At 55.0% G+C, this 115,343-nt stretch carries 93 protein-coding genes (2 of these 93 cut by a window edge); 40 read left to right on the top strand and 53 right to left on the bottom strand.

Annotation, left to right across the window (positions count from 1 at the left end):
* Both ACT3R7_RS02075 and ACT3R7_RS02070 read left to right on the top strand, forming a co-directional pair.
* Nucleotides 1-1,166: the 3' portion of an EAL domain-containing response regulator gene (locus tag ACT3R7_RS02075; RefSeq protein ID WP_193092319.1), read on the top strand. The gene continues 607 nt to the left of window position 1, outside the view; the window shows 1,166 of its 1,773 coding nt (coding positions 608-1,773); its start codon lies beyond the left edge, outside the window; it ends in the stop codon at nt 1,164-1,166.
* On the top strand, nt 1,156-2,019 hold the full coding sequence (locus ACT3R7_RS02070; protein WP_193092318.1) for a MurR/RpiR family transcriptional regulator: 864 nt from the start codon (nt 1,156-1,158) through the stop codon (nt 2,017-2,019). Before ACT3R7_RS02075 ends, ACT3R7_RS02070 begins: the two co-directional genes overlap by 11 nt.
* 3 nt (nt 2,020-2,022) lie before the next feature.
* Here ACT3R7_RS02070 and ACT3R7_RS02065 read toward each other — a convergent pair whose 3' ends face one another.
* Both ACT3R7_RS02065 and ACT3R7_RS02060 read right to left on the bottom strand, forming a co-directional pair.
* Entirely contained in the window at nt 2,023-2,382 is a 360-nt protein-coding gene (locus ACT3R7_RS02065; protein ID WP_192536958.1) for a RidA family protein, read from the bottom strand.
* A 71-nt stretch (nt 2,383-2,453) separates the two neighbouring features.
* A complete protein-coding gene (locus ACT3R7_RS02060) occupies nt 2,454-2,936 on the bottom strand; it encodes an Lrp/AsnC family transcriptional regulator (protein WP_192536957.1) in 483 nt (160 codons plus the stop codon).
* A 247-nt stretch (nt 2,937-3,183) separates the two neighbouring features.
* On the opposite strand from ACT3R7_RS02060, the gene ACT3R7_RS02055 reads away from it, so the two are divergent.
* Entirely contained in the window at nt 3,184-4,878 is a 1,695-nt protein-coding gene (locus ACT3R7_RS02055) for a 2-isopropylmalate synthase (protein WP_193092317.1), read from the top strand.
* A 121-nt stretch (nt 4,879-4,999) separates the two neighbouring features.
* Here ACT3R7_RS02055 and ACT3R7_RS02050 read toward each other — a convergent pair whose 3' ends face one another.
* Complete coding sequence (locus ACT3R7_RS02050; RefSeq protein ID WP_193092316.1) at nt 5,000-5,854, bottom strand: universal stress protein; 855 nt, start codon at nt 5,852-5,854, stop codon at nt 5,000-5,002.
* Nucleotides 5,855-6,106: 252 nt separating this feature from the next.
* Between ACT3R7_RS02050 and crcB the strand changes: the two genes are divergently transcribed.
* The 3 genes from crcB to ACT3R7_RS02035 are packed head-to-tail and all read left to right on the top strand — an operon-like array spanning nt 6,107 to nt 7,894.
* Nucleotides 6,107-6,484, top strand: coding sequence for a fluoride efflux transporter CrcB (gene crcB, locus ACT3R7_RS02045; protein ID WP_192536954.1), 378 nt, complete (start codon nt 6,107-6,109; stop codon nt 6,482-6,484).
* Nucleotides 6,481-6,855 (top strand): fluoride efflux transporter FluC, encoded by a 375-nt coding sequence (locus ACT3R7_RS02040; protein ID WP_192536953.1) that lies wholly within the window; start codon nt 6,481-6,483, stop codon nt 6,853-6,855. Before crcB ends, ACT3R7_RS02040 begins: the two co-directional genes overlap by 4 nt.
* A gap of 52 nt (nt 6,856-6,907) precedes the next feature.
* The gene (locus ACT3R7_RS02035; protein WP_193092315.1) at nt 6,908-7,894 is read left to right on the top strand and encodes an arsenic resistance protein; all 987 of its coding nucleotides are present in this window, start codon (nt 6,908-6,910) and stop codon (nt 7,892-7,894) included.
* Nucleotides 7,895-7,941: 47 nt separating this feature from the next.
* On the opposite strand, the gene ACT3R7_RS02030 is transcribed toward ACT3R7_RS02035, so the two are convergent.
* Both ACT3R7_RS02030 and ACT3R7_RS02025 read right to left on the bottom strand, forming a co-directional pair.
* Nucleotides 7,942-8,799, bottom strand: coding sequence for a universal stress protein (locus ACT3R7_RS02030; RefSeq protein ID WP_192536951.1), 858 nt, complete (start codon nt 8,797-8,799; stop codon nt 7,942-7,944).
* A gap of 19 nt (nt 8,800-8,818) precedes the next feature.
* The gene (locus tag ACT3R7_RS02025; RefSeq protein ID WP_193092314.1) at nt 8,819-10,309 is read right to left on the bottom strand and encodes a SulP family inorganic anion transporter; all 1,491 of its coding nucleotides are present in this window, start codon (nt 10,307-10,309) and stop codon (nt 8,819-8,821) included.
* A gap of 523 nt (nt 10,310-10,832) precedes the next feature.
* Between ACT3R7_RS02025 and ACT3R7_RS02020 the strand changes: the two genes are divergently transcribed.
* Nucleotides 10,833-11,846, top strand: a complete 1,014-nt coding sequence (locus ACT3R7_RS02020; protein WP_193092313.1) for an isocitrate dehydrogenase — start codon at nt 10,833-10,835, stop codon at nt 11,844-11,846.
* A gap of 83 nt (nt 11,847-11,929) precedes the next feature.
* On the opposite strand, the gene ACT3R7_RS02015 is transcribed toward ACT3R7_RS02020, so the two are convergent.
* Nucleotides 11,930-14,056 (bottom strand): heavy metal translocating P-type ATPase, encoded by a 2,127-nt coding sequence (locus ACT3R7_RS02015; RefSeq protein WP_193092312.1) that lies wholly within the window; start codon nt 14,054-14,056, stop codon nt 11,930-11,932.
* Between the two features lie 68 nt (nt 14,057-14,124).
* Here ACT3R7_RS02015 and ACT3R7_RS02010 point away from each other — a divergent pair, with 68 nt between their 5' ends.
* Together ACT3R7_RS02010 and ACT3R7_RS02005 are read left to right on the top strand one after the other, a co-directional pair.
* A complete protein-coding gene (locus ACT3R7_RS02010; protein WP_193092311.1) occupies nt 14,125-14,562 on the top strand; it encodes a MerR family transcriptional regulator in 438 nt (145 codons plus the stop codon).
* 137 nt (nt 14,563-14,699) lie between these two features.
* Nucleotides 14,700-15,974 (top strand): methyl-accepting chemotaxis protein, encoded by a 1,275-nt coding sequence (locus tag ACT3R7_RS02005; protein ID WP_193092310.1) that lies wholly within the window; start codon nt 14,700-14,702, stop codon nt 15,972-15,974.
* A gap of 67 nt (nt 15,975-16,041) precedes the next feature.
* Here the strand turns inward: ACT3R7_RS02005 and ACT3R7_RS02000 are convergent, their stop codons facing one another.
* The gene (locus ACT3R7_RS02000) at nt 16,042-16,692 is read right to left on the bottom strand and encodes a peroxiredoxin (protein ID WP_192536945.1); all 651 of its coding nucleotides are present in this window, start codon (nt 16,690-16,692) and stop codon (nt 16,042-16,044) included.
* Nucleotides 16,693-16,862: 170 nt separating this feature from the next.
* Entirely contained in the window at nt 16,863-17,894 is a 1,032-nt protein-coding gene (locus tag ACT3R7_RS01995) for a CNNM domain-containing protein (RefSeq protein ID WP_193092309.1), read from the bottom strand.
* Between the two features lie 255 nt (nt 17,895-18,149).
* Between ACT3R7_RS01995 and ACT3R7_RS01990 the strand changes: the two genes are divergently transcribed.
* On the top strand, nt 18,150-18,800 hold the full coding sequence (locus ACT3R7_RS01990; protein ID WP_193092308.1) for a DUF1826 domain-containing protein: 651 nt from the start codon (nt 18,150-18,152) through the stop codon (nt 18,798-18,800).
* Between the two features lie 88 nt (nt 18,801-18,888).
* A complete protein-coding gene (locus ACT3R7_RS01985; protein WP_193092307.1) occupies nt 18,889-19,593 on the top strand; it encodes an inorganic diphosphatase in 705 nt (234 codons plus the stop codon).
* A 101-nt stretch (nt 19,594-19,694) separates the two neighbouring features.
* On the opposite strand, the gene ACT3R7_RS01980 is transcribed toward ACT3R7_RS01985, so the two are convergent.
* The 5 genes from ACT3R7_RS01980 to ACT3R7_RS01960 form a co-directional block, all read right to left on the bottom strand.
* Entirely contained in the window at nt 19,695-20,162 is a 468-nt protein-coding gene (locus ACT3R7_RS01980; RefSeq protein ID WP_192536941.1) for an S-ribosylhomocysteine lyase, read from the bottom strand.
* A 48-nt stretch (nt 20,163-20,210) separates the two neighbouring features.
* Nucleotides 20,211-20,558, bottom strand: a complete 348-nt coding sequence (locus tag ACT3R7_RS01975; RefSeq protein ID WP_193092306.1) for a putative quinol monooxygenase — start codon at nt 20,556-20,558, stop codon at nt 20,211-20,213.
* Between the two features lie 60 nt (nt 20,559-20,618).
* Nucleotides 20,619-21,296, bottom strand: coding sequence for a haloacid dehalogenase type II (locus tag ACT3R7_RS01970; RefSeq protein WP_193092305.1), 678 nt, complete (start codon nt 21,294-21,296; stop codon nt 20,619-20,621).
* A gap of 112 nt (nt 21,297-21,408) precedes the next feature.
* Nucleotides 21,409-22,842, bottom strand: coding sequence for an aminotransferase (locus ACT3R7_RS01965; RefSeq protein WP_496198735.1), 1,434 nt, complete (start codon nt 22,840-22,842; stop codon nt 21,409-21,411).
* Nucleotides 22,843-22,929: 87 nt separating this feature from the next.
* Nucleotides 22,930-24,426 (bottom strand): NAD-dependent succinate-semialdehyde dehydrogenase, encoded by a 1,497-nt coding sequence (locus ACT3R7_RS01960; RefSeq protein WP_193092304.1) that lies wholly within the window; start codon nt 24,424-24,426, stop codon nt 22,930-22,932.
* Nucleotides 24,427-24,805: 379 nt separating this feature from the next.
* Between ACT3R7_RS01960 and ACT3R7_RS01955 the strand changes: the two genes are divergently transcribed.
* A complete protein-coding gene (locus ACT3R7_RS01955; protein WP_193092303.1) occupies nt 24,806-26,023 on the top strand; it encodes a GGDEF domain-containing protein in 1,218 nt (405 codons plus the stop codon).
* 84 nt (nt 26,024-26,107) lie between these two features.
* On the opposite strand, the gene ACT3R7_RS01950 is transcribed toward ACT3R7_RS01955, so the two are convergent.
* The 4 genes from ACT3R7_RS01950 to ACT3R7_RS01935 form a co-directional block, all read right to left on the bottom strand.
* Nucleotides 26,108-26,584, bottom strand: a complete 477-nt coding sequence (locus ACT3R7_RS01950; RefSeq protein WP_192536935.1) for an Lrp/AsnC family transcriptional regulator — start codon at nt 26,582-26,584, stop codon at nt 26,108-26,110.
* Between the two features lie 8 nt (nt 26,585-26,592).
* Nucleotides 26,593-27,609 (bottom strand): N(2)-acetyl-L-2,4-diaminobutanoate deacetylase DoeB, encoded by a 1,017-nt coding sequence (gene doeB / locus ACT3R7_RS01945; protein WP_192536934.1) that lies wholly within the window; start codon nt 27,607-27,609, stop codon nt 26,593-26,595.
* Nucleotides 27,610-27,662: 53 nt separating this feature from the next.
* Nucleotides 27,663-28,862 carry an ectoine hydrolase DoeA gene (gene doeA, locus ACT3R7_RS01940; RefSeq protein WP_192536933.1) on the bottom strand — a complete coding sequence of 400 codons (1,200 nt, stop codon included), beginning with the start codon at nt 28,860-28,862 and terminating at the stop codon, nt 27,663-27,665.
* A 165-nt stretch (nt 28,863-29,027) separates the two neighbouring features.
* A complete protein-coding gene (locus ACT3R7_RS01935) occupies nt 29,028-30,038 on the bottom strand; it encodes a DNA topoisomerase IB (RefSeq protein ID WP_192536932.1) in 1,011 nt (336 codons plus the stop codon).
* A 136-nt stretch (nt 30,039-30,174) separates the two neighbouring features.
* Between ACT3R7_RS01935 and ACT3R7_RS01930 the strand changes: the two genes are divergently transcribed.
* The 12 genes from ACT3R7_RS01930 to glgB all read left to right on the top strand — a co-directional run bounded on the left by ACT3R7_RS01930 (nt 30,175) and on the right by glgB (nt 52,833).
* Nucleotides 30,175-31,110: a 2-hydroxyacid dehydrogenase gene (locus tag ACT3R7_RS01930; protein ID WP_192536931.1), complete on the top strand. Its 936-nt coding sequence runs from the start codon at nt 30,175-30,177 to the stop codon at nt 31,108-31,110.
* 312 nt (nt 31,111-31,422) lie between these two features.
* On the top strand, nt 31,423-32,157 hold the full coding sequence (locus ACT3R7_RS01925) for a hypothetical protein (protein ID WP_193092302.1): 735 nt from the start codon (nt 31,423-31,425) through the stop codon (nt 32,155-32,157).
* Nucleotides 32,158-33,090, top strand: coding sequence for a lysine exporter LysO family protein (locus ACT3R7_RS01920; RefSeq protein WP_496198734.1), 933 nt, complete (start codon nt 32,158-32,160; stop codon nt 33,088-33,090).
* 540 nt (nt 33,091-33,630) lie between these two features.
* Nucleotides 33,631-35,322, top strand: coding sequence for a glycogen synthase GlgA (gene glgA, locus ACT3R7_RS01915; protein ID WP_192537758.1), 1,692 nt, complete (start codon nt 33,631-33,633; stop codon nt 35,320-35,322).
* A 15-nt stretch (nt 35,323-35,337) separates the two neighbouring features.
* Nucleotides 35,338-37,182 (top strand): malto-oligosyltrehalose trehalohydrolase, encoded by a 1,845-nt coding sequence (gene treZ, locus ACT3R7_RS01910; RefSeq protein ID WP_192537759.1) that lies wholly within the window; start codon nt 35,338-35,340, stop codon nt 37,180-37,182.
* Nucleotides 37,179-39,320, top strand: a complete 2,142-nt coding sequence (gene malQ, locus ACT3R7_RS01905) for a 4-alpha-glucanotransferase (protein WP_192537760.1) — start codon at nt 37,179-37,181, stop codon at nt 39,318-39,320. Before treZ ends, malQ begins: the two co-directional genes overlap by 4 nt.
* Nucleotides 39,313-42,147, top strand: a complete 2,835-nt coding sequence (gene treY, locus ACT3R7_RS01900; RefSeq protein WP_417420072.1) for a malto-oligosyltrehalose synthase — start codon at nt 39,313-39,315, stop codon at nt 42,145-42,147. Before malQ ends, treY begins: the two co-directional genes overlap by 8 nt.
* A 17-nt stretch (nt 42,148-42,164) precedes the next feature.
* The gene (locus ACT3R7_RS01895) at nt 42,165-42,794 is read left to right on the top strand and encodes a DUF2934 domain-containing protein (protein ID WP_417420074.1); all 630 of its coding nucleotides are present in this window, start codon (nt 42,165-42,167) and stop codon (nt 42,792-42,794) included.
* A 45-nt stretch (nt 42,795-42,839) separates the two neighbouring features.
* The gene (gene glgX / locus ACT3R7_RS01890) at nt 42,840-45,056 is read left to right on the top strand and encodes a glycogen debranching protein GlgX (protein WP_193092232.1); all 2,217 of its coding nucleotides are present in this window, start codon (nt 42,840-42,842) and stop codon (nt 45,054-45,056) included.
* Nucleotides 45,057-45,114: 58 nt separating this feature from the next.
* Nucleotides 45,115-47,151, top strand: a complete 2,037-nt coding sequence (locus ACT3R7_RS01885) for an alpha-1,4-glucan--maltose-1-phosphate maltosyltransferase (RefSeq protein ID WP_193092233.1) — start codon at nt 45,115-45,117, stop codon at nt 47,149-47,151.
* Nucleotides 47,152-47,249: 98 nt separating this feature from the next.
* Nucleotides 47,250-50,603: a maltose alpha-D-glucosyltransferase gene (gene treS / locus ACT3R7_RS01880; protein ID WP_193092234.1), complete on the top strand. Its 3,354-nt coding sequence runs from the start codon at nt 47,250-47,252 to the stop codon at nt 50,601-50,603.
* On the top strand, nt 50,596-52,833 hold the full coding sequence (gene glgB / locus ACT3R7_RS01875) for a 1,4-alpha-glucan branching protein GlgB (protein WP_193092235.1): 2,238 nt from the start codon (nt 50,596-50,598) through the stop codon (nt 52,831-52,833). The genes treS and glgB overlap by 8 nt, the downstream gene beginning before the upstream one ends.
* A gap of 93 nt (nt 52,834-52,926) precedes the next feature.
* On the opposite strand, the gene ACT3R7_RS01870 is transcribed toward glgB, so the two are convergent.
* Complete coding sequence (locus ACT3R7_RS01870; protein WP_192537766.1) at nt 52,927-53,520, bottom strand: GNAT family N-acetyltransferase; 594 nt, start codon at nt 53,518-53,520, stop codon at nt 52,927-52,929.
* Nucleotides 53,521-53,666: 146 nt separating this feature from the next.
* Here ACT3R7_RS01870 and ACT3R7_RS01865 point away from each other — a divergent pair, with 146 nt between their 5' ends.
* A complete protein-coding gene (locus ACT3R7_RS01865; RefSeq protein WP_126951126.1) occupies nt 53,667-54,896 on the top strand; it encodes a nucleoside recognition domain-containing protein in 1,230 nt (409 codons plus the stop codon).
* A 4-nt stretch (nt 54,897-54,900) separates the two neighbouring features.
* On the opposite strand, the gene ACT3R7_RS01860 is transcribed toward ACT3R7_RS01865, so the two are convergent.
* The 4 genes from ACT3R7_RS01860 to ACT3R7_RS01845 form a co-directional block, all read right to left on the bottom strand.
* A complete protein-coding gene (locus ACT3R7_RS01860; RefSeq protein WP_193092236.1) occupies nt 54,901-56,094 on the bottom strand; it encodes a serine hydrolase domain-containing protein in 1,194 nt (397 codons plus the stop codon).
* Between the two features lie 48 nt (nt 56,095-56,142).
* Complete coding sequence (locus ACT3R7_RS01855; protein ID WP_193092237.1) at nt 56,143-58,326, bottom strand: OsmC domain/YcaO domain-containing protein; 2,184 nt, start codon at nt 58,324-58,326, stop codon at nt 56,143-56,145.
* Nucleotides 58,327-58,456: 130 nt separating this feature from the next.
* Nucleotides 58,457-59,341, bottom strand: coding sequence for an alpha/beta fold hydrolase (locus tag ACT3R7_RS01850; protein WP_193092238.1), 885 nt, complete (start codon nt 59,339-59,341; stop codon nt 58,457-58,459).
* A gap of 64 nt (nt 59,342-59,405) precedes the next feature.
* On the bottom strand, nt 59,406-59,999 hold the full coding sequence (locus ACT3R7_RS01845; protein WP_193092239.1) for a TetR/AcrR family transcriptional regulator: 594 nt from the start codon (nt 59,997-59,999) through the stop codon (nt 59,406-59,408).
* Nucleotides 60,000-60,148: 149 nt separating this feature from the next.
* Between ACT3R7_RS01845 and ACT3R7_RS01840 the strand changes: the two genes are divergently transcribed.
* From ACT3R7_RS01840 to ACT3R7_RS01825, 4 genes are read left to right on the top strand one after another with little or no spacing between them, the layout of a single operon-like run.
* Nucleotides 60,149-61,405 (top strand): efflux RND transporter periplasmic adaptor subunit, encoded by a 1,257-nt coding sequence (locus tag ACT3R7_RS01840; protein WP_193092240.1) that lies wholly within the window; start codon nt 60,149-60,151, stop codon nt 61,403-61,405.
* On the top strand, nt 61,405-64,500 hold the full coding sequence (locus ACT3R7_RS01835; RefSeq protein WP_193092241.1) for an efflux RND transporter permease subunit: 3,096 nt from the start codon (nt 61,405-61,407) through the stop codon (nt 64,498-64,500). Before ACT3R7_RS01840 ends, ACT3R7_RS01835 begins: the two co-directional genes overlap by 1 nt.
* Complete coding sequence (locus tag ACT3R7_RS01830) at nt 64,500-65,900, top strand: ATP-binding protein (protein ID WP_193092242.1); 1,401 nt, start codon at nt 64,500-64,502, stop codon at nt 65,898-65,900. The genes ACT3R7_RS01835 and ACT3R7_RS01830 overlap by 1 nt, the downstream gene beginning before the upstream one ends.
* Nucleotides 65,901-65,935: 35 nt before the next feature.
* Complete coding sequence (locus tag ACT3R7_RS01825; RefSeq protein WP_193092243.1) at nt 65,936-66,640, top strand: response regulator; 705 nt, start codon at nt 65,936-65,938, stop codon at nt 66,638-66,640.
* Here ACT3R7_RS01825 and ACT3R7_RS01820 read toward each other — a convergent pair.
* Nucleotides 66,637-67,560: an alpha/beta hydrolase gene (locus ACT3R7_RS01820; RefSeq protein WP_193092244.1), complete on the bottom strand. Its 924-nt coding sequence runs from the start codon at nt 67,558-67,560 to the stop codon at nt 66,637-66,639. The two genes, ACT3R7_RS01825 and ACT3R7_RS01820, sit on opposite strands and share 4 nt — an antisense overlap.
* A gap of 136 nt (nt 67,561-67,696) precedes the next feature.
* On the opposite strand from ACT3R7_RS01820, the gene ACT3R7_RS01815 reads away from it, so the two are divergent.
* Both ACT3R7_RS01815 and dauA read left to right on the top strand, forming a co-directional pair.
* Nucleotides 67,697-68,110, top strand: coding sequence for a hypothetical protein (locus ACT3R7_RS01815; protein WP_192537779.1), 414 nt, complete (start codon nt 67,697-67,699; stop codon nt 68,108-68,110).
* A 153-nt stretch (nt 68,111-68,263) separates the two neighbouring features.
* Nucleotides 68,264-70,021, top strand: coding sequence for a C4-dicarboxylic acid transporter DauA (gene dauA / locus ACT3R7_RS01810; protein ID WP_192537780.1), 1,758 nt, complete (start codon nt 68,264-68,266; stop codon nt 70,019-70,021).
* 64 nt (nt 70,022-70,085) lie between these two features.
* On the opposite strand, the gene exaC is transcribed toward dauA, so the two are convergent.
* The 9 genes from exaC to ACT3R7_RS01765 form a co-directional block, all read right to left on the bottom strand.
* Nucleotides 70,086-71,606 (bottom strand): acetaldehyde dehydrogenase ExaC, encoded by a 1,521-nt coding sequence (gene exaC / locus ACT3R7_RS01805; RefSeq protein ID WP_193092245.1) that lies wholly within the window; start codon nt 71,604-71,606, stop codon nt 70,086-70,088.
* Between the two features lie 252 nt (nt 71,607-71,858).
* Nucleotides 71,859-74,102, bottom strand: coding sequence for an ATP-binding protein (locus ACT3R7_RS01800; RefSeq protein WP_192537782.1), 2,244 nt, complete (start codon nt 74,100-74,102; stop codon nt 71,859-71,861).
* On the bottom strand, nt 74,089-74,604 hold the full coding sequence (locus ACT3R7_RS01795) for a putative pterin-binding protein (RefSeq protein ID WP_192537783.1): 516 nt from the start codon (nt 74,602-74,604) through the stop codon (nt 74,089-74,091). The genes ACT3R7_RS01800 and ACT3R7_RS01795 overlap by 14 nt, the downstream gene beginning before the upstream one ends.
* 257 nt (nt 74,605-74,861) lie before the next feature.
* Nucleotides 74,862-75,290: a universal stress protein gene (locus tag ACT3R7_RS01790; protein WP_496198733.1), complete on the bottom strand. Its 429-nt coding sequence runs from the start codon at nt 75,288-75,290 to the stop codon at nt 74,862-74,864.
* A gap of 11 nt (nt 75,291-75,301) precedes the next feature.
* The gene (locus ACT3R7_RS01785) at nt 75,302-77,902 is read right to left on the bottom strand and encodes a TRAP transporter permease (RefSeq protein WP_192537785.1); all 2,601 of its coding nucleotides are present in this window, start codon (nt 77,900-77,902) and stop codon (nt 75,302-75,304) included.
* A 133-nt stretch (nt 77,903-78,035) separates the two neighbouring features.
* Nucleotides 78,036-79,016: a TAXI family TRAP transporter solute-binding subunit gene (locus ACT3R7_RS01780; protein ID WP_192537786.1), complete on the bottom strand. Its 981-nt coding sequence runs from the start codon at nt 79,014-79,016 to the stop codon at nt 78,036-78,038.
* Nucleotides 79,017-79,354: 338 nt separating this feature from the next.
* A complete protein-coding gene (locus tag ACT3R7_RS01775) occupies nt 79,355-80,659 on the bottom strand; it encodes a TRAP transporter large permease (RefSeq protein WP_192537787.1) in 1,305 nt (434 codons plus the stop codon).
* Entirely contained in the window at nt 80,649-81,128 is a 480-nt protein-coding gene (locus ACT3R7_RS01770; protein WP_193092247.1) for a TRAP transporter small permease, read from the bottom strand. Before ACT3R7_RS01770 ends, ACT3R7_RS01775 begins: the two co-directional genes overlap by 11 nt.
* Before the next feature lie 68 nt (nt 81,129-81,196).
* Entirely contained in the window at nt 81,197-82,207 is a 1,011-nt protein-coding gene (locus ACT3R7_RS01765; protein ID WP_193092248.1) for a DctP family TRAP transporter solute-binding subunit, read from the bottom strand.
* Nucleotides 82,208-82,355: 148 nt separating this feature from the next.
* Between ACT3R7_RS01765 and ACT3R7_RS01760 the strand changes: the two genes are divergently transcribed.
* Nucleotides 82,356-83,216, top strand: coding sequence for a DMT family transporter (locus ACT3R7_RS01760; protein ID WP_192537790.1), 861 nt, complete (start codon nt 82,356-82,358; stop codon nt 83,214-83,216).
* 9 nt (nt 83,217-83,225) lie between these two features.
* Here ACT3R7_RS01760 and ACT3R7_RS01755 read toward each other — a convergent pair whose 3' ends face one another.
* From ACT3R7_RS01755 to ACT3R7_RS01735, 5 genes are all read right to left on the bottom strand, one after another.
* Nucleotides 83,226-83,759 (bottom strand): DUF192 domain-containing protein, encoded by a 534-nt coding sequence (locus ACT3R7_RS01755; RefSeq protein ID WP_193092249.1) that lies wholly within the window; start codon nt 83,757-83,759, stop codon nt 83,226-83,228.
* A gap of 26 nt (nt 83,760-83,785) precedes the next feature.
* Entirely contained in the window at nt 83,786-85,246 is a 1,461-nt protein-coding gene (gene pyk, locus ACT3R7_RS01750) for a pyruvate kinase (RefSeq protein WP_193092250.1), read from the bottom strand.
* An 84-nt stretch (nt 85,247-85,330) separates the two neighbouring features.
* Nucleotides 85,331-85,822: an ureidoglycolate lyase gene (locus tag ACT3R7_RS01745; protein WP_193092251.1), complete on the bottom strand. Its 492-nt coding sequence runs from the start codon at nt 85,820-85,822 to the stop codon at nt 85,331-85,333.
* A 54-nt stretch (nt 85,823-85,876) separates the two neighbouring features.
* Nucleotides 85,877-86,710: a bifunctional allantoicase/(S)-ureidoglycine aminohydrolase gene (locus ACT3R7_RS01740; protein ID WP_192537794.1), complete on the bottom strand. Its 834-nt coding sequence runs from the start codon at nt 86,708-86,710 to the stop codon at nt 85,877-85,879.
* Nucleotides 86,711-87,065: 355 nt separating this feature from the next.
* Nucleotides 87,066-87,926: a MurR/RpiR family transcriptional regulator gene (locus tag ACT3R7_RS01735; RefSeq protein WP_192537795.1), complete on the bottom strand. Its 861-nt coding sequence runs from the start codon at nt 87,924-87,926 to the stop codon at nt 87,066-87,068.
* 110 nt (nt 87,927-88,036) lie between these two features.
* Here ACT3R7_RS01735 and ACT3R7_RS01730 point away from each other — a divergent pair, with 110 nt between their 5' ends.
* Nucleotides 88,037-89,485, top strand: coding sequence for a YfcC family protein (locus tag ACT3R7_RS01730; protein ID WP_226940210.1), 1,449 nt, complete (start codon nt 88,037-88,039; stop codon nt 89,483-89,485).
* Between the two features lie 53 nt (nt 89,486-89,538).
* Here the strand turns inward: ACT3R7_RS01730 and puuE are convergent, their stop codons facing one another.
* Nucleotides 89,539-90,474, bottom strand: coding sequence for an allantoinase PuuE (puuE, locus tag ACT3R7_RS01725; protein ID WP_193092253.1), 936 nt, complete (start codon nt 90,472-90,474; stop codon nt 89,539-89,541).
* Between the two features lie 265 nt (nt 90,475-90,739).
* Between puuE and ACT3R7_RS01720 the strand changes: the two genes are divergently transcribed.
* The 3 genes from ACT3R7_RS01720 (at nt 90,740) to ACT3R7_RS01710 (ending at nt 94,514) form a co-directional block, all read left to right on the top strand.
* The gene (locus ACT3R7_RS01720) at nt 90,740-91,492 is read left to right on the top strand and encodes an aspartate/glutamate racemase family protein (protein WP_192537797.1); all 753 of its coding nucleotides are present in this window, start codon (nt 90,740-90,742) and stop codon (nt 91,490-91,492) included.
* A 108-nt stretch (nt 91,493-91,600) separates the two neighbouring features.
* Nucleotides 91,601-92,971 (top strand): NCS1 family transporter, encoded by a 1,371-nt coding sequence (locus tag ACT3R7_RS01715; protein WP_192537798.1) that lies wholly within the window; start codon nt 91,601-91,603, stop codon nt 92,969-92,971.
* A 64-nt stretch (nt 92,972-93,035) separates the two neighbouring features.
* On the top strand, nt 93,036-94,514 hold the full coding sequence (locus tag ACT3R7_RS01710) for an NCS1 family nucleobase:cation symporter-1 (protein ID WP_193092692.1): 1,479 nt from the start codon (nt 93,036-93,038) through the stop codon (nt 94,512-94,514).
* A 103-nt stretch (nt 94,515-94,617) separates the two neighbouring features.
* On the opposite strand, the gene modF is transcribed toward ACT3R7_RS01710, so the two are convergent.
* The gene (gene modF, locus ACT3R7_RS01705; RefSeq protein ID WP_193092691.1) at nt 94,618-96,105 is read right to left on the bottom strand and encodes a molybdate ABC transporter ATP-binding protein ModF; all 1,488 of its coding nucleotides are present in this window, start codon (nt 96,103-96,105) and stop codon (nt 94,618-94,620) included.
* A gap of 102 nt (nt 96,106-96,207) precedes the next feature.
* On the bottom strand, nt 96,208-97,680 hold the full coding sequence (ilvC, locus tag ACT3R7_RS01700; protein ID WP_193092690.1) for a ketol-acid reductoisomerase: 1,473 nt from the start codon (nt 97,678-97,680) through the stop codon (nt 96,208-96,210).
* A 193-nt stretch (nt 97,681-97,873) separates the two neighbouring features.
* On the opposite strand from ilvC, the gene ilvY reads away from it, so the two are divergent.
* Nucleotides 97,874-98,752 (top strand): HTH-type transcriptional activator IlvY, encoded by an 879-nt coding sequence (gene ilvY / locus ACT3R7_RS01695; RefSeq protein ID WP_193092689.1) that lies wholly within the window; start codon nt 97,874-97,876, stop codon nt 98,750-98,752.
* A 34-nt stretch (nt 98,753-98,786) separates the two neighbouring features.
* On the opposite strand, the gene ACT3R7_RS01690 is transcribed toward ilvY, so the two are convergent.
* Nucleotides 98,787-99,503, bottom strand: a complete 717-nt coding sequence (locus tag ACT3R7_RS01690; protein WP_193092688.1) for a GntR family transcriptional regulator — start codon at nt 99,501-99,503, stop codon at nt 98,787-98,789.
* A 98-nt stretch (nt 99,504-99,601) separates the two neighbouring features.
* Complete coding sequence (uraH, locus tag ACT3R7_RS01685) at nt 99,602-99,955, bottom strand: hydroxyisourate hydrolase (protein WP_192537804.1); 354 nt, start codon at nt 99,953-99,955, stop codon at nt 99,602-99,604.
* Between the two features lie 118 nt (nt 99,956-100,073).
* Between uraH and uraD the strand changes: the two genes are divergently transcribed.
* The gene (gene uraD, locus ACT3R7_RS01680) at nt 100,074-100,613 is read left to right on the top strand and encodes a 2-oxo-4-hydroxy-4-carboxy-5-ureidoimidazoline decarboxylase (RefSeq protein ID WP_193092687.1); all 540 of its coding nucleotides are present in this window, start codon (nt 100,074-100,076) and stop codon (nt 100,611-100,613) included.
* A 90-nt stretch (nt 100,614-100,703) separates the two neighbouring features.
* On the opposite strand, the gene ACT3R7_RS01675 is transcribed toward uraD, so the two are convergent.
* Both ACT3R7_RS01675 and ACT3R7_RS01670 read right to left on the bottom strand, forming a co-directional pair.
* A complete protein-coding gene (locus tag ACT3R7_RS01675) occupies nt 100,704-101,102 on the bottom strand; it encodes a phasin family protein (protein WP_192537806.1) in 399 nt (132 codons plus the stop codon).
* A gap of 197 nt (nt 101,103-101,299) precedes the next feature.
* On the bottom strand, nt 101,300-101,995 hold the full coding sequence (locus tag ACT3R7_RS01670) for a glutathione S-transferase N-terminal domain-containing protein (RefSeq protein ID WP_192537807.1): 696 nt from the start codon (nt 101,993-101,995) through the stop codon (nt 101,300-101,302).
* A 353-nt stretch (nt 101,996-102,348) separates the two neighbouring features.
* Here ACT3R7_RS01670 and ACT3R7_RS01665 point away from each other — a divergent pair, with 353 nt between their 5' ends.
* Nucleotides 102,349-104,040 carry an L-lactate permease gene (locus ACT3R7_RS01665; protein ID WP_192537808.1) on the top strand — a complete coding sequence of 564 codons (1,692 nt, stop codon included), beginning with the start codon at nt 102,349-102,351 and terminating at the stop codon, nt 104,038-104,040.
* Nucleotides 104,041-104,116: 76 nt separating this feature from the next.
* Here the strand turns inward: ACT3R7_RS01665 and ACT3R7_RS01660 are convergent, their stop codons facing one another.
* The 9 genes from ACT3R7_RS01660 to ACT3R7_RS01620 all read right to left on the bottom strand — a co-directional run bounded on the left by ACT3R7_RS01660 (nt 104,117) and on the right by ACT3R7_RS01620 (nt 114,691).
* Nucleotides 104,117-104,641 (bottom strand): gamma carbonic anhydrase family protein, encoded by a 525-nt coding sequence (locus tag ACT3R7_RS01660; RefSeq protein WP_193092686.1) that lies wholly within the window; start codon nt 104,639-104,641, stop codon nt 104,117-104,119.
* A gap of 38 nt (nt 104,642-104,679) precedes the next feature.
* Complete coding sequence (locus ACT3R7_RS01655; RefSeq protein WP_193092685.1) at nt 104,680-107,682, bottom strand: FAD-binding and (Fe-S)-binding domain-containing protein; 3,003 nt, start codon at nt 107,680-107,682, stop codon at nt 104,680-104,682.
* Between the two features lie 16 nt (nt 107,683-107,698).
* A complete protein-coding gene (locus tag ACT3R7_RS01650) occupies nt 107,699-108,916 on the bottom strand; it encodes a pyridoxal-phosphate-dependent aminotransferase family protein (protein WP_193092684.1) in 1,218 nt (405 codons plus the stop codon).
* A gap of 79 nt (nt 108,917-108,995) precedes the next feature.
* The gene (locus tag ACT3R7_RS01645; RefSeq protein ID WP_193092683.1) at nt 108,996-110,183 is read right to left on the bottom strand and encodes a CaiB/BaiF CoA transferase family protein; all 1,188 of its coding nucleotides are present in this window, start codon (nt 110,181-110,183) and stop codon (nt 108,996-108,998) included.
* Nucleotides 110,184-110,202: 19 nt separating this feature from the next.
* Nucleotides 110,203-111,009 (bottom strand): enoyl-CoA hydratase/isomerase family protein, encoded by an 807-nt coding sequence (locus ACT3R7_RS01640; protein ID WP_193092682.1) that lies wholly within the window; start codon nt 111,007-111,009, stop codon nt 110,203-110,205.
* 11 nt (nt 111,010-111,020) lie between these two features.
* Nucleotides 111,021-112,304, bottom strand: a complete 1,284-nt coding sequence (locus ACT3R7_RS01635; RefSeq protein ID WP_417420101.1) for a TRAP transporter large permease — start codon at nt 112,302-112,304, stop codon at nt 111,021-111,023.
* Between the two features lie 9 nt (nt 112,305-112,313).
* Nucleotides 112,314-112,874, bottom strand: a complete 561-nt coding sequence (locus ACT3R7_RS01630) for a TRAP transporter small permease (RefSeq protein ID WP_192537815.1) — start codon at nt 112,872-112,874, stop codon at nt 112,314-112,316.
* A gap of 68 nt (nt 112,875-112,942) precedes the next feature.
* Entirely contained in the window at nt 112,943-113,920 is a 978-nt protein-coding gene (locus tag ACT3R7_RS01625; protein ID WP_417420104.1) for a TRAP transporter substrate-binding protein, read from the bottom strand.
* 303 nt (nt 113,921-114,223) lie between these two features.
* Nucleotides 114,224-114,691: a GlcG/HbpS family heme-binding protein gene (locus tag ACT3R7_RS01620; RefSeq protein ID WP_192539834.1), complete on the bottom strand. Its 468-nt coding sequence runs from the start codon at nt 114,689-114,691 to the stop codon at nt 114,224-114,226.
* Between the two features lie 245 nt (nt 114,692-114,936).
* Here ACT3R7_RS01620 and ACT3R7_RS01615 point away from each other — a divergent pair, with 245 nt between their 5' ends.
* Nucleotides 114,937-115,343 carry the 5' portion of a GntR family transcriptional regulator gene (locus ACT3R7_RS01615; protein WP_193092679.1) on the top strand. It continues 286 nt past the right edge of the window, so the window shows 407 of its 693 coding nt (coding positions 1-407); it begins with the start codon at nt 114,937-114,939; its stop codon lies off the right edge, out of view.

The raw sequence follows: 115,343 nt of genomic DNA, 5'->3' as shown, positions 1-115,343 counted from the left end.
GCATCGCTGATCAGTTGATTGCACATACGAGTCAGCAGCTCTCTGCACATTTGGATAATATTGGTCTGCTGGGCTTGTGGGGCGGAAGCGAACTCCTGGTCATCACCCCGGTCAGCGACCAATATGAGCTTGAACAATTAGCCACGCGGTTGCTCAGCACCTTTGAACAGGATCAGGCGCTGGGTGATTTGCTCTTGCCACTGGATGCGCGCATTGGAATTAGCTGGGCAAGTGGGCGCTTTGAAATCGAACGGCTGGTACATATGGCGGCGCTGGCGCTGCCGCATAGGGGCGGCAACCTGCGCATTCAACGCTATCAGGAAACGTTGGAAGTACAGCAACGCCACCGGCTCAACCTTCAACAAGCCATCCGCGGCGCCCCTCAGCGTGGCGAGATGTCGCTGGCCTTTCAGCCTAAAATCTCTTTGGCGACCCAACAGATTATTGGTGCAGAAGCCTTGCTGCGCTGGCACCACCCTGAACTTGGGCATATTTCGCCTGCAGACTTTATTCCTTTGGCAGAAGCCAGCGGGGATATTCTGGCGATTGGCGAATGGGTGCTCGAAGAAACCATGCAGCAAATAGTAACTTGGCGAAAGCAGGGGCTGCTCAACGATCATTTTCATATCGCGGTCAATGTGGCTGCGCGCCAGTTAACGCGTAAAGACTTCGCCCAAAAACTGCTGGATCGACTGGCAGCGTATGACATTCCTGAACGTTTTCTAGCGCTGGAAGTGACCGAGTCAGGCTTAATGAGCGATATGCAAAATGCCCGCGTGCAGCTGGCTCAGCTCGCCAGAATGAACGTGGCCGTGGCTATTGATGACTTTGGCACTGGCCACTCATCGCTTGCTTATGTAAAAACGCTGCCCTTCTCTACGCTAAAGATCGACCGTGCGTTTGTGATGGATCTTGAAAAAAATGCCGTGGATCGTCAGCTTGCCGTTATGATTACCCAGTTGGCACATGCGGTGGGCTGCGATGTAGTAGCAGAAGGTATTGAGACCGCCTCACAGGCGGCATACCTGCGCTCTATCGGTTGTGAAGCTGCGCAAGGCTTTTATTATGCCCGCCCATTACCTGCCGATGACTTTGTTGCCTGGTGTAATAATTGGGCTCCACAGCCTATGCCACTCACGACACGGAGCTTGTTTAATGGCGCATGATTTGCTTAATCGCTTACGCGAACGCTTAGAAGATTTAAATCGCTCCGAGCGCAAAGTCGCTAATGTGATTTTAGAAGATCCGGCCGCGGCAACCAGCTTAAGCATCGCAAGCCTCGCCCAGGCGGCCAGCGTCAGTGAGCCTACTGTTAATCGGTTTTGCCGCAACTTTGGCGCCAAGGGCTATCCAGATTTTAAAATCAAACTGGCCCAAAGCCTGGCAGGCGGAACCCCGTATGTCACTCGCGCGGTAGAGCCTGGTGATACGGCCGCCCAATACACACACAAAATTTTTGGCGCAACGATTGCCGCACTGGATGAAGCACAGCGTGACATCAATATCTCAGCCGTCGAGCGCATGGTTGATTATCTAACCCAGGCGAAACAGATCCATTTTTTTGGCTTGGGCGCGTCAGGGGCTGTCGCTCAGGATGCCCAGCATAAGTTTTTCCGCTTCAACCTGCCGGTGATGGCGTACGTCGACGTCCTGATGCAGCGCATGGTGGCAGCAGCCTGCCATACCGGTGATGTGGTGGTGATTATCTCCTACACCGGGCGTACCCGTGAGCTGGTCGACATCGCGCGCGTGGCGCGTGAAGCCGGAGCGGTGGTGCTGGGTATTACTGCGCCAGACTCACCGCTGAGTGCAGAGTGCAGCGCCACCCTGGATGTGGCGACACCAGAAGATACCGACCACTATATGCCGATGACCTCCAGGGTAATTCAGCTCACACTGATTGACGCGCTAGCCACCGGGGTCACGCTGCGGCGCGGCGAGGATTTCCTGCCGCACCTTAAGAAAATCAAAGACAGCCTGCGTGATACCCGCTTTCCGCTAGATTCGTCCAGCCAATAATCGTTAGGCCGAAACAGCCGTCGTTACGCTAACTTCTACTTTTAATTCGTCGGCAGGCATCGGAGCACACACGCAGGTACGAGCCGGCGCATAGCCTTCGGGTACCCAGGCGTCCCAAACGTCATTCATGGCGGCGAAATCGCTGCCATCCTTGAGATAAATCGTGGCACTGAGCAGCTCCTCGCGGCTGGAACCAATCTCTTTTAACAGTGCATCGACGCGGGCCAGCATGCTTTGTGTCTGCGCGGTAATATCGCCATTGCGCGCTTCAGGCCCGGCCACCTGGCCACATAAATAGGCAACGCCCTGATGAATAACGGCGCGGCTCATACGGGCTTTGGTATCGTGACGCTTGATAGACATAGAAGACTCCACTGCATATGGGTAAAAAGGCAGTGTAAACGGCTATCTAATCGCTGACCATGCTTTCGTGCTCAGCGTTCGCTGGGCACGGGTCGGTGCTCGAAAACCCGGCGAAGCACAAAGCTTGTATGTGCACCGGTGACCCCTTCAATACGGTTGATCACGTGCAGCAGCAAATGCTGGTAGTCATCCATATCGCGCACCAAAATTTTTAACTGAAAATCGGCAGCCTGCCCGGTAATAATCAAACACTCAATGACGTTGGGAATCTGTCGGATATGGTGTTCAAAGTTCTCAAATCGCTCAGAGGTATGTTGATCCATCGCAATGTGCAGCAGCACCATCAGTTGATAACCCAACTGGCGGGCATCTACCTCGGCGCGATATTGCATAATCAAGCCGTGCTCTTCCAGCGCGCGGACCCGGCGTAAGCAGGGCGACGCCGAAAGGCCAATTCGGTCGGCAAGCTCCTGGTTGCTGATCCGCCCTTCCTGCTGCAGGATAGCCAAAATCTGGCGATCAAAGCGATCCAGCGTCAATGGCGTTATCGACATAATAAGCAGCTCCTGCTAATAAATTTCAATTTATTAAAATATACTGCCAATTAATGCCATTTTTATCTATTTTTAGCAACAACCTAGCGCCACAAACCCGTTACACTATCCACACTGCCAAAAGCAGTTAACAGTTGCGTGCCATACTCTGCATCATGAGTCTGCACCGATGAGCGTGTTTTAATGCACCAAGGCCTACACCACAAGCGGCCAGTTTTCCAAGTCATTAACCCTTAGGAATTTCACCATGTCTGCTTTCGATCATCGTAAATATCGCCCAGCACCGCGCGTTCCTGCGTTTAACCGCCAATGGCCTGACCGAGACCTTGATCGCGCGCCGATCTGGGTAAGTGAAGACCTACGTGACGGTAACCAGGCGCTGCTGGAGCCGATGACCGTTGAGCAGAAAAAACGCTTCTGGCATCAGATCGTCAAGGTGGGCATTAAAGAAGTCATGGTGGGGTTTCCTTCCGCCAGCCAGCCCGATTTTGATTTTGTCCGCTGGCTAATTGAAGAAAACCAGATTCCGGACGATGTCACCATTGCTGTGCTGGTACAGTGCCGCGAGCACCTGATTGAAAAGACCTTTGAATCGTTAGTGGGTGCCAAGCGAGCCATTGTCCACCTGTATAACTCCACCTCAACCATTCAGCGCGAGCGCGTTTTTGAGATGGACCGCGATGGCATTACTGATATTGCCGTTCAGGGTGCTAACTGGGTCAAAACCTACGCCGCCCAATACCCTGACATTGAGTGGCGTTTCGAGTACACCCCAGAAAGTTTCTCCAGCACCGAAATCGATTTCTCACTGGCTATCTGCGAAGCAGTCATGGACGTCTGGCAGCCAACCCCTGAGAACAAATGTATTCTCAACCTGCCGACGACCGTCGAAGTGGCCGGCCCCCATCACCATGCCGACCAGATCGAATACTTCTGCCAGCACATTAGCCGTCGCGACAGCGTGATTATCTCGGTACATACCCATAACGACCGGGGCGGTGCCGTGGCCTCAGCAGAGCTTGCTTTATTGGCAGGGGCCGACCGAGTAGAAGGCACTTTGCTGGGCAACGGCGAGCGTACCGGCAACATGGATATCGTGACGCTGGCCATGAATCTTTATAGCCAGGGCATTGATCCCAAGCTTGATCTTTCCAACCCCGATGAAATCATCCAGGTGGTCAACGAGTGCACCGGGATTGCCATGCATCCACGCCACCCGTGGGTAGGCGAAATGGTGTATACCGCATTCTCGGGCAGCCACCAGGATGCGATTCGCAAATCCTTGAAACACCAGAAGACTGATGAGCCGTGGCAAGTGGCCTATTTGCCGATTGACCCTCACGATATTGGCCGCGATTATCAAGCGGTGATTCGGGTTAACAGCCAATCCGGCAAGGGCGGCATGGCCTTCTTGTTGGAGCGTGACTACGGCATCAACCTGCCACGTTGGATGATGCTGGCACTCGCTCCCTATGTGCAAAAAGAGAGTGAAGATCGCGCCAGCGAGCTTTCAAGCGAGATGGTTCGCCAAGTGATGTGCGACAACTTCACTCAGGACACACCGCTTTCGCTGGCGGATTACCAGCTCTCCAAGGGCCAGCGCGAAGGGCTTGAAGTTACCCTTTGGCAAGGCAGTGAAACGCTGCGTTTAGCGGGTTCAGGTAATGGCGCTATGTCCGCGTTTACCGACGCCTGGCAGAAACATTCCGGTACCAGTATCGGCATTATAGATTACAGCGAACACTCACTAGGCGGCGACAGCGAAGCCAATGCCATTGCCTTTGTGCAGCTCAACATAGACGGCCAGCGGATCTGTGCCTTTGCTGAAGATAGCGATACCGTGAGTGCTTCATTGAAAGCACTGATTTCAGGGATCAATTTAGCGGCGCAAAACGCCGATAAGAGCGCTCAGCAGTCGTCCGAAAGCGCGCTTACGGTCTAATGTTTAAGGCCTAATATTTAAGGTCTATGCAGTTACGCCCTTGGCAAGCCGATGAAAAGCTACATCTGTAGCCGTTTGCCAAGGGTTGTTTTCGCGTATGACAGACGTGCCGGAAGTACCGTTAGCGCAAAATCAGTACCGGCACCTGGGTTTTTCGCAGCATTGTAGTGGTCGTGCTGCCCAGTAATAAACGACGAATGCGCGAGTGTCCATAGGCGCCCATCACCAGCATATCGATCTTATGGTCCTGCTGATAATGGCGCAGCGTTTCTTCTACATCGCCTGCATGTATCGCGCCTTTAACGCTATGCTGCTCATCGCGCAATGCTTTTAATGCCCAGGCCAGCTGTAGACGGTTTTCGGCGGTTTCTGCACCCACCAGCACCACATGGCACTCAAGCCCCTTAAGCAGCGGGCTTTTCGCCACCATCTTAATACTCTTACGTGCCGTCGCACTGCCATCAAAAGCCATCATGACTTTATGAGGCGGGATAAACTCCCTGGGCACCATCAGAATGGGACGCTGCATTTCTCGGACAACGCGTTCAAGGTTGGCGCCTACATGGCCGTTTGCCAGATGGGTTGTTTCCCCACGCTTCCCGAGAACCAGCAAATGTAACGTGTGCTCCTGGTCGGTGAGGGTTTCGATCAGCGTTCCATGACGCTGCACGCTTTCAAACTCTGCAATACCCGCCTTTTCGGCACACGTCGTCGCTGCCTCAAGCAATAAGCGACCCTGTTCGCGAGCAATTTTAGCGCGCTGCTTATCAACGTTAGCTAGCTCTTCCAGTAAATGCTCACGGGTCCCCAAACCCAGATGACCGGTCAGGTCAGGACTCACCGTCTGAGCGTCATGCTCGACCACATGGATAAACGTGAGTGAAGCATCCAGCGCCTTTGCTGCCCATGCGGCATATTGGCAAACACCTTCTGCAAACGGGGAGCGATCAATAGCGGCTAAAACGTAGTCAGACATAAGCGACCTCTTCAAGTGAGTGCAGACACTGCGCTGATGACCTATTCCTCGTTTAGGTGGAGTGATCGACTAGCAAGGGGCGCTAATTTTTATTGGCTCTTACCTGTGTATTAGTTCTTTCTGGGGATTCTGTCTACTCATATCGCCATTAGCGCCTCTTCCTACCTCCATAGAATGGCGTGATACACTTTGGCGCTTTTAGCTTAAAACCCAGCCATTGGGCGCACCCGATGACGTCAGCAGGGGCTTGGCATGATGAGTTTTTTATTAGTGGCGTTAGGCGGCGCGCTTGGCGGCATGGGGCGTTTTGCAATTGCAAACCTGCTCGCCAAAAAGTATGGACAGCAATTCCCCTGGGGTACGCTTTGTGTAAACGCTAGCGGCGCGTTGGCGGCTGGCTGGCTTTTAGGCACACAGGGCTTTCCTGAGCACGCTACTTCATCGCTTTGGCTTATAAGCGTCACCGGGCTACTCGGGGGTTACACCACCGTCTCGTCATTCAGCTTACAAACGCTTGGGCTTTGGCGAAGTGGCCATTCTATAAGGGCTATTACCAATATTATCGCGACGCTGTTGCTTGGCCTTTGTATGGCTTATGTGGGCTGGCTGTTATCCGGGAGCCGCTCATGAAGGCTTGGCAGCATTATTTAGCCGTAGGCATTGGCAGCGGTCTGGGTAGCGCAATGCGCTATGCGGTATCGCTTGGTGCTCAAGCAACGCTGGGCAGCTATTTCCCCTGGGGCACGCTGCTGGCCAACGTGGCAGGCTCGTGGCTGATTGGCTGGTTAGCCGCTGTGGCAACGCTTGCGCCTACCCGTTGGTGGCAGCCTTTTGGCATCGCAGGATTTTGTGGCGGCTTTACGACGTTCTCACTGTTCAGCGTAGAGACACTGCATTTTATTGATATAGGCAAGCCGGGCCTTGCGCTTGTGTATCTAGTGGTTAGCCTACCGCTGTGGCTGGGCGCCGCTGCAGTAGGCGATCGCATGGCGCGCTCATAAAAACCTACACCAGCCACCGTTAACCCTAAGCGGCCAGGAGCACTCCCCCTTAATGCGTGACCAGATGGAAAAACATCAGTCCTGGATATATCTTGGCTTTATTTGTGCGGGCTTAGCGCTAGGCGCCTATGCGCCAGAGCTAACGGCGTCTTTTGACCGTTTATTGTGGCCACTATTAGGCGTACTGCTCTACGTAACGTTTACCCAGATCCCTTTGCTACGCATAGCACAAGGTGCCACCGATACCCGCTTTATGATCGCCCTGCTGGTCGGCAACTTTGTGGCTATTCCGGCATTTTTAGCCATGATGCTGCTGTGGCTCCCGCTTTCCCCCGCCGTGCTGGCCGGTGTGTTACTGGTACTTTTAGTGCCCTGCACCGATTGGTTTATCAGCTTCACCCACTTAGGTAAAGGCGATACTGCGCGAGCCATTGCCGCCACCCCGCTGCTATTGCTGGTGCAGATAATCGCGTTGCCGCTCTACCTGTGGCTGTTCTTAGGCAGCGAGTGGTTTCTGCTTACCTTTTCGACGGCGCTACTGGGCGCTTTTGCAGGCTTTATTTTACTGCCGTTAGCGCTGGCCTGGCTGACCGAGTACGCTGGCGCTCGGCAACCCCGCATTAAGAAGATCACTTACTGTTTGGGCATACTTCCCGTGCCATTGCTTGCGCTGGTGGTCTTTACCATAGCGGCGTCGCAGGTGAATAGCCTAGACGGGCTTTATTATGTGATGGCCCAGGTAGTGCTTATCTTTATAGGTTTTCTGATGTTTGCGGGATGGCTGGGGAAGCTATTGGGCACGCTGTTCAGGCTTCCTGTAGCCAGCGCCAGAACGCTGGCCTTCAGCTTTGGCACGCGCAATTCGTTTGTCATGCTGCCCATTGCCCTGGCCCTGCCGGAAGCCTTGCAGGTCGCCGTGGTGGTGATTGTCTTTCAGTCGCTGGTCGAGCTTTTCGGCATGATCGTTTTCCTGCGCTGGGTGCCCAACCGGCTGCTGCCTGAAGGCCATGGACAAGAAAGCCGCCCCGCCAACCAGTAGCGAGGCGGCCTTGAACCGCACAGGTTTCAAACATCACTGGCTATCGATCAGCGCAGAATCAGCACCGGGATATGGCTACCGCGGAGCATCGCGGTCGTCGTGCTGCCCACCAGCAAATGGCGAATGCGCGAGTGCCCGTAGGCGCCCATCACCAGCAGATCAATGCCGTGCTCCTGCACATAGGCCTGTAATGCCTCGTCTACATCACCTGCACGAATAGCACCTTCTGCCTGGTGGCCCGCTTCGCGAAGATTATCCAGCGCCCAGTCAAGCTGGGAGTGATTTTCTGCCGTTTCGGCACCCACAATCAATACATGGCACTCGCTGCCCGCAAACAGCGGCGAGCGGGCCAGCATTTCTACTCCCTTGCGAGCCGTTTTGCTGCCATCGAAGGCGATCAGCACCTTTTCAGGCCGCTTGAAGGTAGCCGGGACCATGAGAATCGGTCGATGCATTTCACGCACGACGCGCTCAAGATTGGCGCCCAGATGGCCGCTGGCCTGGTGGGCCGTCTCGCCACGTTTACCTACCACCAGTAGCCGTATGTCTTTTTCAAGCGCTACCAAGGTTTCCACCAGCGTCCCATTTAGCTGGCGGGTAGTCGAGTCACTAATGTCTTTCGCTTTCGTCCGCTTCTGAGCGGCTTCCAGCATTAGCTTCCCCTGCTCGCGGTTCACTTTGGCGCGCTGCTCATCAAGCGCTGAAAGCTCCTCCATCAAATGCTCGCGGGCGCCAAAATGTAGATTACCTGAAAGATCCTGTTCACTGGGCGCTGCTGAGTGGTTGTCCAACACATGCACAAAGCACAGGGGTGCATTTAGCGCCAAGCTTGCCCAGGCAGCGTAGTCGCACACACCTTCTGAAAACTCTGAGCCATCAATCGCGGCGATTACTTGCTCACTCATGTTGCTCTCCTTGTGTTAATTAGTGGCCGCCCATGAGTTTTTCAACAGCCTCAGGATTATTGTGCACTGCATAACGATCCACAACCGTGGCACTGGCTTCGCTTAAGCCAACAAGCTCTACCTCGGTGCCTTCGCGGCGGAATTTGATTACCACGCGGTCAAGGGCTTGCACAGCAGTAACATCCCAAAAGTGCGCCTTGGATAGATCGATTATTACTCTCTCAAGGCTCTCTTTAAAATCAAAGGCCGCCATAAAACGCTCGGAGGAGGCAAAAAACACCTGCCCTACCACCTGATATTCACGTCTATTACCTGCCTCTGTCTCAGTTGAGCCGATGTAAAGAATGTTGCCCACTTTATTAGCAAAGAACAGGGCTGCGAGCAGCACACCCACGAATACCCCAATGGCCAGGTTGTGCGTGCCTACCGTGACAGCAACGGTCGCCAGCATGACAATATTGGTGCTTAAAGGGTGCTTTTTGAGATCGCGAATCGACGCCCAGCTAAAGGTACCGATCGACACCATAATCATAACCGCTACCAGCGCCGCCATGGGAATCTGGGATACCCAATCCGCCAGAAACACCACCATCAACAGCAGTACAACGCCCGCAATCAATGTAGAGAGACGCGTACGGCCACCGGATTTTATGTTGATCACCGACTGACCGATCATCGCGCAGCCCGCCATACCACCCATCAGACCGGCGCCAATGTTGGCCATGCCCTGTCCCTTGCATTCGCGATTCTTGTCACTGGGAGTATCGGTCAAATCATCCACAATAGTTGCGGTCATCATGGATTCGAGCAGGCCCACCACACACAGCATTAGCGCATACGGCAGGATAATCATCAGCGTTTCAAGGTTAAGTGGCACACTCGGCCACAGAAATACCGGGAGGGTATCCGGAAGCTCGCCCATATCGCCCACGGTGCGAATATCCATGCCACTCACCATATATACGATGGTCAACACCACAATGCACACCAGCGGCGAAGGCAGCGACTTGCCGATAACGGGCAGGTACGGAAACAGGTAGATAATCCCCAGGCCCGCCGCCGTCATGGCGTAGACGTGCCAGGTAACGTCGGTCAGCTCAGGCAGTTGCGCCATGAAAATCAGAATCGCCAGCGCATTAACAAAGCCTGTCACGACCGAACGCGACACAAAGCGCATTAGCTCGGCGAGCTTTAAATAGCCGGCGATAATCTGGAACACGCCAGTTAACAGTGTGGCGGCCAGCAGGTACTCAAGGCCATGTTCACGTACTAGCGTTACCATCAGTAGTGCCATGGCACCGGTCGCTGCCGAAATCATCCCGGGCCGACCACCGGTAAAGGCGATGATCACCGCGATACAGAACGAGGCATAAAGACCCACCTTCGGGTCAACACCGGCGATAATCGAGAACGCAATGGCCTCGGGGATGAGCGCCAACGCGACTACCAGGCCCGAAAGTGTGTCGCCTTTAATATTGGAAAACCACTCATGCTTGCTGAAAAGTGCCATTCAGGGAGTCCATAGTTACGGATTAAACACGACGTGCCAACACCGCCATGTAGGGCTAGATGTCACGTCATTAGGATCAGATTGTATGAGTCAGGCTATAAAATGAAGACGCCAAGAGCGTCAGTAGCCAAATAACGGCAATAGAATGCCGTAACGCCGTGGAAGCGCTTACGCGCAGTGACGTTGGTAAAGAAGGGAATTACCTAGGGTGGAGTCATCAACCCAGCGGTAAGTAATACAGATGTTGCCAATGAGTGTTTCATTGCGCGTATGCCTTGCCGTGATATTTTACGAAGCTGCCTTGCCATTGCGGGTTAAACGGCAGAGCAGGCGAAGAGTTTACCAGCACGCCATCCTTTCTGCACCCCAGCGCAAGAAACGTTTAATTAAACACTTGAATACCCAGCGCGAGATGACCTGCTGCATAGCCATCGCTTACCATAGGGGTCAAGCGCGTAAAGCGCACGCTATACGCTTGGTCAACGATAGCGGCCAGCGGTCATTGACATCAGAGGAACAACACATGAGCCAAACGATTGCGGTTATTGAAGGCGATGGCATCGGTCCAGAAATTATGGACGCCACCTTAAAGGTATTGAATGCCCTTGAGTGTGGCTTGAACTATGAGTTTGTTGATGCAGGCTTGGTAGCGCTTGAAAAACATGGCACGCTCATTCCTCAAGCATCACTGGATGCCATTGAGAAACACGGCATTGCGCTTAAAGGCCCTCTTACGACCCCCATCGGCAAAGGCTTTTCTTCCATCAATGTTCAGCTTCGCCGCCACTTTGACCTTTACGCTAACGTGCGCCCGGCCATTAGCTTCCCAGGTACTAAATCGCGCTTTGAAGATATCGATATGATTACCGTGCGCGAAAATACCGAAGGCGCTTATCTGTCTGACGGGCAGGAGATGATCGACGACGGCAACACCGGTATTTCCGTTATCAAGGTGACCCGTAAAGGGTCGGAGCGCATTGTACGTTATGCGTTTGAGCTGGCTAAAAACCAGGGGCGTAAAAAGGTCACCGCTGTTCATAAAGCCAATATCATTAAAACCAGTTCAGGCCTGTTTCTTGAAGTGGCGCGCGAAATCGCCAAAGAGTATCCCGAACTCGAGTTTCAGGAAATGATTGTTGATAATGCCTGTATGCAGCTGGTGATGAACCCGCATCAGTTTGATGTCGTGGTCACCACAAACCTGTTTGGCGATATTCTCTCAGACCTTTGTGCTGGGTTAGTGGGTGGTTTGGGCCTGGCTCCTGGAGCGAACATTGGCGAAAAAGCCGCGATTTTTGAAGCGGTGCACGGCTCAGCGCCGGATATTGCGGGTAAAAAGCTTGCCAACCCCTGCGCCCTGCTGCTGGCCGCCGCGCAGATGCTTGACCACCTGGGCATGAATGCTAAAGCGGAGGCAATTCGTCAAGGTATCCGTGAAGTACTTGAGACGCGCCGCGAGATGGTAACCCCCGACATGGGCGGTACAGGCACCACTGACACGTTCGCCCAAGCGTTGGTTGAGTACGTCGAAGCATAGCGTTAGAGAATCCAGGCCCTTCTATACTCAGGGCCTGGAGCAGGTTCCTTGATCAACAAACGCTGGTTTCTCAGTCAGCCATGCTAAAAACGATAACGTAGCAGACGCATGGCATTTAGCGTTACCAAAACCGTTGCCCCTGTATCTGCCATTACGGCCACCCACATACCGGTTACGCCCAGCAACGTAGAGACCAGAAAAACCGCTTTGAAGCCCAACGCCAGCGCTACATTGGTTTTCACGTTAAAAAGCGTTGCCCGGGATAGTTTAATCAACTCCGCGACCCCGCTAACGCGATTTTTCAGCAGGGCCGCATCCGCCGTTTCCAAGGCTATATCGGTCCCATTGCCCATGGCGATGCCTATCTCTGCCGCGGCCAAAGCCGGGGCATCGTTAATCCCATCACCGACCTTACCCACCGGGCCTAATCCTTTTGCTTGCCATTCACGTACCCGCTGCGCCTTATCATCAGGCATCAATTCACCGTACGCTTGAAGCCCCAGCTTTTCTCCAATGGCTTGCGCCGTTTGGTTATTGTCGCCGCTGAGCATAATCACTTCCACACCCAGTTTTTTAAGTGCCTGTATGCCTTCGAGTGCGTCCTCACGCGGCTCATCACGTAAAGCAATTAGCCCGTACAGCACTTGATTTTCAATTAACAGGGCAACGCTTTTCCCCTGCCGCTCAAGCGTCTGGATACGCTCTGCCCATGAATCTAAAGGCAGTCCGATATGCGCCAGATAGCGGGGACTAACGAGCATTACCTCACTGTCGTCTACGTGGCCTATCACCCCGCTCCCAGGCAGCGAGCGCACAGAGACCGCCTCGTTTAACGGGATAATGCCCTGCGCCTGCGCATGATTAGTAATAGCGGTTGCGATGGGATGATTAGCGCCCTGTTCAAGAGTCGCTGCCAGGCGCAGTAATCGGGTTTCAGCACCCGGCGTTGCAACCTCAATATCGGTTACTTGTGGAGCGCCCGCGGTTAATGTGCCCGTTTTATCAAGGGCCACCCGCTTAAGATGGCTTAGCTGTTCCAGCACAGCCCCGCCTTTAATCAGCAACCCATGCCGTGCTGCACTGGAGAGCCCAGCGGCAATAGCTGCAGGCGTTGAGATCACCAGAGCACAAGGGCAGGCAATCAATAACAGCGTGAGCGCTCGATAGGTGGACTCCGACCACGTCATATCAAATGCCAGCGGAAGCACCAACGCAACTAACAACGCGGCCACCACCACAGCAGGCATATATATCTGGGCAAAACGATCAATGAAACGTGCCACTGGTGCTTTACTGGCCTGCGCTTCTTCAACAAGCCTCACTATCCGCGCGAGGGTGTTGTCTTCAGCGCGGCGAGTTACCTCTATCGTTATCAAGGCATCCAGGTTAATCGTACCAGCAAAGACGTCGTCATCGACCAAGCGAGCGCGAGGCACTGATTCTCCAGTGACCGGTGATTCATCAATTGATGATTCGCCTGAAAGGATATAGCCATCGCAAGGTACTCTGTCGCCGGGGCGCACCACAACATGCTGACCCGGCATTAAGGTTGATGCAGCGACTTCACGTGTTACGCCGTCAACTAACAGCCGTGCCGTTGAGGGAGTTAAATTCGTGAGCGCCGAAATACGCCGCCGCGCCTGAGTCGCGGCAACGCCTTCAAGCAGCTCTCCTACCGCGAATAGAAATACCACTACGGCGGCCTCTGCCAAGGCCCCAATAGCAAGCGCCCCCACGGCGGCAATGCTCATCAGCATTTCAATGGTAAACGGATTGCGCATGCGTAAGGCACGCCATGCCGACTGTACGATGGGTATCAGCCCCACCAGCGTTGTCGCCAAAAATGGCCAGTGGCCAGCTGCTGGCCAAACCAGCGTGCAAAGCCATGCCAGCAAAAGCAAACTTCCGCTCAAAAGCACCAGCTTTCCTTTAGGTGTTTGCCACCAGGCGGGCGAGCTGGACTGGGATGAGTCGGCCGTTACGGGGATGTACCCCAAACGTATCAGCGCTTCTTCCACTGCTTGCCGGTTAGGGCGCGTTTTATCATCGCTGACAATATTTACCGTACCGCTGATACTGCTGGCAGCGACGTGATGAATGTTGTCCAAGCGACTCAATGCTGCTTCAACTTTTCGCTCACACCCGCCGCAATCCATGCCTTGCACATGGAGCGTTAAGATATCCGACCTGCTGTGTTGACTAGTAGACATGGCACTCGCTTCCTTAATCTCCTATCGTAATGACAGCGTAATACCTGTAGCGACTAGAGGTTCAAGCCATGAAAGAGCAAATACCACAACAATCTATTTCTGAGCAGCAAGTAGGCATTGGTGAATTGGCACGTCTGTCCGGCTGCAAGCCTGAAACGGTGCGCTATTACGAGCGCATAGGGTTACTGCCTTCAGCACCACGTAATCAAGGTAATCAGCGGCGTTATACTCCTGCCGCTATCCGCCGTCTGACGTTTATACGTCATGCACGAGATTTCGGTTTTTCTGTGGATGCGATACGTGAGCTTTTGGTAATGGTTGATCACCCCTCCATGCCCTGCCAACAGGTAGATGCACTGGCAAGGCATCACTTGGCGGAGGTGGAGTCGCGTATCGCTCGCCTTACCGCACTACGTGATGAGTTAACCCAGACCATTGACCAATGCGCGGGGGGCAGTGTTAAGCAATGCCATATTATTGAAGTGCTGAGCGAACCCCTCCATTAAATAACATCAATTAGCGGTAACTAAATATTACGATTTTATTCAACTGTCACTAAACGAAAAAAACTGTGTTTTTGGTGTAAGCTCATACTAATCTTTTAGAAAAATTATACCAACCCTATACGATGAGCACACGACTAATGCTACCTTTACGATCCAGCTCACATTTACGCACCGCTGTCCAACAGCACACCGCGTTCATTACCTTTACACCGACTGGCGATATCAAAACCGCAAGCCCGCTGTTTTTAGACGTCATGGGCTATACCCTTAACGACCTGCGCGACCAGCACCACCGCATGTTCTGCAGTCAAGCTGAAGCCCAGACGCCGGAATATCAGGCGTTTTGGCAAGCGTTAGCGGCCGGTGAAAGCCATCGAGGTACGTTCCGGCGTTTTAACGCCCAAGGCAACGAAGTATGGCTGGAAGCTACTTACCTTCCGATTTGTGACCGGCGGGGCCGCGTCCGTGAAGTGGTTAAGTTAGCCAACGATATCACCGATGCTCACCTCCAGGCTGAGCGTAAAAATGCCGTTCTTCAGGCGCTAAACGGTTCCATGGCGGTAATTGAATTTACCCCTGAAGGCAACGTACTCAATGCCAACGAGAATTTTGAACGCACAATGGGTTACCGCAATGAACAAATTATTGGGGTACATCATCAGCTGTTTTGCTCTGAGGACTTTTATAAAACGCATCCACATTTCTGGCAGTCTTTATCCCAGGGCGAGCTGATGCAGGGTAAATTTGAGCGCATTAATGCACAAGGCAAAAGCGTTTGGCTAGAAGCCACCTATAACCCTATTTTTGATTCCAACGGCAAGGTATTTAAAGTGGTCAAGTTTGCCACCGATATCACTCGTGCCGTTGAAGAAGCGGAAGCGACTAAGCAAGCGGTTTCTTCGGCACAAAGTACGTCAACGCAGACAGAACAAATAGCTCAAAACGGCCTAAACCATCTGCAGCGAGTCATGCGCGATACCGACCAGGCCGCCCAGACCATAGCGGAAGCTCAGCGGCTGATCGAAGCGCTGAACGAACAGGCCAAGAGCATCAATAGCATCACAGCCTCCATTGCCCGCATTGCCAACCAAACCAATTTGCTATCGCTGAACGCTGCTGTAGAAGCTGCCCGGGCGGGTGAACAGGGACGCGGTTTTGCCGTGGTTGCTAACGAAGTTCGGCAGCTAGCGACAGGCTCAAGTAATGCGGTAACTGAAATTACTCAGTTGCTGAAAGAGAATACGGCGCTAGTAATGAAAACCACCGAGGCCATGCAGCTGGTCGTTGAACAGGGTAAATCAAGCCAGGCAAGCGTTGGTGAAATTGAAAACATTGTTAATGAAATCTTATTGGGCGCGCGTAACGTATCGAACACGGTTGAACAACTTGCCTTAGAAGCTTCGCAAGCTTGATCAAATCCCACTAAAAAGCCCCGAGGTTTTAGAACCTCAGGGCTTTACTATACGCAGTACTTAGCGCTTACTTAAGTGACGTTTTACGTAAGTAAGGCAGCACGGCTTCAAACTCACCAAATTTCTGCTTGGCGTCAGCATCTGAGACGCTGGGCGGAATAATCACATCCTGGCCAACGGTCCAATCAGCAGGCGTCGCAACACCGTGTTTAACGGTTGCCTGGAGGGCGTCGAGGGCGCGCAGGATTTCTGCAAAATTACGCCCTACCGTCATGGGATAGGTCATGGAAAGCTTGAGCTGCTTATCCGGGCCGATAATAAACACCGAGCGTACCGTGGCGCTATCGGCAGGCGTGCGGCCATCCGGCAGGTAAGCATCTTCAGGCAGCATATCAAAAAGCTTTGAAACCTTGAGGCCTTCGTCAGCAATGATCGGAAAGTCAACATCGCTGCCGCTGTACTGGGTAATATCGCCCGCCCAGCGCTTGTGATCTTCAACACCATCTACCGACACGCCAATCACTTTAGTGCTGCGTTTTTTCCACTCGGCACTTAGTGTGGCTACCGCACCAAACTCAGTGGTACAGACCGGCGTAAAATCTTTGGGGTGTGAAAACAAAATAGCCCAGCTGTCGCCGATCCACTCATGAAATTGAATAGGCCCCTGGCTAGTTTGGGCTTCAAAATCGGGAACGACCGCATTGATACGTAATGACATAGTGCCTCCTTCGCGGGTGATTAATGTTTTTTTAATACCTTAAACCACCTATAGATAATTCACCATAGAACATTTAGTGCTAAGACTACGAATGTTATCCCAACGTTCACGTGTTTTTCTTTTCAGGACCGTGCGCCTGAATCTTATGAGCCAACCAGACGCCCTGCTATCTAAATAGTGGAACTGGAATCTTTATGCTTTATACGGGTCAGCCAGCGCTGCTTGGCGTGATGCCTTAAATTGGCCACGCTATCGGTTTCATCAATAATGTCCTGGCCCAGGATAGCTTCAATAATATCTTCAAGCGTAATAAGGCCCACAAAGGTGCCATGCTCATCATATACAACGCGCATATGCAGATGGTCCTTGAGCATTGAAGCAAACACATGCTCTACATTATGCGCGATATCGACACTCGCAATGGGATGCATAAGCTCACGCATGGTTTTAGCATCATCGGCATGATACATATCGGCTTTATGCACATAGCCAAAGGCCATTTCACCGTTATCCATCACTGGAAAACGCGTAAACGGCGTCTTACTGTACTGCTGATCAAATGTCTTGACGTCCATGTTCGGTGGCACTGTCACGCACACCGTTCTTGGCGTCATGGCTTGGCTTACAGCAATTTCATGCAGGTTAAGCATATTGATGATGGTGCGCGACTCATCAGCATCCAGCACCTTCTCCTCAAGCCCAACACGTGCCAACACCTTGATTTCGTCGCGTAGATCAACGTCGTGCTCTGACGTGCCCAGCCGACGCGTAATCTGCTCCGACATCCAGATAAAGGGCAGTAACCCCACTATCATCGGCTTTAATAAACGCGGCAAAAGCGGTGCCAGACCGCGCCAGTAGGTGGCGCCAATCGTCTTGGGAATAATTTCAGAAAGTATCAGAATCAGCATCGTCATGACGGCAGATACAATGGCAATTGAGGCTTCTCCGAATACCACTGCCGCTTGTGCCCCCACCGCTGTTGCACCAACGGTATGCGCAATTGTATTAAGCGTCAGTATCGCCGCCAGTGGCCGGTCAATGCTGGTTTTAAGCTGGCTAAGCGAGGCATGCAGCTTGGGTTTGTCTTCTTTCAGCCTGGCGATATAGCTTGGCGTAAGGGAGAGCAAGGCCGCTTCAAGGATGGAACATAAGAAAGACAGTGCGATAGAAAGCGTGGCAATCGTGATGAGCAGGAACATGAGCGCCTGAGGTGAGGGGTTATAGCGTGTTTATAGGAGCAACTATGGACGCCTGTCAATAGACCTCTGCAGGCCTTTTCTGACATGGGCAATGGTGGCCGCCCGCAGAATGTCTAAGCGCTTGGATGGAAAGGTATTAAGCGATAACGGCATGCCGAAAAATAATGTTAGGTTACCTCAAACTGCATTTAATGTTATAACATATCAATTATGATTTTGATAACTAACTACGTTCTTCTTTGACGAGGTTAACTTATGACCGCCACCGCCTCCTCGACCACACTGTCTCCCATTCATGCCGCGATGGGTAAAGATATCAGCGTGCTGCCGCGTATATTTGAAGATTCCATTAATATTGCCGTGATGCAACGCCGCTTACCTGCCGACGTTGCATTAAGTGCTACGGCGCAATGCCAAACAGAGCGCCCCTGGCAGTTTTCATGGTTAGGTACCCCCGATGACAACCTCATAGAAGAACTTAGGCGCCGCGCGCCGCAGCCGGAGGCGGCAAATGCTCTGATTGACGATATTGTGTCCCTTGCCCAGGCGGTTGCTTATCTGTTTGAGTCACAGACCGTAGGTATACGGCTTAGAATATTGACCGAGGCGATGTGCCCGCGTTTTCATTGCGACAATCTTCCTGTGCGCTTAGTGACAACCTACCTAGGCCCCGGCAGTGAATGGCTGCCCGAAGAAGCCGTTAACCGCGATGGATTGGGAGCCCCGACTCCTGACAGGCCTGAAATAGTACTTAAACCTAATGCCGTCCAAACGCTCAAAGCAGGCGATATCGCGCTTATTAAAGGCAGTGGTTGGGAAGGATGCGAGCATAGCGCACTAGCGCACCGCAGCCCCTCACTTAATGAAGGCCAAAAGCGACTGCTACTTACAATTGATCCTGCCTGACATGTTGAAACTGTCATTAATGCGTCATCCCCACCTGATAAGTTTTTGTAAACGTTTTTGTAAAATCTAATCAGGTGTGGGAATTGTTATGCGTAACAAAATATTGCTTGCGAGTTTGATGTACGCCTCAATGCTAACGACTACCGTTCATGCGGAGCCGCTGGGTGGCTTAGCATTTTCTGAGACAACGCCTCACAGCTCAAGCATGAACATGAAGGACGATTTCACCATTGTTGGTGATCAAGATTTAATGGCGATGGATGCTATAAATTCTAATGGCGTTGTCAGCGCCATTATTGAAATCCCAACAGGCACATCAGCTAAATGGGAAGTTAGTAAAGAAGATACTAACGCGGTTTACTGGGAATATAAAAATGATGCGCCCCGCGTTGTAAATTATCTGGGTTACCCCGGAAATTACGGTGCGATTCCTGGCACAGACCTACCTAAAGAAATGGGCGGTGATGGCGACCCGCTCGACGTGATTGTGCTAGGTCAGGCAATTCCACGCGGCGAAATCGTTGATGTCCGCGTTATTGGGGTTCTGAAAATGCTGGATGGCGGTGAGCAAGACGACAAACTCATAGCGGTGCTGACTCAAGGTTCACCATTTGCCCATGTTGAAAGCATGACGCAGCTCGATAGTGAATTCCCTGGTGTTAGCCAAATCATCGATATTTGGTTTGCAAACTACAAAGGGCCCGATGGCGGTATGGAAGGACTTGGGTTTGAAGATGCCGAATCCGCTTTAGCTGTATTAGAAGCGGCCGCTGAGAATTTTTCAACGCCATAAATAAGCTGTGTTATATAGCAAAACAAATGCAAAAATAACCAAGCTTATCAGCAGAACGCCTCTATACAGAGGCGTTTTAGGTTTACTAAATCACTACGTAATCAAGCAAATACTTCCGTCCACTCACCGCGTTTGGCGAGCAGGTTACGAGCGAGTTCCTGAGCACCTTCCAGGCTGTGGCTGGCGGCCCATCCACACTGCATTTCGTTGCAGGCAGGTACTTCGGTGGCGATTAGTACATCGTTCAGCGTTTGCTCGATGATGGTTAGCACGTCGTCGTAGTTATCGTGGTTAATCATCGCGATATAGAAGCCGGTTTGGCAGCCCATGGGGCTGATATCGACGACTTTATCGGTATGATTGCGCGATAGCTCGGCCATTAAGTGCTCAAGAGAATGCAGCGCAGGCATCTCCATGTGTTCTTTATTGGGCTGGCAGATACGCAGATCGTATTTATGGATCTGGTCGCCGTTCTGGCCTTGCTTGATATCCGCCAGACGCACATAAGGCGCTTTTACCTTGGTATGGTCCAGGTTAAAGCTTTCAACGTTCATTTTCTTGTCGGTCATGTTTGCTCCGTGTTTATCGGTGTCGTGAGCCCATTCTACACGCGGGGTTTATACCTTGGGGGCGTCAAAGTTCCACGGTTCATCGGTATACACGCACACATTGGCGTCTTCGATATCGCCATCGGGTGATTCAACATGCTCAGCGAAGAAGTCCTGAATCTCTTTACGCTGACAATGCGCTTCAAACTCTTCACGACTGGCCCAGATTTCATGGAATACGATCGGGTAACCGGTGCCCTGAGCGAAGGGATTATCGATCTGGCGCGTCACCGTGTAGTGAATGCAGGCGTCTTCCCGGTGAGTATTTGGTTCAAGCGACTGAAGCGCCTTGAACACCTCCTCTTCTTTGCCCGGTTTGGGTTTAAAGCTGGCAACACAGTAAATTTTCTCTGACATGATCGCGTCCTAAGTCGTTACGTGTAGCCTATTATGCGGCTTCAGGGACGGGATACCAACCTAACCGATCAGTCGCCCCGCCAGCGTTTCCAAATCAGGCACCGTCATATCCGGCTCGATCCCCCACGGATCAAATGGCGCATCGGAATGACGCCGCACCCAGGCACTGCGTAGCCCTGCATGGGTTGCACCAATCACGTCAAAGGGATTGCTGGAAATTAACCAGGTATGCTCAGGGCGCGTCTCCAGCTGCGCGCGAAGATACGCATAGACTGCCGGGTCTGGTTTAAAGCGCTTGATATCATCCACGCTCACCACCGCGTCCATATGGCTTTCTACCCCCGCACGTGCCAGCAACTGTGTAACCGCTTCAGCCGTGCCGTTGGAAAACGCCACGCAACGGATACCCGCGTCACGTAGCTGATCAATAGCAGGCACCACGTCAGGGAAGGCAGGAAGCTCTGCATATATAGCCATCAGGTGATCGTGGTCGTTATCCGAAAGGCCCGCCTGTAGCGCACGGTTGGTGAACACCAGGGCTTCTCGTGTGCATTCTGAAAAAGGCACGTAAGCCCCCATCAATGCGTGCCGAAAGCTGTACTCCAGCTGCTTCTCCCGCCATCGCTTGGCAAACTCACCCGCCTTGGAGGCATCCGTCAGGCGCCGTTCAAGCTCGGTGGTAACCCCTTGTGTATCAATCAGCGTGCCGTAAACATCAAAAGCCAATACCGGTTGCATAGTCACTCCTGCCTCTCAGTCGATCATGCACTCTGTTCAGCATAGCCGCCTTGTTCAAAAACAAAAACGCCGCTGCATAAGCAGCGGCGTTTATAAGGTCAGCGCCTATCCATTAAACCGTAAAGGCAGCTTCCTGATGGCCTTTTTTCAGATCGCCTGAGCGCGTAAGCTCATCCGCTACACGGTCGATAGCGCGTTTGGCGCGACCAATCATGTCATCAACTTCTGAGCGATTGATAGTAAGCGGAGGCGCAAAGCCCAGGATATCCCCTTGGGGCATGGCGCGAGCAATCAAGTTCTCTTCCATTGCCGCTGCCGCCACGCGTGGGCCAACTTTTAATGCCGGGTCAAAGTGCAGGCGCTGTTTCGCCTCGGGCGAAAACTCAAGCGCGGCCATCAGGCCAACGCCGCGCACATCTCCTAACAGCGGATGGCCTTCAAAGGTAGCCTTAAGCTGCGCCTGGAAGTAGGCACCCGTTTCCGCGGCGTTGCCCACCAGGTTTTCACGCTCAATGATATCCAGGTTGGCAATGCCCGCCGCACAGCCCAGCGCATGACCAGAGTAGGTCCAACCGTGACCGATGGGACCAAACTCGCCGGTGCCCTGCTCAAGCACTTGCCATACTTTTTCACCCACAATCACGCCGGAAAGCGGCTGGTAAGCACTGGTCAGGCCTTTAGCAATCGTGACCAGATCAGGCTTCATGTTGTAGTGGTGGCTACCGAAGTCAGAGCCGGTACGCCCGAAGCCACACACCACTTCATCAGCGATCAGCAGCACATCGTACTTGGCAAGCACGGCTTGAATCGCATCCCAGTAGCCTTCCGGCGGCGGTACGATACCGCCCGTACCCAATACCGGCTCGCCGATAAACGCCGCCACGGTATCCGGGCCTTCTTCAAGAATCATCTCTTCCAGCTTGTCGGCGCAGTAAGACGAGAACTCGAGCTCAGTCATGCCGTGCTGTTCGGCTGCGCGCAGGTAGTAGTGCGGCGCTTCGGTATGGCGGATGGTATCGATAGGCAGATCGAAATGATCATGGAACGCCTTGAGGCCGGTCAGTGAGCCGGAAGCAATGCCCGAGCCGTGGTAGCCGCGCATCCGCGAGATCACCTTTTTCTTCTGCGGACGGCCCAGCACGTTGTTGTAGTAACGCACGATTTTCAGCTGGGTTTCGTTAGCGTCTGAGCCTGACATGCCGTAGTAGACTTTGGACATGTTCATGCTGGCGATTTTCAGAATACGCTCGGAAAGCGCAATCTGCGGCTCGTTCGAGTGGCCCACGTAAGTGTGGTAGTAGGAGATTTCCATTGCCTGCTTATAAATCGCCTCGGCAATTTCCGTGCGGCCATAGCCGATATTCACGCAGTAAAGCCCGGCAAAGCCGTCGATAAATTCGCGGCCGTCCTTATCCACGATATTGATGCCCTTACCGCCGGTAATTACACGGCCCGGCGCATCGCCATGGGCAAAATCACGCAGGTGAGTAGAGGCGTGAAAAGTGACTTTGCGGTCGCGTTCGATCAGATCCTGATGCAAGCTCATAGCGTTCTCTCTGTACGATCAACCTTCCTACTGTTAGGAAAGTTTTTAAAATTAGTAACAACGTAAGTTTTTATGCAATCTGCGCCGCTAGCTTCCCGAGACCGACCCAAGCGCGCCCAAACAGTAATACTTGGTTTCGAGATACTCGTCGATACCGGTGGCGCCGCCCTCCCGGCCAAGACCAGACTGTTTCACGCCGCCGAACGGCACCGGCGGGCCGGTCATCTTCACCGAATTGACGCTGACCATGCCGTACTCCAGCGCACGCATCAGTTTCCAGATCCGGCGGATATCATGGGTATAGACATAGGCCGCCAGGCCATACTCGGTATCATTGGCAAGCTCGATGACTTCTTCATCGCTCGAATAAGCAGTAATCCCGGCCACAGGGGCGAAGTTCTCTTCCCGCCAGACTTTCATTTGTGGCGTTACGTCCGTTAATAGCACCGGCATAAAGAAGTTATCGCCCGGGGCTTGGCTCTGGTCACCCATCACTAGCGTTGCACCCTGGGAAATCGCATCGTCGACAATTGCAGCGGCCTTCTCTACGGCTTGGCGATGAATCAACGGGCCAAGGTCTACTTCACCCTGCAATCCGTTACCTACGGTTAACGCCGCCATGCGCTCGGTAAATTGCTTAACAAACTCATCGTGAATGGATTCGTGCACCAGAATACGATTGGCTGCCAGACAGTCCTGCCCGGCCGTTTGGAACTTGGCCGCAACCGCCGCATAGGCCGCTTCCTTAGGATCCATATCCGGCCCAACGATAAACGGCGCATTGCCACCCAATTCCAGGGAAAGACGTTTCACGGTACCGGCGCTTTGTTCCATTAACAGGCGGCCAACGCGGGTGGAGCCGGTAAATGACAGCGCTCGAATGCGCGGCTCGCTGCACAGTATTTTAGAAACCTCGGCAGGCTCACCCAGCACAACGTTAAAGATACCGTCCGGTATGCCTGCCCGCTCGGCCAATTCTGCCAGCGCCAGCGCTGAAAAGGGCGTCTCATTGGCAGGTTTCACAATCACCGGGCAACCAGCAGCCAGCGCGGCCGCCGCTTTACGGGTAATCATTGCCAGTGGAAAATTCCACGGCGTAATCATCGCGGCGATCCCGACAGGCTCTTTGATAGTCCCCAACGAGGCGTTGGGAATATGGCTGGGGATAGTTTCCCCGTAAGTGCGCTTACCTTCTTCGGCGAACCAGCGCACAAAGCTTGCCCCGTACTCTACTTCACCACGCGCATCAGGCAGCGGTTTGCCCTGCTCCAGCGTCATGATGGTCGCCAGATCTTCACGATTGGCCTGAATCAAATCGTACCAGGCGAGCAGACGTTCGCAGCGCTCATCGGCACGCAGGGCACGCCAGCGGACAAAGGCGGCCTCTGCCGCATCAACAGCTGCGGTAATCTGTTTGGCTTCAAGCAGCGGGATATGACCAATAGCTTCGTTGGTTGCCGGATCATACACCGCTTCTTCACGGCCACCTTCCCCATGCGTCCATTTGCCATTCACATAGGCATACTGGCGGAACAGGCGTGGGTCTTCCAAGCGTTTAACCAGCGTGGTCGATAGTGTGGTCATGGAAACCTCCCCTGGTTGAAGCCATTGACAGGCGACAAACCGTTGCACGTTGACGATTGAAAAATTAGCTTTTGGCCTAGTTTTTCGATGTGCCTAGCGTAAGGGAGATAGCGCACGAAGTGTTTTTGAAAACTGCCACTTATTATGCGGCTTTTTTTGTCAACGGGCGTTTGGGAGTGGTTTTTTTTGGTTGGCGCAAGCGTATTGTTACGCAGTATCAAACTAAAATTATAAAGAGTGTAAATAGCCGCGATACTTTAAATTTAAACGTTTTTTACCATAATACTCGGCTAAGATGACCCTAGTTCTTACGATTGTGAGCAAACCTGCTCCGCAAATATAGTCACGTTAAGGCTTAGCAAGCTGAGAGACCGTTACCGTGTACCGATTTTCTGTCTATTATCAGCAACTTTCACAGCGTCTCGGTAACGTGACGGTGCGTGATCTATATGATAGTGACCGGCATGACGAGCGTCTGCGCTCGCTCAAACGTATTACCGTCTGGCTGGCCACGTTCTATTTCTCTTATACGCTTGTCGATATCAATTTGCTGCCTGATATTACTTTACGCTCAGTGTTGCTGCGTGGATTAATCGTTGGGCCACCGACCATTATGCTATTTGCTTACTATCAGCGGTCGGTTTCTATTCGGCGTAAGGAGTTAGCCGGCGTTTGCCAAGCTTGTCTGGGTACCCTCGTATGGTGCGCCGTTCTTCTCGGCTCCAATGATCCAAACGTATTAAATTACTTTTACGCGGGGCTAGTCTTTTTTTTAGTGCTCACCATCGTTATCACCCCCCCGTTTGAGTACAGTCTTTATGGTTCTCTATTTGTATTTGCTTGCCTTTATACCACTATCTGGTTTTTGGAAGGCGCCAACGCCAGGTACGTTCTCCATCACTTATCTGTAGGGATGCCCGTACTGGTGCTTTCGTTAATGGCTAATTATCGTTTCTCAGCCGAATCTTTAAGGCTTTATCTGGAAAAAGTGAGCGTAGAGCAGCTACGCGAAGAGCTGGCTGCCCGTAACGCAGAGTTAGAGCGAATTTCTTGTATTGACCCTCTTACCGATCTTGCCAATCGCCGAGCTCTGGCTCTTCGCGCCAAAGCGCTTAAGCGAAACGTCAGCGCCTCCAGGCGAGTGGCCATCATCCTTATCGATGTGGATAATTTCAAAGCTTATAACGATTACTATGGTCACAACGAAGGTGATAGCTGTCTATGTGCAGTAGCAAACGCGCTACGCAGCGCCTGTGATACTAACGACGTTGTGTGCCGATATGGCGGGGAAGAATTTCTGGTGTTACATCCTAATGAGACATCATCATTTAAAAGCTCGCTTCTCTTAGCAGAGAGCATCCGCCAGCACGTTATTGATCTTGCCATACCTCATCAGCCCACTAATGGAATAGTAAGCGTCAGTGTCGGTGTGTGTTGCGGCTCACTAGACGGCAGTACCAGCCTTCAAACCTTGATCAAATCGGCCGATGAAGCGCTTTATCAAGCGAAGCGCGAGGGCCGTAACCGGGTATGCCACAATATTCATAGCGCTACATGTCCCCCATTAGCACCTGGCGAGACCATGAACCCATTATAAGCCTGCTTGCGCTCATTTAAGCGTATCCCGCCCGTTAAACGCCCTTCCCTACATGATGTTTAAGCCCCCCGGTGATATTTAAGATCATAGAAATGCATCAACATCGACAGGTAGCGGCTGACGCTTAACGGTTTTGGTCACGATATAGGTGAAATAACGCTCGATGCCCGCCTCGGATACCAGCCACTTGTCCATCAATCGCTGATAGCTATCAATTGTGCGCGCTTCAAACTTCACCAGGTAATCGACGCCACCACCTACAGCAACACATTCAGTAACATCCGGGGTTTCCATCACTAAGGCTTCAAAACGGGCAAAGCTTTCGGCGTTGTGGGCTTTAAGCTCAATCTGCACCCACACCGGATTACGCGGCACCAGTACATCGGCATTGATACGCGCGGTGTAGCCCTCGATAACCCCGGCTTTTTCCAGGCGTTTGACCCGCTCCCAGCAGGGGCTGACCGAGAGGTTAATCGCCTCGGCCAGCTTGGACTTGGTGATTCGCCCATCGCGGGAAAGGATATCGAGAATTTTCAGATCATATCGGTCGAGTTTCATCATGCCTTGGGCTATGCCTCCAGGCGTTCGACAACATCGGCAATCACCGCAATGGTATCCCCCATATTGACCAGCGCCGGGGCGCGGCGCGCCATCAGAATACCATCGCGTTCAGCGCGGTAGGCAACCGGCTCGCTGCCGGTGCGGGTCATATCGTACACGTAGGCCAACACCTGCCCTTTCGTCACGGCATCGCCCAGCGCCACGCAAAGCTCAAGTACGCCGGTGTGCTGGCTCTGCACGTAGCAGCTGGCATCCGGCATATCCAGATAGACCTGCCCACCTTCCGGCATTTCCACCTCGCCCTCTACTAAGCCGTAATGGATCAGGAAGTTGCGTACGCCGCGCTCGGTAATCGCCATACTTTGCGGCGTCGAAGTCCCGCCGCCACCCAGTTCGGTGGCTACAAATACCTTGCCCTGTCGTTCACAGGCGGTGTCGAAGAGCTTTTCGGCGTCGAGTTCGAACATCACCATGGCGTAGGGCGCGCCGAAGGCCTTGGCACCCTCCAGAGCGGCCTGCTGCTGGGCCTTGTCATCCAGCACATGAGAAGCGCCGAACGGTAGAATATCCAGCGTGCGGCCACCGGAGTGCAGATCCAGCACCACGTCACTCATGGTCACCAGCACGCGGGTGAAGTAATCAGCTATCTGAAACGTCACGCTGCCGTTTGGGTCGCCCGGAAAGCTGCGGTTAAGGTTGCCTTTGTCCATGGGTGAGGTGCGCGCGCCTGCCATCACCGCCGGCGTATTCATGCACGGCACGATGATCACCCGCCCGCTGACGTCCTCTGCGGTAAGCGCATTGGCAAGCTTAAGCAGTGAAGTAATACCTTCATACTCATCCCCGTGGTTACCGCCGGTTAATAGCGCCGTCGGGCCTTCGCCATTCTTGACCACCGTGATCGGGATCATTACCGCCCCCCAGGCCGAAATATCGGTGGAGATAGGCAGCTTTAAAAAACCGTGCTGCACGCCGTCAGCATCAAAGTCGACAGTCGCGGAAATCGGGCTCGGTCGCAGGGTCATAACGAATCCTTAATCAGTTACTCAACGGCTTATCGTCATTTAACGACTTATCATCATTTAACGAATAGCTGCCGTGGAAAATTGGCCAGCGTTTCGCAGCCTGTTTCAGTAATCAAGATGCTTTCGGTAATTTCCAGCCCCCAGTCTTCCACCCATAATCCAGGCATGAAGTGAAAGGTCATGCCGGGCTTCAGGATGGACTCATCAGAGGGGCGCAAGCTCATGGTGCGCTCGCCCCAATCCGGTGGGTAGGAGATACCGATGGGATAGCCACAGCGCGCGCCACCCCGGTCAAAGCCGTATTTATCCATGGCAGCGCCCAAGGCCATCGCGATATCGGCGGTGCGATTGCCGGGCTTGGCAACCGCCAAGCCGTTTTCGATCCCTTCCAGCAGGGCCGATTCAGCGCGAATAAAGTCGGTCGGTGGCCGGCCCAGAAACACGGTACGCGACATGGGCGCATGATAGCGCTTGAACACCCCGGCAATTTCGAAGAACGTGCCCTCGCCTTCACGAAACGGCGTATCGTCCCAGGTCAAATGCGGTGCAGCGGCATCTTTACCCGTCGGCAGCATCGGTACAATCGCAGGGTAGTCACCGCCATACACTTTGCCGTTTTCGTCTACAAAGCCTTCAATGCCGACCCGATAGATTTCCGATACCAGCTTGCTCTTGGGCAGCCCCGGTTCGATCACTTCCAGAATGCGCGAGTGCATGCCTTCAACAATTTTGCCGGCAATGCGCATATACGCGATTTCCTGGGGCGACTTGATCGCCCGGCACCAGTTCACCAGCGCATTGGCATCAATAAAGCGCGCGTGGGGCAGCTCACGCAGCAGGCTCTGGTAGGCCTTGGCGGAGAAATAGTAATTATCCATCTCCATGCCCACCACGCCGGTGTGCCAACCGCGATCTGGCATGATCGACTGGGCCAGATAATCCATCGGGTGCATCTCCGGATTCTGAACATAGTAATCCGGGTAATAGGTAATATTGGCAGGGTCGATCCAGCAGGTTCGCAGCGCGCCGTTGGCATCCATACGCCGACCAAACCATACCGGCTCGCCCTCAAGGCTCACCAGTACGCACTGGTGCACATAAAACGACCAGCCGTCATAGCCGGTCAGCCATGCCATGTTAGATGGGTCACTGACGATCAATACATCAATACCGCGGCTGGCCATTTCAGCACGCACCTTCCATAGGCGCTGAGCATACTCTTCACGCGTAAAAGGCAGGGAAACCTGAGTCATCGGGCAACTCACCATCAAAGATCATCAAGAACCGGTGCGCGTTTGTTTCACGCCAAGCAACGGGCCAGAGGGTCGACCTGGCCCCGCCGCTCATGGGCTTGCCAATGTCGTCTTAGCCCGATACTAGCACCACCCCTTGGTTACGGGTCAAAGCCTTTATGCCCATCAACTTAATTGTTCCTTTAAACGGCTGCGTAAAAGCTCCAGTACAGCACGCTCATCCGGGCCAATGAGCCGCTCGTTTTCAAGTTCGTTCTTCACCAGCTGGCGAAAGTGCTCTAGAGTGCGGCCATCCAGGTAACTCTCGACCACTCGCGGGTCAATGTAGCTGGCTTTAGCGATACTTGGCGTATTGCCTAGCGATTGCGCCACATGCTCCACCGCCTGACGGACATTTTTCTGGCTGGCCTTATCATCTTCGCCAATACCCAGCTCCTCAAGCGCCAGCGCGGCAAGTGACGTACCCGCCCAGGTGCGGAAATCTTTTGCGCTGAAAGTTTCGCCCATCACTTCGTGGATATAGTCGTTCAGATCGGCACTATCAACGCGTACCTTGCTGCCATCTTCGTCAAAGTACTTAAAGATTTCGTAACCCGGAATATCGTCAAGCTCGGCGACCACCTGGGCGAGTTTCGCATCCTCGACGACCCGGTGCTGATGCTGGCCACTTTTACCCTGGTAATCAAAAATCAGCTCATCGCCCTCAATGGTGAGGTGCTTGGAGCGCATGGTGGTTAACCCGTAGGATTCGTTTTCCCGTCGATAGCGCTCACTGCCGGGCCGAAAGTAGGCGCTGTCGATCAAACGCACCATGCAGGCCAATACCTTTTCCCGGGGCAGGCCTTCAAGCGTTAAATGCTGCCCCGTTATACGTCGCATAGTGGTCAGCCGCTGGGCGAAGTCGACGATGCGATCAAACTTTTTTGCCTCGCGGGCTTCACGCCATTTGGGGTTATAGATGTACTGTTTGCGCCCAGCGTCATCACGCCCTACCGCATAAATATGGTGGCGGCGATTGAGAGTAATCTCGACGTTCTGCCAGGCGGGCGGGATCGCCAAGGAATCGATCCACTCGCGCCAGCGCGTATCGCGTAATGTTTTTCCTGTCGCTGTTCTATAGGTAAATCCTTTGCCACTGCGGTGGCGAGTCACCTTACGAAGCGAAGCCTCGGACATGGTAATTTCCCTTTACCGTGATGTTCGTTTAAGCGTAGGCCAAACGCACTGGTTTATCGTGGTGTTACGACTTGCAGCCTATAGTCGACCTCACCCATGATAGTTAACAGATAAACCCACCACGCCAGGAGGCAAGATGAAAATTGTTGTGCATACCGATGACGCCGAACAATGGCGCGCTGCCCTTTCTAAAGCGCTACCTAACGCAACGGTCGTCACCAGCGATGCGCCTGAAGAAGCACGACAAAATGCTGATTACCTCGCCGTGTGGAAGGCACCTGCGCATCTCTTGAAAGAGCAGACACAGCTTAAAGGCATCATCAACCTGGGCGCCGGGGTGGATTATTTGCTCAGCACACCAGGGCTGCCCGTCGATGTTCCCATCGTAAAACTGCGCGATGCGGGTATGGGCGAGCTTATGGCCGACTATGTCCTCTACGGCGTTTTGCACTTTTACCGCAGCATGGACTGCTACGCCGATCAGCAAACCAGCGCCGAATGGCAGCCACAACGCGTGGTAGATAAAGCCGATTGGCCGGTGGGTGTACTCGGTCTAGGTGCTATCGGCGCGTATGTGGCAAGCGCCCTGCAGCAGGCAGGCTTTCCGGTGCTGGGCTGGAGCCGCTCGCCCAAGACAATTAAAGGCGTACAGTGTTTGCATGGCGATGAAGGGCTGGATGAGCTGCTTAGCCAGGTGCAGAGCGTAGTCGCTATTTTGCCTGATACCCCCGCAACCCAAGGCATTCTTAACGCTGAACGGCTGGCCAAACTGCCCCAGGGCGCCAGCGTGATAAACCCCGGGCGGGGTAGCCTGATTGATGAACAGGCGCTTCTTGAGGCGCTGGGCGATAACGATCAACCCGGCCACCTGCGCGGCGCATTGTTAGATGTGTTTTGCGAAGAGCCGCTGCCTGCTGGAAATCCTCTTTGGCAGCATCCACGGGTGATAGTTACACCTCATATGGCGGCCCCAACCCCTCTGAATGACGCCATTGACCAGGTTATTTCCTATCTGCACGCCTTTGAGGCAGGTGAAACGCTGACGATCGTTAACTCCAGCCAAGGCTACTAAAACGCTTAAAACCTTGGGTAGCGAACGCGTCTGGTGAGGGCGCACGGCGTTTTCTTAGGCAGATAATAGGCTGTCGCCAGGAATCAGTACGTAACCGATGTTAAGATAGACGCGTATAGCGTTCGGATATGGTTATGTCAGGCTATGGAAAAGCGAGACAGACGTATTTGCCAACATATTGAGACATGGAAAAAGAGCAAAGCGACTAAGCGCTGGCGCTGAACCTGCCGCTTGGTCATTGATTAAATACTCTTTCGCACCACCCTACTGCCCGGTTTATTGGGCAATCGCTTGCTAACAAGGAGAGTCACTATGCGACCAGCCCGTTCAAAGCACTTTTTGGGCTCAATGGTTCCTTTATCGGCCAGTACGCTGTTAGGCACCGCCTGCCTGTCGCTATTTTCGCTGCAGGTAAACGCGGGCGAAGAAGCAACCGATGAGTTGACTGAACTCATGCCTTTCGAAGCCCAATACCGGCTGGAAACGCGTGGCTGGCCGGGAGCCACCATTAACCATAAACTAAGCCAGGAAGGCCTGCATTGGTTAAGCGACATGAGCTTTTCGGTGACTATTGCGCGCGGACAGGAGTACAGCCGCTTTTCGGAAAGTAATGACTCAATACGCTCGCTGCTGTACAGCAGCAGTTATTCACTACTAGGCGTCGGCGATAGCTATCAATTGAATGAAGGGGATATTCTCTCCATAGACCGTCAAGCCGCGCTGGTAGATCTATCGCGTCGCGCCGGCCATGAGAATTGCACGCAAAGCGCGCCTTGCGATCTCGACTTTGTGGACCACCGTGGCCGTGATGAGAATTTTCAGTACTATGCCGCCCCCCAAACCCACACGTTAAGCGTACCGGCTGGTGAATTCGATGCCCAGCAGGTGGTTTTAATAGATAAAGAGAAGCCTGATCGCCACTTGGAGATTAACTTTCACCCAGACTGGCCTGGTTTGATTCTCTCCGCGGAGTATCAAAAAGAAGGACGTCGCCAAACTCGTATTAGGCTTACCCGCTTTACTCCCGAAGGGGGCACCACACCCTAGATGCTGTCCGGATTACTGATTGTTCTGCTCCCCCTCGTAGTGGGTTATTTAATACGCGTTCGCTCTCACCATTTGCAGCAACTTATCAACCGGGCCGTTAGCGGCTCGGTTTATCTCATTTTGCTCTTTATGGGGATTAGCCTGGCCGGGCTTGAGAATCTGGCAAGCCAGCTTTCACGCTTAGGAGGCAATGCATTACTGCTGTTTAGCATTACTACGGTGTTTAACCTGGGAGCTCTGTGGTGGCTGTCTCGTCGGGTCGCATTAAAAGCGGGCAATTCACCGGTGGTTAAAAATGCTCCAACTAGCAAGCTTGCCGCCATGCAGGGTTCGCTACTTTTGCTAGCCGTAGTAGCGGGCGGCGTTATAACAGGCCTTCTGCTGGGCCCCTTTCTAGGTGAAGCGCTGTTTACCACCGCTGACCTTATGGCCGAGTGGGTGTTGTATGCGTTATTGGTGCTAATTGGCTGTCAGCTACGTAATTCCGGCATGCCGCTGAAGCAAATTCTGCTCAATCGGCTAGGGCTTGCTATCGCGGTCACACTGGCCGTTAGCTCTCTTTTGGCGGGGTTGGCTGCAGCGCCTTTGCTCTCGCTTAGCTGGAACGAAGGACTCGCCATGGCCTCGGGCTTTGGCTGGTATTCGCTGTCGGCCATTTTAATTGGTGACCAGCTAGGGCCGCTAACGGGCGGCGTGGCGTTTTTTAACGACCTTACTCGTGAGCTCTTGGCGTTTATTTTGATTCCGCTGGTGATTCATCGACACACCGCCCTTGCCATCGGCTATGGCGGCGCGACGTCAATGGACTTTACGCTGCCTGTGATTCAACAGCACGGCGGCGTCGCCTGCGTGCCCATTGCGGTAGTTAGCGGGTTTATTCTTTCGCTGCTCTCGCCTCCACTGATTCTGTTCTTTCTCTCCCTGTCGGCATAAGGCCACAGGCTCCATTGGCCAAAATGAAAGACTGCGCTCAACGCCTAACAAAAGACGGTGATGCAAGCTCTCTCTCTGGTTTGTTAATCCCTCAGAGCGGGTTGTTCTTCTTTCGGTTTTTAACGATATAACGCTTTATCGATCAAACTTAACAATTAACAAACTTTTTAAGATAAATTAAAAACAAAGCCCTAAAACTCCTTAACAAATATAGAAATAGATAACCCAGACTCCGATCAAAAATTTTAACTATCATTAACATCGATATTAAACGCCATACATTATAATAGCTTATTAGATTCAATCGGCCGTTTAAAAACGTTATCCAGGCCATTTAACCATTATCTAAAACATCAGTTGATATAGGTTATGGTTGAGCGCCATGCCTCCAACGTATGCTTTTTCGACTAAAGTAGTTTGATAAAGATTTCCACTGCGAGGCCTGTTGTCAGGGGTTTCGAAGGATAGACAGGGAAGTCATCGAAAAGCTGAGTGATCTAGTTAAGCGTTATTAACCATGATAATCCAGGGAGGTTGAACATGGGCGGAGTGGCTTTGGGCGAGGTTACTACCGATACAAGCGAACCGGACGAGAGTCAAAAAGAAGTTGATAGGCACTTGAAGTTAACCGCCGTCAAAACTTCTTATATCTCTCATCAAGTAATTTCTGACTATTGTCCTGATCACAGTATTACTAAGGATCTTAATAATACTAAAATCGCTAAAAACGATAAAGTTAAACCAGACTCTCCACAACGCATTTTGTTTGTAACCACCGAGATTACCGATTTCGTTAAAGTCGGTGGATTGGGTGATGTTTCATCGGCTTTACCCAGGGCGCTATCGGTGCATCACGATGTGCGTGTGCTGATTCCTGCCTATCGGGAGATACTTGAATCCGAGTATGACATTATTCCTGTAGGCCACCTGCCCGCCTTCGCCGATTTGCCTGCGTGTGATATAGGCAAGATCACCTGCCAGGATGGGCTGATTCTGTATGTATTGCTCTGCCCCGAGCTTTATGACCGCGAAGGCACGCCCTACGGAATGGGCTCCAGCGGCTATGGCGATGGTCAGGATAAAGGCTGGCAGGATAACGATATCCGCTTTGCCAGACTCTCCCGGGCAGCGGCCGATATCGCCCTTGGCGAGGCAAATCTCGATTGGCAGCCCCAGCTATTGCACCTCAATGATTGGGCGTGCGGTTTGGCGCCGGCCTATATGCACTGGCAAGGGCAGTCCATTCCAAGCGTATTCACGATTCACAACCTGGCATATCAAGGCATCTTCAATGCCTCGCGCTTGAAAGCGCTCGGCATCCCCGATGAGGCGTTTCATATCGAAGGTGTCGAGTACTACGGCGACCTTTCGTTTATGAAGGCAGGTATCGTCTATGCCTCGCATGTCACGACGGTCAGTGCTACCTACGCCCAAGAGATCACTACGCCTAAATTCGGCTGTGGTCTTGATGGCCTGCTGCGCTGCAAAGCCGACCAGGGACTTCTGAGCGGTATCCCCAACGGTATCGATGACTCTTGGGACCCGCGTACGGATAGCCACCTGATTCAGGCCTTCTCCTCCAACGACTGGCGTGGTAAACGCGCCAATGCCGATCATGTCCGCCGTCATTTCGGCCTGTTGCCGAGCCAAGGCCCACTGTTCGTGGTGATATCACGGCTTGTTCATCAGAAAGGGCTCGACCTGACCATCAAGGCCGCCAAGGCGATTGTCGATGCTGGTGGTCAGATCGTGTTTATGGGCAGCGGCGAGTGGGATGTTGAGGAAGCATTGCGTGAGCTGGCCATGCGTTTTCAAGGCGCTATCGCTGCTTACATTGGTTTTGACGAATACCAGGCGCGCTGCCTGTTTGCTGGAAGCGACTTCCTGCTGATGCCGTCGCGCTTTGAGCCCTGCGGATTAAGCCAGATGTATGCTCAGCGCTTTGGCTCGCTTCCCATCGCCCACCGCACCGGCGGGCTTGCCGATACGATTGAGGATGGTGTAACCGGTTTTCTTTTCGACGACATGCAGTTCGGCAGCTACATGCGAGCGATTCAACGCGCTTTTGCAGTCCATAAGTCGACTGACCTGTTCAACGCCATGCGCGGCGCCGCCATGACGGGACGCTACCATTGGAAGCAATCCATCGTGCCCTACAGCAAGCTTTACCAGCAGGCACTTGAACAGGCGGACACTTTACAAGCAGGACATAAAACAGCGCTATCTCACTGAAGGAGTCGGCAAGGAATGTCTGACAGGACTCAGTTTCGAGAAACGGTTTTTCAGCCCACATGGGGCGCCCAGGTGGTCGAGGAAGGAGTCACCCGGTTTGTACTCTGGGCGCCGGACGCGCGCCGGGTCGATGTCGAAGTCGAAGACCTGCCAAGCGCCACCATGGTAAAGGTCGATGACGGGTATCTCTCTGCCGAGCTTGCCTGCGGCCACGGCGCTCGTTACCGATACCGTGTTTTCGGTGATGGCGACGATCAGGGCAGCCTGATACCTGACCCTGCTGCCCGCGCTCAGGCTGGTGATATCGACGGGCCTAGCGAAGTGATTGACCCAAACCATTACCAGTGGCGCAATCAAGGCTGGCAAGGGCGCCCCTGGCATGAAACGGTGCTTTACGAGCTGCATGTTGGCACGCTGGGTGGCTTCGAGGGCGTTCATCAACGCCTTCCCTACCTTGCTGAGCTGGGTATTACCGCCATCGAGCTAATGCCGGTCTCGGAGTTCCCCGGCGCGCGTAACTGGGGCTATGACGGCGTGCTGCCCTACGCAGTGGAAGCCTCCTACGGCAGCCCGGATGAACTGAAAGCCCTGATCGATGAAGCCCATGGGCTGGGCCTGATGGTATTTCTTGACGTGGTGTATAACCACTTCGGCCCTGATGGTAACTACCTGGCAAGCTATGCCAGCACGTTTTTTCGTGACGATATCGCCACGCCTTGGGGCCCCGCCATCGACTTTCGAAAGCCTCAGGTGCGCCGCTACTTTATCGACAACGCCTTGATGTGGCTTGAGGAGTACCGTCTGGATGGCCTGCGTTTCGATGCCGTGCATGCCATCAGCGAACAGGACTTTCTGGTCGAGCTGGCACAAACCGCACGCACCCGGATAGCCCCTGAGCGGCATGTTCATCTAGTGCTTGAAAACGAAGGCAACACCGCCAGCCTGCTCAATACTGAGCAGTTCAATGCCCAGTGGAATGACGACTGGCACAACGTGATTCATGTCCTCCTAACCGGTGAAACCGAGGGCTACTACAGCGATTTTGTCGACGATGCCACGGCCCGGCTGGCACGCTGTTTAAGCGAAGGGTTTATCTATCAGGGCGCGCAGACACGCCATGGCCATACCCGCGGCGAGTCTAGCGCTCATTTGCCTCCAACAGCCTTTGTGGCGTTTCTGCAAAACCATGACCAGACCGGTAACCGCGCTCTTGGTGAGCGGCTAAGCCATCTTGCAGACCCCGACGCCCTAGCAGCCGCCACGACGCTACTGCTGCTTTCACCCATGGTGCCCTTGCTGTTCATGGGCGAAGAGTGGGAGGCCAATCAGCCCTTTTTATTTTTCACTGAGCATAACGAAGAACTCGCCCAGGCGGTTCGCGCAGGACGCCGGGCTGAGTTTGCCGACTTCAACGCATTTCAAGATGAAAAGGCCCGCGAACGCATACCGGACCCTAATGCCCTGAGCACCTTCGAGGCGTCAATTCCCGACTTTGACGCCCGCGAAACGGCTTCCCATACGGCTTGTCTGGAACGCTATCGCACGCTTTTGGCCCTCCGCCATCAGCATATCGTTCCGCGCCTTCAAGGCGCGTGGGCCTTAGGGGCTAACCCCATCGGCGATAAGGCCGTGCTGGCCCGCTGGCAGATGAATGACGGCTACCAGCTGGTAATAGCGCTCAATCTGAGCCATCAGCCGGTTGCCGTAACCAATTCTGACGCTCAATCGCTGCTCGCTGAGCAGTGCTTATACGAAACACGTGAAGGAGTGGCAGCGTCTACCAAGAGTGGCCGCCTGCCCTCGGGGGCTGCTGCCGTGTGGCTGTTGGATGGGCCGGGTAACAGTGAGGCAAGCCGATGAACCATAAACTTACCCAGCTCGCTGAAGCGGCCGGATTATTGCTTGAATGGGAAAATAGCGACGGCGAACCGTGTCAGCTGTCTGAGTCGGTTCAGCGCACCCTGCTGGAAATACTCGGTTTTCCAAACGAGAGTGAAGCGGCATTGGATGAAAGCTTGGTGCGTCTGAAACGCCTGAACGCACCGGAAAGCCCGGCCGAGTGGCCACCGCTGATCACCGCTGATCTTGAGACGCCGATCACGTTGCCATCGCCACTGGCTCCCGGCACGGCATTTGTATTGATGCTTGAGCAAGGCAGCCGCGTAGAGGGCACGCTCGACCGCGACGGCACGCTGCCCGGCATTGAAGAAATCGGCTATCACCAGCTGCACATTGCCGATACCCAATTGACCCTGGCCGTCGCGCCGCAGCGGTGTTTCTTCCCTAATGGGGCCAGCGGTGAATCCACGCCCCGATTATGGGGTCTGGCCGCCCAGCTTTATGCCCTACGCCGCACGGGCGATGGGGGTATCGGAGATATCCTGGCGCTGGAGAACTTTATCGCCCCGGCGGCAACGCTTGGCGCAGATGCGCTGGCCATTAGCCCCACACACGCCATGTTCAGCGCTAACCCTGATAATTACAGCCCGTACTCACCTTCCACGCGGCTTCTTAACAATGTGCTGTATAGCGCGCCGGAGGCGCTATTGGGCGAAGACCGTGTTCGCGATGCCCAGGCACGCAACGGGCTACAGGCAGAACTTCGTCGCCTGGAAGCCGACGCTTTACTCGACTGGTTGGATGCAGCGCGAGCCAAGCTCTCCTGGCTGCGCTTTCTATACGATGATTTCATGGCTTGCGAGGATGAAGCTACTCAAGCCCTGCGCCAGAAAATGCACAAATTTCGTCAGACGGGGGGTGATTTACTGGAAGATCACTGCCGTTTTGAGGCCCTGCAACGCGAGTTCGGGCCCAGCAACTGGCGTGACTGGCCGGCAGCCCTTCGCGATCCTGCCAGCCCGGAAGTGGCCCGCTTTGCCGAGACCCGCGCCCACGAAATAGGTTTTCACGTCTTTCTGCAGTGGCTAGTCGCTGAAGGGCTATCGTGCGCCCAGTACGCTACTCGCGAAAACGGCATGGCAATAGGCTTAATTGCTGACTTAGCCGTGGGCGCCGACGCCGCGGGTAGCCAAACGTGGAGCCGCCAGGAAGATATGCTGGAAGGCGTTTCCATCGGCGCGCCCCCCGACCTGTTTAACGGCCAGGGGCAAAACTGGGGGCTGGCCGCCTTCTCGCCATTCGGACTGAAGCGCTCGGGTTTCCGTAGTTTTATCGATATGCTGCGTAGTGCCTTTGCGCATGCTGGTGGGCTGCGTATCGACCATGTACTCGGCCTGATGCGTTTATGGCTGGTGCCTCAGGGCGCTCCCGCCACTGAAGGCGGCTACCTGCGTTACCCATTCGACGACATGCTTCGTTTAGTGGCTTTGGAGTCCTGGCGTCATCGCGCCATCGTGATTGGCGAGGACCTTGGTACCGTGGCACCGGGCTTTCGCCAAAAGCTGGCGGCGCGCGGCATATTGGGCATGCAGGTGCTGTGGTTCGAACAGGACGAAGACAGCAACTATCTTGCCGCTAGCCGGTGGTCTGCGGATGCGCTGGCCACCACCTCGACCCATGATCTGCCCACCGTGGCGGGTTGGTGGGCGGGCCGCGATATTGAATGGCGCGACCGACTGGGTCTGTTTAAAGCCGACCAGAGCCTGGAAAGCGAGCAACAGGCCCGGCGCCACGAGCGCGCCAAGCTTGCCACTACGCTGGGGTTGCTAGGCAGCAAACCGACCACCCAGACCCTGGAAGCTGCCGACATTCCCGCCTCGCAGGTGCTGGATGCCTGTGCCCGCCATCTGGGCGGCACTTCTGCCCCCTTGGTATTACTGCCGGTAGAGGATGTTCTGGGGCTTGAAGAGCAGGCCAACCTGCCCAACAGCACGGCGGAACACCCCAACTGGCGTCGCCGTTGGGCAACGGATGCCAGTGACCTGCTGGCATCCGATGAAGTTCATCAACGGCTTGGCGCACTGGCGCTTTCGCGCAGCGGCGAGCTAAAAGAGCCGACCTCACAAACTGCCCTGCTTGGGAGGCCGACTCATGAATGAGATTCGTGCAACGCTTCGGCTCCAGTTTCATCGCGATTTTACGTTGGCAGACGCCGAACGCTGGGTAGACTACTACGCTGCTTTAGGCATCAGCCATATCTATGCCTCACCGCTGCAGGCGTCGCGCGCGGGCTCCCCACATGGCTACGACGGCGTTGACCCTACCCGCATCGATTCTGAACTGGGCGGTGAGGCCGCTCTGAAAAGCCTGGTTTCCCGGCTGCGCGCCCACAATATGGGATTGGTTCTGGATATTGTGCCCAACCACCTGGCGGTGGGCGGCTCGGAAAACCTGTGGTGGCAAGACGTGCTGGCCTGGGGTGGCGATAGCCCCTACGCCGGGTTCTTCGATATCGACTGGCATCCTGATATCAACAACGCTGACCCCACGCTTAACGGCAAACTGCTCGTGCCGTTTCTTGGCGCCGCCTATGCCGAAGTACTCAACTCAGGCGAATTGACGCTGGACTACGACGCCGAGGCGGCAAGCTTTCACGTCGATTATCACGAGCACCGTTTTCCCATCGACCCGCGTCACTACGGCGACATACTACGTTTTTCCGAGCACAACGCGCTGTATGAGCAGGCGGCTTTTTTTGAAGCCCTGCAACAAGACGAAGACGCTTACACGTCTACCCAGGATGCGCGTCGCCAGTTAAACAAGGTGCTGGAATCACCCGCAGCCCAGGCGTCGCTCAGCGCCGTCATGAAACTGTTCAATGGTGCAAGTAATAACGCTGCTACTCGGCTTCATGCCTTGCTGGAACGTCAGCACTACCGCTTGGCGTGGTGGCGCACCGCATCTGATGAGATTAACTGGCGGCGTTTTTTCGACGTGACCGAACTGGGCGGGCTACGCATTGAAGACCCAAAAGTCTTTGAGGCCGTACACGCCCTGCCATTACGTCTGGTCGAGGAAGGCTGGGTCGACGGCCTGCGAATAGACCACGTTGATGGGCTGGCCGACCCGCGGGGTTACTGCCTGCGCCTGCGCCAGCACCTGGATGCGCTAGAGGAAAAACGCCCGGCAGTTGTGCCGCGCCATGTCGCCCTGTATGTGGAAAAGATTCTGGGCGATGGCGAGACGCTGCATACTGACTGGGGCGTAGATGGCACCAGCGGCTATGAATTCATGAACGAGGTCTCGGGAATACAGCACGACCCCGCAAGCGCCGCCCCCCTACGCCAACTATGGCACGAAGTCAGTGGTCGTAATCCTGATTTTTCTGCCGAAGTGCGCCTGGCCAGACGAGAGATACTTACTTCCTTGCTGGCCAGCGAATTTTCGGCCTGCGCCCGTGCCCTGCATGCTGTCGCGCGTGCTCAATTAAGCAGCCGTGATATTACGCTGGCCGCGATTCGCCGTGCCTTGGAAGCGTTGATTGTCCACTTCCCTATCTACCGCACTTATGCCGATGACACCGGCCGCCCCGATGCTGATCAACCCTTCTTTACCCAGGCAATGCAGGGTGCACGCCAAGCGCTTAACCCGCCGGACATTGGCGTTCTTGAAGCGCTTGAGCGCTGGCTAGGCGGTGAGGCACCGAGTGATTGCGCCAAGGATAACGAGCGCCAGCTGCGTCAGCGCGCGATTACCCGTTTTCAACAGCTGACCTCGCCGGTGGCCGCCAAGGCGGTGGAAGATACTGCCGGGTATCGCAGTGCGGCACTGATTTCGCGTAACGACGTGGGCTTTGATGGGGAGCACTTTAGCCACTCCGCCGAGCACTTCCATAAGGCCAACGCCCGGCGTGCCCGCGACTTCCCTGGCTCCATGGTGACCACCGCTACCCACGACCACAAGCGAGGCGAAGATGTACGTGCCCGGCTTGCCGCACTGAGTGAGCACGCGGTGATGTTTACCAGCCAGATTGGACGTTGGCGGAAAATGGCCGCACCGCTGCGCCAGTCATTGCCTGAGGGGCTTGCGCCCTCACCGGGCGATGAGCTGATTCTCTATCAGATTTTGCTGGGCGCCTGGTCGCCAACGCTCGATCCACAGGACGATGAGGCGCTTGAGCACTTTAACCAGCGACTCGCCGAGTGGCAGTTAAAAGCCCTGCGCGAAGCCAAGCTACGTAGCCACTGGTTGTGGCCCGACGAGGCTTACGAATCGGCCTGCCGCACATTTTTAGAAGGGTTGCTGACCACAGCGCCCTTGCGGGATTCGATCGCCGCAGCTGCGCGCTCTCTCGACCTTCCGGGCACCATTAACGGCTTGGTACAGACGGTACTGCGCCTAACCGTACCCGGCGTGCCGGATCTTTATCAGGGAACCGAGTTCTGGGACTACAGTCTGGTAGATCCGGATAACCGCCGCCCAGTCGACTACGGCCTGCGTAAAGCAGGGCTTGATCAGGCGCTGCCACCTAAAGCCGCCCTGCGCACCTGGCGTGATGGGCGAGTAAAACAAGCACTGATTGCCCGGTTGCTCGAGCTTCGCCACCGCCATCCGCGGCTGTTCGCCCACGGCGACTACCACCCGCTTATGGCAGACGGCGAACGTGCCAATCACGTGGTGGCCTTTACCCGCCGCTATACCGGCTATCAATTACTGGTGGTAGTCCCTCGACTCACCGCCAACCTGCTGGATAACACCGACAGACCGCATATTCCACAAGAGCACTGGGAGGATACGTGCCTGCAACCGGCCCCAGGTTGCTGGCAAAGCGTTTTAACCGAGGCAACCCTGGAAGCAGGCAGCGCCGGCATTTCTGTTGCCAGCCTGCTTGCTGAGCTACCCGTGGGAGTTTTCCTGCGCGCTGACCACACGGACAGCAGCACTGAAGCCCCGCCCTTCCATCAATACAGTGAATTATCGAAATAGGCATAGGGAGAGCTGAGATGACTGACGAAGAACGCGTACGTCAATTGGCCTACAGCATTTGGGAAGCTGAAGGGCGCCCCGAAGGGCAGCAGCAAAAACACTGGGACAGAGCGATCAAGATAGTGGCTGCCGAGCAGGCGGCAGGCAACGAAGCTGATCTTGACGAAGTGGGCGAACCCATCGACGAAGCGCCCATTTTAGAGGATGACTTGCCTCTGGAAGAGGACGAAATGGGCATTCAGGAGAACCGTCTACCGCTTGAGGACCCCGATGGCGATCTATCCTTCGATGAAGCGCCCTTTCGCGACGATATAACGGTAGGCCAGGACGTGCCTGTCCAGGACGTGCCTGTCCAGGACGTGCCTGTACAGGACCGTGGCCATCCGCCTCAGGAATCTACACCCGACGAAACAGCCGGCTCAATGGAGCCACTGCCGGAAGAGTCGGCCACCGTAAAACGCGCCCAGCGCCCGCGCCGCAGCAGCGAGGCGCTAACCGCTACTGACGAGGCTGACGACCCTCCACCGGCTAAAAAATCAACACGCGCTCAGCCCAAAAAGACGGCCGGATCAGGAAAGTCCGAGCCTACTAAAACAGTGACCAAGAAGACCACGACCAAAGCGAAGAAACCAAGCGATCGGAAGTAAAGCGACCACGCATAAGAGCACTCAAAAGGCTCAAGGATGAATGAGATGCAGACAAGCCAAACCACGCGGGACGGCGATGACTCCGTTGCGACCGATGAAGCCCCCAGCGTCATGCGGCGCTCACGCGTGCATGAAGGATGGTCGTTTCCTCTTGGCGCCAACTGGGATGGCCTGGGGGTGAATTTCGCGCTATTTTCGGCGCATGCTACTCGGGTCGAGCTGTGCCTGTTTGATGAAACGGGCGAGCATGAGCTGGAACGCATAGAACTCCCCGAGTATACCGACGAAGTGTGGCACGGCTACCTTCCAGACGTGCGGCCTGGTCAGCTCTACGGCTACCGTGTATATGGACCTTACGCACCCGAAGAGGGCCACCGCTTCAACCCCAACAAGCTGCTGCTCGACCCTTACGCCAAACAGATCGTGGGCGAGATCAAGTGGGACGAGGCGCTATTCGGTTACACCATAGGCCACCCGGATGGCGACCTGAGTTTTGATGAACGTGACAGTGCAGCGTTCATGCCGAAGTCCAAAGTAGTCGATCCGGCCTTTACCTGGGGGCGCGCCCGTGGAGTACAGCTCCCCTGGGACAAGACGATTGTCTACGAAACCCATGTTCGCGGTTATACCATGCGCCATCCGTCGGTACCTGAAGCGTTACGCGGTACCTTCGCCGGGCTGATGGTCAACGATGTGGTCGATTACATCCGCTCGCTGGGCGTGTCGTCGGTTGAGCTTTTACCCATTCACGCGTTTGCCGACGATCAGCACCTGCAAGAGCAGGGGCTACACAACTACTGGGGCTACAACACCCTGGGCTTCTTCGCCCCGCATTCGCGCTATTTATCCGGCGACAACGTCAACGAATTCAAGGAGATGGTCGCGCGCTATCATGCTGCGGGCCTTGAAGTCATTCTTGATGTGGTCTACAACCACACCGCTGAAGGTAACGAGCTCGGCCCGACGCTCTCCCTAAAGGGTATCGACAACGCCTCCTACTACCGCCTGATGCCGGACGAGCCGCGCTACTATATCGACGACACAGGCACCGGCAACACCCTGAATCTGAGCCATCAGCGCGTTCTGCAAATGGTCACCGACTCTCTGCGTTACTGGGCCACCGAAATGCGCGTTGACGGCTTCCGTTTCGATCTGGCGACCATCCTCGGGCGCGAGCCTCATGGCTTTGACGAAGGCGGTGGCTTTCTCGACTCCTGCCGCCAGGATCCTGTCCTGAGTCAGGTCAAGCTGATTGCCGAGCCTTGGGACTGCGGTCCCGGTGGTTATCAGGTAGGCGGGTTCCCACCGGGGTGGGCGGAGTGGAACGACCGCTACCGCGATACTGTGCGTTCTTTCTGGCGCGGCGACGAGGGCAAGCTTCCAGAACTTGCCACACGGCTCATGGGCTCGGCGGATTTCTTCAAGCGCCGCGGCCGGCGACCGTTTGCCTCGGTCAACTTCGTTACGGCCCACGACGGCTATACCCTGTTTGATCTGGTGGCCTACAACGATAAGCATAACGAGGCCAACGGCGAGAATAACCAGGATGGCCACAGCAACAACCTGTCGTGGAACCACGGCGAAGAGGGCCATAGCGATAATGACGAGATTCAGACGATAAGGTTACGCCAGATCCGTAACTTTATCGCCACTACGCTGTTTTCCCAGGGCGCGCCCATGCTGCTGGCGGGCGACGAACTGCTGCGCACCCAGCAGGGCAACAATAACGCCTACTGTCAGGACAACGAGATCAGTTGGCTGGACTGGAACCTCGACGGTAACGCCCACGCCATGATCGAGTACGTGCGCCGAGTGACGGCGCTGCGGCTGCGCTACCCCATCCTGCGGCGCGGACGCTTCCTCTCGGGTGAATACAACGAGGAAATGGGGCTCAAGGAAGTGACTTGGCTGGCTCCGGACGGCAATGAAATGAGCGTTGAGCGTTGGGAGGATTCCGACGCCCGAACACTGGGGTTGATGCTGGACGGACGTGCCCAGCCCAGCGGCATTCGCCGTGCCGGTGCCGACGTTACCCTACTGCTGATTTTTAATGCTCACCACGACTCGGTGGCGTTTCACTTACCCGAAGCCCCTAGCGGCGGGGGCTGGCTGTGCCGCCTCGATACCAGTTGGTCCACCGAGGACGATGCTGATGGCCAGCGTGCTTTTGGCCAACGCTCTTTTGGAGAGCAACATGTAATGGAAGGCCGTTCGCTGGCCTTGCTGGAACTGGTTCAGCAGCCCGATAACGCCGTCACCTAGCCACGAGGTAGTGCGGAGATGCCCATTGGCATTTCCGCGCTGCAAGGAGATGCATGCAATGAGTTCATCTGTCACCCCAGACTCACGCTCTCTTCCGGCATACGAGCAGGAAGAGAACTCTGTTCTCGCAGCGGTTCAGGCGCCGCGCATTGCAATTGAATCCGTCATGCCCGCCCTTGACCACGGACGTTTCGCGGCCAAGGCAGTGGTTAACGAGCCGGTGCAGGTCAAGGCGACCATTTTCGCTGACGGCCACGATGTGCTGGCGGCAGCCGTGTGCTGGCAAGATGACGAAGGGCGTGAGCAGCGCGTGCCCATGCAGCCAGCCAAGCCTTTGGGGCTGGATGGTTGGGAGGGCAGCTTCACCCCGACGCGCGTGGGCCGCCACACGTTTACGATCGAAGCCTGGTGGGATATTTACGCGACCTACCGCTATGAGCTTTCCAAGAAGCACCAGGCAGGCATTCCCATCAGCCTCGAACTCGAAGAGGGCCGGCAGCTGATCGAACGCGCCGCTGAGCGCGCTTCTGAAAACAACAATGCAGCGCTAAACGAAGCTCTGGTTGCTCTTCATGAACAGTTTCAGCTGGCCCCCCAGGAGGGCGAACGTGTTGCGCTGCTGCTGGATAGCGACACGGCACAGTTGATGCACGAAGCGGACTCACGCCCGCACCTCACGCAAAGCGTTAGCTATCCTTTAGATGTGGAAAGGCTCAAGGCACGCTTTGCCAGCTGGTATGAGCTATTCCCCCGCTCGGAAACCGACGACCCCAGCCGTCACGGCACATTCAAGGATGTTCACAGGCGGCTCCCCATCATCCGCGACATGGGTTTTGACGTACTCTATTTCCCGCCCATTCACCCGATTGGCCGCAAGCATCGCAAAGGGCCCAACAATAGCCTGGATGCCGGGCCAGAAGATCCCGGCAGCCCCTACGCGATTGGAAGCGATGAAGGTGGGCACGAGGCCATTCACCCAGAGCTTGGTACCCGCGAGGATTTTTGCGAGCTGGTGCGCGTGGCAGGCGAGCATGGCCTGGAAATAGCGCTTGATTTCGCCATCCAGTGCTCGCCCGATCACCCGTGGCTTGCCGAGCACCCGGGCTGGTTCTCCTGGCGGCCCGACGGCTCGATCCGCTACGCCGAGAACCCGCCCAAGAAGTATCAGGACATCGTCAACGTCGATTTCTACGCCCAGGATGCTGTGCCTGAACTGTGGACTGAACTGCGCGATGTGGTTCAGGGCTGGGTCGATGAAGGCGTGAAGATATTTCGCGTCGATAACCCGCATACCAAGCCGCTGCCCTTCTGGGAGTGGCTGATCGGTGATATTCGCAGGCGGGATCCTGAGGTGATTTTTCTGGCCGAAGCCTTCACGCGCCCACCCATGATGCTGCGCCTGGGCAAGCTGGGCTTTACCCAGAGCTATACCTACTTTACCTGGCGCCATACCAAGGCCGAGCTTACAGAATATTTCACCCAGTTGAACGAGGCGCCGCTGCGTGATGGTTACCGGCCGAACTTCTTCGTCAACACGCCGGATATCAACCCCTATTTTCTACAGTCTTCCGGGCGGGCCGGTTTTCTGATTCGCGCAGCACTTGCCACGATGGGCTCAGGCTTATGGGGCATGTACTCAGGGTTTGAGCTTTGTGAAGGCGCACCGGTGCCGGGCAAGGAGGAGTATCTCGACTCTGAAAAATACGAGATTCGTCCGCGTGATTACAGCGCCCCCGACAATATTGTCTACGAAATTACCCAGCTTAACCGCCTTCGGCGCGAAAACCCGGCGTTGCATACCCACCTGGGCGTGACCTTCCACATGGTACACAACGACCGTTTGCTGCTCTTTACCAAGGCCACCGAGACGCTCGATAACGTGATTCTTGTCGCCGTTAATCTTGACCCTTTCGAACCTCAGGAAGGCACGTTCGAGTTGCCTTTGGCACTGTTCGGCCTACCCGAAGAGGCAGCGCTGCATGTGGAGGACCTGATGAGTGGCAGACGCTGGACGTGGCAAGGCCAATGGCAATCGGTGCGGCTCGACCCTGCCGTCATGCCGTTCGCCATCTGGCGCCTTCATCCAGTTCATTAATAAGTTAGGCAATGTATTTGTAGTGTGCTCAACGGTGAGCCGTTCATGAAGGCGCCGGTTGATTCGTTTACACCGATCAAAGCAGGGAGAGCAAGCCCATGATGGATGCCAGCAGTGAAACACACGCTGTCGAGGCCCTGAATTTTCTGGATGATCCGCTCTGGTACAAGGACGCGGTGATTTACCAGGTACATGTGAAGTCGTTCTTTGATGCCAACGACGACGGCATCGGCGATTTTGAAGGCCTGATCCAGAAGCTCGACTATATCGTAAGCCTCGGCGTGAACACGATCTGGATATTGCCCTTCTACCCGTCACCACGTCGCGATGACGGCTATGATATTGCCGAATACACCGGCGTCAGCCCCGACTACGGCACGCTCGACGATGCCAAGCGCTTCATCAAGGAGGCACACCAGCGCGGGCTGCGCGTGATTACCGAGCTGGTCATCAACCATACTTCCGACCAGCACGAGTGGTTTCAACGCGCCAGGCATGCTCCCGCAGGATCGCCAGAAAGGGACTTTTATGTCTGGTCAGACACCGACCAGGCGTACACCGGCACGCGCATCATCTTTCTGGATACCGAATCCTCCAACTGGACCTGGGACCCGGTGGCTGGCGCTTATTTCTGGCACCGTTTCTACTCACATCAGCCGGATCTCAACTTTGATAACCCCGTGGTGCTTGATGAAATTATCAAGGTCATGGAGTACTGGCTCGATATGGGCGTGGATGGTCTGCGCCTGGATGCGATTCCGTATCTGGTCGAGCGCGAAGGCACCAACAACGAGAACCTGCCCGAAACCCACGTGGTGCTCAAGAAGATCCGTGCGGTGCTCGACGAGCGCTACCCCGACCGCATGCTGCTTGCCGAAGCCAACCAGTGGCCTGAAGATACCCGGCCCTACTTCGGCGATGGCGACGAGTGCCACATGGCGTTCCACTTCCCCCTGATGCCGCGCATGTACATGGCACTCGCCCAGGAAGACCGCTTCCCGATCACCGACATATTACGCCAGACGCCGGAAATTCCCGCCACCTGTCAATGGGCGATCTTTTTGCGTAACCATGACGAGCTGACGCTTGAAATGGTCACCGACAAGGAACGCGACTATCTGTGGAACCATTACGCGGCGGATCGTCGGGCACGCATTAACCTGGGTATTCGTCGACGCCTGGCGCCGCTATTGGAGCGTGACCGGCGGCGTGTTGAACTGCTCAACAGTCTGCTGCTTTCCATGCCGGGCACGCCGGTGCTGTATTACGGCGACGAGATCGGCATGGGCGACAATATTTACCTTGGCGACCGTGACGGTGTACGCACTCCTATGCAGTGGTCGGTCGACCGTAATGGGGGCTTCTCGCGTGCCGATCCGGCGAGCCTGGTTCTGCCACCGGTCATGGACCCGCTGTATGGCTATCAGACCGTCAATGTCGAGGCGCAAGTGCGCGATCCGCACTCACTGCTCAATAACCAGCGCCGGCTGCTCGTCGTGCGCAGTCAGCACCGCGCCTTTAGCCGCGGCACCATGCGGCCGCTCTACCCAGCCAACCGGCATATTCTGGCTTACCTGCGCGAGATGACCCTCGACAATGGCGAGACGGAAACGCTGCTCTGCGTAGCGAACGTCGCCAGCACCGCCCAAGCGGTGGAGCTGGATCTTTCCGCCTTCGCAGGCAAAGTGCCGGTGGAAATGGTCGGCGGCAGTGCCTTTCCGCCGGTGGGCAGCCTACCTTACCTGCTGACGCTCCCACCCTACGGTTTTTTCTGGTTCCTGCTGGCCCCGGCAACCGCCATGCCCGAGTGGCATACGCCGGTACCCGAGCCGATGCCGGATTACGTCACCTTGATTATCAAAAAGCGCCTTGAGGAGATTTTTGCAGGCTCATCAAGACAACTGCTTGAACATGAAACGCTGCCCCATTACTTGCCCAAGCGGCGCTGGTTCGCGGCCAAACAGGCACGTATCGAGGATATCCACCTGAACTCGCTGGCAAGCCTTGAGCACAGCGGCCATACCCTGCTGTTCAGCGAGCTGGAAATCACCCATGCACAAGGCAGCGAGCGTTACCAGTTACCCCTGGCATTCCTGGGTGAAGATGAGCAAAGCAGCCCTCTGGCCCAACAGCTTGCCATGGCCCGGGTACGCCGCTTCCATGAAGTGGGCCTGCTTACCGATGCGTTCACCCTGGATGCGTTTACGCTGGCCGTTCTTGACGCCATGCGGCAGGCAATCGTGCTGCCAAGCTCGAAAGGCGCTATCCACTTCCTGCCGACGCCGGAGCTTATCGAGCTTTCGCTGCCCGAGCACCCGGAGATTGCCCAGCAGGGCGCCGAGCAGTCCAATAGCTCAGTGGTGATCAATCATCAACTGGTGCTCAAGCTGTTTCGTCGCCTGGAGTCCGGCGTTCACCCGGAAGCCGAGATCGGCCGCTACCTGACCGAGCGGGGCTTTATCAACACCGCGCCGCTGCTTGGCGAAGTAACCCAGATCGATGAACAGGGCACCCCGCAGACACTGATGATTCTGCAGGGCTTTATCGATAACCAGGGCGATGCCTGGTCATGGACTCGCGCGACACTTGAGCGCGCCATTCGTGAAGCGCTGGCGGATGATCATCAGGGCCGCGAGTTTGCGCGCGATGAATCCCATTACGGTGCATTCGAAGAGCTGGAAGCGTTTGCCGCCACGCTGGGGCAGCGGCTGGGCGAGCTGCATATGGTGCTGGCAATGCCCAGCAATGAACCGGCGTTCATGACCGAGGTAGCCGACTCCAGCCATGTCGCGCACTGGAAACAGCGTGTAACTCAGCGTGTTGAAGAAGCGCTGGAGCTACTTGAACGCCACATTGGCGCTGCCGATGAAGCCGAACAGCAGATTGCCTCTAACGTTCTGGCGCAGCGCGATACCCTTCTGACCTCCATTGAATATATGGCGGACCTTGCCGAGGGTAGCCTCATCACACGTATCCACGGCGATCTGCATCTTGGCCAGGTACTGGTTGCCCATGACGATGCCTATATCATCGACTTTGAAGGCGAGCCTGCCCGCCCCCTTGAAGAGCGGCGCGCCAAGGATAGCCCGCTGCGTGATGTGGCCGGCATGCTGCGCTCCTTCGACTACGCCTATGCCAAGATTGAAGAGGCTCAGTCCGGTGGCAGCGAAAGCGCGGATACCCACACGCGCACTAGCCACGATGTGGTAGAGCAGTACCTGCTTAGAGGGCGCCAGGTATTTCTGAATGCCTACTGGCAGGCCACCCTGGATCTTCCTCACGAATGGAAACAGGCTAACGGCGCTGCGGCGGCGGTCGATCTGTTCGTGCTCGAAAAGACCGCCTACGAAATTGCCTATGAAGCCGCCAACCGCCCCGCTTGGCTGGGCGTACCGCTGCGCGGTCTGGCAGCACTTGTCGAACAACTAAGCCCGGGAGAGCCACATGAATGAGGTGATGCACACCAGACCCACGTCAAGCCTCACGGTAGATCGTACCTTGTGGCTGACCGACGATGACGCCAATGCATTGATACAGGGCACTCATCGTGACCCCTTTTCGTTGCTCGGCTTGCATAGCGATGCCAAAGGCTCGTTCCTGCGAGTATTTATGCCCGGCGCCGTGGGAGTGGATGTTCTCGACCGTGAAGACGATACCTTACGCAGCTGCCTGACGAGTATGCAGATTCCCGGGCTATTCGCCGCCCGGTTGTCTCACAGCGCCCCTTACCGGCTGCGTATTCGTTGGCCGCAGGGCGAGCAGATAACCGAGGACCCTTACAGCTTTGGCTTACTGCTAGGGGAAATGGATCTTTACCTGCTCGGCGAAGGTAATCACCGCAACCTGGGGCACTGCCTGGGCGCGCAGCCCATGACGGTGGAAGGCGTGCAGGGTGTGCGCTTCGCCGTTTGGGCACCCAATGCGCGGCGGGTATCGGTGGTTGGTAACTTCAACAGCTGGGACGGGCGGCGCCATGTAATGCGCCTGCGCCACCCAGCCGGGGTATGGGAGCTGTTCGTGCCACGGCTTGGGCCAGGAGAATCGTATAAATACGAGATTCTCGAGCCCCAGGGCACGCTCGGCCTGCGCGCCGACCCTATCGCCCTGGCGACCGAAGCACCGCCCAGCACCGCCTCGGTGGTGGCCGATACCACGCCCTTTGTCTGGCATGACGATGAGTGGATCGCCAGCCGCGGAAAGGCGCACGCCGTATCACGCCCTATCAGTATCTACGAAGTGCATGCGGCCTCGTGGCGCAAGCATGGCGGCGACAATGGCGAGCTCTACAGCTGGCGCGATATGGCCACGCACTTGATCCCTTATGTGCTCGATATGGGGTTCACCCACGTTGAGCTTTTACCCATCATGGAGCACCCTTTCGGCGGCTCCTGGGGCTATCAGCCGCTCAGCCAGTTTGCCCCCAGCGCGCGTTTCGGCACGCCTGCCGACTTCGCTTATTTCGTCGATGAGTGCCACCGCGCCGGGCTCGGCGTAATACTCGACTGGGTGCCCGCCCACTTTCCTACCGACCCGCATGGCCTTGCCCGCTTTGACGGCACCGCCCTGTATGAATATGAACACCCTTTCGAGGGGTTTCATCAGGACTGGAACACCTATATCTACAATCTGGGCCGACGCGAAGTGCACGGTTTCATGCTGGCCTCGGCGCTGCACTGGCTGAAGCATTTCCATATCGATGCCCTGCGTGTGGATGCCGTGGCCTCGATGCTGTATCGCAACTACTCGCGCAACGAAGGCGAGTGGATCCCTAACCGCCACGGCGGCCAGGAGAATCTCGAGACCATCGATTTTCTGCGCCACCTCAATGAGGTCATCGCCGAGGAAGTTCCCGGCACCGTGGTCATCGCCGAGGAATCCACCGCCTGGCCCGGCGTCACCCAGCCGACCGAGAAAGGCGGGTTGGGTTTTGCTTACAAGTGGAACATGGGCTGGATGCACGACACGCTGGAGTACATCTCTAAAGATCCGGTCTATCGCGCCTACTCGCATCACGAAATGACCTTCCCTATGGTCTATGCCTTTTCCGAGCATTACGTCTTGCCGATTTCCCACGACGAGGTGGTACACGGCAAGGGTTCCTTGATCGGCAAGATGCCCGGTGATGAGTGGCAGCAGTTTGCCAACCTGCGCGCCTACCTTTCCATCATGTGGTCGCAGCCTGGCAAGAAGCTTTTATTCATGGGCTGCGAGTTTGGTCAGTGGCGTGAGTGGAACCACGATCGGGAGCTGGACTGGTCACTGCTTGCCGAGCCCCGCCATGCCGGTATTCAACGGCTGCTGGGTGATCTCAACCGCTGCTACAAGGAGCTACCCGCGCTGCACGAATGCGATAGCGAGCCTCAAGGGTTTACCTGGGTGGTGGGCAATGACGAAACCAACAGCGTATTTGCCTGGCTGCGCTGGAGTACCACAGGCGAGCCGCTGCTGGTGGTTGCCAACATGACGCCGATTCCCCGCGAGGGTTACCGCTTGGGCGTGCCGATGGCGGGCAGTTGGGAAGAGTGCCTGAACAGCGATGCCGAATGCTATGGCGGCTCCAATATGGGTAATCTGGGGCGCATCACCGCAAAAGATGCCCCGCTTCACGGCCAAAGCGCCAGCCTTGAGCTGACCTTGCCGCCGCTGGCGGTGCTGTTGCTGCGCCCCTCTGGAGCGCTTTAGGCTCAGCCTTTGTAAATTAAGGCCCCAAAGCCCCTGACGCTTTATCGTGTCAGGGGCTTTTTTCTTCAAGACGCGGATAAATTACGGTTTACATCAGGGTGTGCGATAGCTTTCCAGCTTGCTGTTTAGATGCATGCGCACGGCAGGCCATTCCGAGGCAATAATCGAATACACCACGGTGTCGCGTAGCGAACCGTCACGCATGATCTGATGGCTACGCAGAATGCCATCCTGTTTGGCCCCTAGACGTTCAATCGCCTGGCGCGATGCCTGGTTAAAGAAATGTGTACGCAGCTCGACCGCCACCGCCTCTGAGGCTTCAAATAGATTCTGCAGCATCAGAAACTTGCACTCAGTATTCACGGCCGTACGCCGAACCGACTGCGAATACCACGTATAGCCGAGCATCGCGCGTCGGTTAGGGGCATCGACCTGATAAAATCGCGTGGTGCCGACAATATCACCACTTATTTTATGGCGTACGGCATAGGCAATATTGCCCGTTTTCGCATCTTCTATCGCGCGTTCAACATAGGCGCCTATTTCATCCGGTTGAGGCACACTGGCGTACCAGATTTTCCACGCTTCCCCCTCGGCAACTGCCTGCTGTAGCGGCTCGATGTGCCCTGAGTGCAAATGTTCAAGAACTATATGTTCGCCTTCCAGCTGCTGCTCTTTAATAAACATGGTCACTGTTCCCCTGTCGTAATCCTAACGCTCAATAATCCCATTAGCATCGCATTAACCGTTGGTAAGCCGCTACTGTGGCACCGGCACAAATTAGGTAGGATAGCCGCCACGTTTTATTTATCTGTTCAGGATCATCACCCGCCATGCTCAATGGAATCTGGTTAAGCTTTTTTATGGCCGCGTTTGCCGGCGCGCTCTGGCAGTGGCTGGTGGGTGGGGATGGCGAAGTTTTCGCGCGCCTGGTGCAGTCGCTTTTCGATATGGCCAAGGTGAGCGTGGATATCATCCTGGTGTTGCTGGGTGCCATGACGCTTTGGCTGGGGTTTTTATCCATTGCCGAAAAGGCGGGCATGATTCGCCTGCTAGGCCGGGTGCTGGACCCGCTTTTTTGCCGGTTGATGCCGGAAGTGCCCCGGGGCCACCCGGCGATGGGCCTGATCAGCATGAACTTTGCGGCCAATATTCTGGGGCTGGATAACGCCGCCACGCCCATTGGGATAAAGGCCATGCATTCGCTGCAATCGCTTAATCCCAGCCGCGATACGGCCAGCAACGCCCAGATCCTGTTTCTGGTGCTCAACACCTCATCGCTGACCCTCTTGCCCGTCACCATTTTCATGTACCGCGCCCAACAGGGTGCCGCCGATCCAACGCTCGTGTTTCTGCCTATTCTACTGGCCACCAGTGCTTCCAGCTTCGTGGGGCTATTGGCGGTGGCCCTGGTTCAGCGTTTAAAGCTGTGGCACCCCACGGTGCTTGCCTACTTTGCCGTGGCGGCCCTTGGCCTGGGCCTGCTGATTACCACTCTGGCCGGGCTTTCCGCCGAGGCGCTGGCCGCAGCCTCGACGCTGGTGGGTAACCTGACGCTGTTCAGCATTGTCATCATGTTTTTGGTGGTGGGCGCCTTGCGGGGCGTCAAGGTATATGACGCCTTTATCGAAGGGGCGAAGGAAGGGGTGAGTTTTACCCTGACGCTCTTGCCTTACCTGATCGCCATGCTGGTAGCCGTAGGCGTCTTACGCGCCAGCGGCGTTCTGGATGCAGGACTTGCCGGCGTGCGCTGGCTGGTAGAAGGGTTTGGGTGGGACACGCGCTTTGTGGATGCATTGCCTACCGCGTTTATCAAGCCGCTTTCCGGCGGCGGCGCGCGGGCGATGATGATCGAGACCATGAACAACTTCGGCGTGGACAGCTTCCCGGGGCTATTGGCGGCCACGTTGCAAGGCAGCACCGAGACCACCTTTTACGTACTGGCGGTCTATTTTGGCGCAGTGGGCATCAGCCGTATTCGTCACGGTTTGGGGTGTGCATTGATCGCCGATGCCGCGGGTATCCTCACGGCAATCGGCGTGTGTTACTGGTTCTTCGGCTAGGCGCTTACTGACTTTCACCCGCCAGATGATCGCTTAGCGCGTGGAAGAACTGGGTGATCGGGACGATTTCGAAGGCTTCAGCCTTGGGCTGGGCGCTGGTCATGGCGATCACCATGTCGTTGTCCGGGTCGATGAACACCCACTGGCCAAAGATGCCTACCGCCGAGAAGGCGCCCTCGCCTTCCGGCCACCAGGAGTAGCCGTACTCGACCTCTTCGCCGCCGATCTCATGGGGCCTTGCCGACTCCGCCACCCAGCCTTCGGGCAGCACGTTGGGCTCGTTATACTCATCCAGCACAAACTGCCCAAAGCGAGCATAGTCTTTGAGCGTGATCAAAAGCCCACTGCCGCCAATCTCCTGGCCGTCCTCGCTATCCAGCCACCACTTGGCATCGGTTTCCATGCCGTAACCGGCCCAGATCTTCTCGGATAGATACTCCGAGGCGCTCTTGCCCACCGCACCGTTGATGATCGCCGAGAGCAGCTGGGTTTCGCCGGTGCTGTAGTTCCACACCTCACCAGGCTCACCGGCGCGCTCGAGGCTGCCCATGAACTCTAAAAGCGCACCGGGACGCTGCTCAAGCTGCACTTCGAGCATCTGGCGGCGCTGGGACTCCGGATCAGCGTAGGTTTCATCCCAGGCAACACCGGAGGCCATCAGCAGAATCTGCTCGACGGTGACGTCGTCGTAAACGCTGCCCTCGAGTTCGGGCACGTACTTGCTGACGGCATCATCCAGGCTTTCGATATGGCCGTCGTTGAGCGCCGCGCCAATCAGCGTCGAGGAGATCGACTTGGCGATCGACATTGACATCCAGGGCGTCTTAGCCGTATTGCCCAAAGCGTACTGCTCGAACACCACATCGTTGTCGTGCACCGCCATCAGGCCGCTCACCCGGTTGAGCGCCATGAAGTCGTAAATATCATAGGTCACGCCTTCATGGGTGAGCGAAAAATCCTCGAGCGAGGTGTCGCGCGTGCCGAACTCATGCGGGGCGCTTGCCGCCTTGACCGTACGGGTCGGAAAAAGCCGGTCGATATGGCGGGAAAGCTCCACCTGTTCGTCGGGCATCATGCGCCCGCTGTAGAGCTTGCGCACCTCAGCCTGGCTCTGCTCAGAGCTCTGGGCAAGGCTTGCGCTTGAAACAAGCGTGAGCGCCGCCGCGATCAAGGGCGAGCGATAGGTCATCGAAGTCATGGCATTCCCATTAAATAAGTGAAAACCAAGCGCGATCAAGCGCCGAACTTACTTAGCTCGAGCCGCCCGCGCGGCGTGAAGCTTCTTGTAGCTTTCAATCAAACGTTGATGACGTTCCAGGCCTTCTAACTGCATGTTAGTGGGTGTTAGACCATGGAAACGCACTTCACCGCTTACCGAGCCCACAACCGCCGCCATGGTCTCTTCGCCAAACATGCGCTGGAAGTTGGGCAGGTAGTCGTCGATTTCAAGCTCATCGTCGAGCGCGATTTCCAACACCGCGTTCACTGCCTGGTAGAACAGGCCACGTTCGACGGTGTTGTCGTTGTACTGCAAGAACATCTGTACGCAGTCCAGCGCCTCTTCATGACGGCCAAGCGCCAGATAGATCAGCAGTTTCAGCTCGAGAATGGTGAGCTGGCCCCAAACGGTGTTCTCGTCGAACTCGATGCCGATCAACGTGATGATATCGGCGTGGTCATCCATCTGGCTCTCTTCAAGGCGCTCGACCAGATTGAGCAGCTGGTCATCCTCCAGGCGGTGCAGGTTGAGGATATCCTCGCGGTAATCGAGCGCTTTATTGGTGTTGTCCCAGATCAGATCCTCGATCGGGTACACTTCGGAGTAGCCCGGCACCAAAATGCGGCACACCGGTGCGCCGAGGTCTTCGTGAACCGACATATACACCTCGGCCCCCAGCTCCTCGAAGATGCCGAACAGCGTTTCAGCCTCTTCTTCGTTGGTGCCGGAGAAGTCCCATTCACTGAACTCGAAATCGGCCTTGGCGCTGAAGAAGCGCCAGGAAACCACGCCCACCGAGTCGATGAAGTGCTCGACAAAGTTGTTGGGCTCGGACACCGTCTGCGAATTGAAGGTGGGTAGCGGCAAGTCGTTGAGACCTTCGAAACTGCGCCCCTGCAAAAGTTCGGTCAGGCTGCGCTCGAGCGCCACTTCAAAGCTTGGGTGGGCGCCGAAGGAGGCGAAAACGCCGCCGGTGCGCGGGTTCATCAACGTCACACACATCACCGGGAACTGCCCGCCCATGGAGGCGTCTTTCACCAGCACCGGGAAGCCCTGGGCCTCTAGCGCCTTGATGCCTTCTACAATGCTGGGGTATTTCGCGAGCACATCCTGCGGCACGTCCGGCAGGGTCAGTTCTTGCTCAAGAATCTCGCGCTTCACCGCCCGCTCGAAGATTTCCGACAGGCATTGCACCTGGGCTTCCACCAGCGTGTTGCCCGCGCTCATGCCATTGCTCAGGAACAGGTTTTCAATCAGATTCGAGGGGAAGTAAACCGTCTCGCCATCCGACTGACGCACAAAGGGTAGCGAGACGATCCCGCGGTCTTCCCGCCCGGAATTGGTATCGATCAGGTTGGAGCCTGCAAGCTCGCCTTCCGGGTTGTAGATGGCAAGACAGTGCTCGTCGAGGATTTCTTCGGGCAGTTCGTCGTTTGGCCCAGGCTTGAACCACTTCTCATTGGGGTAGTGCACGAAGTCGCTACCCGCGATTTCTTCACCAAAGAACTGGTCGTTATAGAAGAAGTTGCAGCTCAAGCGCTCGATAAACTCTCCGAGCGCCGAGCACAGTGCACTCTCCTTGGTCGCGCCTTTACCGTTGGTAAAGCACATGGGTGAGGCCGCATCGCGAATATGCAGCGACCACACGTGGGGCACGATATTGCGCCAGGAAGCGATCTCGATCTTCATGCCAAGCTCGGCCAGCAGCGCGCTCATATTGGCGATGGTATCTTCAAGGGGTAAGTCCTTCCCCTCGATATAAGTGCGCTCGCTGCCTTCCGGCGCGCCCATCAGCAGCGCCTGGGAATCCTCATCGATATTCTCGACGACCTCGATCTGAAACTCAGGTCCAGTTTGAACGACCTTCTTGACCGTGCAACGGTCAATCGAGCGCAGGATGCCTTGACGATCTTTCTCGGAAATATCGTCGGGAAGCTCGACCTGAATCTTGAAGATCTGCTTGTAGCGGTCTTCCGGGTCGACGATGTTGTTCTGGGAAAGGCGGATATTCTCGGTAGGAATGTCCCGCGCGTTGCAGTACACCTTCACGAAGTAGGCCGCGCACATGGCGGATGACGCCAGGAAGTAGTCGAACGGACCAGGCGCCGAGCCGTCGCCCTTGTAGCGAATCGGCTGGTCTGAAATAACGGTGAAGTCGTCGAATTTAGCCTCCAGGCGGAGGTTATCGAGATAGTTGACTTTGATTTCCATGAGCGGGCATCCGGAGCAATGAGTGTGCCTGGGCTGTTAAAACTGAGTCTTTATAAACAGGGCCCTTGGCGAATTGCCGCCCATTATCCAGTTTTTGACCCGCTTCGTCTTGGTAAGTCTCGTTAAGTGCTTATTCAGCGCTGAGCAGAAATGCCAATGCTTCGTCCAGCAGCACCTCAGGAATTTCTTCAGCAATATAGTGGCCGCAGGGCAGCGCCTTGCCTTCAACCTGAGTCGCCACCTTGTGCCATTCGCTGAGTGCATCAAAGTTGGCTTCAATCGCGCCTTCAGCGCCCCACATCACTTTTAACGGGCAGGTAAGTTTTACACCTGCGTCGATATCGGCCTGATCGTGGACTAAGTCGATCGTGGCGCTGGCGCGGTAGTCGCCGCAGATGCCGGTTGCGGTGCCGGGCAGTGCCAGGCACCGCTCGTATTCCGCCAGGGCTTCCGAGGTAAACGGTGTCATCCCGGCACTGCGCGCGCCCATCACACTTTTAAGGTATTGGGTGGGGTCGCTATTGATCAGCATTTCGGGCAGGGGCTGGGGGCGAATCAGGAAGAACCAGTGCCAGTAACTGCGTGCAAACGCCTCATTGGTGCCGCGATACATGGCAAGGGTGGGCGCAATATCCAGAAACACCATGCGCTCAACGCGCTGGGCATAGTCAACGCCCAAGCGGTGGGCGACCCGCGCGCCGCGATCATGCGCCAGCACCTTGAAGCGCTCGAACCCCAGACCACTCATCAGCTCGGCCATATCGGTCGCCATAGTGCGCTTGGAATAATTGAGATGCTCGACGTCATCGTCGGGTTTGCCGCTATCGCCGTAGCCGCGCAAGTCGCCAGCAATGACGGTGAAGTGCTGGGCAAGCGACTCAGCCACCTTATGCCAAATCACATGGGTTTGCGGGTGGCCGTGAAGTAGCAGGAGTGCGGGGCCGTTCCCGCCCATGCGAAAGGCGATCTCGACGCCGTTGACCTGACGGGTGTGTTTTTCATAGCGGGTAAACATGGCGGACTCCTGCACGGAATAAATAAGCACACCAGGCAGTCTACGCCACCTCAAGGATAACTCGTCAGCCCGCAGGCGGAGTGAGCACCTGTTCGAATAACAGCGTCTCAAAGACTTCCATGGGCGCTTCTGACTTAAGCGTTTTGGCGCGTAGAATGGCCCCTTCCCAGCCGCAGAGAATAAAGCTTGCCAGCCGATGCGCATCCAGCGCTTTTGGGAGTAAGCCCTGGGCTTGGGCATCCTGTAAACAGCGCGCAAAACGCTCTTCCCAGCGTTGGAAGGCGCTGTTAAGCGCTTCACGAAAACGGTCGCTTTGACCGGCCAGTTCCTGGCCTAAATTACCAATCAGACAACCGGTCGCATGGTCGCACTCGCGCATGTACGTTCGGCCAGCGGCAAAGTAACGCTGCAAGCGCTCTAGCGGTGGCGTCTTCGAATCTTCAAGCAGGGCCACTAAACTCTCATCGTAATCATTGGCAAAGCGCTCAATGACCGCCAACCCAAAATCTTCTTTACTGGAGAAGTAATGGTAAAACGACCCTTTAGGCACGTCGCACGCTTTAAGAACGGCATTGATGCCCGTTGCGTTATACCCTTGCTGGGCAATCAGCTCGGCACCGGTATCAATTAACTTATCGCGGGTGGCGGTGTTTTTCATACGCGTAAAAAAGACTCGTGGGTCGGCAATTATTCCAATGTGGATAGATCACGCCATTAAAAAGCCGCAGATACTACCGGCTTGCGAAGGGTTGCACGCTATTTTCATAATGCTTACCCAATCGCTGCGAACCAATGCGTGATGCTAGCATGATACGCTTGTTTGTCTGGAATTTTCGCTCTTACGACGGATACCCCGTGTTGATAAAATCGCTTAGCTCTTGTTCCTCATCCCAACAGGGTCGTATTCGTTTTGGCGCCGTGGCAGCCCTGCTGGTTTTTGCGGTTGGCTTGGCCAGCGCCTGGTGGATTATTAGCCAGCCACCGCGTATTGAGCGACGTCCACCGCCACAACCAACGCCACCGGTGGTCGATGTCATCACGCTTACCCAAAGCACCCAGTCGCCTGCCCTCAGCGGTTTTGGCCGCGTTGAAGCCGAGCAGACCGCTATGCTGGCAAGCCGCGTGGCAGGCCAACTGGAGCGCTTTGCTGAAAACGTGCTGCCCGGTCAGGTCGTCGAGGAAGGCGCGCCGGTTGCGTATATCGATCAGGCTGATTTACGCCTGACACTTGAAGATGCCGAAGCCCAGCTAAGCAACGCACAAGCCCAGCTTGCGCTGGAAAATGCTGAGCAGCAGCGGGCACGCAGCGAATATGAATCGTTTGGCCGTCAGCTGTCAGCCGAGCGGCGCGCTTTGGTGCTGCGTGAACCTCAGCTGCGCCAGGCCCAGGCCCAACTGACCCAAGCGCGCGTAGTGCGTGACCAGGCAGCGCTCAATCTGGAGCGGGCCACGCTTATCGCGCCTTGGCGGGCCATGGTCCAGGAGCGCCTGGTGGGCGCGGGCAGCCTTCTCAGCCAGGGAACCGAGATCCTTAATCTTGTCGGCGTCGAACAGTTCTGGGTACGCGCCTCGTTGCCCGGCGATGCGCTTGAGTGGCTGGAGCCTGGCAGCGCGGTCAGCCTTTCAAGCCGAGGCTGGCCCATCGATGCCACCCGTCAGGGAACGCTGATCTCCATTTTGCCCAATCTTGAAGAAAGCGGCCTGCAGGCACAGCTGTTGATCGCCGTCGATGACCCGCTAGCGCTGGATACCGATGGCCCGGCACTGCGCCTGGGCGATATCATGCGCGTGTCGTTTCAGACCCAGTCCCATGAAGAATTGATTGCACTGCCCTCGGCTGCATTGCGCCCTGGCGAGCGTGTCTGGTGGGTGGATGAAGAGGGCCAACTGCATAGCAGCATCGTAACGCTTGCTTATCGCGGAGAAGAGCAAGCCCTGGTGCGTAGCGGCCTGCAGGCCGGCCAACGGGTTGTCACCTCAGGACTCGCCCAACCCCGTGAAGGCCAGCAGGTACGCATTCGCCAGCGCGGCGATACCCCGGCAAGCGATAGGGAGAATATCTGATGCGCCGCGGCCCGCTTGCCTGGATGATCGACCATGGCGTTGCGCCTAACCTTCTGATGCTGCTGTTTATTGTGGGTGGCCTTATGGCCTCGCTCGCGATTAAAAAGGAAGTCTTCCCTGAGTTTGAAATTGAAATCGTTCAGGTCAGCATCAGCTATCCCGGCGCTACCCCAGAGGACGTAGAGCAAAGCCTGCTGCTGCCCGTTGAGGCGGCGGTGTCGAATGTAGAAGGTATTGATGAGCTGACATCAACCGCTGGCGAAGGCAGCGGTATGGTCAGCGCGACACTGATTGATGGCGTTGACGTGATGCGCGTTTATCAGGATATTCAGCAGTCGGTTAATGCGATCACTACGCTGCCCAACGCCGCCGACCCGCCACGTTTCACGCTGGCCGGGCGCTCACGCAGCGTGGTAAGCCTTCAGGTTTATGGGTCGGTAGGGCTCGCTGCGCTTCACGATGCCGCTGAAGATATCCGGGCCGAACTTCAGGCCGTAGAGGGCATTTCGCGAGCGGAGCTTTCCGGAAACCGTGAACGGGAAATTCAGATTCATCTGGATGAAGAAGCCATTGAACGCTTTGGGCTTGATCACCAGCAGCTTGCCGCGCGTATCGGCGAAGAAGCCTTGGACTTGGCAAGCGGGCAGCTAACCACCGCCGAAGGCGAATGGCTGGTTCGCTACCAAGGGCGGCGCAACAGCGCGGCTGAATTTGCCGACCTGCCGATTCTCACCACCGCTCAAGGGTCACCTATTCTGCTGGGGGATATTGCCGACGTCAGCAACGGCTTTGCGGAAACCGACCGGGAAGAGTTCTATAACGGAGAGCCGGGCCTGTCGGTCGATATCTATCAGATTGGTCACCAAACGCCGACCAGCATTTCAGAAGCGGTTTACGGCGAGTTGGAGCACCTGCGGGCAGCGCTTCCGCCCGGGGTTAGCCTGGATGTCTCGCGCGACAGTTCTGAAATATACGAAGACCGTCTTAGCCTGCTGTTGAAAAACGCCTGGATGGGACTGGCGCTCGTACTGGTGTTGATGGCGCTGTTTCTTGAAGCGCGGCTGGCCTTTTGGGTAACCCTGGGCATTCCGACAGCATTCTTGGGGGCCATGCTGTTTCTTCCCTGGATCGGCGTATCGCTAAACATGATGTCGATGTTTGCCTTCATCATTGCGCTGGGGATCGTGGTCGACGACGCGATTATGGTCGGCGAAAACATCTACAGCTATCGTGAAGAAGGCTACTCGCTGCGCGATGCGGCGGTAAAAGGTGCCAGCGAAATTGCCGTGCCGCTGACCTTTGCCATCTTGTCGAATATCGTCGCGTTTCTACCGCTGCTGTTTTTACCCGGCTTTTTGGGCATGCTGTTTGCGACCGTGCCGGTCGTGGTCATCACCGTGTTTCTGATTTCCTGGGCAGAAGCGCTGTTTATTCTCCCCGCGCACCTGGCCCACAGCCGCAAGCCGCGTGAAACACCGGCCTGGCAGCGGCCACTGGAAGCGGTGCGTCAACGCATGCAGAGCGGCTTACACCACTTTACCTACCGCCAGTTTGAGCCTTTTCTACAGCGTGCGCTCAATCAGCGCCTGCTAAGCGTCGCGCTAGGAGTAGCGGTGCTGGTCGTGGCTCTCGCCTGGATAATGAGCGGGCGGCTGGGTTTCTCGCTGATGCCCCGCGCGGAGTCGGATCAGGTTCAAGCAACCGTCACGCTGCCCATTGGCACCAACATCAGCGTTAGCCGGGAGCTTAGTCAGCAGTTGCTTAATGCCGCTCAGACATTGAGCGAGCAGGAAGACACGCTCAGCTTTAGCAGCACGCGCAGCCGCCTAGACGGCGAAGAGCTACAGGTCAGGCTTGATATCGCAAATGATAGCCTGGAAGCCTGGCCACCCTCGCGTATTGCGCGTGAGTGGCGCACGCTTGCCGGAGACTTGGTCGGCGCTCAGTCGGTGCGTTTTGAATCCGATTTTGGAGGCCCCGGCAGTGGCGCGGCGCTTAGCCTACGTCTGTCTCACCCCGACACTCAGGTGCTTGAAGCGGCCGCTTCACGGCTTGCCGATGAGCTGGGTGAGTACGGGCTAACCGATATCGATAGCGGTATTGGCGATGGTAAGCCGCAGCTGGAAATGCGCCTTTCCGCAGAAGGTCGGGCGCTGGGCCTTACCGGCAGCGACTTGGCCCAGGCACTGCGTGGCCCCTTGCAGGGTGCTACCGCTGTTGAGCAGTTTGTCGGGCGCCGCGAGATTAGTGTGGAAGTTCGCTTGCCAGAAGCCGACCGCGATAGCTTAAACGAGCTTTACCGCATGCCCGTTCGCACGCCGGACGGGCTTAGCGTGCCGCTTTCCCGCGTGGCGGATATTACCCTCAGCCAGGCCTCCAGCAGCCTACAGCGTATTGATGGCCGACGGATCATTACCGTGACGGCCGATGCCGAAGGTGATAGAACCATTAATCAGGTGTTGGCAACACTGCAGGAAGACGTTTTCCCGATACTTGAGAACACCTGGCCAGGGCTTGAGGTCAGCTTGGGCGGGCGCCAGCAGGATACCGCTGACAACCTTGCTACGCTGCGCACCGCCATGTGGCTTATGCTGGCGGCCCTCTACGCGCTGTTGGCAATTCCGTTCAGGAGCTATCTGCAGCCTTTGCTGGTGCTTGCGGCGATCCCCTTTGGTATTGTCGGTGCGGTGATGGGGCATATCATCATGGGGTTTGGGCTTTCGATTATCAGCCTGCTGGGTATGCTGGCGCTCTCCGGGGTGGTGATCAATGACGCTCTGGTGCTGATCGATTACGCCAACCGCAAGCGGCGCGAAGGCATGGCCCCGCGGGAAGCCATTGTAGCGGCGGCCACCCGGCGTTTACGTCCTATCATGATGACCACCCTAACCACCTTTTTAGGTCTGGCGCCGATGATTCTCGAAACCTCCCGCCAGGCGCGCTTCATGATCCCGATGGCCATATCGCTTGGCTTTGGGATGATTTTTGCGACCGCTATTTTGCTGGTTCTGGTGCCGTGTCTCTATCTGGGCATGGAGAACTGGCGCGAGCGATTGAGCATGCCACGTCAACCTGGCCAGGAAGGCACCACCTGATGGTTTTTTCGTTTCCCAAATGGCGGCCCTCACGGCTGGGCTTAAAGCTGTTTGCGGCCATATTAAGCGTTAACGTGGCCATTTCAGCCAGCATGTTCCTGGCGGTTTCCTACAGTATCGATCGTGGCTTTCTCGATTACTTAAGTCAGGCCCAGGAGCGCCGTGCCATGCTGCTGGCCGATGGCTTGATTACCCGCTGGGAAACGCAGAACAACTGGCAATGGCTGGAAAACAAGCCCCGCCGCTGGCCGAATATTGTGCGCTTTGAGCTAGGCCAGGAAGACCGCGAGCGCCCTTCCCCGCTGGGTGAAGCCCGGGATTTTGCGCTACGTGCCCCCGACGGCCGGTTTGTTATCCCGCCCATGGATAATCGAACGGGCTCGAGCGATTGGCGCTGGCTAACGCTTTATAGCAACGATCTGGAAATCGGCGAGCTAGGGTTTCGTCCGCCTCAGCAAATGCTTGAGCGCATGGAAAATCACTTTTTAGAGCGCCAGCAGCGCAATTTGATGATTATCGTCATCTCGATTGGCCTGGCCTCACTGCTGCTGGCAGCCGGGCTCTCCTGGTGGCTGAGCCGACGCACGCGTGCCCTGGCCATTGCGACACGGCGTCTCACCGAAGGCAATTATCACTCCCGCCTGCCCGAGCGTGGCCGCGACGAGCTTTCGCGTCTGGCGCGGGACTTTAACGTTTTGGCAGCGACTCTTGAAGCCAACCGGGACGCGCGCTCGCGCTGGGTATCCGATACGGCTCACGAGCTACGTACGCCGCTTGCCGTATTGCGTGGTGAAATTGAGGCCATGCAGGATGGCATTCGCCCTCTGAATCAGGAAAATCTGTTTTCTCTTGCCCAGGAAGTGGCTCAGCTCGAACGTCTGGTCGCCGATTTACGTCTGCTCTCGCAAAGTGATGCCGGGGCGCTGGATATTCATTTAGCCCCGATGGATCTTAGCGAAAGCCTGACCAGTCGCCTTGAGGACGCCGACCGCTGGCTCAAGGAAAGCGGCCTTACCCTGACCACGCATATTGCCCCCGGCGTTATGATTCACGGCGATGCTCAGCGCCTGCATCAGCTATGGAATAATCTGCTGGATAACAGCTGCGCCTATACCGATGCCCCAGGCAAACTTCAGGTGACGCTTGGCATCCAACACCATCATGCGGTGATTACCTGGCAAGATAGCGCACCCGGTGTGCCCGAAAGTGAGCTTGTGCGGCTTACCGAGCGTCTTTACCGGGTAGAGGGGTCGCGTAACCGTGCCAGCGGCGGCAGCGGTTTAGGGCTTTCGATTGCCAGCGCGCTGGTCAATGCTCACGGGGCAACGCTTAAGGCCACAAACACCCAGCTCGGCGGCCTTTGCTGGACGCTGCGTTTTCCGTTGCTCACTGCCCATTAATACTCACTGTTCATTAACTACTGAGCGAGTCCACTATGTCGCATGACGCCTCGTTGTTGATCGTTGAAGACGAACCCAAAATTGCTCGCCTGATGGATGACTACTTAAGTTCTCATGGCTATGCCGTGACCACGCTTGGTCATGGTGACGAAGTGCTTCCCTGGCTACAGGAAAACTCCCCCAAGCTAATCCTGTTAGACGTTATGCTGCCCGGCAAAGATGGCCTCACGCTATGCCGGGAAATACGCCAGCTGTGGCCTACGATCGCCATTATCATGGTCACCGCCAAGGTAGAGGAGGTGGATCGCCTGCTAGGGTTAGAGCTGGGCGCCGATGACTACATCTGTAAACCCTTTAGCCCCCGCGAAGTGGTGGCCAGGGTAAAAGCCGTGCTACGCAGAAGCCAAGCCCTTGCTGAACAAGTCACGGCGGATCAACCTGAAACACTGGCGCCGGTCACTCTCAACGAAGATGGCTGGCAAGCCCTAGCCCATGGCCATGATATAGGGCTCACTGCGGTTGAATTTCAGCTGCTGCGGGTGATGATGCAATCGCCGGGGCGAATCTTTAGCCGTGAGCAGCTAATGGATCACATGTACCGCGATAACCGCATCGTGTCAGAGCGCACCGTGGATAGCCATATTAAAAAGTTACGTAAAAAAATCACTGAAGCCCTCCCCGAGCAGGAGATCATTCGCTCAGTGTATGGGGTAGGATATAAGTATCAGCCAGAGGGCTAATCGTTTGTATCAACCTGGCGATTCAAAAAAGCAATGGCCGCTTTCATGGCGCTGCCGCGGAATATAAAGCTGGCTAAATGGCCACGCCATGGCTGGAGATAAAGCTCGCTCGGGGTTCCTTGAGCTTGTAGAGCCCGATAAAAATCAGTGGCATGGTCGACGGGCACCAGCCTGTCCCACTTGCCATGGAACAGGAAAAACGGCGGCGCTTGAGGGATTAGCTGGCGAGCGGGAGATGCCAGCGTATAGGCTTCGGTTTTCTCGGCGCGCGTGCCGCCTATAAAATCAACCACCAGCGGGCCATCATCGAATTTCAGCAAATCACTTGGAAGCCCACCCGCCACCACGGCGGCTAGCCGGGTATGCTCGCCGCCATAAGGGGCCGCGAGTGGGCCTTCAGCCCCCGCCACGGCTAGCAGACTTACCAGATGCGCCCCGGAAGAGTAACCAACCCCCACTACTCTGTCGGTGTCTATACGCCACTCTGCCGCATGGGCGTGAAGCCAGTTCATGGCTTGCTCTAGATCGTAAAGCTGAGCGGGAAACTGATACTCAGGGGCAAAGCGATACTCGATGTTGATCGTGACATAGCCCTGCTCTGCCAGCTGTTCAGCAATCCCCTGCATATCGTTTGGACCACGATTGCGCCATCCCCCGCCGTGAACAATCAACGCCGCCGGGCGACGTTCCAAGCCTTGGGTATGGGGAAGCAGTACTTGAGCATTGAGCATTTGCGGCCAATCAGCCGGGGTATAAGGCTGCGGATCAAGACGCTCAAAGGTCACGGTATCACGCGGTGAGACACGCTGCTCAATAGCCGATTGATCGTTATGAACATAGTGCGTTGCAGTGCATCCACCAAGCAGCAGAGCAAGCGTGCCCAAGCCAAGGTAGCGGCAAACAAAACGGGCGTATGGCATTTATCATTCCTTATGCGAAGAAAGTGTTTAGCAAATAGCCATAGTCCACCAACATCACCGTTATTGCACACTCCGTGCATACGATTTGCACTTCGCCGCTTGATACTGACATCGTCAACTTACCAAGAGGTACGTTATGAAAATGTCATTACGTCAGGTTTTTGCTCCCGCTCTGCTTGCTTTCGCGCTAACGCCGCTCGCTTTTGCAGCCCAGGCAAACCAACACGAAGACCATGCCTCAGAGGTTGATCGTGAAGCATTCCAACAGCGCATGGAAGAGCGCCGCCAGGAAGTATATGAGCGTGCTGGATTAGATGAAGAGCAGCAAACGGCCCTTAATGAGCTGAACGCTGAACACTATCAGGCCATGCAGGCATTGCGTGAAGAGCACCACGAAAAAGTCGCGGAACTTCTTTCTGAAGAAGAACGCGACGCTTTAAAAAATGCCATGCAAGAGGTGCGCGAAGAGCACCGTGGCGACGGTAAAGGCCACGGCCGCCGCGGTGAGCATGACCATCACGAAAGAAACGCGGAAACTGCCAGCGAGTAAGCCATTTAATCGCTATATTTCTAGAACGCCCGGCCATCACCGGGCGTTTTATTTTTTGTGCCTTAAGGGCACCGCACTAACGTCCGATTGTGCAAATTTGAGGTCAGGAGTAGCGTAAAGCGTATATCTATTCGCCACTCAAGAGGCCTACCCATGTCCCGCGCGAATCGCCCCTCGGACTATGTGTTTCCGATGCCTGGCAGCGCATTGCTTAACGCCTGGCGTGAAGGCTATACGCTCGGCATGTTGAAGCGCGATGTGATGGCGGGTCTCACCATTGGCGTGGTAGCGGTGCCGCTTTCCATGGCGCTGGCGATTGCGATTGGCGTACCGCCTCAACATGGGCTTTATACCGCTATCGTGGCGGGTGCGGTAATCGCCTTGACGGGTGGCTCACGGTTTAACATCTCAGGCCCCACGGCGGCCTTTGTAGTCATTCTATTTCCTATCGTTGCCCATCACGGTTTGGGCGGGCTACTAATTGCCACGCTGATGGCCGGGGCAATTCTGGTTGCACTCGGGCTTTCACGCCTGGGCAGCCTGATTCAGTATGTCCCCTACCCGGTAATTCTAGGCTTTACGGCAGGTATTGGCGTGGTGATCGCACTGCTACAACTGCCTGATTTTCTAGGCTTATCCGGTGTCGAGCTGGGTGACAGCACCCTGCATAATTTGATGCTGATCAGCCAGGCACTGCCCGGCCTGTCGCTGGCAGATATCAGCGTCGGACTTGCTACCCTAGCCACACTATTGATCTGGCCGCGTCTAAAAACGCCGATTCCAGCGCCGCTGGTTGGATTAACGGTGGGCACGCTGGCAGCTTTTTTGCTGACCCTGGGCGGCATTGAGGTCGACACTATCGCCTCACGGTTTAGCTGGGAGTTTCAAGGCGAAAACGGCAATGGCATTCCGCCCTTTGCGCCAAGCGTTGCGCTGCCGTGGCATTTTCTGGGAGAGGATGGCACGCCGCTTGAAATCAACTTCGCCTTGATTCAGTCGTTACTTGGCCCGGCGCTTGCCATCGCCTTGTTGGCGGCGATCGAATCACTACTGTGCGCGGTTGTGGCCGACGGTTTGACCCGCACACGTCACAACCCGAATGCCGAACTGATCGGTCAGGGACTGGGCAACATGGTAGTCCCTTTCTTTGGTGGCATAACCGCGACCGCAGCGCTTGCCCGTACCGCTACCAATATCAAAAGCGGGGCGTTTTCGCCGATAGCCGCACTGGTACATTCGCTGGTGGTACTGTTGGCCGTAGTCGTCCTGGCGGGCGTGCTGGGCTACGTTCCCATGGCGGCGTTGGCAGCCTTACTGTTTATCATTGCCTGGAACATGAGCGAAGCACGCCACTTTGTTCACACGCTGAAAAGCGCCCCCGCAAGCGATGTATGGGTACTAGTGATCTGCTTTCTGCTCACCGTCATTTTCGACATGGTGATAGCGGTAGCTGTCGGCATAGGCCTAGCCGCCGCTCTGTTTATTCGCCGGATGGCGCAGTTGACCAATACCCAGCGCTTCACCGCGCCGGATACGCACGCGCAATACCCAGCTGAAGTGGCGCATTACAAGATCACGGGACCGCTGTTTTTTGGCGCTGCTGAAAAGGCTATTGCGACACTGCGCATGATTGATCACAGCGTGCGCATTATCGTGTTGGATATGCGCGATGTGCCCAGCCTGGATACTACCGCCATGGTGGCGCTGGATACATTGCGTCGCGAACTGAGCGAACAGAAAGTGGGCATTATCTTCGTCGGGCTACCGCCGCGCATGATGTTAAAAATCAAACGTGCTGGCATACGTCGCGAAATGGGCAAGCTAGCTGTCGCGAGCAATCTGGCCCACGCTGAGCGGATAGCGCGCCTCTGGCTGGCAAGAAACGGTCACCCGGAAATCAATAACCAATAGCGGGTATCAGGGGACTAACAATCCCGCTCGGCAATACCGAGCGGGGGTAGCACGTAAGCGTGGTTTAGAAGAAGCCCAACGGATTGATGTCGTAACTAATCAGCAGGTTCTTGGTTTGCTGATAGTGTTCGAGGGCAACCTTGTGGGTTTCACGGCCGACGCCGGATTTCTTGTAGCCACCAAACGCGGCGTGAGCCGGGTATTGGTGATAGCAGTTGGTCCATACACGGCCGGCCTGGATGCCCCGGCCCATACGAAACGCCACGTTGATATCGCGACTCCATACACCCGCGCCCAAGCCAAACTCGGTGTCGTTGGCAATCGCGAGCGCCTCTTCTTCATCCTTGAAGGTCGTGACCGCGACTACCGGGCCAAAAATCTCCTCCTGGAAAACGCGCATTTTATTGTTGCCTTTAAGCAGCGTCGGCTGGATGTAGTAACCGCCGTTAATGCTGTCATCCAGGGTTTCTTTGTTGCCCCCGGTCAAGAACTCCGCGCCTTCTTCACGGGCAATCTCCATGTACGACATGATTTTGTCGAACTGTTCCTGAGAGGCTTGAGCGCCGACCTGAACATCGGTATCCAGCGGGTTACCACGCTTGATGGTTTGGGTGCGCTCCATCACTTTCGCCATAAACTCGTCGTACATGCTTTCCTGAATCAGCGCGCGCGATGGGCAGGTACATACTTCGCCCTGGTTAAAGAACGCCAGTACCAAACCCTCGACCGCTTTATCGATAAACGTCGGTTCGGCGTTCATGATATCGGCAAAGTAAATATTGGGCGATTTACCGCCAAGCTCTACGGTGGAGGGAATAATATTTTCAGCCGCGCATTTAAGGATGTGCGAGCCGACCGGGGTGGAACCGGTGAATGCGATCTTGGCGATGCGCTTGCTGCTGGCCAACGCTTGCCCAGCTTCGGCACCGAAGCCATTAACAATATTGACGACACCAGCGGGCAGCAAATCGCCAACCAGCTCGATGAGTACCAGCACGGAAGCCGGGGTTTGTTCGGCAGGCTTAAGTACCACGCAGTTACCGGCGGCAAGCGCGGGCGCCAGCTTCCAGACGGCCATTAAAATCGGGAAATTCCAAGGAATGATCTGCCCAACCACGCCTAGCGGTTCGTGAAAGTGGTAGGACACCGTATTGGCATCAATATCCGCAGCGCTGCCTTCCTGAGCGCGCAGGCAGCCTGCAAAGTAGCGGAAATGATCAACGGCCAGAGGGATATCCGCATTTAACGTTTCGCGAACGGCTTTACCGTTATCCCAACTTTCGGCTACGGCCAGCATTTCGATATTCTGTTCAATGCGGTCGGCGATTTTTAATAAAATATTGCTGCGTTCAGCAGCGGCGGTTTTACCCCAGGCAGGCGCTGCCTTGTGCGCAGCATCCAGCGCTTTATCGATATCCTCGGCGGTAGAGCGCGGGATTTCGCAGAATACCTGACCATTAACAGGGCTAACATTATCAAAGTATTGGCCGTTAACGGGAGGCACAAACTCACCGCCGATATAGTTGCCATAGCGTTTTTCAAATGAGACAACTGACCCGTTTTCACCTGGATTGGCATAGATCATGACAAGGCTCCTGAGTTTTATGATTATTAAACGTGCTTTGACAGTATTGTTTATTATTGGCTACGACGATAGAGCACGAGGACAGGATTAGCTCTCATCCCTTGGTAGAAGATAAGCACACGGCTCCAGAAGGCTGACGTTGTAAACCAGCGTTCAGTGTCTCTTGGTTTTCAGGATCCCGCTTTTCAGGTACTAGCTTTTCAGGTACTAGCTTTTCAGGTACTAGCTTTTCAGGTACTAGCTTTTCAGGTACTAGCTTTGTAGAACGTCGCGCCGCCACCGTTCAAGTTCTGTAAGCGTTCGAGCAGCGTTATGGCGTAATAAACTAAACACGCTGTCTAGCTGGCACGGGGTATGGCCCTCTTCATGGGCTAATAGCTCAAGATGCTGGGCATCATCCGCTAACTGCTCTGCGCCCATACTCAATGATTCACCGCGCAGCTGGTGCGCCAACCGCGCTACCTGTTGCAGCTGTTCATCAAACAGGCGTTCCGATGCCGCAAGGTAAGCCGCCAACTGTAAGAGATAATCGCTTACCTGCTGTTGATAAAGCACCATAAGCTGGATTAACCGCTCATCTCCCAGATTTTCCAGCAGCATATTCAGTGTGTTGATGTTGAGTAATGCGTGCTCTGGCGCATCTTCGTTTAACTGTTCGAGCGACGGTAGCAATAAATCTTGCCTTGACGACAATAGGTGCAGCGTAAGCACGTTACTCAGCGCTGATAAGGAGAGCGGTTTGGTAATATAGTCGTTCATACCCGCGGCAAGGCAGCGCTGGCGATCATTGCCGCCGGCGGTCATGGCCACAATAGGCACCTGAGCCAACCAGCCGCCCTGCTCTCGCAGGCGTTGGGTGACCATCAGGCCATCCATATCCGGTAGCTGAATATCCATGAAAATTAAATGCATCTGCAGAGACTGCGCCATGGTTAGCGCATCCTGACCATTCTCTGCACAGACCACATCGCACCCTAAGCGCGATAACAGGCTCGTCGCTACCTTGCGGTTGACCGCGTTATCTTCGACCAGCAGTAGCGTTGTACCCGCAAAGTCTCCCGCCGGCTCATTAGGCAGAGATGCGGTTTCCGGACTGGCCTTTACAAGCGGCAACTCACACCAAAAGGTACTGCCCTGCCCCGGCTGGCTCTGCACACCTAAACGTCCCTGCATGGCCTCGCTCAACCGCTTGCAAATGGCAAGCCCGAGGCCAGTGCCGCCATAGCGACGTGCAATTGAGGAGTTAGCCTGTTGGAAGGGTTCAAATAAAGTTTCCTGCTGCTCCTCGTTAAGCCCACAGCCGGTATCGATGACTTCGAGCAACAAGTTTTCAACCGTTGACGAGACATGAATATGTATTTCACCGTGGTCGGTGAACTTCGTCGCATTGGCCACCAGGTTCAGTAAGATCTGCCTGAAACGACCAGCGTCAATCATGATCCAAGGGGGCACCAAGGCATCAACATTTACCCTTAATACCAAGCCTTTCGCCTTCGCACGCGGCTCAAAGAGGGCCACTACGCTATCAATCAAGGGCTTTAGTGCCGTCGGTGTGGTTTCGAGTGTTAAGTGGCCAGCTTCAATTTTAGAGAAATCGAGAATCTCATTGATCATGGCCAGCAGTTGGTTGGCGCTGTCGTGAATCGTCCGGGCATAATCTTCCACCTGAGCCGGGCTTGTCGGCTCGCGTAACAGCTCGCTCATGCCGATCACACCGTTAAGCGGCGTGCGAATCTCATGGCTTACCATGGCCAGAAAATCTGATTTAGCGTGGTTAGCAGCCTGGGCTTGCTCAGCAGTAACTTCCAACTGCCGACTTAGCTGCTCCTGCTCGCGCCTAGCGGCCGCGCTTTCACGCATTTCACGTAGCAAGAAGCCTATCACTAACAGCACGGCCAGACTCATACCCAGCAGCAGCGTCATTAAGAGCTTATAAAGCGTACTCAGCCATATGCGCTCTTCAGTGGCGGACTCTGCCAGGTAGCCGTTAATCGTAATTACAAATCGTTCAGTTAACTGCGTTAGCCTATCCAGTGCCGTTTCAAGCGAGCTAACGGGTAGTGATTCAAGCTCACTATACGGCGCAAACATGGTGTCCAGTGTTTCCATTTGCTGCTGTATGTGCGCCATTAATTCACTCGCATCACCAATGGCATGCAACAGCGTACTGACCTCACCCTCCTGAAGCAGCGTAAGGCGGCTGTATAACAGCTCAAAGCGCATGTTCAGTTCATTTTGCACCGGCGGTGTAATATCGGTTCGAGCTGTCGCAAGTAAATGGTTAAGAAGCTGCACCGCATCACGGTCAAGCTTATACACTACCCACGAGGTATCTTCGCGCAGGCTTTGGGTGAGGTTGTCCTGACGCCATGCGGCAAGTGCGGCAACCACGAGTGCTGCGGCAAACAGCAGCACGGTAATGATGGCCACCAGTTTTAGACGCCGGGGATAACGCAGTAGGCTGGGAGACTGCGTCACGGAGCTACTTAAGCGCATCAATACGCATCACCTGCCAAACAGCTCTAAAGCGCATTTTTTCATTTAATAAAGTGTCATCCTGATCAAACGGATACAGCACCCATAGCGGGCCATACTCACGGATAGGCATTGGCGCGTGGTTGCGCTCAAGTGCCAGTATTACGTCATACTCATAAAAATCACTGACAGGAATTTCAGCTTCGTAGCCATTCAGCGCCGCCACCCTTACCATCTCACTATTGGCGCCGACACGCTCCAGCAGATCGCGCATCAGTGGGCCAGAATAATAGCTGACGCCACTGGTCCAGGGCGTGCTCGTATCAAAACCGAACTGGGGAAGGTCTTTCAGCATTGCAAAGTCAAATCGCGCGCCTTCAAGCGCATTCTCTTGGGTAATATCGCCTCTAATTTCTAACAGCGCCGCGCCTTGGGGCGCTTCTAAAGCTGCTGATTCGCCAGCCACTCCCATTTGGGGAATGCACAAAGCCAGCAGTAGCCCTCTAACTAATAAGGCTTTCATCATTATTTCCTCATGGAGCCTGGATCTAAAATGTTGTAAACGAGCCATTAATAGAGACTCTATAAGAGTACGTGATCTCACTATTTAGGTCAGGCAAAACACGAGTTTTTTCATACGTCCGGATAGCAAAGGTAGTTAGCTGTTATGTGTCAATAAATTTAGTTTAACCAACAGGCATCGCCGCGCCTATAAAAAAACCCCAGCTTGGCTAAGCTGGGGTTTTTCAAAGCACCTGCCATTAAGCAAACGATGGATGCTTAACGCACGATCATGACCGAGACCTTGGCATGATGCACCACATGCTCGGCATTAGGTCCCAGCACATAGTCCACAAACTTATGCTTGGTATGCGAGGCCATCACGATAAGGTCGGCATCCAGCTGTTTACCGACCTTGGTGATCGCCTCCCAGGGGGACCCATCAACAATGATGCTCTGGGTTTGAATATCCTTCGGCACATTTTCTTGAATAAACGTATGCTGCGCCTCCTTCATGGCAGCATTCACCTTTTCTGAGAAGTTTTTGGGAAAATAAGCCCCCACCATCGGCATCTTAAACTCCGGCAACACGCTGACAATATGCAGCGATGCACCGAAAGTCTGGCAAAGCGTTACCGCCGTAGGTAACGCTTTTTTCCAGGAGGCCTCTTCGTTCAAATCCACGGGCAGCAGTACTTTCTGGTACATAGCAACCTCCGTTACGCTTTGGCCATTGTGTCATCAGGTTCCTGACGACGCCTACGACGCTGCATAAGGACCACTAAGCCGAAGAGCCCCAAGGCAGGCAACCACATCCACTCTTTGGTCCAGCGGTTAACGGGCGCGAGAACTTCGGTAATTTCCTGATCGAAATCAAAGCCCAATTCGGCCGCGGGGCTACCAAACTCGACGAAATCGACCAGCGTTTGATCACCATCGACATAGAGCTCTATACCCAGATTTTCCAGGCGTTCTTGGCCCGTTTCACCGCTGGGTACCGGCACTAGAATGTAAGTCGACATGGGGGCGCCAAAAGCATCCTCACCGGCAATCTGCACGCGCAGGCTGCTGCCATCGTCCACACGCTCTAACGCATCGGCAAGCTGCGCGGGGGGTACCGACTCATAGGGGTCATGAATCTGATCCATCCAGAAGCCGGGGCGGAAAAGCGTAAAGGCGACCAGCAGTAACAGCAGCGATTCGTACCAGCGGTTACGTGTCAACATAAAGCCTTGGGTGCCCGCCGCGAAGATCAGCATGGCAATCGTCGCGACGATAAACACCACCACGCCCTGCATGACCGTAACATCGATTAACAGCAGATCCGTGTTAAAGATGAACAAGAACGGCAGCGCTGCCGTACGCAGACTGTAATAGAACGCTTGGAAGCCTGTGCGTAGCGGGTCGCCTCCCGAGATCGCCGCGGCGGCAAAGGAAGCCAGGCCCACCGGGGGGGTAACATCCGCCATAATGCCGAAGTAGAAGACGAACAGATGCACCGCAATCAGCGGCACAATCAGCCCGTTTTGCTGGCCCAGCAGCACAATCACCGGTGCCATCAATGCCGATACCACGATGTAGTTGGCCGTTGTCGGCAGGCCCATACCCAAGATCAGGCTCAGCAGCGCGGTAAGCAGCAGGATCATCATCAGGTTACCGCCTGATAAAATCTCAACGACATCCGCCAGCACCAGACCTACGCCGGTTTGCGATACGGCACCAACAATGATGCCCGCCGTGGCAGTTGCGATACCGATACCGATCATATTGCGCGCGCCGGTTACCAAGCCGTCCCACAGATCCAAAAAGCCCTCTTTAATGTCAGCGGCCATTTTGCTACGCCCACGGAAGATGGCGATAATCGGCCGCTGTGTCACCATGATAAAGATCATGAACATGGTCGCCCAAAACGCCGAAAGCCCAGGCGAAAGGCGCTCCACCATCAAACACCACACCAGCACAATAACCGGCAGGATATAGTGCAAGCCCACCATAACGGTCGGCCGGGTTTGCGGCAGTGTAATGATCTTGGAAGTCGGGTCGTCCATTTCCAGTTCAGGGTAGTTAGAGCTGATTTTTAAAAGCCCAACATAAATGAAGACCAAACCCACCGATACCACCCAAGGTGTTGACTCACCCAGCACCGGTTTTAGCCATCCCAAACCATAATAGACCGCCACCGACAGCCCCATTAGCAGCAGTAAGCCGGTCAAAAAGCCAATCACTTTATTAAGCAGTGGTCGCGCCGGGTTACTCGAAGGCAGCCCCGTCATATTGGCTTTCAAGGCTTCCAGGTGGACGATATAGATCAGCGCGATATACGAAATAACGGCGGGTAGAAACGCGTGCTTGATAACTTCTACATAAGGAATACCAACGTATTCAACCATCAGGAACGCTGCAGCACCCATAACCGGCGGCATGATCTGCCCGTTAACCGATGAAGATACTTCAACCGCCCCGGCTTTTTCAGAGCTAAACCCTACCCGCTTCATCATGGGGATAGTAAACGTACCGGTAGTCACCGTGTTGGCAATCGATGAACCTGAGATCAAGCCGGTCATGCCCGAGGCAACGACTGCCGCCTTCGCGGGCCCACCCTTAAGGTGGCCCAGCATTGAAAATGCGACTTTAATAAAATAGTTACCCGCACCCGCTTTATCGAGCAGTGCGCCAAACAAAACAAATAGGAATACGAAGCTTGTGGATACACCTAGCGCAATACCGAAGACACCTTGTGTTCCCAGCCACTGATGATTGATCAAACCACCCAGGCTAACCCCCCGGTGAGCCAGAATACCCGGCATATAGGGGCCAAATAGGGAATAGCCGATAAACAGAGCGGCAACGATCATCAACGGAGGCCCAAGGGCACGTCGAGTGGCTTCCAGCAGCATCACAATGCCCAGTATCCCGATCACAATATCCTGGGTAATGGGTCGCCCCGGGCGTTGCGCCAGGTCCGAATAAAAAATAAACAGATAGGCACCGCAAAACGCGGCTACCGCTGCAAACGCCCAGTCTTGCAGAGGGATACGATCACGCGGGGAGCGCTTTAGCGCCGGGTAGGCCATAAAAGCCAAAAAGAGCGCAAATGCTAAGTGAATGGAGCGTGCTTCGGTAGCACTAAAAACGCCGAAGCCGACAATATAAGGAAGTGGCGATGCAATCCATAGCTGAAACAGCGACCAAACAGCTGCGATACTTACCAGCAGCTTACCGGGTACGCCGTGAGGCTTCCTTGCCCCTGAGTCACTGGAGGCGACCATATCATCCAGGTCGCTTCCAGTGGCTGCCGTGGGTTGTTTGTCATCACGCATACGCTTGCCCTGCCTAATGGTCAGCGCTGATTGTCAGCGCTTTCAACAAGAAGCGCGGACACTCCAGGTGCCCGCGCTTTGCACTTCAAAAACGATCGCTATTGGCCTTGGCTAATAGCGTCATGGCTATGCCTTACTCGATCCAGCCACGCTCACGGTAGTAACGCTCAGCGCCGTCATGCAGCGGGGCGGTTAAACCATCAGAGATCATGTCTTCTTCGTTAAGGTTTTCAAATGCCGGGTGCAGGCGTTTGAAACGATCGAAGTTTTCGAACACGGCTTTAACGGTTTCGTAAACGATATCTTCATCTACGTCAGCGGAGGACACGAACGTTGCTGCGACGCCGAAGGTTTCAACATCTTCATCGTTACCACGGTACAGGCCGCCTGGAATAACCGAACGCGTGTAGTAGGGGTATTCTTCGATCAGGCTGTCGATCTCATCGCCGGTAACAGACACCAGGCGCGCATCAATTGTGGTGGTCGCTTCCTGGATAGAACCATTGGGATGGCCTACTACATACACCATGGCATCGATATTGTTGTCAGACAGCGCAGAAGCCTGCTCTGCTGCGTCTAGCTGAGATGCCAGTGAAAAAGTATCTTCGTCCCAACCGAACGCGTCCATGACGACGTCCATGGTGTTACGCTGACCAGAACCTGGGTTACCAATATTAACGCGCTTGCCAGGGAAGTCGCTGATATTCTCGATACCGGAATCTGCGCGGGCAACCACGGTCAGCGGCTCACCATGCATAGTGAAGACAGAACGCATGTCTTCCCACGGGCCTTCTTCTTCGAAGTTGGCTTCACCATTATAGGCGCGGAATTGAACGTCAGACTGAACAACACCCATGTCCAGCTCACCGCTCTTCATGCCGTTGACGTTAGCGACAGAGCCACCGGTTGAAGGCGCGTTACAGCGAATATTGTGATCTTCACTACCGCGGTTCACCATGCGGCATACCGACTGGCCTACGACGTAGTAAACGCCGGTTTGGCCACCGGTACCAATTGTGATATAGCGCTCTTGGGCGACGGCCGGAGCAGCAAACGTGGCCGCTGCAATCAACGCGCCCGAAAAGGCGGCGGTAGAAAATACATGGCGATTCATAAACACACCTCTATCTTGATGTTGTGAGCGTTATGCGCTTTGAAACCACCTGTCGATCCGTTCCCTCAGGTGAATTACGTTTCAAAACGTTTTCAAGACAAACTGTTATAGCCCGGCATTTGGTGTACCGACGATCACTACTTTAGCGAAAAAAGCGTCGCTTGGCGAAGTAGCTAGCATCAGTGCTGGGCAAACCCTTTCACAGCCTATTGAAACACGAGTTTAACCGCACGTAACGTTTAGCTACCGTTAATGGCTATGCATATTTTGCATGGGCCGTTATTAGCAAAGCATTAGACGATCTATCTTATATTAGCGTCATTTAACTTTTTTACTACTTACACGTTGTAGCCCAGCAGGCGTGGCAGCCAAAGCGCAATCTCGGGAAATATCGCCACTAGGGCAAGCGCACAGCCCATGGCAACCACGAATACCAGTGCCCACCCAATCGTGTGCTCAAGGCGAATTTTAGCGACTTCAGTGGTGACCATTAAGTTGACCGCAACGGGCGGCGTAAACTGGCCGATCGCGATGTTCATCGCCAGCAAAATCCCAAACCAGACTGGATTCCATTCAAAATGCTGCATCACTGGTATCAAAATCGGCATCATAATCAGATAGATAGAGATCGCATCCAGCAACATGCCCGCGACCAGCACCGCGAGCATCACCAGTATCAGCAGCAAAACGCCATTATCGGTCAACCCAATGATCCATTCAGCCAGATGCCGGAAGGTGCCCAGCATCGTGCCAGCCCAGGCAAAAATGCCCGCTAAGGCGATGATTAACATCACCACGCCCGAAATAATCGCCGCTTCACCGAGCAGCTCCCATAAATCGCGCAGGGAAAGCTCACGGGTTAAAAATAGCCCCACCAGGGTTCCATAGGCTACGGCGACCACGGCGGCTTCAGTGGGGGTAAATAACCCCGAACGCAAGCCGCCCAGAATCAGAATGGGCGCAAACAGCGCCGGCAACGCTTCTTTAAACGTGGCCCGAACGCTCAAGCGCGGATTATCTGCCGTAAGCGTGCCGCCTTCCCAACCATTGCGTTTAGCGAAAATCAGCGCGGGCACCAGTAGCGCCAGCCCGGCCAAAATGCCGGGGAACAGGCCAGCGGCAAATAGCGCACGCAGATCGACCCCCGGCACCACAATGGAATACAGAATTAACGCCACCGACGGTGGAATCAGAATGGCAGTCGAGGCGGAGGCCGCAATTAGCGTGGCTGAAAACGGCTTGGGATAGCCCGCCTTGGTCATGCTGGGCAGCATTACCATGGCGACGGCGGCCGCGTCGGCGGGGCCTGAACCGCTCATCCCACCCATTATCATGCATACCAGTACCGCCACCAGCGCCAGGCCGCCGTGACGTGGACCAATCAGCGCCTGAGCAAAACGTACCAGCCGCAGGGCGACGCCCGAGCGCTCAAAAATCAGCCCGGTAAGAATAAACAGCGGAATCGCAATCAAAGGATATTTGGCAATGCTGTTATAGGTATTGGTACCCAACGTTGCCAGCATATCGGGTGACAGGCCAAGCACGATACCTACGGCGCCCGAAAGGGCCAGCGAAAAGGCCACGGGCACACCGGCAATCAGCAGTCCGGCAAATGCCAGAATCATCCAGACATCAGGCGTCATCAGAAAGCTCCCCGGTTAACCGGTCACGGGTTTGCTGCAGTAACCGCCACAGCATGGCGAGCGTTAGCACCGGCAGACAGACCAGATACCACCACTGGGGTAAGCCAAGCCCTGGAGAAAGTGACTGCCACTGGTATTCCTGCCAGGCGAGCTTGCCGCCATACCAGGTAATCAGCCCAAGCACGGTGATACCGCATAACGCCTGAAAGACTATTAACGGCTGACGAAAGCGCAAAGGCAATGCCCGTTCCAGAAAGCCAATACGGATGTGTCGGTTACGGCGCAGCGCTACCGACGCGCCAGCAAACGTCAACACCACCAGTAAAAACACGGAAAATTCTTCAGTAAACGAAAATGAGCCGCCGGTAATATAGCGGGTAACTACATTCCCCAGACTAATCAACGAAATTACGATAAGCGCCAGCGCGCCTATCCAGCGCTCGGGGCGCGCATCAGGAAAGCCTTTCATAAAAGCCTCTTCACAACCAAGTCTACCGGCCTCAAGGAGGCCGGTAGTTGTTCCATCAAAGTCAGCGGTTAGCGCCCGTCGATAGCCGTTTGCGCGGCCTCAACCAGTGATTCGCCAATACGCGGTGCCCATTTTTCGTAAACCGATTGAGTCGCATCCACAAACGTCTGGTATTGCTCGTCAGTAAGCTCGGTCACCGTTACGCCGCGCTCTTGGATCGCGGCCAAGCGCTCGCTCTCCTGTTCACGGGTCATCGCGGTTTCCCACTCACCTGCCTCAAGCGCCGTTTCGCGCAGCAAGGTTTGCTGCTCTTCGCTTAACGTCTGCCAGACTTGCTGGTTCACCGCAAAAATCAACGGATCGTTCATGTAATTCCAAAGCGTCAGATGCTGCTGACCGACTTGGTCAATACGCGCCACGTCAAACACAGAAAGCGGGTTTTCCTGACCATCCACTGCGCCAGTGGTCAGCGCTGGCTGGGCATCGGTCCAGCTCATTTGTGTGGGGTCAGCCCCCAGAGCATTAAACGTATCTTGGAACAGCGGCGAACCCACCACGCGGATTTTTAAGCCATCAAGGTCATCCGGCGCGGCAATGGGGCCACGCGAGTTCGACACTTGGCGAAAACCGTTTTCACCCCATGCCAGCGGAATCACACCGCGTGATTCAATCGCTTCAAAGACCATCTCGCCAGCTTCACCGCCAGTTACTGCATCCACGGCGGCTTCATCCGGAATAAAAAAGGGTAGTGAGAATAGATTGAGTTCCGGTACCTGCGGCGACCAGTTGATGGTCGAACCCACCGCGGCATCGATCAACCCCGAGCGCATTGCAGAAAATTCGCGAGTCTGGTCGCCTGAAACCAGCTGAGAATTGGGATAAACGCGTAGCGTAAGCTCGCCATCACTGCGTTCTTCGACCAGTTCCGCCCATTTTTCGGCGGCCTGCCCCCAGGGAAAGGCTTCTGAAAGCACGGTAGAAACCGATAGTTCGCGTGCTTGCGCAGAGAATGCCGCCGAAAGCAGCGCAGCACCAACCAAACCCACAGTTAAACGACCCATTGAGCGTGTCAGCGTCATTGTGATTCCTTTTTTATCAATTTTTTATGGTAGGCCCGCCGCCGTTTGTAGGCGGCTGCCCCGCTCTATTGTAGGGACTTAAAGGACGAAGGGAAGACACACAAGCTGATATGATGCGCAGAACTTTTCATTCTGATTGGATACTGCCGTGCCCCTACGCGATCTGCTGCTCGGCCTGTTGGTCATTGCCATCTGGGCGCTCAATATTATTGTTATCAAGGTGGGAGTCGCTGAGCTTCCGCCGCTGCTGATGACCACGCTGCGCTTTATGCTGGTGGCTATTCTTCTGGTGCCCTTCTATCCGGTGGCGCGCACCCAGCTACCGTTTCTACTCCTGCTATCCTTTACCTTCGGCACTCTGCACTTTGCCCTGCTGTTTATTGGCCTGGGCCAGTCGGAGGCGGGCACCGGGGCACTTCTGGTGCAGATGGGAACGCCCTTCGCCACACTCTTGGCGGTCATATTTCTTAAGGAGAAGCTGGGTCCCAAACGATTGACTGGCCTGCTGCTGTCATTTGCCGGGGTGATCGTACTGGCCGGTGGACCTACGCTGCCTTCGCCGCTTCCGCTGTCCATTCTACTGCTGAGTGCTTTTGGCTGGGCGGTATCGCAGCTTCTGATCAAACGCGGTCCGGCTATTGCGCCGCTGGCACTGGCTGGGTGGGTTGCGCTATTGGCAGTACCGCAGGTAGCTATTGGCTCTTGGCTGTTTGAAAACGGTCAGTGGCAGGCAATCAAAGAGGCGAGCTGGGTGGGCTGGGGCGCGGTTTTCTACACCGCAGCAATGTCGTCAATTGTTGCTTACGGCATCTGGTACGCCTTACTGCGGCGCCATCCGGTCAACCGGGTGGTACCGATGACACTTTTAGTACCGGTGCTGGCCGTGGGTTTAGGGGCGCTGCTGATGGGCGATAGTCTGGGTATCCATAAGCTAGCGGGCGGCGGCTTGGTGGTAGCAGGGATCGGCTTGATTCTGATCCGCTTTCGCAAACGCCGCCCGGCGTTATAGATGTTTCTATTAATCAGCGGGCTGGCAAAATCCGGCCTCGCCAGGCACTGATACACAATCGCTTACTTTGATACCCCTTGCAGCGAAATAGCCAGCGTTGGTTTCAAGTGCTGAATAATAGGCCGCCCCGGCAGGATACGCGGGGCAGGCGCCGGGGTTATCGGACTCACAGGGCGGCATTGTGTTAATCGCGACAATCCGCCCCTCTTTATCTATAAACGCGATATCCAACGGGATTAACGTACGGTACATCCAGAAGGCGTTGCCGGCAGGCTGTTCGTTCTCGAAACGAAACAACATGCCTTGCTGCTCGGGTAAGTGCTCCCGCTCCATTAATCCCTGCTGGCGCTGAGCGGGGGTTTTAGCTACTTCAACGTCCAGGCGGTGCGGCCCACTTTCGCTATGAATAGCCAATGAAAGCCTGTCGACACTTTCATTGTCAGCCCCCGCCCATGCGAGTGCTCCTAGTACAGTACCCGGCAACAAGGCGGCCAGCGACAAACCCAGTGAAGCGTTGAGCAACTGACGGCGAGTCAGGTTCATAAAGGCGAGTTCCTTTTGTCGGTCGGCTATTCGGCGATCGTCATGACTTTCATTGTATTGGTGCCGCCGTGGGCATTCATATGATCGCCCCGGGTCAGAATGACGTGGTCGCCCGGCTCGGCAAGCTTATGCTGTACTAGTAGTTCTAACGCGCGAGCATTAAGCTCGGTAGCGCTCATCTCTGAGGTATCAAAGGGCAGCGAAACGACCCCACGATACAGCGCCATACGCCGCTGGGCGACCGGGTTATGGGCAAGGCCAACAATCGGCAAACCAGAACGAATGCGCGAGGCAATCAGTGGTGTATAGCCGGATGCGGTCATGCAGGCAATCGCGGCCACGCCGGTCATATGGTTGGCGGCGTACATTGCAGAAAGGGCGATCGTTTCATCGGGGCGGGTAAAGCCTTCATGAATCCGGTGGCCGGACTCTTGTGCCACCTTTTCACGCTCGGCGCCCAGGCAGATACGCGCCATGGCTTGCACGGTTTCCACCGGGTAATCACCGGCGGCGGTTTCCGCTGACAGCATCACGGCGTCACTGCTATCCAGTACGGCATTGGCCACGTCAAATACTTCAGCGCGGGTAGGTAGCGGCGCCGAGATCATGCTTTCCATCATCTGGGTGGCGGTAATCACTGCACGGTTGAGCGAGCGGGCGCGTTTGATCATGCGCTTTTGCACGCCCACCAGCTTGGCATCGCCAATCTCAACGCCCAGGTCACCACGTGCCACCATGACCGCTTCAGAGGCTTCAATAATACCGTCGAGCGTCGCCTCATCGGCAACGGCTTCAGCACGCTCTACTTTGGCTACCAGGCCAATCTCTTTGCCCTCTTCGCCCAGCAGACGACGCGCTTCGAGCATGTCTTCGGCATGGCGCGGGAAAGAAATAGCCAGGTAGTCGACGCCAATCTCAACGGCGGTTTTGAGATCCTGCTTATCTTTATCCGTCAGTGCCGGGGCAGAAAGCCCGCCGCCCTGCTTGTTAATACCTTTGTGGTTGGAGAGCTTGCCGCCCACCACTACTTGGGTATGAACTTGCTGGCCTTCTACACGGGTAACGTCCAGCACGACACGGCCATCGTCCAGCAGCAGCCGGTCGCCAGCGCCTACATCCTGGGCAAGGGTTTTGTAGTCACAGCCCACTTGATGAACGTCGCCTGAATCACTGTCCATTGCCATATCGAGTACGAACGGCTGGCCTTCTTTAAGGCTAACTGCGCCCTCTTTAAAGCGCGCGATACGGATTTTCGGCCCTTGAAGATCGCCTAACGCGGCCACGCTACGCCCCAGCTTGGCGGCTATTTCACGGACCTGAAGCAGGCGACGGCGATGATCGTCCGCCGTGCCGTGGGAGAAGTTCAAACGTACGACATCTACTCCCGCTTTAAGCATCGCCTCCAAAACGCCCTCACGGTCACTGGCGGGGCCTAAGGTTGCAACAATTTTGGTACGACGAAGCGGGATATGTGTCTGTGCGTTCATAATTTTCCTAAGCAATCACGTGGTGTGTCTTTAGCTTATCAGTATAAGACGGCCAAGATGACAACCGTAAGCCGCGTGCACAAGTTATTCGCTTAAATCGACCGTGATTTCCAGCGGATATTCTTCGCAGTTATTGCCCTCACCACCGCGATCAACCACTAAAAATTCGCCCTCGCGCTCCAACACGGACTGAATCGCGTGCCAGGTACCCGCACGATAGTTGACCCCTTGCCGGCCATCGGTGACGAACGCTTTGACGTCCTGCGCATGGATCTGCTCCCCAGGCGGGGCCACCACCACGATAAAGCGCTCCTGATGCAGCGGCATAAATGCTTGGCTGCCTTGGGGATGACGTTCTAAAAAGGTTAATTTAAGCGGCAACGAAACCGGCTGACTGACAAAGATATTAATCAGCGTATGGCCGTTTTCTCCCAGGGTTTCGACCTTGGCTAAATCATGGTGGCGTTGGGTGCGCCCCGCATTAATCGGAAATGACGCGGAAGTACGCGCATCGATGACGTCGCCAAACGGCGCGAAGGCTTCCGACGTTAGCGGCTGGGCAGTCAATGTAAGCATGATGAACTCCTGACGTGTCGGCTTCGCTGCCGCACAGCAACGAAGCCGTCGACCTTAAAGTTTTAGTGCCGCGTGGCGGTTAACGTCTTTATAAAGCAGGTAGCGGAACGGCCCTGGGCCGCCGGCATAGCACGCCTGGGGGCAAAAAGCGCGCAGCCACATAAAGTCACCCGCCTCTACCTCCACCCACTGCTGGTTCAGGTGATACACCGCCTTGCCTTCCAGCACGTAGAGGCCGTGCTCCATGACGTGGGTTTCATCAAACGGAATCACGCCGCCCGGCTGGAAGTTGACGATAGTGACGTGCATATCGTGGCGCACGTCGTTGGGGTCGACAAAGCGAGTGGTCGACCAGCGTCCTTCGGTACCCGGCATTTCACTGGGGGTGATCGCCTGTTCGTTGGTAACGAAAGCCTCAGGCACCTCAAGGCCGTCCACATATTCAAACGCCTTGCGGATCCAGTGAAAGCGCACCGGCGCCTGCGCATCGTTGCGTGCCCGCCACTCAACACCCGGAGGAATAAACGCATAGCCGCCCGGTGCCAGAGTATGGCGCACTCCGTCAAGGGTCAGGGTAAGCTCGCCTTCGACCACGAACAGCACGCCCTCGGCATCAGCCGCAGGCTCGGGCTTGTCGCTTCCCCCACCCGGCTGCACTTCCATGATGTACTGGGAAAACGTCTCAGCAAAGCCTGATAGCGGTCGCGCCAACACCCAGGCACGAGTGCCTTCCCAAAATGGCAGATTGCTGGTCACGATATCGCGCATTACCCCTTTGGGGATCAACGCATAGGCTTCGGTGAATACCGCACGGTCAGCGGTTAGCTGGGTCTGCGGCGGATGCCCGCCCATGGAGGCGTAATAAGTAGGTACGTTTTTTGTTGGCATTGTTTCTCCTTTAGACCATTGATAGATGAGGCTAGGAATGTGTAGCACAGCAATCCAAAAGCTTTAAAACGACCATAAGCATTTATTTTATAAATCTTATTTAAAATAAACTAAGAATAATGATGCTTTTCGGTCGGTTAAATGAACGGCTTGTGTGAGGCATGGACGATAATTGAGCTTGTGCAACATTAGTCCCAATAGTAACGTCTTTAGAAACCTTCGTTCCAAAAACTAACAAACTATACGAAAGATGGCACTTAATACCAAAGCATTTCGCATGGCTTACATAGGACTTTGTATAGGACTTTGCATAGACCTTCGCATCGCCCGATGGGAAAAAATGCACGTATTCATATTAGCTGAGTTCAAGCTCATCAAGTTCTTGATAAAGCTCGCTAATAGCGTTGATACGCACACGTCCCTTGGCAAGCCGCTGGTGGAGCAAGCTATTCGACATCAGGCTGATCAGGCTCATTGCGCTGGCATAGCTGTCAAAGGCAGAAATGCTATCCAAGGGGCACTCAAACCACCAATCTACGTAGGGCATATGAGGCTTTACGGTGGCATCGCCGAACAGCAATACCCGGCAGTCTTTAGCGATAAGCGATGTCAGCAGATTGTTAAAGATCGCGGGGCGACGTCGAAACCCAAACAGCACGACGACATCGTTTTCGCCGAGCGAGACAAGCTCCTCACCCAAGCTTTGATTGGGTTGTGGCGCCAAGCTGACGTTATCGCGGGTCTGGATCAGCTGCTGTCGAAAATGCACAGCAAGAGGGTAGCTGTTACGAAACCCAATCAGCACGACACGGCTTGCGTTATCGAGCGCGTTGACCACCGACTCAAACGTTTCAGGGTCAATATTGGCAAACGTTTGCTGAAGGTTGTCATTTTCGCGCATCAAATGATGCTTAAAGCGCTGTTCATCCGGCTGCCCGTTCCCTGTTACCAGTGGCACTCCCATGCTACGCAGCTGCCTTGCATGCTGCTTAACCACTTGAAAGCTTTCAAATCCAAGCTTTTTAAACAAGCGACTAACGGTAGATTTAGACACTCCCGTCAAGCGCGCCAATTCAGCGGCACTAAAAGTAGCCAGATCATCAAAATGATCAAGTATGAAACTGGCAACACGCTGTTCCTGAGCGCTCAGCTCGGCAAATTGTGCGCCAATTCGCTGGCCAATATGGGGAATAGAAGAGGAGGACTGCGTACCCAAAAAAACTCCTTTAGCGCCTAAACAACACGCAAATTCATTAAGAAACATCGAACAATATAAATGGGCAATAACGCTCACATAACGATAACGCCCACCCATGCGAGGCACCTATGTCCCACAAAATTCAGCGCTCGACTCCGCCTTCACCCAAAAACATTAAGCGAGGATGGTGCAGGGTTCCCGATATCTATGTCATTTTATTTATCTTTATTGCAATCGCGGCGATTGCCACACACTTTGTTCCCGCCGGACAGTTTGAGCGTGTTCCGGGCCCTGCAGGGCGCATAACGATTGACCCTAATTCCTTTCAGTTTGTAGAAGCGTCCCCTGCTGGCATCACCGATTTTATGCTGGCGATCCCCAATGGGTTGATAAGCGCAGGCGAGGTTGTGTTTTTCACCTTTATGATCGGCGGTATGTTCATGGTGCTGCGGCGCACCGGCATTATTGAAATTGGTGTTGATAAATTGACGCGACGCTTCGCCAATCAAAGCCTTCTGATGATTCCAATTTTGATGACGGTATTTGCCTTAATCGCCACCATCATAGGCACCCAAGAGCTGGCGCTGGTCTACGTGCCGGTTATTCTGCCGCTGATGATTGCCTTACGCTTTGATTCAGTAACGGCGGCGGCGGTAGCCCTGTGTGCGACAACGGCAGGCTTTGCTACCGGCATATTAAACCCGATTAACACGGGCCTTGGACAGCAGCTTTCTGACTTGCCGTTATATTCAGGGTTTGGTTTACGGGTAGTCGCGTTCATTGCGGTTCTGGGTGCGGCTATTTTTTTCGTCATGCGCTACGCCCATCAAGTGCGCCAAAATCCTGCCCTGAGCCTGATGCAAAATGATGAAGCAGAAGCGGACAAACGTTTGAGCTATCAGCATAGCATTACGGAGTCAGCGCTAATGGCTAATACGCGACAGAAACTGGCTGCACTGGCCACATTCATCTTTTTTGGCATCCTGGTTTACGGTGTTCTTAAACAAGGCTGGTTCATGCTCGAAATGGCTGGCCTGTTTATCATTATGGGCGTGGTCGTAGGCTTAATTGCGGGCCTTACGACCGATGATATTTGTGAAGGCTTTAACAAAGGTTTTCGGGATGTTCTTGTAGGTGCCATGATTGCGGGGATCGCCCGAGGCGTTGCGGTCATGTTAGAGCAAGGCCAGATCATGGATACGCTAGTGTATGGCCTGGGCAACCTAGTCGGCGAGCTGCCGACGATTCTGTCGGCTATTGGCATGTACTTTGCTCAGCTGCTGTTCAATTTTGTGGTGCCTTCAGGCAGTGGCCAAGCACTTGTCACCATGCCCATTATGGCACCGCTTTCCGATATTATTGGCGTTACCCGTCAAACCGCCGTGCTGGCGTTCCAGCTTGGCGACGGCATGGGGAATATTCTTTATCCCACGTCAGGCTATTTCATGGCGACGTTAGCGCTTGCTGGCGTTTCCTGGCAAAAGTGGGTGAAGTTCTTTTTCCCGCTTTTCTGCGTCTGGGTATTAATCGCGCTAGGCTTTCTCATCTTTGCTCAGGCGGTGCAGTGGGTAGGCTAAAAAGTTAAGCTTTTTTAATCCCCCTTTCTTAGCTCAGAAAGGGGGATTAAAGCTCAAACAGGTGCCGGGTGATGCGCTGCCCAATGGCGGGCAATATCCACCCTGCGCGCTACCCAAACCCGATCATGGGTTTCGATATAGTCTAAAAAGCGCTGCAGGGCGCGAAAACGTCCTGGACGCCCGAGCAAACGGCAATGCATACCGATGGAAAGCATTTTGGGCGCTTCTTCACCTTCTGCATACAGAACATCAAAGGCATCGCGCAGATAGGTAAAGAAATGGTCGGCCGTATTGAAGCCTTGTGGCGCGGCGAAGCGCATGTCATTGGTATCCAGCGTATAGGGCACGATAAGGTGGGGGTGCTCGCTGCCCTGGCTATCAGTAACCTTCGTCCAGAACGGCAGGTCATCCCCGTAGTAATCGCTGTCATATAAAAAACCGCCTTCATCCAGCAGCAGCTTGCGGGTATTGGGGCTATCCCGCCCGGTATACCAGCCTTCGGGCTTTTCGCCGTAAAGACGTTGGAAAACCTCTAGCGCTTTTTGCAAATGCTCGCGCTCAATATGCTCGGGCACTTCCTGATAGTGGATCCAACGATAGCCATGGCAGGCAATTTCATGACCCAGCTCTTTGAACGCCTGTGCGACATCAGGGTTACGCTCTAAGGCCATTGCCACCCCAAAAATCGTCAGCGGCAGCCCGCGTCGCTCAAATTCACGCAAAATCCGCCATACGCCTGCCCGGGAGCCGTATTCATAAATCGACTCCATGCTTAAGTGGCGGTCCGGGTAGGCGGCAGCGCCAATTATCTCCGATAAAAACTGCTCTGAAGCGTTATCTCCATGCAGAACGCTGTTTTCACCGCCCTCTTCATAGTTAAGTACAAATTGAACGGCGATTTTGGCCTTGCCCGGCCAGTTAGCGTGAGGCGGCGTACGTCCATAGCCCATTAAATCACGCGGATAGGTAGGGTGAGTCGTCAACGTCATAGAGCAGATCCTTACCGGTAATCGCTGAGCGTATAAGCCCAAGAATGCCATCAATATTTGTATACAAAGTAGCCAGATTATTAGCCAATCGCAATACAACCTTAATACACCGAATCCCACTTTATTAGCAACCAAGGAGCAAAACTGAACGATTGGTCAACCTCCTTAGCCTTTTTAATGAGCTTAAAGGCCTTGCTCTTGGTGATAAATCAACCTATTTTCGTATACAAGATATTTTGATTTGTTTACCTGTGGATCGCTTATCGTGCATATACATATTATTAACCCCAATACCACGGCATCGATGACGCAAGCCATTCATCATGCCGCTGAGCGTCAAGCTTCAACAGGCACTCGCCTAACCGCTTCCCAACCAGAGTCTGGGCCGGTCTCCATCGAAAGTCACTTTGATGAAGTCGTCAGCGCGGTAGGTGTGGCTCAAGAGGTGTTGAAAGGCGAACGCGAAGGAGGCATTGATGCCTATATCGTGGCCTGTTTTGGCGATCCTGGACTGCTTGCTGCCCGTGAGCTAACTCGCGCACCGGTGATTGGTATTGCAGAAGCCGCCTTTCATCTGGCGACGCTGATTAGCACTCGCTTTTCGATTGTGACAACGCTCAGCCGCACCGGGATTATTGCCGAACACCTGCTGGAGCAGTATGGCTTTCGCCATCACTGCCGACGTATTCGTGCCGCGGAGATCCCGGTACTCGATCTTGAGCATCATCCAGAGGTCGCATTTCAGCGTATTGTTGAAGAGTGCTGCCGCGCTCGGGATGAAGACGATATCGGCGCGATTGTTTTGGGTTGCGGAGGGATGGCAAATCTTACCCAGGAAATTAGCCACGAAGTGGGCATTCCGGTGGTTGAAGGTGTGAGTGCTGCTTTAAAGCTTGCCGAATCGTTAGTAAGCCTGGGGCTACATACCAGTAAACACGGTGATCTTGCCTATCCGCGCCCCAAACCCTTTACCGGTCAGTTTGCTGCGTTATCAGATCTCCACTTACCACTTAAATAACGACTTAATAATAGAAACAGAACGTCCAGTAGCACGCCATGCCGCAAGCGTCTTTCAGGTTAAAGCCTGAGATACCAACAATACTCATAATCTTGCGAGGACGACATCATGAGCATTTCAACATCTGCTCTAGCGTCAGAGGAACCATCCGCTGCGAACGCAGCGTTAGGCACGAAAAGTTTAGGGGCTGAGAGCCTGGCTCCACAACACACCCGGATTATGGGACGAGGTTCCTATTTTCTAGCGTGGTTTGGCGGCTGCGTATCCATTGGCACCTTCGCCATGGGGTCAAGCGTGGTGGGTACGTTAAACCTGTTGCAGGCAACACTTGCCATTGCGATTGGCTGTTTTGTGATTGGCATTGCGCTCGCGATCAACGGCGCAGCGGGCTACAAGTACGGCATTCCGTTTATGGTGCAAGCGCGCAGCGCCTTTGGGTTTACCGGAACTCGCATCCCCGGCCTGGTTCGCGCACTACCTGCCGTGGTGTGGTACGGCTTTCAAAGTTGGATTGGTGCGGGGGCACTCAACATGGTGTCGGCCACCCTGTTCGGCTTTGATAATCTGGTGTTTTACTTTATTACCTTCCAGTTCCTGCAAATTGGCCTTTCCGTCATGGGCTTTCAGGGTATTAAGTGGCTGGAGAATATCGGCAGCGCGTTTATCTTGGGCTCGCTGATGTACATGTTCTACGCCACGGTGCAGCGCTATGGCGATGAGCTATCTACCAGCCTCTTCACCATGGAAGGCTCATGGGGCATGCCGTTCTGGAGTGCCACCATGCTGTTTTTAGGCATCTATAGCACCATGATGCTTAACGTTAGCGACTACTCTCGCGAGCACAAAAAAGGCACCGGAAAAGGTCTGCTTACCACTATTTATGCGATGTCGATTCTACCCTGCACGCTGTTTATGGGCCTGATTGGCTATATGGTATCAGAGGCGACCGGCACGGCAGACCCCATTCAGGTGTTTGCCAACGCGGTCGATAACACCCCGCTTTTAATGATCACCCTGCTGTTTATTGCCTTTGCTCAGGTTACCACCAACGTACTTAATAATGTGGTGCCGCCCACTTACGTGCTCATGGACGTGTTCAAGATTAAATTTCCGATTGCCACCGTGATCGTGGGTTTACTCGCCTTTGCCACCTTCCCCTGGAAGTTGGTTCAGCCCGGATCGGCGGCTGGTTTGCAGATGTTTGTGCAAACCTACTCGGCATTTCTTGGCCCCATCTTTGCCATTTTAGTGGTCGATTACTACATCATCCGCCGCCGCACTCTGGATATAAGCAAACTCTACGATCCTACCGGTCCTTATCAAGGGGTTAACAAAGCGGCGCTTATCGCTACGGCGGTAGGTATCGTCGCAGCGCTCTCGTTCTCAACGGTTTCATGGTATGCAAGCTTAATTCCAGCCGGGGTGACCTATTACCTGTTAATGAAGCACTGGGCTCCTTGCCAGCGTTTTACACAATAACTTCTTCCAAGCAACGGCTACACACGTGTAGCCGTGCTAGCGACTAATGCAAAGAGAGTCTGTCATGCATGAGCAACCGTCTAACAGCGACCTCGATATAAAGCAGATCGACCCAACGCTTTATAACGAAGACCTGGCCCCTTTAAAACCACAGCAGCGTAACTGGGGCGCGTTTGAAATCTTTAATGTGTGGTCCAACGATATTCAGAGCCTGTTTGGCTACACCCTGGCGGCATCGTTGTTCCTCACCTATGGCTTGAACGGCTGGGCAGTGATGACAGCGATTATTCTTGCCGGCGTAATCGTAATGTTTTTGGTAAATCTAACGGGCAAACCAAGCGTAAAGTACGGCATTCCCTTTCCGGTCATGGTGCGTGCCAGCATGGGCGTACGCGGCGCCAACCTACCCGCCATGCTACGCGCGATTGTGGGTATTTTTTGGTACGGCGTGCAGACCTATTTCGCATCGACGGCAGTCGCCCTGCTAATCACTGCTTTTATCGGTGCGGGCAGCGGCGCGACCTTTCTGGGTCTTTCAGGTGTTGCGTGGATATCCTTTGTAATCGTATGGCTTTTTCAAATTGCGATTTTTCTGCAAGGTATTGACCGTATTAAGCATTTTTTGAACTTAGCAGGTCCGTTGGTTTACGTGGTAATGCTAGTGCTGATGGGTATTGTTTGGTACCAGGCGGGAGATGAACTGTTACCCGCGATTGGTACTATCTTTAGCGGCAGCGGTGAGCAAGACGTTAGCACCGTGGGGGCATTTCTTGCCATTGTAGGCACCATGGTGGCCTACTTTGCGGCAGTGGTTATCAACTTTGGCGACTTCACACGCTTTGTAAAAACCGAACGCCAAATGAAGCTGGGCAACCTGCTTGGGCTGCCGCTTAACGTGGCGTTTTTCTCATTTATCGCTCTCATTATCACCGCAGGTACCCTGGTACTGTTTGGCGAGGCGCTAACTAACCCCGCCGATATTGTTGAGCGCGTGGATTCGCTACCGCTGACCATTATCGCCGCTCTTACCTTCTTTGCCGCTACCGTGGGGATTAATCTAGTCGCTAACTTTATTCCGCCCGCTTATGATCTGGCGAATCTATTTCCCAGCAAAATCAGCTTTAAGACAGGCGGCCTAATTACTGCCGTTATCGCCTTCTTTGTGGGTGCGCTGTGGGTCTCGGTGATTAGTCAGATTGGCGTACCCGGCTTTGTGAACGCCCTGGGCGCTATCGTTGCACCGTTCTACGGCATTATTGTGGTGGATTACTATCTGATTAAGCGTCAGCACTTAAATATGCAGGAGCTCTTTTCCTCAGCCCCCAGCAGCGCGTATTACTATGTGAACGGCTGGAATAGCCGCGCCCTGATCGCCTTTGGCGCCGCTGCACTGTTCTCGCTTTCTACGGTATTAGTACCCGCCCTCTCAAGCCTGGATGGCTACGGTTGGCTAATTGGCGCAGGACTAGGAGGCGCGTTTTACTTTGGCTTGATACGACAGTTTAAGGCAGCGCCCACCTTTACCGAGCAGAAGGCAAGTTGAGATAAGGGAGCTTTAACTGACCGTTCAGACGATTTGAAAGCGCCACCGGCTGAGTGCCGATGGCGCTTTTTTAGTGCACAAGCGGCTACGAAAAAGCCGTAGTCTAGTGGTTTTTATCAAGCGTCAAATGGTTGTCTATCTCCTTTATCCGGTCTTCGGTGTGGTGATTGACGTAGAGCACCGTGGTTTCGTTACCTTCACAGATTTTCTCGATCAGCGCGAGCACGAGCTGGCGGTTCATGTCGTCAAGGCCCAGGCACGGCTCGTCGAGTATCAGAAGCGGCGGGTGCTTGACCATGGCGCGGGCGATCAGCAAGAGCCGCTGGTCGCCGTAGGAGAGCTTGTTGAACGGCTGGTCGGCGCGCGCCTGCATACCCAGTAGCGCGAGCCACTGATCGGCAATCTTCTTCTGATGGTCGGTGGACTTGGTGTACACGCCGATACTGTCGAAGAAGCCCGAAATGATCACGTTTCTGCAACTGGTGCTGACGCGATACTCCCACTGCAGGGCCGTGGAGACGTAGCCGATGAACTGCTTGATCTGCCAGATACTTTCGCCATTACCGCGCTGAAATCCAAACACGAAAATATCGTTGGTGTAGCACTGCGGATGATCTCCCGTGATCAGGGACAGCACGCAGGTCTTGCCACTGCCGTTCGGGCCGCTCAGCTGCCAGTGCTGGCCGCGCTCGATCGTCCAGTCGAGCCTATCGACAATCAGGGTATCGCCGTAGCGGATCGTCGCCTGGGTAAGCTTCACCAGCGGCTGGCTCGGGTCGAGCACGGGCAGCCGGCTTGCAGGGTCGGCTTCGGGCACGCGCAGGTCAGTGGTCTTCAAATGCAGCAGCTGGTAAAGCTCGTTGAAGGCGGCTTCGTCCTGTCGGTCTACCGTGAACGCTAGGCGGCCTCCTTCTCTGCGCTTTTTACTGCCCTTGACCGGGTCAGGACGATCCTTATCCAGGTAAGCCACGTGGGTAATGAAATCCGGCATTTCGTCGAAGCGGTTGAGCACCAGTACCATGGGGACGTGGTCGACGATAGCGGCGAGGTGCGCCTGAAGCATGGCGAGCGTGTCGACGTCCAGGCCATCGAACGGCTCGTCCAGAATCAGCAGGTCCGGCTGGTTGGCCAGTGCGCGAATCAGCATGACCTTGCGGGTTTCGCCCGTGGAAAGCTTGCGAAAAGCACGATCAAGCAGTTTAGTGATCCCGAATTTTTCGACCAGATCATTGGCAAGCTCGGCGTCCCGGCAGTACTCAAAAATCATTTCCCTGACCGGCGTGCCGAGCGATATCACATCCATGATATCGGCATCGTCCTTTTTAAGCTCGGCGGCGATAAGCTCAGCCTGCGCTTCGAAAGAGACCAGCCCGACGCGCTCGGGTAGCCCTTCGACGGTGCCCGCTTCAAGCTTACCTATACCTGCCAGCGCCGCCGCCAGCGCCGACTTGCCGGAGCCGTTAGCGCCGGTGATCACCCAGTGCTGGTCGGGTTCGATGGTCCAGTCAATCTCGCTCAGGGTGAAGCGATCCTCGAAACTGATCGTCGCACTGTTTAACTGAATACTCGCCAGACGGGTCGAGGGCACCATGCACGTGCTCCTTGCAGGTTGAAAAAGGAGAGACGAAAAAGCCGAGCGTATCGTGTGGGATAGCTCGGCTTTCCTGAGACTAGCTAACGCTCAATCCGTGAATTAAACGATCTTCTTCATATCGGCCATGTGGCCACGCAGCACAGCGCCGACGGCTTCCACGGGGTGTGCGCGAAGCGCATCGTTGACTTCGATCAGCCGCGCGTTGTCCACGCCGTTGTCGCCCACATTCAAGCCTTTACCGATGACATCGGACTTGATGTCCTTCATGAAGTCCGCCAAGAGCGGCACGCAGGCGTGGTTGTACAGGTAGCAGCCGTATTCCGCGGTATCGGAAATCGTCGCGTTCATCTCGTAGAGTTTCTTGCGCGCGATGGTGTTGGCGATCAGCGGCGTTTCGTGCAGCGATTCGTAGTAGGCAGACTCGGCGATAATGCCCGCCGCGGTCATGGTTTCGAACGCAAGCTCAACGCCCGCCTTCACCATAGCCACCATCAGAATGCCGTTATCGAAGTACTCCTGCTCGGAAATTTCAACGTCGCCAGCAGGCGTCTTCTCGAAGTTGGTTTCCGCGGTTTCTTCACGCCATTTGTGCAGGTTGGCGTCGTCGTTGGCCCAGTCTTCCATCATGGTGTGCGAGAAGTGGCCACTCATGATGTCGTCCTGGTGCTTGTTGTAGAGCGGACGCATGATGTCTTTCAACTCTTCGGCCAGGTCGAACGCCTTGATCTTGGCCGGGTTGGAAAGACGGTCCAGCATGTTGGTCACGCCACCGTACTTAAGCGCCTCGGTGATGTTTTCCCAGCCGTACTGGATCAGCTTGGAGGCGTAACCCGGCTCGATACCCTCTTCGATCATCTTGTCGAAGCAGAGAATAGAACCGGTTTGCAGCATGCCACAAAGAATCGTCTGTTCGCCCATCAGGTCGGACTTAACTTCCGCGATGAAGGAAGACATCAATACGCCAGCCTTGTGGCCGCCGGTGCCCACAGCGTAAGCTTTCGCCAGGGCAAGCCCTTCGCCTTTGGGGTCGTTGGCTTCGTGTACGGCGATCAAGGTGGGAACGCCGAAACCACGCACGTATTCGGCGCGAACCTCAGAACCCGGGCACTTGGGCGCTACCATGATGACGGTCAGGTCATCACGAACCTTCATGCCCTCTTCCACGATGTTGAAACCGTGAGAGTAGGACAGGCAAGCGCCTTCTTTCATCAGCGGCATAACGGCGTTCACTACCGCTGTGTGCTGCTTATCCGGCGTCAGATTCAACACGACATCCGCCGTCGGGATCAGCTCTTCATAGGTACCTACCACGAAACCATTTTCAGAGGCGTTTTTCCAGGATTGACGCTTTTGCGCAATGGCTTCAGGACGTAGCGCGTAGGAAACGTCCAAGCCGCTGTCACGCAGGTTCAAGCCCTGGTTGAGACCTTGCGCGCCACAGCCGATCACGACCATTTTTTTGCCTTTCAGCGCGTCGACCCCATCAGCAAATTCAGAGCTGTACATGAAACGACATTTTGCAAGCTGAGCAAGCTGTTCGCGTAACGGCAAGGTATTGAAATAGTTAGCCATGATTAACATCCTGATAGTTGATTCTGCGCGGTCGATGTCGCAACACCGCCCGGAAAAAAGTGACACGCCCGCTCGATGCAAAAGTCAGCGCCGTGTGAGTAGGACCAATCTACCCAAAAACGACTCTTTCTTAAATTGATATATTTGCAACAGCATGTCCCTTTTTTCACAAAACATCATTATGATGGCACTCATGAACTTCAAACTCTTGAAACAATTCCTCGCACTAGCGGAAACGCTGCACTTCGGCCGGGCCAGCGAAGAGTGCTACGTCAGTATTTCTGCGCTGTCGCGCAACATCCGCCATATGGAAGACGAGCTAGGCGTGGCGCTGTTTAACCGCGACAACCGGACCGTGATGTTGACTCGGGAAGGCCAGAAGTTTCTTGAGTATGCCCGCGAGGCCAGTAGCCAATGGAACCTGATTCGCCACGAGCTGACCGACAACCCAGGTCAGTTAAGCGGTGAAATCAGTCTGTATGGCTCGGTGACGGCAAGCTACAGCTTTTTGCATGAGCTGCTGCGCCGCTTTCGTATCGCCTACCCGGCCATCGAGATCAAGCTGCGCACCGGCGATCCGGAACACGCCATCGCCCACGTGCTGGATGGCAAGGAAGACCTCAGCATCGCCGCAAAGCCTGCCCATCTACCGCGCGGCCTAGCTTTCAAGCCCATCGCCACATCACCTTTGCTGTTTATCGCCCCTTTAGAGCAGCAGGTGCCGAATGCGCCAGCCGGCACGCCGATCACGCCGGCCGAGTGGGCGAACATTCCCATGATCCTATCGGAAAGCGGTGTCTCAAGAGCGCGGGTGGATGAGTGGTTTCGCAAGCTCGACATCTCACCGCGTATTTATGCCCAGGTCACCGGTAATGAGGCCATTGTCAGCATGGTGAGCCTGGGCTTAGGCATTGGCGTGGTGCCTAAAATCGTTCTCGACAACAGTCCGTTGATGGACCGCATTCGAGTGCTCGACGTGACGCCAGAACTGGCGCCCTATGATATCGGCCTGTTTATCTTGAAGAAGAACCTGAAAAATCCGCTGGTCGAAGCGTTCTGGAGCTTGATGTAAGCCTTTCATGCGCCTCGGGTAATTGGGCCAGTCTTCACCCACCGAATATTTGCTGCAGATCAGGGACGTTCTCTTCTTCTTCGACCATTGAAAGTGACGCTTCAATAGCCTTCAAATGGCGGCTCATAAAGGCCTTGGCACGTTCACCGTTACCGGTTTCCAGATATCCGATCAGGTCATCGTGGTCATGAGATTCGCAGCCTAAATGACCACGATGACCGTATACTGCGAGAATAAGTGAAGAACGCGAGCAGAGTCGTTCGACAAACTCAGCGAGCGTTGCGTTGCCTGATAGCTGAGCTAGACGCACATGAAAGTCTGCTGATAGGCGGATGGCGCTGCTTTGCTGACCGCTGCGCAGCGCCTGGCGTTCTTGGCGGGCCATGTCACGCAACTCAGCGGCTTCTTTCTCACCAATCCGCCTTGCCACATCGGGCATTAGTCCGCATTCGATAAGCTGGCGGGCATCGAAAACATCTTTGGCTTCTTCCGCCGTAGGCCGTGTCACGCTAGCCCCACGACGCGGCGTCAGGGTTACCAACTGCTCTAGCGCAAGGCGCTGCAATATTTTGCGAATGCCGGTACGACTAATACTAAAGACCTCGGCAAGCGCATCTTCACGTAGCCGAGCGCCGGGCTTTAAGCGCTGCTCAACAATCGCATCGCTTACTGCGCGATAAATAGCCTCGTGGCGCTCATCAGCCTCTTTTTCTGGAGCGACTCGCTTCGCGGTCGCCTGCGCATCACTCATGTAGCTCTCCTGTCCCCTACCTTCTGGCGTCTTTTAGGACACCATCATACCGTGCTTAGCGTTGTTTTATGAGATATCGGCAAATGGTGAGATGGCTATCAACTGCCACGGTAAGTGGAATAACCATAGGGGGATAACAGAAGCGGCACATGGTAATGCTGGCTTGAGTCGGCTACGCCAAAGCGCAAGGGGATAACGTCTAAAAAGCGCGGCTCATCGTCTTCAACGCCCTGGACACGTAAATAGTCTCCAGCATGAAACACCAGCTCGTACTCACCGGGCGTAAATGCCTCGCCTTCCAAAAGCGGCACGTCACAGCGGCCATCCATGTTAGTCACCGCTTCGCCCACATGCTCGCGATGCCCTGCGGCCAGGCGAAATATCTCAATGGTGATTCCGCTGCCCGGCTGACCTTTTGCAGTATCCAACACGTGGGTAGTTAAACGGCCCATAACAACTCCTTGTTACTGGTGAGTGATCGCGACTCGAACAAAGTCATCGATCTAGATTACCTTCGTGGTGTTTATATTGTATACATGATTAGCATCAGAGCACGCTTAAGGAATCGTCATGTCTTCTGAAACCATATTAATGTTGCACCCCCGCCCTAGCGAGCAATCGCTAAGCGCTTTTGTTGCTCACTACGGCGATATATATGAGCACTCGCCCTGGGTTGCCGAAGCGGCTTGGCAGCAAGGGCTGCGAGAAGAGCATGATTCTCCAGGGGCGCTTGCGATACTGATGGGCAAAATGTTGCAAAATGCCCCCGCTGAGCAGCAGGTGGCCATTATTCAGGCCCACCCGGATCTTGCCGGGAAAGCAGCGCTTGCGGGGGCGCTGACCCAGGACTCTACTCGCGAACAGGCAGGCGCTGGACTAGATAAGTGTTCTAAAGAGGAGTTTTCTCGTTTTGAAGCGCTAAATGAAGCTTACAAAAACAAGTTCGGCTTTCCGTTTGTTATCGCCGTAAAGGGTCTTGACCGACATGCCATTTTGGCGGCGTTTGAAGAGCGCTTGCATAATGATGTGTTAACCGAGCGCGCAACGGCCATTGAGCAAATCGTCCGCATTGCCTGCTTTCGGTTAACCGCCCGGGCCTTAGGCGAATAATTCGTCCACGTGGCTTGCGCCCATAAAAAAACGCCGCGCCGAAAGGGCGCAGCGTTTTTCGCTGCCAGGGGGTTAGCAGCTTAAAAAGGCTTACTGCTTATTGGTACCCGCGGCTTTCTGAGCATTGTCAGCCGCCTTTTGAGTATTATCGACCGCCTTCTGGGTATTTTCTTCAGCCATTTTTTGGCTTTCCTGCATAAAATCCTGACCGATAGAAGATACTTTTTCAGAATCTCCTTTTACACGTTCCATGAAATCACCGGCAGCACGCTGCTGACTTTCCAGGGCTTTTTTGAAGCTGTCGGCATCTTTAACATCAAGCCAGGTGCGAGCTTGAGAAATGGTCATGTCCGAGTAGGCGCGAGCAGCGTCAATTTGGGCACCCATTAACTTTTCGTAATAATCGAGCGCTGCCAGCGTGTAAGAACGCATGGGCGATACAAAAGCAGACTCAAACTGTTGATTGGTGTTCTCTGCAGTTTTCATCATCACGACATCTCCTCGAGTTGGCTAGCAGGTCGCCGCCCGTTCGTGGTGGAGGCGATGCTGATGCGTTGGCATTGGCCAGCGCTACCCCCAAGCTAGCAGCGCTTTTTGTGCAGCGCAACATGATTTTATTAAACGGCTTGCCTATCGTCAGAAATTCTCATAAAAAAAATATTAAAAATCAGAATCTTAATTTATTTTTAACTTAAATCACGAATGGTTAAGGCGTTGCCTGCTACGCCGCCGTGAACCGTCAACATACGCTTAAACCACTCATCCACCGGGTCGTTTGGCTCGGCAAGTGGCTCAAGCGATACGGTATGTGCCCACATCATGCTGCCAAACAACAGATAATCAGCACCACTCGGCGCTTCTCCATCGATAAAAGGACTGCTGCGCAGCTGGTCCCGCACGGGTGCCAACGCCTGAGTTAGCTGCTGCCTGCCCTGTTCGGGGTTATGGACCTCTGCCAGGGGCATGCCAAACCGGGCTTCACGGGTTTTACGGAAATAGTCACGGTCATCGGGATGAATAGCATCTAATAGATCCAGCGCAACAATGCGGAAAAGCCCTGGCGTTACGCTACGCTCGACAAAGTATTTAAAAAATAGCGCGCGCTGGTAGTCGACACCCTCGCCCAGTACAGGCGACTCTGGGTAGGCTTTATCCAGATAGCGCATGATCTCAAAGCTATCGGTAATTATCTGCTCGTTATCACATAGCACCGGGACTTTATCGTAGTCAGCGAAGGCCAGTGCCTCTTTGTCCTCAAACCGCCAGGCAATGGTATCGAATTCAAGCTTTTTATGGGCCAGCGCCATCCGCACGCGCCAGCAGTAAGGGGAAAAACGTAATCGTTCATCACGCCCACATAGGTCATAAAGCGTTCTTGTCATCTTTTTATCCTTACCGTTAATGGTCAGATGGGCTACAGCAAAGCTGATTAATAGACTTTGAGCTTAATGCACGGGCTATACAAGAGGAGCTTTTAAGCCCTGTCTTTTAGTCTAATGAACGGCGCCTTAAATGCTGCTTAAAAATACTTATAAAAAACAATTAAAACAAAACCTTAATTAAAAACACCATATATTTATTGGGTGCTTAAATCGCCGCCAATCTGGTCAGACCAATTTTCCAATAGTGTTATTTCCTGAACCGGGTCGTATCTTTCACCCTACTCGCGTTTAACGCCTAAAACGTTAGATGACGACGGTACATACCTAATAAATAACAGGGGCGATTTTCTCCTATGAATGAAACAACACTTGCTCTCTTGGCTTTCCTGCCACTACTGCTAGCAGGTATTTTGCTTGTTGGGTTTAAAGTACCTGCAAAAATAGCCATGCCTATCGTTTTCTTAACTGCGGCAATCATTGGTCTGACCGTTTGGGAGATGTCGTTTACCCGTGTAGTTGCTTCTACTATTCAAGGGCTTATCCAAACAGCAGGGCTTCTATGGATTATTTTCGGGGCTATCTTGCTGCTTAATACCCTTAAGCACTCGGGCGGCATTACGGCTATCCGCAACGGTTTTTCAGGGATTAGCCCTGACCGCCGGGTTCAAGCGCTGATTGTTGCATGGCTATTTGGCTGCTTTATTGAAGGGGCTTCTGGTTTTGGCACCCCCGCCGCAGTAGCGGCTCCCTTGATGGTTGCTCTTGGCTTCCCAGCGCTGGCAGCGGTTGTCGTGGGTATGATGATCCAGTCAACGCCCGTTTCGTTTGGTGCTGTGGGCACGCCCGTCGTGGTTGGGGTAGGCAGCGGCTTGGATCGCGCCGGCATTACGGCTCAGCTTGAAGCCAATGGCTCGACCTGGAACGAATTTTTCCGACTGATCACCAGCGAAGTCGCTATTACTCACGGCATCGTGGGTATCCTGATGCCCTTGATACTCGTAATCATGATGGTGCGTTTTTTCGGGGCGAACCGTTCCTGGAAGGAGGGCCTTTCGATTACGCCGTTCGCCATCTTTACCGGTATCTGCTTCGTTGTACCGTACATGCTGGTAGGCGTGCTCTTGGGACCTGAATTCCCCTCCATGATTGGTGCCATGGTCGGCCTGGCGATCGTCGTCCCCGCGGCGCGTAAAGGCTTCTTGCTGCCCAAAGATACCTGGGACTTCCCTGAGTCTACTTCCTGGCCGGATGAGTGGATTGGTAACCTGCAGATCAAGCTGGACGATGTGGCTGGAAAGGCCCCGATGTCGACCCTTAAGGGCTGGATTCCTTACGTACTGCTGGCGTTGTTCCTGGTCGCCTCGCGGACCATTGAACCACTGCGTGTGGCACTTACCTCGATCAACCTGAGCTGGAATAATATTCTTGGCGAAGCCGGTGTCAGCGGTGGTGTTCAACCCCTGTATCTGCCGGGCGGCATCATTATCGCGGTGGTATTAATAACTTATTTCCTGCACCGCATGAATCCCCAGAAGATCAGCGCGGCAGTGTCGGAATCCACCAAGACGATTTTCGGCGCCGGTTTCGTGCTGGTGTTCACGGTTCCGATGGTGCGTATCCTGATTAACTCCGGCGTTAACGGGGCTGATTTGGTTTCCATGCCGGTAATGATGGCCCAGGCCGTGGCCAGCGGCGTTGGCGACATCTACCCGTTCTTTGCCCCGGCCGTGGGTGCCATGGGCGCCTTTATTGCAGGCTCCAACACGGTTTCCAACCTGATGCTGGCAGAGTTCCAGTTTAACGTTGCTCAAACCCTGGGGCTATCTACAGCCATGATGGTTGCGCTTCAGGCCGTCGGTGCGGCAGCGGGTAATATGATCGCGATTCATAACGTGGTCGCAGCCTCGGCAACCGTAGGCTTACTTGGCCGCGAAGGCGCGACGATTCGTAAAACGATTATCCCGACCATCTACTACCTGGTGTTTACCGGTATTATCGCGTTAATCGCTTTTTACGTGATTGGAATTACCGATACGCTGATGTAGGCCTAACAAGCTATTGGCATAAAAAACCCCAGACACTGTCTGGGGTTTTTATTGAGCGCCTGTTTATGACATACGGCTAATCGATTCGCTTTAACTCCTTGGCATGCTGCTGGCCTTTGATAACGTAGCTTTGTGCGTTTAGCTTTAAACCTTCTACGGCATCCGCCGAGAGTTCCCGCACTACCCGAGCGGGCGAGCCAACAATCAGGGAGTTGGGGGGAAAAGTGGCGCCTTCTTTAATAAACGCGCCTGCACCTACCAGGCTATTTTCACCAATTACCGCGCCATTGAGCACGACAGCCTGAATACCGATCAGGCAGCCATCGCCCACGGTACAGCCGTGTAGCATTGCTTGGTGGCCGACCGTTACACCTTTACCTACTTTAAGTGGGTAGCCGGGGTCAGCATGCAGTACTGCGCCATCCTGAATATTGCTCTCTTCCCCTATTTCCAGGTGATCGCTGTCACCGCGTAGCACGGCCTGATACCACACGCTTGAACGCGCGCTTAAGGTCACCTGCCCGATCACATCCGCCGTGTCCGCGACATACACGTCTTCGTGTATCGCTGGGCGGTGCTCACCATATTGGTAAATAGCCACATTAACCTCCTGATCATTATTATTAATCGCCTTCTTGGTTAGGCTAACGCCTGTTCCAGCAGTCGGGCAACATGAATAGCTTCTCGGCCACTGCCATCCTTAATCTGGTGGCGGCAGCTGGTACCGTCGGCAACCAGAACAGCGTCTTCTTCAGCTTCACGAATGGCCGGCAGAAGCGAAAGCTCAGCCATTTTAAGCGAGGCCTGGTAATGCTCGGCTTCATAGCCAAAGCTCCCCGCCATACCGCAGCAGGAAGACTCGATGGTTTTGACCTCAAGCCCCGGCACCCAGCGTAGCACCTGTTCGACCGGGCGCAGCGCATCAAAGGCCTTTTGATGACAATGGCCATGCAGCAGGGCCTGCTTATAACCTGAATGTTTGAGTGCCAGCGGCAGCTCACCGGCCTCATGGGCAGTCACCAGAAACTCTTCAAATAAATACGCCGAGTCGGCGAGCGCTCGGGCTTGTTCACCAAACCCATACTGCAGGAACTCATCGCGCATGCTGAAAAGACACGATGGTTCAAGCCCCACGACCGCCACGCCGCGATCGATAAACGGCATCAAGTGATCAAGCGTTCGCCTGGCTTCTGCCTTGGCTTTCTCGAACTGGCCGGAGGATAGATAAGTACGCCCACAGCACAGCGGCCGCTGGCCCTTAGTGACGTTGAGGTGTACCCGATACCCGGCGGCTTCCAGTACGCGCTTAGCGGCTTTGGCGTTGTCGCCTTCCATATAATTATTGAAGGTATCGACAAACAGCAGTACCTCGCGCTCAGCGACTTCGTGACTTGCCGCTTTGTGGTTGCCTGCCAGGAAGTTACCTTTGAAGGCAGGCAGTGCTCGCTCCGGGGCAAAATTGAGCGTCTTTTTGACTCGGTTGGCCAGAAACGGGGTGCGCTCCACATAGTTCATTAAGCCTGAAAAGCGGCTCGCCCACGGCGCATAGCGCGGCATCTCACCGACCATGCGATCACGCAGCGACAGGCCTTTCGCTTTGGCGCGCGCGGTACGCGCTTCAATCTTGAACTTGGCCATATCCACGCCGGTCGGGCATTCGCGTTTACAGCCCTTGCAGGAAACACACAGGTCGAGCGCTTCTTTAACAGCGTCGCTGGCAAGCCCCTCCTCGCCGAGCTGGCCCGAAAGCACCAAGCGCAGCGTATTGGCCCGCCCCCGCGTTAAATGCTGCTCGTCTTTGGTCGCTCGAAAGCTTGGGCACATGGTGCCTGCATCAAACTTGCGACAGTGGCCGTTGTTGTTGCACATTTCGACCGCCATGGCGAGTCCATGGGTAGGATCGCCTGCGGTACCGGGCGGCGTCTGCTCGCCGGTTAACGGGTCGCGCTTTACGTTCCAGGCTGACCAATCAAACACCGGCGTAATCGGAATCGTCTGATACGTTCTGGGGAACCGGAAATAGCGCTCGTCATCCATTTTCGGGGTATCGACGATCTTGCCGGGGTTGAACAGGTTCTGCGGGTCAAACAGCGCCTTGATCTCGCGAAAGGCATTGTTAAGCGTATCGCCAAACTGCCAGGCGACCCATTCGCCACGACAGATGCCGTCGCCGTGTTCACCGGAGTAAGCGCCTTTGTATTCACGCACCAGCGAGGAAGCCAGTTCGGCGATCTCGCGCATTTTTTCAGCGCCATCGCGGCGCATGTCCAGAATCGGCCGTACGTGCAACGTACCCACGCCGGCATGGGCATACCAGGTCCCTTCGGTGCCGTAGCGGTTGAACACCTCGGTAAGCTTGTCCGTGTACTCGGCCAGATGTTCAAGAGGCACGGCGCAGTCTTCAATAAACGAGACCGGCTTGCCGTCGCCCTTCATGCTCATCATGATATTGAGCCCCGCCTTGCGCACATCCCAAAGCGCTTTCTGCTCCTTTGCTTCGGGCATATTCACCACGCTACCCGGCAGCCCCAAATCACCCATTAACTCGTTAAGCGCGCTCAGCGCCGCCAGTTGCTCGGCGTGATCGTGACCGGCAAACTCCACCAGCAAGATGGCTTCGGGCTTGCCGATTAGAGCTTTCTCTATCACCGGACGAAACGCGGGGTTTTCAAGGGCAAGCTCAATCATGGTTTTATCGACCAGCTCGACCGCCATGGGGCCGAGCTTGACGATATGCTGGGTTAAATCCATCGCCTGATAGAAGGTGGGAAAATTCACCACGCCCAGCACCTTTTGGCTGGGTAGCGGGGAAAGCCGCAGCTTGATGCGGCTACTTACCCCAAGCGTGCCTTCCGAGCCAATCAGCAGGTGAGCTAAATTTAATCGGCCCTCGGGGTCATAAGGGATGGGGTTCTGGCAGTCGAACAGATCCAGGTTATAACCCCCGACACGGCGCAGCACTTTAGGAAAATGCTCGCGAATCTCCGGGCTGACGCGCTCGGCAATCGCCTTGACCTTTTGGGCGAGCTGCTGCTCCCGAGAGCCCTCGGCCAGGCTATCTACAAAGCTAAACCGTGCTTCAAAGCCATCGGCGAGTATCGCGTCGATGCCCATTACGTTATGCACCATATTGCCGTAATAGATCGAGCGCGATCCGCAGGAGTTATTGCCGGCCATGCCGCCGATGGTGCACTGGGCGCTGGTCGAAACATCCACCGGGTACCAGAGCCCGTAAGGCTTTAGCCAGGCGTTGAGGTGATCAAGCACCATGCCGGGCTCCACCACCACCGTCTGCGCTTCAGCGTCGAACTCGATGATCTGGTTAAGCCAGCGCGTGGTGTCGATAACCAGCGCCTCGCCGACCGTCTGGCCACACTGGCTAGTGCCTGCACCGCGCGCCAGCACCGGCACACGGGCATCACGGGCGATATCCAGAGCAATCTTGAGATCCTCCTGGTGGCGGGGGATCACCACGCCCACCGGAGTAACCTGATAGATCGAGGCGTCGGTGGCATAGCGCCCCCGGGTTGCCTGATCAAACAACACGTCGCCTGCCATTTCCCGGCTTAAGCGCGCCGCCAGCTCCCCGACGGGTTTAATTCTGGCGTCGCGCAATGGGGGCTGTTTCGTCAGTGATGTCATGTGACTCTCCCCATCATTAACGCTCTGAAGTGCCTGTGCTAAGCGGATTGTTGGCAAAGTAGTCCAGAGCAGCCGTGACGCCACTGCCCTGTAAGTTAACGTCCGCAAGCTTCATCCCGGCTTCACAGCCGCCCAGCGTGGCAATCAGGGTAAGATCATTGCAGTCGCCCAGGTGGCCGATGCGGAACATCTTGCCTTTGGCCTTGCCCAGCCCCATGCCTAGCGACAAATCAAAGCGCTCGTAGATAATCTTGCGAATCTCATCGGCATCGACTCCTTCAGGCATCACGACACCCGTGAGTACAGGGGAATAAAGCGCCGGATCCTGACACTGAATTTCCAGCCCCCAGGCCTCGACCGCCGTACGCACGCCAGCGGCCCAGCGCTGATGGCGCGCCAGCACGTGGTCAATGCCTTCATCCAGCAGCATATCCAGCGCTTCATTGAGGCCATACAGCAGGTTAGTACTGGGCGTATACGGCCAGTAGCCCTTCTGGTTGGCTTCCAGAATTTCATCCCAAGCCCAGAAACTTCTGGGAAGCTTGGCCTCCCGGCTAACTTCAATCGCCTTGGGTGAAAGCGCGTTAAAGCTAATCCCCGGCGGCAGCATCAGCCCCTTTTGTGAGCCGGATACGGTGACATCCACGCCCCACTCATCGTGGCAATAGTCGGCGCTGGCAAGTCCGGAAATGGTATCCACGATAAGAAGCGCCGGGTGCCCGGCGGCATCGATAGCGCGGCGCACGGCTGCGATATCGCTGGTTACCCCGGTTGAGGTTTCGTTATGCACTACACACACCGCTTTAATGGCGTGTTCGGGGTCATTGGTGAGGCGTTCCTGGATCATGTCGGCCTGAACGCCTTGACGCCAGCCCTCATAACCCGGCAGGCCGATAAACTCAGGCACAAGACTCAGGCGCAGCGCCATTTTCTGCCATAGCGTGGCAAAGTGGCCGGTCTCGAACATCAACACCTGATCGCCCGGCGACATGGTGTTAGCGAGTGCTGCTTCCCAGGCGCCGGTACCCGAGGCCGGATAGATAATCACCGGGTGCTCTGTTTTAAAGACCTTTTTAACCTTGGACAGTAGCTCCAGCCCCAAGGCGCCAAATTCAGGCCCACGGTGGTCAATGGTGGGTAGACTCATTGCGCGCAATATGCGGTCTGGCACCGGTGATGGGCCTGGGATCTGCAGAAAATGACGGCCGGATGGGTGAAAGTCGAGTTTCAGCATGGTGTGTGCCTCTTGTTATTGTTGCCGGTTAAAGCCTGAAAAAATGGATAATGAATGCATTTATGGGTTTTAAAAAAACCTACCTGATGCAGCCCTCAGCCCGCAGGTAGCTTAGTTCGTCATCAGCAAAGCCCATTCCCTCAAGCACCTCATCGGTATGCTGCGCAAACAGCGGTGCTGCGCTGCGTATTGTCGAAGGCGTCAGGGAGAACTTGCTGGGAAAGCCGATGGTTTTCATTTTGCCCATTACCGGGTGTTCCATCTCTTCCACCATGCCGCGGGCCAGATAGTGCTCATCGGCCATGGCATCGGCGAAATTATTGATAGGCCCGGCAGGCACGCCAGCGCTATCGCAAAGCGTTAACCACTCATCCACGCTTGCCTCGGCCATCAACTCTTCGAGCAGCGCTTCCAGCTCATCAACGTGCTGGCCACGGTCGTGGTTGGTGATAAAGCGCGGGTCTTCCATCAAGGCTTCACGCTTCAATACGTCGCGGCAAAACCGCTCCCAGGTACGCTGGTTGGCGCAGCCCAGCATCAAATACCCGTCGCGCGCTTTTACCGCCTGATAAGGTGCCGATACCCGGTGGCGCCATCCAGTCGGGCCCGGCACCGTGCCCTCAGAAAAGTACGCCGCCGCTTCCCAGGTAAACCAAGGCAAGCCACACTCGGTAATCGCAATATCAATATGCTGGCCTTCACCGGTGGTCATCTTATGAATATGCGCCGCGAGTATTGAGTAGACCGCGGTGATGCCCGCCCCGATATCGTAAACCGCAATCCCGGTTTTCAGCGGACGCCTTCCCTCCTCGCCGGTCATCGACATCAGTCCGGTCATGCCCTGGGCTACTAGATCGAACCCACCTTTATGGCTGTAGGGGCCGGTCTGGCCATAACCTGAAATCGAGCAGTAAACGATACCGGGGTTGATGGCTTTGATGGTGTCGTAATCGATCGCCAGCGATTTAGTAACGCCTGGCCGGTAGTTCTCGACGATTACATCGGCATCACCCGCCAGGCGGTAGAATATCTGCCTTGCCCGTTCGTCCTTGAGATTGAGTGAAATGCTTTTTTTATTGCGATTGATCTGCGAAAAGCAGGTGGATTCCCCATTCACATAAGGTCCCATCTGGCGGCTATCATCACCGCCGTTGAGCTTTTCAACCTTGATGACCTCAGCGCCCATATCGGCCAGCACCATGGTGCAGTAAGGCCCTGCCATGATTTGGGAGACGTCCAGCACTTTTATATTTTGTAAGGGAAGCATATGCCTTCCTCCTTCTTGTTTAGCGGCCCGTCCACTCAAACGACGTTTTATTGACGAACTTACCCACGGCAGCGGCAAAGTCGCGGCTCATATAGCAGGTCGTTACCCAGTCATCGCTGGCATCCGCTTCAAGCCTTCGCTGCTCAAGCGCACGGTTGATCAATGCTTTGCTGGCCTGCAGGGTAAGCGGCGCCCGCTTGGCAAAGTCTGCTGCGAGCTTGGCGACGTCAGCGTAAATGGTCTCGGCGGCAAAGACGTGGTTCACAAGCCCGGTGGCGTGCGCTTCTTCAGCGCCAAATAGCCGCGCCATCATCAGCACTTCCTTGGTGCGAGCCACGCCGACCATGTCGATCAGGCGTGATACGTTATTGATCGACAGCGTATTGCCCAAAGTCTTGGCGATGGGCACCCCGAACTTCATGGTCGAGGTGGCGTAGCGGAAGTCGCATACCAGGGCAAGCGCGGCACCGCCACCCACGCAGGCCCCTTCAATCAACGCCAGGGTCGGCTTGGGGAAGCGCTCGAGCTTGCCCACCACCTGATCGATCCGGCGTTCATAGCCGATGGCATCGTCAGGCTTTGAAAAGTTGGCAAACTGGGTAATATCCGTGCCCGCAACAAACGCCTCGCCGCCTACCCCGTGAAGCACCACGGCGTGAACCTCGTCATCACCCGCCAGAACATCGCAGTAGTGTTCCAGGGCGTTGTACATCTCCCAGGTCATTGCATTGCGGCTTTGCGGGCGGTTAAAACCGATCCAGGCAACACCGTCGCGAATTTCAAAATGCACGCTGTCGGTTAGCGGTGAATCATGTGAATCTTTCATAAATGACTCCCTTAGCCGTAGATAAAGTTAACCAGCGCCAGTGCAAACGCGGGGATATAGGTGTTGATCATCAAAATCGTGAACAGCACCGCGATAAACCACAGGTTGGTTTTGGACGTCGCCCAGATATCCGATTTGGCAATCGAGCATGCGGCAATTAGTACGCTGGCCACGGGCGGCGTCTGCTGTCCAATCGCCAGGTTCAGCGTGACAATCAAGCCAAAGTGCAGCGGATCGATACCCACTTCCAGGACAAGCGGCAGCACGATAGGCACGACCAGAATAATCGCCGCGGCCGAGTGCAGGAAAATTCCCAAAATCAGGAAGATGACGTTCAAAAGGGCCAGAATGACGTATTTGTTATCCGTCAGATCGCTGATCTGCATGGCAATTTCCTGGGGCACGCGGGTCTCGGTGAGATAGCTGCCCACCACCGCAGAAGCCGCCACCAGCAGCATTACTACCGCCGTTTGCACACCAGCACTTTTGCACGAGTCGATAAAGTTTTTGATCGTAAACTCGCGATACACCACCGCACTGATAAAGATCGCCACGCACACAGCAAGGGCCGCGCCTTCGGTTGCCGTCACAAAGCCACCAAAAATTCCGCCCAGGATAATGACGGGAATCAGCAGCGCCCAAACCGCTTCCTTCAGGGCTTTCCAGAGTACAGATACCCGGAAACGCCCTTCAGAAGGAAAGTTGTATTTTCGGGCAAGGTAGTAACACATGGCGGCTAGCCCCATGGCGCCTAAAAGCCCAGGAAAAATACCCGCCACAAACATCTGTACCACGGACTCACCGGACATCACCGCGTACAGGATCATGGGAATCGACGGCGGCAAAATGATCGCAAGGCTCGCCGCGGATGAAGAGATGGAGGCGGCAAACTCTTTCGAGTAGCCCTTTTTACGCATGGCCGGAATCAGGATACTGCCGATCGCCGACACCCCCGCCACCGATGACCCCGAGATTTCAGCGAAAAATACCGAAGCTCCAATAGTCACCATGGAAAGCCCGCCCTTGATAAACCCGACCATGGCCATGGCCAAATCGATCAAACGCCGCGAGATACTCGATGCATTCATGATCGCACCGGCCAGGATAAACAGCGGAATGGCGATCAGGGGAAAGTTCGTGGCCCCCTCGAACATAGTCATGCCGACCGTCGGCATCGCCATGCTGCCGTAGGTCATAAAGGTGGCAATGGTGCCGACTAACGCCAGGGCAACGGCCACCGGCACATTGATCAGAATCAGCACGATCAATGCGATGAAGATATACAGTATGGTCATGCTGGCTACTTACCCTCGCTGTTGAGTGCTGACGGCTTCGACTTCTTCGGCATCGATACCAGCTTCTTCCAGTTCGTGATCGATAAACCCTTTGCCGCGAGCGCTTTTCAGCACGTCAGGTAAGCGCAGCAGTTCAGCGATAATGAATAGTACAGAAGCTACGGGAATGGCCGATTGGGTAAGCTGCATGGAGATGGACGGCAGGCTGACCATATTGACGCCTTCAAGAATCAGCATTACCTGGTAGCTTGCCAGACCAAGAAATATGAAAAAGCCGATGGTGATGGCCTCAGCCAGTAAGGCAATCGGCACGCGGATCGACGGCGGGCACATATTCAATACGCTTGGGCAGGTAATATGCGCCCCCTTGGCGGCTGCCAGTGCCGTTCCGTAGTACGTCACCCATGCCAGCAGCACGGCAGCCAGCTCGTCGTACCAGCTCAATGGGAAGCCGAGATAGCGCGTAACGAATCCGATAGTGACAACGCCTGCCAGGGCAATAACCAAGACCACCACAATCCCCTCAAGAAACGAGAAATAGGCGTTCTTGAACTTGGTATAAGCACTCATTAAAACCTCCAGAACGTTGAGGCGCCCCTGTACGCAGGCATTGCGCCTCTAAGAGACGGTTAACTGGCTTAGTCGCGTAGCCCAGCTACCGTATCGATAAGTTCCTGACCACCGTCGACATCGTTGGCAAACTTGTCATAAATGGCCTGAGAGGCTTCAACAAAGGCGTCGAAGTCGACTTCATTCACTTCCATGCCTTCATCACGCATTTTTACCAACGTCTCTTCATCCAGGCGCAAACCCTCTTCAAGAGCGAAGTCTTCCATTTCCAAGGCGACTTCCTCGAGCACTGTGCGCACTTCTTCAGGCAGGCGATTCCAGCTGGCACCCGCGGTCAGATAAGCGGGCGTATAGACGTGATTGGATAAGGAGAGATAGTCCTGAACTTCCTGAAAACGCGAAGAATAGGTTTGAATCAGGGGGTTTTCCTGACCATCCATTGCGCCGGTTTGCAGCGCCACGAACACTTCAGAAAGCGACATTGGCGAAGGAGCGGCACCGTAGCTTCTGAACATCTCAATACGCCATACGCCGCTTGGCGTACGCAGCTTGATGCCTTCCAGGTCCTCCGGCACGACAATAGGTCTTACGTTGTTGGTGATCTGACGAAAACCGTTTTCCCATACCCCGATAATTTTAAAACCGCGCGCTTCAGCTGCTTCATAAAGCGGCCCACGGACGACTTCATCGCGAACCCGCTTCATGTGTTCACGGTCTTTGATCAGGTAGGGCATTTCAAATAACGCAAACTGATCGGATTCAGAGCTCATTACCGTCGAGGGAATCGACAGGTCCAAAGACCCCAACCGCAAGCGGCGCATCATCGACTCGTCGCTTCCCAACTGGCTATTACCGTACACATTCACTTCAGCCACGCCGTCCAAGCGTTCATTGGCAAGCTCGGCGAAGCGATTAGCAGTAATTTCAAACAGCGAACCAGGGCCACCCACATGGCCCAGCCGCACTTCCGTATTGGCATTCGCCGCAGAGGCCTGTAAGCCAATCGCCACGGCAACGGTCAAAATTGTTGTTTTGAAAAATTTCATAGAGCACTCCAAGAGAAACTTATTGTTGTTGGATCGTTGCCACCGGGGCTTGTGGCCCGATGAACCTTGCACGCTCATTCAGTTGTCGCATCCCTGCGACGCGTACACCGCTCCTGTGCACTCATTCAATTTGAATTCAAAATTCAAAATTAGGTATTAAACTTTCGTATTGATCGAAAGTCGTGCTTCACAGCCGTTTGATTTACAAGCAATCATCTGTAGGCGATAAGCGTAAAAACTGTCAGCCATAAAAAAAGCGCCTGCGTTGAGGCGCTTTTGTTGATAACCCTACAAAGGAATACGTTAATCAAGCGTAGGCTCAAGCCCCCACTTGAACCCTGCGGCCTCAATACCGGCAATGGCGGCCTGCTGATCTTCGCTTGACGATGCCCCACTGATGCCTACGGCACCAATCACGCAGTCCTTATCATCAAGAATGAGTACACCACCGGCCACAGGGGTAAACCGACCTTGAGAAGCGGCCGCTACGCTGGCTAGAAAGGCCGGTCGCTCTTGATTGCGCTCCCCTGTCACGCCGCTGGCAACACCAATGCCTAGCGCGGCATAGGCTTTGCCTTGCGCCACGGCGTAGCGCAACGGCGCGCATCCATCTTCACGCTCAGCCACCACGACGTGGCCGCCACCATCCAGCACCACGATGGTCAATGGCGTAAGGTCAGCTTCCCGGGCTTGGGTAATCGCCCCTTCCGCCATTGCTCGGGCCTGGGCTCGGGTTAACTGCACGCTTGCAAGATATACGTTACCTACCATTGATAGCTCCTTGTTATCCTTGTTAAATGCTAATTTCTCCTAATATCAGGAGAGGTCGAATACGCTTCACCAACATTTTTTTTTATACCCTGGTTAATATTGAATTCATAATTACTTTTGCAGATCATAGGTAGACTCGCCACTATACCAAGCGGGAAGACAGCTAAATTTTATTAGCACCATGCAAAAGTACTGTACAAAGCTTGGTAGGATCGCCAGGTGGATGACCGAGAAGGAAGAGAACAATGACGAAGATACTGCAGCGCAATTTATATCGCGAAGTCGCCGACCGTATTGGCGATCTTATCGAGCATGGCGAGCTGTCGCCTGGCGAGCGGATATCAGAAAAACAGCTGTGTGAAAAATTTGGCGTTTCGCGCACTCCCCTGAGAGAAGCACTCAAGGTGCTGGCGACCGAAGGCCTGATTGAGCTGCTGCCCAACCGCGGCGCCCGGGTGGTTCGCCTAACCTTCAAGAAGGTCAAGGACACTTACGATCTTATGGCGGCGCTGGAAGGTTTATCCGGCGAACTGGCCTGCCAGCATATCACCGACAAGGAAATTACCGCCATTCGCAAGCTGCACAACAACATGCTCGAACACTATCATCAGCATGATTTAAAAGCCTATTTTGAGCTTAATCGGCAGATCCA

The sequence above is a fragment of the Halomonas sp. AOP43-A1-21 genome, assembly GCF_052376775.1.
GTDB classification, from domain to species: Bacteria; Pseudomonadota; Gammaproteobacteria; order Pseudomonadales; family Halomonadaceae; genus Vreelandella; species Vreelandella colorata.
This window is presented reverse-complemented; position numbering and strand designations above follow the sequence as displayed.

Coding starts and splice junctions, on each gene's coding strand:
- ACT3R7_RS02070 (WP_193092318.1), top strand. CDS start 1,156: ATGGCGCATGATTTGCTTAATCGCTTACGCGAACGCTTAGAAGATTTA.
- ACT3R7_RS02065 (WP_192536958.1), bottom strand. CDS start 2,382: ATGTCTATCAAGCGTCACGATACCAAAGCCCGTATGAGCCGCGCCGTT.
- ACT3R7_RS02060 (WP_192536957.1), bottom strand. CDS start 2,936: ATGTCGATAACGCCATTGACGCTGGATCGCTTTGATCGCCAGATTTTG.
- ACT3R7_RS02055 (WP_193092317.1), top strand. CDS start 3,184: ATGTCTGCTTTCGATCATCGTAAATATCGCCCAGCACCGCGCGTTCCT.
- ACT3R7_RS02050 (WP_193092316.1), bottom strand. CDS start 5,854: ATGTCTGACTACGTTTTAGCCGCTATTGATCGCTCCCCGTTTGCAGAA.
- crcB (WP_192536954.1), top strand. CDS start 6,107: ATGATGAGTTTTTTATTAGTGGCGTTAGGCGGCGCGCTTGGCGGCATG.
- ACT3R7_RS02040 (WP_192536953.1), top strand. CDS start 6,481: ATGAAGGCTTGGCAGCATTATTTAGCCGTAGGCATTGGCAGCGGTCTG.
- ACT3R7_RS02035 (WP_193092315.1), top strand. CDS start 6,908: ATGCGTGACCAGATGGAAAAACATCAGTCCTGGATATATCTTGGCTTT.
- ACT3R7_RS02030 (WP_192536951.1), bottom strand. CDS start 8,799: ATGAGTGAGCAAGTAATCGCCGCGATTGATGGCTCAGAGTTTTCAGAA.
- ACT3R7_RS02025 (WP_193092314.1), bottom strand. CDS start 10,309: ATGGCACTTTTCAGCAAGCATGAGTGGTTTTCCAATATTAAAGGCGAC.
- ACT3R7_RS02020 (WP_193092313.1), top strand. CDS start 10,833: ATGAGCCAAACGATTGCGGTTATTGAAGGCGATGGCATCGGTCCAGAA.
- ACT3R7_RS02015 (WP_193092312.1), bottom strand. CDS start 14,056: ATGTCTACTAGTCAACACAGCAGGTCGGATATCTTAACGCTCCATGTG.
- ACT3R7_RS02010 (WP_193092311.1), top strand. CDS start 14,125: ATGAAAGAGCAAATACCACAACAATCTATTTCTGAGCAGCAAGTAGGC.
- ACT3R7_RS02005 (WP_193092310.1), top strand. CDS start 14,700: ATGCTACCTTTACGATCCAGCTCACATTTACGCACCGCTGTCCAACAG.
- ACT3R7_RS02000 (WP_192536945.1), bottom strand. CDS start 16,692: ATGTCATTACGTATCAATGCGGTCGTTCCCGATTTTGAAGCCCAAACT.
- ACT3R7_RS01995 (WP_193092309.1), bottom strand. CDS start 17,894: ATGTTCCTGCTCATCACGATTGCCACGCTTTCTATCGCACTGTCTTTC.
- ACT3R7_RS01990 (WP_193092308.1), top strand. CDS start 18,150: ATGACCGCCACCGCCTCCTCGACCACACTGTCTCCCATTCATGCCGCG.
- ACT3R7_RS01985 (WP_193092307.1), top strand. CDS start 18,889: ATGCGTAACAAAATATTGCTTGCGAGTTTGATGTACGCCTCAATGCTA.
- ACT3R7_RS01980 (WP_192536941.1), bottom strand. CDS start 20,162: ATGACCGACAAGAAAATGAACGTTGAAAGCTTTAACCTGGACCATACC.
- ACT3R7_RS01975 (WP_193092306.1), bottom strand. CDS start 20,558: ATGTCAGAGAAAATTTACTGTGTTGCCAGCTTTAAACCCAAACCGGGC.
- ACT3R7_RS01970 (WP_193092305.1), bottom strand. CDS start 21,296: ATGCAACCGGTATTGGCTTTTGATGTTTACGGCACGCTGATTGATACA.
- ACT3R7_RS01965 (WP_496198735.1), bottom strand. CDS start 22,842: ATGAGCTTGCATCAGGATCTGATCGAACGCGACCGCAAAGTCACTTTT.
- ACT3R7_RS01960 (WP_193092304.1), bottom strand. CDS start 24,426: ATGACCACACTATCGACCACGCTGGTTAAACGCTTGGAAGACCCACGC.
- ACT3R7_RS01950 (WP_192536935.1), bottom strand. CDS start 26,584: ATGATGAAACTCGACCGATATGATCTGAAAATTCTCGATATCCTTTCC.
- doeB (WP_192536934.1), bottom strand. CDS start 27,609: ATGACCCTGCGACCGAGCCCGATTTCCGCGACTGTCGACTTTGATGCT.
- doeA (WP_192536933.1), bottom strand. CDS start 28,862: ATGACTCAGGTTTCCCTGCCTTTTACGCGTGAAGAGTATGCTCAGCGC.
- ACT3R7_RS01935 (WP_192536932.1), bottom strand. CDS start 30,038: ATGTCCGAGGCTTCGCTTCGTAAGGTGACTCGCCACCGCAGTGGCAAA.
- ACT3R7_RS01930 (WP_192536931.1), top strand. CDS start 30,175: ATGAAAATTGTTGTGCATACCGATGACGCCGAACAATGGCGCGCTGCC.
- ACT3R7_RS01925 (WP_193092302.1), top strand. CDS start 31,423: ATGCGACCAGCCCGTTCAAAGCACTTTTTGGGCTCAATGGTTCCTTTA.
- ACT3R7_RS01920 (WP_496198734.1), top strand. CDS start 32,158: ATGCTGTCCGGATTACTGATTGTTCTGCTCCCCCTCGTAGTGGGTTAT.
- glgA (WP_192537758.1), top strand. CDS start 33,631: ATGGGCGGAGTGGCTTTGGGCGAGGTTACTACCGATACAAGCGAACCG.
- treZ (WP_192537759.1), top strand. CDS start 35,338: ATGTCTGACAGGACTCAGTTTCGAGAAACGGTTTTTCAGCCCACATGG.
- malQ (WP_192537760.1), top strand. CDS start 37,179: ATGAACCATAAACTTACCCAGCTCGCTGAAGCGGCCGGATTATTGCTT.
- treY (WP_417420072.1), top strand. CDS start 39,313: ATGAATGAGATTCGTGCAACGCTTCGGCTCCAGTTTCATCGCGATTTT.
- ACT3R7_RS01895 (WP_417420074.1), top strand. CDS start 42,165: ATGACTGACGAAGAACGCGTACGTCAATTGGCCTACAGCATTTGGGAA.
- glgX (WP_193092232.1), top strand. CDS start 42,840: ATGCAGACAAGCCAAACCACGCGGGACGGCGATGACTCCGTTGCGACC.
- ACT3R7_RS01885 (WP_193092233.1), top strand. CDS start 45,115: ATGAGTTCATCTGTCACCCCAGACTCACGCTCTCTTCCGGCATACGAG.
- treS (WP_193092234.1), top strand. CDS start 47,250: ATGATGGATGCCAGCAGTGAAACACACGCTGTCGAGGCCCTGAATTTT.
- glgB (WP_193092235.1), top strand. CDS start 50,596: ATGAATGAGGTGATGCACACCAGACCCACGTCAAGCCTCACGGTAGAT.
- ACT3R7_RS01870 (WP_192537766.1), bottom strand. CDS start 53,520: ATGTTTATTAAAGAGCAGCAGCTGGAAGGCGAACATATAGTTCTTGAA.
- ACT3R7_RS01865 (WP_126951126.1), top strand. CDS start 53,667: ATGCTCAATGGAATCTGGTTAAGCTTTTTTATGGCCGCGTTTGCCGGC.
- ACT3R7_RS01860 (WP_193092236.1), bottom strand. CDS start 56,094: ATGACTTCGATGACCTATCGCTCGCCCTTGATCGCGGCGGCGCTCACG.
- ACT3R7_RS01855 (WP_193092237.1), bottom strand. CDS start 58,326: ATGGAAATCAAAGTCAACTATCTCGATAACCTCCGCCTGGAGGCTAAA.
- ACT3R7_RS01850 (WP_193092238.1), bottom strand. CDS start 59,341: ATGTTTACCCGCTATGAAAAACACACCCGTCAGGTCAACGGCGTCGAG.
- ACT3R7_RS01845 (WP_193092239.1), bottom strand. CDS start 59,999: ATGAAAAACACCGCCACCCGCGATAAGTTAATTGATACCGGTGCCGAG.
- ACT3R7_RS01840 (WP_193092240.1), top strand. CDS start 60,149: ATGATACGCTTGTTTGTCTGGAATTTTCGCTCTTACGACGGATACCCC.
- ACT3R7_RS01835 (WP_193092241.1), top strand. CDS start 61,405: ATGCGCCGCGGCCCGCTTGCCTGGATGATCGACCATGGCGTTGCGCCT.
- ACT3R7_RS01830 (WP_193092242.1), top strand. CDS start 64,500: ATGGTTTTTTCGTTTCCCAAATGGCGGCCCTCACGGCTGGGCTTAAAG.
- ACT3R7_RS01825 (WP_193092243.1), top strand. CDS start 65,936: ATGTCGCATGACGCCTCGTTGTTGATCGTTGAAGACGAACCCAAAATT.
- ACT3R7_RS01820 (WP_193092244.1), bottom strand. CDS start 67,560: ATGCCATACGCCCGTTTTGTTTGCCGCTACCTTGGCTTGGGCACGCTT.
- ACT3R7_RS01815 (WP_192537779.1), top strand. CDS start 67,697: ATGAAAATGTCATTACGTCAGGTTTTTGCTCCCGCTCTGCTTGCTTTC.
- dauA (WP_192537780.1), top strand. CDS start 68,264: ATGTCCCGCGCGAATCGCCCCTCGGACTATGTGTTTCCGATGCCTGGC.
- exaC (WP_193092245.1), bottom strand. CDS start 71,606: ATGATCTATGCCAATCCAGGTGAAAACGGGTCAGTTGTCTCATTTGAA.
- ACT3R7_RS01800 (WP_192537782.1), bottom strand. CDS start 74,102: ATGCGCTTAAGTAGCTCCGTGACGCAGTCTCCCAGCCTACTGCGTTAT.
- ACT3R7_RS01795 (WP_192537783.1), bottom strand. CDS start 74,604: ATGAAAGCCTTATTAGTTAGAGGGCTACTGCTGGCTTTGTGCATTCCC.
- ACT3R7_RS01790 (WP_496198733.1), bottom strand. CDS start 75,290: ATGTACCAGAAAGTACTGCTGCCCGTGGATTTGAACGAAGAGGCCTCC.
- ACT3R7_RS01785 (WP_192537785.1), bottom strand. CDS start 77,902: ATGCGTGATGACAAACAACCCACGGCAGCCACTGGAAGCGACCTGGAT.
- ACT3R7_RS01780 (WP_192537786.1), bottom strand. CDS start 79,016: ATGAATCGCCATGTATTTTCTACCGCCGCCTTTTCGGGCGCGTTGATT.
- ACT3R7_RS01775 (WP_192537787.1), bottom strand. CDS start 80,659: ATGACGCCTGATGTCTGGATGATTCTGGCATTTGCCGGACTGCTGATT.
- ACT3R7_RS01770 (WP_193092247.1), bottom strand. CDS start 81,128: ATGAAAGGCTTTCCTGATGCGCGCCCCGAGCGCTGGATAGGCGCGCTG.
- ACT3R7_RS01765 (WP_193092248.1), bottom strand. CDS start 82,207: ATGACGCTGACACGCTCAATGGGTCGTTTAACTGTGGGTTTGGTTGGT.
- ACT3R7_RS01755 (WP_193092249.1), bottom strand. CDS start 83,759: ATGAACCTGACTCGCCGTCAGTTGCTCAACGCTTCACTGGGTTTGTCG.
- pyk (WP_193092250.1), bottom strand. CDS start 85,246: ATGAACGCACAGACACATATCCCGCTTCGTCGTACCAAAATTGTTGCA.
- ACT3R7_RS01745 (WP_193092251.1), bottom strand. CDS start 85,822: ATGCTTACATTGACTGCCCAGCCGCTAACGTCGGAAGCCTTCGCGCCG.
- ACT3R7_RS01740 (WP_192537794.1), bottom strand. CDS start 86,710: ATGCCAACAAAAAACGTACCTACTTATTACGCCTCCATGGGCGGGCAT.
- ACT3R7_RS01730 (WP_226940210.1), top strand. CDS start 88,037: ATGTCCCACAAAATTCAGCGCTCGACTCCGCCTTCACCCAAAAACATT.
- puuE (WP_193092253.1), bottom strand. CDS start 90,474: ATGACGTTGACGACTCACCCTACCTATCCGCGTGATTTAATGGGCTAT.
- ACT3R7_RS01715 (WP_192537798.1), top strand. CDS start 91,601: ATGAGCATTTCAACATCTGCTCTAGCGTCAGAGGAACCATCCGCTGCG.
- ACT3R7_RS01710 (WP_193092692.1), top strand. CDS start 93,036: ATGCATGAGCAACCGTCTAACAGCGACCTCGATATAAAGCAGATCGAC.
- modF (WP_193092691.1), bottom strand. CDS start 96,105: ATGGTGCCCTCGACCCGTCTGGCGAGTATTCAGTTAAACAGTGCGACG.
- ilvC (WP_193092690.1), bottom strand. CDS start 97,680: ATGGCTAACTATTTCAATACCTTGCCGTTACGCGAACAGCTTGCTCAG.
- ilvY (WP_193092689.1), top strand. CDS start 97,874: ATGAACTTCAAACTCTTGAAACAATTCCTCGCACTAGCGGAAACGCTG.
- ACT3R7_RS01690 (WP_193092688.1), bottom strand. CDS start 99,503: ATGAGTGATGCGCAGGCGACCGCGAAGCGAGTCGCTCCAGAAAAAGAG.
- uraH (WP_192537804.1), bottom strand. CDS start 99,955: ATGGGCCGTTTAACTACCCACGTGTTGGATACTGCAAAAGGTCAGCCG.
- uraD (WP_193092687.1), top strand. CDS start 100,074: ATGTCTTCTGAAACCATATTAATGTTGCACCCCCGCCCTAGCGAGCAA.
- ACT3R7_RS01675 (WP_192537806.1), bottom strand. CDS start 101,102: ATGATGAAAACTGCAGAGAACACCAATCAACAGTTTGAGTCTGCTTTT.
- ACT3R7_RS01670 (WP_192537807.1), bottom strand. CDS start 101,995: ATGACAAGAACGCTTTATGACCTATGTGGGCGTGATGAACGATTACGT.
- ACT3R7_RS01665 (WP_192537808.1), top strand. CDS start 102,349: ATGAATGAAACAACACTTGCTCTCTTGGCTTTCCTGCCACTACTGCTA.
- ACT3R7_RS01655 (WP_193092685.1), bottom strand. CDS start 107,682: ATGACATCACTGACGAAACAGCCCCCATTGCGCGACGCCAGAATTAAA.
- ACT3R7_RS01650 (WP_193092684.1), bottom strand. CDS start 108,916: ATGCTGAAACTCGACTTTCACCCATCCGGCCGTCATTTTCTGCAGATC.
- ACT3R7_RS01645 (WP_193092683.1), bottom strand. CDS start 110,183: ATGCTTCCCTTACAAAATATAAAAGTGCTGGACGTCTCCCAAATCATG.
- ACT3R7_RS01640 (WP_193092682.1), bottom strand. CDS start 111,009: ATGAAAGATTCACATGATTCACCGCTAACCGACAGCGTGCATTTTGAA.
- ACT3R7_RS01635 (WP_417420101.1), bottom strand. CDS start 112,304: ATGACCATACTGTATATCTTCATCGCATTGATCGTGCTGATTCTGATC.
- ACT3R7_RS01630 (WP_192537815.1), bottom strand. CDS start 112,874: ATGAGTGCTTATACCAAGTTCAAGAACGCCTATTTCTCGTTTCTTGAG.
- ACT3R7_RS01625 (WP_417420104.1), bottom strand. CDS start 113,920: ATGAAATTTTTCAAAACAACAATTTTGACCGTTGCCGTGGCGATTGGC.
- ACT3R7_RS01620 (WP_192539834.1), bottom strand. CDS start 114,691: ATGGTAGGTAACGTATATCTTGCAAGCGTGCAGTTAACCCGAGCCCAG.